The sequence below is a fragment of the Bacteroides sp. 1001136B_160425_E2 genome (assembly GCF_015559655.1).
Classification (GTDB): domain Bacteria; phylum Bacteroidota; class Bacteroidia; order Bacteroidales; family Bacteroidaceae; genus Bacteroides; species Bacteroides luhongzhouii.
Genome location: NZ_JADMQH010000002.1, coordinates 1 through 83,734, shown reverse-complemented (window position 1 = coordinate 83,734; position 83,734 = coordinate 1). Strand labels below are relative to the sequence as shown.

The window sequence follows — 83,734 nt, the reverse complement described above, 5'->3', positions numbered from 1 at the left end:
AAACCACCCAGAAAACAGATCAAAACTCCGATACCTAAACCGAAAAGTACCATTGCCAACACGTCTATCCAAAAATGAGCTCCCGGAACTAAGAGAAACAAACAAAGTGCTATTACATTCATCAACCCAAATACTAAAGCTGGAATATTACGACTGCCGGAAAACATTTTATCGGAAATGATACCGGAAAATACCGTGCCAATGATTCCACAGATAGAACTGATTGATATTATAAAACTGGCATCCAACGTAGAATATCCCTTTTGAGCTTCCAGATAGAAAACACCCCAACTATTTACCGCATAGCGGCTAATATACATAAATGCACTGGACAGAGCCAAAATCCAAATTGCAGGATTCTTCAAGACAGCCTTTTGTGCTTTGTTAAAATCTTCCGTTTGTTTACCAGACAAAGAATGGGAATCCACAGATGAAGAATTTTTGTTCAACAAGAATCCCTGACTCTGTGGCGTATCACGCATAAAGACAAGCATCATAAAGAAACCTAATATCCCAATAATGCCAGCTCCAATCATCCCATACCTCCATCCCATCCAACTGACTAACAAGGCTATGGAAATAAAGGTTAATGCTTCACCCAAATTATGACTAGCAGACCAAAAGCCGTAAAAAGTTCCCCGTTCTTTACTACTGTACCACCGAGTGAGCGAAACCACTCCGGATGCTGCTCCCATTGACTGAAACCAACCATTCAATCCCCAAAGTAAAACAAAAGCATAAAAGGAGCTAGTGAAACCTAAACATAAATTTATCAAAGCGGAACACAATAACCCGGTAGACATAAAACGCCGAACATTACTACGGTCAGCAAGAAAACCATTCGTCAACTTACCCACTGCATACACAAAAAACAGACAGGAACCGATGATTCCTAATTGCGTTTCGGAAAATACTCCCTCCTCTACAATTGGCTTGCGCACTACGTTCATGCTAAGGCGACAAACATAGTAAATGCCATATCCGGTAGTAGCCGACAAAAATGTAGCCCAACGGATGCGCTTAAAGCGGGAAGAATCTTCTGAATCAGTCTCTCCCCCGGCTAGCGGGGAAGAGATTTTATAAAAATCCAATATTTTAAATGACATAACCGAAGTTTACATATTAATGAAAGGCGTCTATCTTATGCTCATTACGTTTCTTACGGGCTTGCAAGTATTCCAGTAAATAAGCAGTACGATCGGTCTGGATAATTGTTGCTCCAAGTTTATCTATCAAATATCCATATCCTTCATCCGGGTTTTCCAATGATTTGTCGTCATCATGTCCGCCTGCCATCGTATCCCAAAGGGTATTATACCAAATTTTACTTTTTCCTTCCAGCTTCGTCCTCACTTGTTTGGGGAATTGACAAGTATCCGATTCGAACAACAATTCGAAGGCTACCGGATGAAGTTCTTTCATGAAATCATCTATTTGCTGCATAGCTCCCGGTCGATCCAAATGTACGATTGGCATATATATGATCCGGTCTAAATATTTTCCCAAATCCTTTTTCACTTCTGCAACAGGCTTTGACCCCTTCATGATGATCTGTTCAACGGTTCCGGTTTTCTCCAAAATGGGGAAAATCTCATCGAATATCGGATAAGCCTTATCCAAATTTACCATAACGCGCCCTTTGGCCGTCAATAATGCTTCCTCCAATGTAGGCACACGATGTTTGGTTCTCAAAGCAGCGCCATTCTTCAGACGGAGTGTCCGGATAGAATCCAGTGTCCACTCGGCAACCTTACCTTTTCCGGTGGTCGTTCTATCCAAGGTCTTATCATGCATAAGGATCAACTGTCCGTCTTTGGTTTTCTGAACGTCCAGCTCCACGACGTCGGCTCCCAACCGGATAGAACTCTCTATTGCTGCCAGCGAATTTTCAGGTGCAAAGCGCCAATCCGCCCGGTGGGCGACTACGGTTACTTCTTTATTATCAGGATTCGTAATCTTTGCGTAAATTGCCTTCACCGGTTCATCTGCAAACAAGCGGAAAGGAAACAGCAAAATAATTCCTATTATCAGGTAGTTTTTCATATTCATTTTTATCATCTATACTTTGGGGGATTATCTATACTTTTTGGATTTTAAATACTTGGCAGCTAATTCGGCATAATCAGTCTGCACGACATTAATACGTTTGTTTATCATGCCTACCAGCCCCGAATAGTTGTCCGACAACATGTTCGTATCATTCGCTCCTACGATATTGGAGAATAAAAGCCAACCTTTGGATTTAATGTCTTCCGTCATCGCTCCTGCAAGAGCATCCGAGGTGGAAAGTTGCATCATCTGCACATTGTCCGTGTAAGATGAAGCAAAATAGGTAATATCATCTGAAGCTTTTGCCATCGGATGCAGTAACAGAGTGCTGTTCGCCGCTTTCAAATCGTATGCATAATTACGGTTGTTTGAAACATAAAGCAGGACTTCGTTTTCCATGTCGAGTTTTTTAAGTAATGCCACCATTGTCGCTACGGCAACGTTTTTGTTGACTATATCCAAGTTAAAATAAACCTTTCCTTTGCCTTTCTTCAATGCGTCCTCTAAAGTGGGGATTCGTTCGTTTGTCAGATTCCCTGCTGCATCTTTAAGATAGAGCTGCTGTAATTGCTGATAAGAATAATCTCCTACCGCACCGCTTCCGTTAGTGGTTCTGTCGATCGTATTATCGTGCATCAGCACCAATATTCCGTCAGAGGTGGGACGTGCATCAAGTTCGATCATTTCTACTCCTGCATTGATTGCATACTCTATGGAAGTTAATGAATTCTCCGGTATGCCATCGGCCATACCTTTCTGCGTGTTCGCCCGATGGGCACAAAGCCAGACCTTATAGGAACTATCATCAAATAAATTCTTTAAATCGGTCTTCAGATTTCCTGTAATAGGCAATTGTCCGCCCGGTTCGCCTCCCGGATTCTCTCCCGAGCCTCCCAACTGTGCACTGGTGTGGCGGCTGTCTTTCCCTTTCATCGGCCATGCCGAAGCTGCACATCCGGTTATACCTTCATCTTCCAAAGCTACCAGGACACTCTTCGACGGATCTACCGTGTGAGTAACGCCAATATAGATCGTTCCATCCGGTCCGATTGTAGGCGAACTCCAGATTTTTCCGATACCCGCTTCCCAGTTATCTTTTAAAGGAGAATCGCTCTCGCTAATCAGTGCAGCCAAGTCTTTTTTCAAGATCAGCTGTTCTTCCGAGGCTTCGGGTTTAATGATATAATAATTACCGGATTGCGTTCCAAAATGAATATTTCCGGCCTGATCGATTGCCGCACATCCACTGACGTCTTCCGGCACACCGTAATGCCATTGAATAACTCCATTAGGAGATAATGCAACAATTCCACCCGTGGCTTCGCCTGGAGCACGTTTTACCGTTACAATGATACTTCCGTCCAAGCCTATCACAACACCCCCTTGGTCTAGTGTTCCTACATTTCCTAACGAAGTACGCCATTTCTCAACCCCGTCGCTTCCAATAGCAAACGCACTGCTTCCTATACTCGGGAAGGTGGCAATTCCGTATATAGTGCCGGCTGCATCCACAGCTACGGAAGCATTCATGTTTTCTGAAGGCTTATCATTTCCCGAACTATATATTTGCCATGCCCACATCACATTACCACCTGTATTCAGCACAGACGCCGACGCGCCGAATAAGCCGTTCTTTCCACCAGCCCAAATTAATGTGTTGTTCGCCAATGCTATTCCGGCAGATACTCCTCCCGACGGGCCTCCGGAATTGTCTGCGTTTGCCACATAACCTACTCTGTAACCGGTATTCTTATCGACAGCAAGCACAGATCCCGTAGAGCCGCCATTACCCATATAGATATGATTCTCTCCAATCGCACAAGTCAGATAATTAATACGAGGCGTAGAAGCCTGTCCTTTATTCCAAAATCCTTTTTCAGCATCTCCGGCAACTACCCATTTCTTTGTTCCATCAGGATTGATGGCATATACGCGCCCTACTTTGCCACTTGTGTCACCTGTTCCTACATACACAGTACCATCCGTATCAATGCTTGGAGTGGTATGCGTATTACCGGACGGAGAATCACCGTCAGCCGATGTCCATAAGTCGAACTCCCACAATTGCTCACCGGTAGCGGCCGAGAATTTCCGCAAATAATGGTCATTGGAAGTCATATATACATTATTATCATCACTGACTGCCGGAGCCGTAGAACGGATTTCGCCCAATACGTGGGCACCCACCCATTTCAGTTTCACATTGCCGACTTCGGGCAGAGGTTCAGCTTCAATCGTCAATAATTTATGAGCCATTGCATAATTTCCTTTGCTGTCTTTCACGTGCAAAGTCACTGTATATGCCCCATTCGTTTCGTAAGTCACTTTAGGAGCAACTTCTGTTGAAGTCTCTCCATTCCCTAAATCCCATTGGCAGGTATAATTACCTTCTCCGCCTACTGTCTCATTCGTGATACTGACTTCTTCGCCTACATAGTAGGTTGTCTTGTCAAAAGTAAATTTAGCTGTCAGCGCATTTTCCTTCCAATCATCCGAGCATGCTGAAAGTAGCAGCAAGCAGATAAAAAACGTTGTTACTATTTTTATATTCTTCATACTTTGTTCTTTCTAAGATAATTAATAGCCTTCATTTTGAGGGTAATTTTCCTCTCCCGCCAAATCGCGTTCCGACTGGGGAACAGGATAATACATCAGGTAGTTTCTACCGTTCAAGGAAGAAAACAAGTCCAAACGGTTGGTTCGCTTCAAATCATACCATCGTTGACCTTCTGCATACAACTCGCGGTGACGCTCATCAAGTATTTGATTCTGAAACTCTATATCAGTCATATTCGAAGGCAACAAGACGGTTGCATAACGTTTGTTCATAAATTCTTTTAATGTAGCCAACCCATTGACTGCTCCCAATGCTTCCGCTTTAATCAGATACATTTCCGCCACACGGGTAACCACAATCGGGGTTTGTGACGGTTGTTCATTGGTAACAAACTGACCGGTACTTCCATTCGGGAATTTAATAATACGGCTATTATCTGCGCCAAATACTGCCTTTGCCCGTATATCCTTTGACTTTACGGCGGTATCATCATAAAGATGACTGTAACATTCGGTAGAAGGAGAGTAATCCCAAGTCGGATCGATGTCATTGACCGTCTGGTAGAATAACAGCAAACTTGTACTACGCTTATTGGCTAACGCAAAGACCAGTTCTTTGCTACTGCTATTAGAGACAAACGCTTGGGCATACTCAACTGATGTAGTACTCAATGCGAAATTTGATTTTGTAATCACTTTGTCAGCATAAGCTGCGGCATTTGTATAGTCTTTCAAGGACAAACATACTTTGGCATGAAGCGCATCACAAGCACTAAGAGACACATAAAAACGATCGGTGAAATCAGACAGTAATCCTTCTGCTTTAGCCAAGTCTTCTTTTATAAAACTCCACACTTCGGTTTCGGGGGAAATGGGAACGACGTCGTAAGTGCGCTTACGCAAGATAGGAACTCCTCCCCAGCGAGTGACCAAATGATAATAAATCAAAGCTCTGAAGTAGTATCCGGTCCCTCCTGTCTGCTTCACAACCTGACTCTCTTTATTAGATGACGCTTCGTATGTTTCGACCAAGAAATTAACTTGTTTCAAGGCTGTGAAACATTTCTGCCACTGGCTCAAAACTTCTTTAGAACTAGGAGCCATCAACATGGGGTCGTTCATGGAAAATCCGGGACCTGCCTTGAAATTCTCGCCTTTTACATCACCATCCATATAAAATTTGAATACCAGTTCTTCCATTTCGGCATACACTCCATTCAATAACTTTTCCAAATCGGATTCACTCAACATATCTTGAGGTATCTGATCTTTAGGCCGCATATCATCCAGTATACCTGAACAACCCGTCATCCACAAAAGGCAAATGCTACATAGCAAATAGTTGATTATAGTATAGTATCGTTTCATACATCTATATTTTTAAAAGTTTAGATTCAGACCAAAAATAAATGTTCGTAATACAGGTTGCAACCCGAAGTCAACTCCATAATTTGAGTCTCCCGGGCTACCGGAAAATGATGTTTCGGGATCATAACCGGAATACTTGGTGAGAGTGAGTAGATTATCAGCCGAAACGTAGACTCTTAATGAGTTCATGCGGAGTTTCTTAACGACTGATTCTGGCAAAGTGTAACCCAAAGTCACAGTTTTCAGTTTAAAATAGGAAGCATCTTCCAAATAACGTGTTGAAGTTTGCACGTTATAGTCATAATCATACCCGGTATGTGCTCCTATTCTTACAGGACGAGGGATCGTGTTGCTTGTGCCCTCTCCACGCCAGTATCCGTTAGCTACTTCTTTGCTTACATTAAAGTATTGCTCGACGGATTCGCCACGGTCGTTTACTTTTACATTGGACAGCGCCAATCCTAAATGGTCAGTACCTTCGGAACCGTTCACTCCCCGCCATGCCGACATCACTTTACCACCTACCGAGAATTGTCCGAACAATGATAAATCGAAACCTTTGTAAGAGAAGTTGGAGGTAATACCACCGTAAAAATCAGGAATGGCTTTTCCTACATTCATTCGGTCGGCGTCAGATATATCTCCGTCTTCATTATAATCGAAATATTTCACGTCACCGGCACGGACTCCTTTCGCATACAGTTTCGCAGGCACTTCGTCGTCACGCTGGTAGATACCTTCCATCTTTAACATATAGAATGTACTGATAGGCTGTCCGTTAATCAACGCATGCATCGAACCTCCTAAAAGGTTACTACCGCTGCTGGGAACAATATACATATCATTTCCTTCGATGAGAGAAAGCAATTTGTTCTTTACAAAAGAAATGTTACCACCCAAATCCCATTTAAACTTTCCGGTGAAGATTTTACCACTCAAAGCCAACTCAAGTCCTTTATTCTCTAATGAGCCGATATTGGACTGTAATGTGGTATATCCGGTGGTTGCATTGACTGGTTTCTTAAACAGCAGGTCGGTAGTCTTTTGATAGAACATATCTATGTTTAAAGTCAGGCGAGACTGAAACATTTCTATATCAAATCCGATATTAAACTGGCTGGCTTTCTCCCAAGTCAAGGCACGGGCATCCTGCGAAATCTGGAATCCGGCAGAACCGTTGTAAGAAGCACCGCCCGCACTAATCAGTGATAACGGAGCATAATTACTCACTCCTGCCATGCTACCTGTCATACCCCAGCTTAATCTTAACTTTGCATCATTGACGTATTTGTTTTTTGGGAAAAATTCCTCATTGGAGGCACGCCACGCAAAAGAAGCAGAAGGGAAATAGCCATATCTCTTGTTCTTCGCAAAGCGGGAAGAACCATCACTACGCAAAGAAGCATTCAGTATGTATTTATTGTCCCAATTCAAAGCGATTCGTCCGAAATAGGATTCTAAGGCATAAGAGGTATAACTAATATTTCCGGCGTAAATATTAGGACCTGCATTGATTAAATCAAAGTTGGAGGAAGGAAATGCGCCGTTAGCATAGTTATCACTCTTTGCCCCGAATTGTTCATAAGTGTATTTCTCAAACGAATGTCCCAACATGACGGAGTAAATTAGTTTATTCCATTCATTGTTGTAAGAGAATATATTATCTATCACATAGCGGAAACTCTGGTCTTTTTGTTCGGCTAATGCTCCCCAACCACTGCTATTTTTACGGGCATCATGCTTGTCCGACAATTTTTTAGATGTGTTGTCCAAAATACCATATACGCTTACTGTCGGTGTGTACTTAAATCCTTTGAAAGGAGTTACGTCTATGCTGAACACACCAGACAGTTGATATTTCTTAGCTACCCAGTCTTCTTCATTAATCAGCATCACCGGATTGTGGCGCAAAATATCTGTCCCGTTCACTTTATAAGATGTTCCGTCTTCTTTATAAGGTGAATACCAGGGCTGCTCCTCACGAGCTGTACGAAGTACTTTCAAGCTGGTACTCGTTTCTTCCAATAAGTCTGAACGGCTGGCCGAACCTGCCAGATTCATATTCAGTTTGAACAGGTTGTTTATTTTATGTGTGAATTTGGCACGCATATTATACTGGTCATAGCTGCTCTTATTCAAATATCCTTCTTGAGTATTAGCACCTAAAGAAGCAAAGAAGGTGGTCTTTTCATTTCCACCGGAAATGCTGATAGAGCCGGTACCTGTTTTCGAGTTTTTTCTTGATATTTCTTTCACCCAATTGGTTTCCTGAATTTGAGAAGGAACATACAATTGAAGGTTAGCTCCCATTTGCACATTGTAATTATCAATAGCGGCTTGCATCGTATTCATATATTCCATCGAATTGGCCATTTCAATGTCGCTGGCCAAATAAGCGAATCCGTAACGACCGGACACCTCTATCTTCGTCTTACCTTGCTGACCTGATTTGGTCGTTATCAACACAACTCCGGCATTGGCACGCGAACCATAGATGGCAGCGGCGGAAGCGTCTTTCAAGACTTCCATACTTTCAATGTCATTCGGATTCAGATTAGGATATTTTTCGCTGGGGATACCGTCGACCACATAAAGCGGCGAGCTTCCCCCACTAACGGAACCGATACCACGAACGGTGACATTCGGTGCTTCTCCCGGAGTTCCTGATGCAGAGGAGATATTCACACCCGCTACACGTCCTTGCAGCATTTTAATCGGATTATAGTCATTACCCTGATCTATATTTTCCATCTTTACTTTACTGATAGAAGTAGTGACCAGCTTTTGTGACTGGACTCCGTAGCCGACAACAACAACCTCGTCTATCATTTTACTGTCTTCCTGAAGTACAACTTTTACGAATGTCTGCCCTGTGGCAGAAAGGTCAACTGTTTTATAACCGATATAAGAGACGGTCAATATTCCCTTTTCCGGTACGTCTGCTAATGTGAACTTTCCATCAAAATCTGTAATCGTTCCGTGCGACTCACCTTTTATCACAATACTGGCACCAATGACTGGTTCGCCTTTTTCATCGACAACAGTACCTGTTATTTTTTTAGTTATCGATTTGTCCTGGGCTTTACGAATCAATACAATGACATTCTCTTGCTCTTTCTTGTAGGTTAACTCCATTTTACCCAAAAGTTGTTGCATGGTTTGTTCAATCGTTGCATCTTTCACATTTAACGATACTTTTTGATTTAGCTCCGGAAGGCTCTCATTATAGAAGAATTTGTAATTGCTTACTTGCTCGATTTTCTTTAACGAGGCCCTTAAAGAGATGTCTTTCACATTCACTGTTATTTGGGAATAAGCGGTGAAAGAAACGCTTAAAAACAATAGCAGACAGATAGCCCGCAGTGTTTTCCAGTTCTTACTTCTCCCTGCATTTGCTTGAGGGAGCTTTTCAAAGGTTGTTTTGTGCTTCATATATCAAAACTTTTAAGTTGTTTGATAGGTATACAGACTACTATACTCACTCGTCCAATCGCCTATCAGACTTTAACTCTCGTTAACTTATTCAATTCAGAGAACAAAAAAACCATTCCTAAGTAGTGGGCTCCGGAATGGCTCTATTCTATATTTTACTCAATAAACGATTATATTACTTTGTATTCACCAATATTACGTTCTTCAGCATTAAAGGAAACTCCCACTTTTACTAGCTCACGCCCGTCTGTCCGGTAAGGTAACAAATATCCTTTTTCATCTATTTGTTTCAGAGCTTCGTCTACTGTTCCTTCCAGTTTAAACTCAAATACATAAATACGGTCTTTCGTTTTCACCACGGCATCGGCACGACCTTTTGCGCTACGGACTTCTGCATCTACATATTGTCCCATCAACTTAAAGACGAGATAAAAGATAACCTGATAATGCCGTTCGGTCTTTGTGTTCAATTCGTAGGGAATGTCGGCAAAGAATGATTTCATACGTTCCATAAAGGAATGAACGTCGCCCGACTGAAGTTCACGGACAAACTTAACTGCATTAAAATCCGTTTCATCAGAAGAGATGGGTGTATAATAGGGGATCAGGAATTTAAGAAAGCCATATTTGACCTCATCATTCGGAAAACCTAGCGTATATAGGTTCAATGATTTATCAAAGTTTTTAATTGTCAGATAACCACTTTGGTAGATCATCGGAAGGGGATTCTTTGTCTCTGCACGGTATTCGGCAAATCCGGAACTTCCTACTTCCAAGCCATCTATCAGCAAACGTAAATCATAATCACTTTGTTTCAGTAGGTCTACAAGATAGGTAGGAGTACCGGTCTGGAACCAGTAATTATCAAACATTAATCCATCAAAGACATTGAGGACACTGAAGGGGTTAAACAATCCATCTTCGCTATATGTAAAGTGATAGCCATCGTACATCGCCGTCATTTTATCGACAGTATCTTCAAAAGACATCTCCTGCACTTCTGCCAACCGCTCCAACTCGGGAGTAAATGTGGATACTAACTCCTTTTTAGTAATACCACAAATATTGGCATAAGGAATTTTCATACTTATATCATTCAGTTGATTCAAATCACTGAATACACTTACCTGGGCGAATTTTGTGACTCCTGTCAAGAATATAAACCGAAGATAGCGGTCGGAACTTTTCAGTACACCATAAAAGGCTTTCAGAATACGACGGTATTCATCCAACAGGTTCTCATCTAAAAGGGCTTGCAGCAAAGGTTTATCATACTCATCAACCAATACCACAACTCCTTTTCCTGTTTTCAGGTAGGCTTGCTCAATGATATAACTAAAACGTTCTTCAGGACTACGGTCTTTCTTCTCATCACCATATACGGCTTCCCATTTCTCCAAATACTGGTTTAGCATGGCGACCAAATCTGCCGCCGTCTCATATTTTTTCGCATTCAAATCAAGATGTAGAACCGGATATTGCTCCCACTTCGTCTCTAACTTTTCAATTGCCAAGCCTTCAAAAAGGTCTTTACGACCTTGAAAGTAGGCCTCAAAAGTAGAAATTAACAGACTTTTGCCAAAACGACGGGGACGACTAAGGAAATAAGGCACTTTAGTAGCTGCTATCTGATATATAATGGCTGTTTTATCCACATACAAACACCCCTCTGCACGCATCTTTTCAAATGTCTGTATCCCTATCGGCAATTTACGTTCCAATGTATTCATTGCATCTTCAAATTAGTGTACCACAAATATAGACGTTATTCAATGAATAAACAAAGATACTCAATGAAAGTTCCACTTATTTCTCCTTCAAGACAATCACCGAACCGTCCATTTCATAATAGAAAGGTGAAGTAAGCATCAGGATATTCAATGCATTCTGTATACCGCCTCCCGGAATGGTTCCGGTGAAATATTCATTAGGTAGTTTATTGGAGTCGAAACGAATCTCTACGTCATAAATGCGTGAAAGGGTTTTCATTATATTTTCCAAAGATTCTTTCTCAAAATAGATATTTCCTTTCGTCCATTCAATGTAGTCACTCGGGTGTACTTGAGTGGCTGTTATCTTATGAGTGGCTTTATTATATTCTATTTTGTCGCCGGGCTTCATGATATGCGATGTTTTCTGCGCATAAACCCCTACTTTTCCTTCCAAAAGAACGACTGTCACGTCTTTAGCATCTTCATAGGCAGATACATTAAAAGAAGTACCGAGTACTTTCACTTCCAAATCGCCTACCTGTACTATAAAGGCGTGCTTTTCATCATGAGCTACTTTGAAATAGGCTTCACCATTCAGTTGCACATGACGTACATTTTCTCCGAAGTTATTCAGATAGCTTAATTGTGAAGCTGAATTGAGAACGACATTCGTTCCATCCGGCAATTCAATGGTTGCTTTATCTCCTTTATCGGCTTTTACTATAAAGGGAGCTCCCATTGTTTGCGAAGAATCTATAAGATAGTAGGTGAAGAAGGCAATACAAATGGGTAAAACGATGGCGGCAGCCCATTTCCAAGGATTCATGCGAACAGTTCTTGTTTTCTCTTTTCCTTGTGTCTCTTCTTTTCCCTGCGTCTCTTCTTTGATTCGGGCAAATAGTTTGTCACGCAGCATCGGATTAATATCAGCATCCGATTTGGAAAATTCTTCTTCCCACCAGTTTTGTAAATGGCGGTCGTTCTTTATCCAATCGGAGAGCTCTTTTATTTCAGCATCCGTTATATTTCCGTCGAAATACTTATCAATCAGTTCTTTATAATATATCTTATCCATCTTCTTTCCTACTTATTTACAAGTATACATTTTCATCCTATCTACTATCCAAAAACGTGTATTACAATTACATTTCATTAACAAAAAAGGCGATCAGAAGTGCAATTACCTTATCATAATGCTTCATCAACTGCTCACGCATAAACTTCACCGCCAAAGATAATTGTGTGGCGACTGTACTTTCAGAAATTCCCATCATTTCGGCTATTTCCTTATTCGTATAATTCTGACGCTTACTGAGGATAAATATTTTCTTTCGCTGTGCCGGCAATTCTTCTGCTAATGAGTCGATATAATCGTTTAAGAAACGGAGATCAATAGTATCTTCCGTCTGCGAATCACAGTCTAGTCCGCTTTTCAGCAGATATTCATTGTAAACATATTCAACGGTCTGACGCTGATACATATTCATCAGTAAATTCTTAGCTATCGTACAAAGAAAAGAAATAAACGAAGCGTTGGTATCGACTTTCTCACGCACTTCCCATATACGGATAAAAGTGGATTGCACTACTTCTTCAGCCATATATTGATTGCCGGAAGAAAGCCGCATAATGAAATTGTACAGTTTACCGCTGTACATATTATACAATCTTTCAAATGCTTGAAAAGAACCGTCTTTTAAATCAATTAATAAATGTTTTTCATCTGTAAAATTCACCATAGCTTAGAATTTTGCAACAAAGGTATGCAACCATAGACCATTAACAGGTGACAATATTATTAATATTTTCTCAATTATCCGATTTTTATGAGGAAAAAGATACTAATATCAGGATAGTGACGCCATCCGGTCAGGATAGTGACGCTATCTAATCAGGATAGTGACGCTATCTTGAACGGATACCGTCACTATGTTCAGTAAGGTAGTTCTCATTAATAAGTCAGGCGGATACCAGCCTGTATATTGAAATTAAACGGATTCTCTTTACGTATGGTCTGCATATCCGAACCGTCATTGAAAAAATAAGCAACACCGGGTTCTACGTAGATACCCAGACGTTTCGTTGCGTTCACCTGTGCACCTACCGCACCGGATACCGAGAATTGCAGAGGTTTCACAGTTTCTTTCTCGGAACCGAGCTTTCCATAAACACATTTCTCTACCATACCTCCACCGGAAACGTAGAGAGTAACGAATTTTTTATCAAGAAAATTCCAGTTGGCACGCAGCGGAATACCGACATAATGCAGTTTTTGCTCTATCTGCTGATCTTCACCCGCCAGTTTCGCATCCGAAGAAAGCAACGTGTAAGTCAATCCCGTTTCGAGAGAAAATCCTTTTGCCAGCCCTTTACGGACGGACAATCCGAAAGAAATAGGCTGATGGTGCTTAATGTCAACCACTTGTTTTGCCTGACGCAGATAAGGCACTCCATCTTCAAAAACCAATGTCTGATCGTTAGGTATCTCCATCAAACCGTTGGAAACAGAAAGCATACTCACACGAGACATATAAGCATGAGAGCCGGCACCGACTTCTGTGGATGCTCCGCCCGAATTTCCTACCGAGAGTCCCATGGACCATGTTCCTTTTTGAGATGCTCTTTTTTCTGCCGGAATATGCAGCTTGTCTCTGCCGGAAGGGCGACGCGGCCTGTTGTTCGACCGTTCGGTATCCTGTGACTGTATAGCCTGACCCACATTTTCACTGTCTACCTGTTTTGCTCCATTTTTCGTCTGCTCCGTCTCGCCTTTGAGCGTCTGGTCTTCCTCAATCACAGGATTAATTTCATTCCCTACTATAGTTTCGTTCCTATTTTCTATTGCAGATTGCTCTGCATTTGTTTTCTGTTCTGTAAAATTCTTATCAATTTTCGCCAAACGGTCTTCACGAGCCACAGGTCGCAAAACAGGTTCTACGGAAGTGCCCTGCACATCCGGCTGTTGCACACCCGGCAACGCATCGGGTATAGATGCCAATGCCGGAGTTTTTATATGACGTATTTCATCCGCAGCCGGTGTCCCCAGAAAATACAGACTTACTGACGAAACGACAGCTAACAATATAACAGCCGCAGCAGCCATCATCCATTTTCGATAAGGATATATTTTCTTCTCCACAGGAGGCATAAGTTCTTTCTCCAGTTGTTCCCAACCGGAAGCAGGCACCGGCTCGGAATAATCCGCGAGCTTCTCCTTCAACTTATTCATCCACAATTCTTTCTCTTCCATCTCTATCTATCCATTATGCATTATCCATTCTTTTACTCTTTTTGCCAATACACTCTTCGCACGAAATAGTTGCGAAGCCGAAGATTTTTCATTAATACCTAATTCCTGTGCGATTTCTTTATGCGATTTGTCTTCGAATGTATAAAGATTAAACACTGTACGATATCCGGCAGGTAGTTCTTCTATAAACTGCATCAACACTTTCTGTGGAATAGCTTCTACATCAGAAGCGTCCGGTTCTTCATATTCTTCAGGCAACTCTTCTAATGGTGCCGACTGATTGATTACATCATTTTTCCGGAGATATTGCAAAGTTGTGTTGACCATCACCCTTTCCATCCAAGCCCGCAGGGAGCCTTCACCCCTCCAGGTGAACTTGTCGAAGGAATCGAATATCTTTAAAAAACCGTCGTGAAGCAGATCCTGGGCCGTATCACGGTCGCCGGTATAACGAAGACAGATGCCAAACAGACGTCCCGCATACTGCTCATACAGTTCTTTGCGAGCTTGGTTATTGCCTAGCCTGCATTGTTCCGACAACTCTAATTCTTCCATTCTCTTATACACGTGTTTAACTTATAAATGCAGCAAAGATAGAAATACTGCATAGAGAGAACAACTCTTTTATCACTTTTGTTTCTTTAACAGATTCAAATGCAATATTTTCTATCCCACTGCATTTTCACAATACAAAGGAACCATTTTATATAATCTAAAACCTAAGTAAGTATATGAAGAAATTGAAATTCATTGCCTTTATCTTTGCTATTATGACTACAATGCCGATTCTCCAGTCATGTTTGGACAACGATGACAACCCGTCCGATCTTCTGGTTATCAGTACCATCAATATGATTAGCCAGGATAGCAAGGAATTTTATTTCACTTTGGATGACGGGAAAAAGATGTATCCCAGTAATGCGCAAGGATGGAATAATAAAGATTGGGTGGAAGGACAACGAGCTTTTGTGATATTTAACGAGCTGGAAGAGCCTGTGAATGGATACGACCATAATATTCAGGTGAGAGGTATCAATCCAATCTTAACTAAAGACATCATCACGATGGGTGAAGATGACAATGACGAAGAAAAAGTCGGAGATGACAAGATCAACACGACTTATATGTGGATCAATAAGGATAATAAATATCTGACGATTGAATTCCAATATTATGGAACGCATAGTGAAGATAAAAAACATTTCCTGAATCTGGTGATCAACGACAAAGAAGAGTCTGCTCCCACTACTGACGAGGACAATGCGGAGGACGAATATATCAATCTGGAATTCCGTCATAACAGTGAAGGTGATTATCCTCAAAGCTTAGGCGAAGGATATGTATCTTTCAAACTGGATAAGATTAAAGACCGGATGGAAGGAAAAAAAGGATTAAGAATTCGTGTCAATACGATCTATGGCGGACCGAAAACTTATGAAGTAAAATTTCCCTAAGATTATAAATCTAATGTAAACGTGCAAAACACACTCTTTTTTAATATAATATATTAATTACGCAAAAGAGGGCGGTAGTTGTGAAACTGCCGCCCTTTTATCTTTATATAAGAAGTTATTCTTATAAAGGGAAGTCCCTGTGATGGGAATACATACAATATGTACCAATACAAGAGTCAAACCGGTGGCAAGTCCTGCCAGATTGCCCGCTCCCCTCTTCGAATCGGTAGAGCCGAGCACCACTAATACAAAAATGAAAGCAAAGACAAGCCAATAAAATGAACAAAGGACTTTTTTACATCATATTTGCCTCTACCACATGGACCACATCGTAAACGCATTTATCAAGCAAGGATCGAGCTATGACTTCACTCCTATGAATTTCTCCGGAATCCTCTCAATCTCCTATTTATTATAGCAAACATTGTATGGACTGCAAAGTAAGCATTTCTTTGGGGACCGCTGCTTTTATTTCCTCTTTCAGAACACATAGCAAACTGTGACGAATGAAATCTCTATTTGTCACCAGCACCACCTGCCGCGTCGGTCGGGGGATAGCAAACGGACGTACTAATTGTCGCTGTTCTTCCGTCAATTGAGTTACTGCCAGTTCGGGAATAAAAGTGATTCCTTTTCCACTTTCTACCATTCTCATAAAGGTTTCCATGCTTCCCAAACGATAAGCCATCTGACTAACCTTCACCGCTTCCATCTGACAGAAACGGACAAGTTGGTCACGAAAACAATGTCCTTCGTCCAAAAGCCAAAGATGTTCACCGGTTATATCGGAAGTGCGGATAACGTCGTGTTTGAATGAGGGTTCTTTCCGTGATACATAAGCATAAAATTGCTCATAAAAAAGAGTTTCTTCCGTCAAGAATGTATCTTCTAATTTACTGGCAATAATCCCTGCATCCAAATCACCGGCATGCAAAGCCTGCTGAATATCCTGTGTTTTCATTTCCGTGACACGAATATCCAGTTCGGGATATTTCTCCATCAGTTGAGGGAAAAAGCGAGGAAGCAAATAAGGAGCGATAGTTGGCAATACTCCCAAACGGAACACACCTGATAATGACTGCTTATCTTCACTGATGATTTCTTTTACTTGAGCCGCCTGTGCTAGAATCACACGAGCCTGATTTATCACTTTCTGCCCGATGGGGGTCGGACAAACAGGTTGTACCGTTCTATCGAACAATTTTACTCCCAATTCATCTTCCAGCTTCTGAATCATGGCACTCAAAGTGGGTTGCGTCACACGGCAATATTCGGCTGCCCGTGCGAAATGCCTGAACTGATCTACGGCTAGTATATATTCTAATTGTTGTATCGTCATCTATCAAATCATATTAAGTTATAGATTTCATCTATGCAAAGATAGAAATTTTCAGTTTGACAACAAGCATTTTCCGCCTTATCTTTGCAGTACAGAAAAAAAGAAAACAAGTATAAATCATTAAAAATAAAGAATATGAAAACTTTAGAATTTATCAAACTGAACGAATCGGGAGCAAACAACGTAGTGGCATCTTTGCAACAACTATTAGCAGACTTCCAAGTGTATTACACCAATCTCCGCGGTTTCCACTGGAATATCAAAGGACATGATTTCTTTGTTCTCCACAGCCAATTCGAAAAAATGTACGACGACACAGCCGAAAAGGTAGACGAAATTGCAGAACGTATCTTGATGTTGGGCGGTACTCCTGCCAACAAATTCAGCGATTATCTGAAAGTGGCGAATATCAGTGAAGTAGATAAGGTGAGCAACGGTGAACAGGCACTGAACAATATCCTTCAGAGTATCAGTTATCTGATCGGTGAAGAACGTAAAATTCTGTCCATCGCTTCTCAAGCCGGAGATGAAGTGACCGTTTCGATGATGAGCGATTATCTGAAAGAACAGGAAAAACTAGTTTGGATGTTGACTGCTTATAATAGCAAGTAATCAAGATAAAAGGTTTAGGCTTTTAAGTGAGAAAGAGAGGATATTTCCGTTAAAGGAATATTCTCTCTTTTGGTGTTCTTTTCTTCTCTCCGGGATCAAAATGATTCGTCAAAAAGCTTCTGCATTTGTGGATATTTTCCATCTGTATCTTCTACTTCCATACGTAGTTTGATCATTTCTTTTTTCATTTGTTTAATGACAGGAGCATATTCTTTCTCATTATACACATTATGATTTTCTTCCGCATCTTTCAGTAAATCATAAAAATCCCACACCGGTTTAGTAGAAGCTTCCTGCCCGTCTGTCATATCCAATGGGTCGCCATAGTAAAAAATCAGTTTATAACGTTCGTTACGGATTCCCATATGTGCAGGACGAATGGTGTGATGTGTCCAGTAACGATAGTAAAAACTCTTACGCCAGTTTTCCGGTGTCCGCCCACAAAGATTATCGACAAAACTATGTCCTTGCATTCCTTCGAACGAGTTTATTCCTGCAAACTGGGCTAAAGTGGGAGCAAAATCAATATTCAAGATTAAATCTTTCACTCTCTTTCCAGCTGGAAGTTTTTTAGGATAACGAATAACAAAAGGCATACGGGCGGCTTCCTCATAAAACATACGCTTATCAAAGAACCCATGTTCTCCTAAGAAATAGCCTTGATCAGAAACATATACTACAATTGTATTATCGGCTATTCCCATATCCTCCAAGGCATACAACAGTTTGCCTATATTATCGTCTACTGTTGCTCCACAACGCAAATAATCTCTAATGTATTTTTGATATATGGCTTTACGGGCGGCTGCATGCTGCATCCCTTTAGTAGTAAACGGCAATCCTGGATAACGACACCACCATTTGTCAGGATCAGCAGAAGCTAATTCCCACCGTCTTCCTATTTCTTCTAACTTTTGCCCGACAAAACCTCTTCCATTAGTCTCGGGACCCCAATCCATCAGGTTCTCCGGTTCAGGGAAAACAACCCCATCATACAAATGTTCCATTCTGATTGGATAATCATACGGTTCATGGGTGGCCTTGAAATGGCAACACATCAAAAACGGCTGTTTATCTTCCCTGTTTTTCATCCATTCAATTGCTTTATCTGCCACAATATCTGTCGAAAAACCTTGTATACACTCACCAAAATTACGATTACCGGGCCAAGGATCAGTACTATTGATAAATAAGGGATCACGATATACACCTTGATCGTGAAAGATTGAATAATAATCAAATCCTTGTGGCTGTGACTTCAAATGCCATTTGCCTACCAAAGCGGTCTGATATCCGGCCTGCTTCAATATTGTCGCAATCGTAGGCAACAAAGTATCCAATGAATCGGCTAATGTATATACTCCGTTCTTATGGCTATATGCCCCTGTAAGAATGGAAGCCCGACTGGGTGAAGAAATTGAATTTGTACAAAAACAATTATCCAGCACCACTCCTTCGGAAGCTAAACGGCGAATATTAGGATTTTGCACATAATCGGCTAATATTCCTCCATAAATTCCCCATGCTTGAGAGGTATGGTCATCGCTTAGAATAAAAAGAATGTTAGGACGCTCGTCATCAGCGATTCCTATAGTCTTTTGTGCACAAACTTCTCCATTCGGATATGTTGATAGCGCACCCCATATAGCCAGTGAAAAAAATCTGTTCATTGTATTATCTTAAATACTTTCTACTTATTTCTTTAGAACACCTCTCGCTACCGGTTACCTGTAGCAAGAGGTGAGTCTTACCTATATAGCTCTTGTTATATTGCAGTTATGGTTATACGACCTGTATATTCAAATCCCATAGTAATCGCAGAATATGGAGGAGCTGCCAACCAATTAAACACTCCTTCAATAGTATAATTTTGAGTCTCAGCATCATATTGGACAGTGAACGAACCTGGATTATTTACATCCGGTTCTCTTTTTCCAAGACCCGCTGCTCCCAAATCTGCCATCAAGGCACCTATTTGATCTTTTGAATATTCTCCTGAAGGCAAAGTCGTTTGCCCATCAAGTTGAACTCCAACAACATTGCCAGTAGCATCTCTTAGATTCAACAACAAATTGCCCCCCATGGAGTAAGCCACTACAGTTGTAAATTTAAACTGTACATCTATATCTGAAGCATCTCTTACCTCTATCGCAAGCTCAGTAGAAGCTCCCCCTCCATCATTTGCAATTATCTCGACAACCGCATTACCAGCTTTAATAGCAGTAATTACGCCATTTTCCAATAAAATAGCCTCACTTTCCTCCTTTAAACGATAGGATACAGATTTGTCAGCCGCATCATCCGGCAATACGATGTGATTGTTATTCAAATCGTAAGTACTACCCGTTGTCAGTCTCAGGCTTCCAGCTCCACCAGCCACAATGATTTCCTCAACCTTCACCACATAATCTACAGCTACTCTATATTTGGACTGAAACCTCACCACATTTGCGTTATCCACCAATGTAACAGTCAGTTCTGCCTCACCTGAAGCAACACTCGTAATTACCCCTTCCCGATCTACAGTAAAAACTTCCACATTGCTCGAGCCAAATCTGAAAGAGTATTCCTCCAAATTGCCAGCATTGTCCGGAATAACACTCACATGCAGGGTGGTGGTAGTTCCTAATCCCTCAAGCGTAATAACTCCTTCTTCGGTCATTAATTCATTTTCAACAGAAACTCCAGTAACAGGATTCTTCACCGCCTCCGCCTGATAGATTTCGTCATCATCACTACAAGCCGCGCATATAGCAGTCATAGCGAACATTAAATATAGTAATTGTTTTTTCATACTTGCCTAATTATTAGTTGATTGGTTGATTTTCTATTCGGGACAACGTACTCCTTCTGTCCAACTAAGAGTCTTATTAATGTCCCAGCCATTACCAGTCCAGTCTTTGATTACCGAACCTTCTCCTTCATTAAATCTCCAATAAGCAATCATATCCTGATAATAATCCGGAGAAATATAACACATATTATTCTGAATCTCATTCTGCGTCAGAGCTTTCTTCCATACACGGACTTCACTTATAGATCCATCCAAGTAACGGGAATTCAACGAGGAACCAATACAAAATCTACGTTTATCTGTCTTTCCACACAGAACAATAGGTCCACGTGGTGCATCTACTTGTCCATCCAGTTCACCATTAACATAAAGTTTAATACTGGAACCATCAAATACAACGGCAAGATGATACCATTTGTCAACTTCAAATTCAGTTTTTCCCGTTACAGGGAAACCGCCACCAGCCAATTGTATTTGATTCGGTTTAATAGTAGTATCTCCAAATCGTAATAAGAACTCCTCTTCTACTCCCATTACAGTACTAATATAGGGACTAGCTGTAGCAAACTTATTAACCTTGACCCTTGCTTCCATTGTCACCTGCGGAACACTTGCCAATGAAGGTTCACTTTCAAAAGGAAGTTGCATATTAGTGCGAGAAAGAGTAGCGGCATTAACAATCATCACCTGATTCAATACAAGATACATTGTCCGGGAAGACTCTAAAACAGGCATATCTCCAGTTACATCCGTGATAGTCAAAGGTACACAATAAGTGACTCCCTCTTCTAAATTTGTAGTCCTCAATAAAGAAATGATTAATTGTTCTGAAATGTTCCCACCTGCTTTCAACACAATCTCATTATTGGATAACATATAATCCTCGGTCGGGACAATTTTATATTTTTTCCCGTACAGCGCGTTATAGCCTTCCAGTTTATCCGGATCTACTTTGATTCTTATAGATTGATCACTCATAGTCTGGCAAGAAGCTGAAACCGTCACTCCGATTTCAGTCGGTCCATCTATAGTATACTTAACAGCAGGAGAATCTTCCGTACCGGTAAAGTATAAAACATCTTTAAATGTTTCCGCATTTGTACAGGCTGACAGTATGCCTACCCAAAATATAGTCAATAATATGTATTTTACCTTCATATCTTTTTTCTTTTTAGACATTATTTCTTTGCAGGATTCATTATCTGAATAGCTTCACGAAGATATTTATATTCAATATCCGTATGGTTGTACTCATATTCCATATGATAACTTCCCACTCCTCCTTTATGTTGATCTTCCGTTATATTTTCCGGCTGCCAACGTGCCATTCCAATCAAAGAAGGAATAGTACCCAACTCCGGATCAGCGTAATTTACTCCTCCCGTTGACCAATAACTTTCAAAATTTTCCGTAGCTATAAAACGCTCCGGAGCAATATATTTACTCACTGTATTAAACCTACTTTGCAGTGAGGACGGTCTAGAAGTACCATATGCCTGCGCAACTGCATAATCAGCATATTGCCATCCTTCTTCTGTGATTTTTTCAATGAATCCGTCTACACAAATAAGCTTGTCTTCTCCCAGATTAGCACGCATTTCTCTCAATAGAGTAGTCATATTCACTGCCTTATTGAATAAATCACTTCCACTACACTCATGGTCAAAGTCAACCCCATCATATCCATATTTGAAAACACTGTCAGCCACGGCCTTTGCTACGGCTGGAATATTTTCCGCTACATTTTCAAAGTTACCGGGAAAGTTAGCCATATTATGGGAAAAGATAGTAAATGTCACTTTGGTACCGTATACTTCTTGCACATATTTCAAGTCTTCAATCTGTGCAGGGGTCAAACTATGCCAAGTTCCCCAAATAGATACCACATCTACGCTATCGGGCAAGTTACGCAAATATTTTACCGGAGACGTTCCGGTTGCTTTCCAACCTCCGAACCATCCAAAAGCCAACTGATGTTTTGACTTTTTATAAGCTCTCAAATTTTCGTAATATTGAGTATCGCGCACTACAGGCTTTTGAAGTGGAATATTTTCTATTTCTGTATCACATGCTACTATAATTATAGCCAATACGAAAAAACAAAAGATTCTATTAATTATTTTATTCATAATAATAAAATTAAATACATGATTAATTATTTCTTATCCCACCACAACTTTACATTTCCATAGTCATTACCACCAAGAAAATCAGTCACGGCTTTATTGACCTCCGTTGTATTTGTATCATACTCTGTAGATGGGAATGGAATACGACGGGGACCGGACTTATCTACCTGCCCTGCACTAGCATTCGTACCATACAAATCAAACAACTTGGGATAACCGGTGCGACGATATTCACTCCAAGCTTCTTGTCCTTCCGGAAACATGGCAATCCACTTTTGCGTAATAATACGTTCCAGCTTCTTATCCGCCACATCATTTTCATTCCATGCAATGGTAATCGTTGATACTGCGGCCACACTACCCAATGTTCCCGATGGCGCAGTAAACCGTACAGGTTTATACGTATCACCTCTTGTCAAATAATCACCTAAAGCAACTCCCCATTGTTCAAAAGATTTCGTGATACCTGCCTTATACAGTTCTTCAACTTCACCACCCATATTCCAGCCATGGAGTTTTCCTTCTGCACGCAAAAAATAAATTTCCGCTGCACACATCCATTGAACGGGGCTTTCGGCAAATATATTCGGAGAAGACAACTTGACATAATTTTTCTTATCCGTAACATTGACTCCCAACCGGGCACCATGAAATTTATCACTGGCGTCTCCATATTCTGATTCCTGAAAATATTTAGAAAGACGGGGATCGTTATATCCCTTCATTATAGACTCAATATCAGCTCCCATACGTACATCCGAATAATTGTCCCAACAAATTTTCAACGGATGGAATACCGAGATTCCGTTTCCGGATTGCAACAAAGCATTTTCAGCATTTTCTGTAATAACTCCGTCTTTTACTGCTTCTTCGGCTAATTTCCGTGAAGTTTTTCCATTCACCTCAAATCCATTCACATAATATGTGCGCATAGCCAAACGTAGTTTTAAGGAATTTGCGAACTTCAACCATTTAGTAAAATCACCACCATATACCAGGTCATATTTATTTAAAGGTTTACTTCCCGGATGGATAGCAATATAATTCTGCAACTCTGCTATTGCTTCATCCAAGTCTATAAAAAAAGATTTATAGATATCTTCCTGCGAATCATAAGGAGTTTCTAATCCCCCGTGACCATATTGCAAATAAGGCAAAGGTCCGTATATATCTGTTACTCGATGCATAGTTGCCACCTTCAATATCTGCGCAACCGCATAAGCCTCCGGGAATTCCTCCTTGCCATTATCCCGGATCTGTTTCCAGGCCGGCATCACATTAGTAAATGCCACTTTAAAAGCAACATCATTCCATTTGTCATATCGCAAATTATAATGAACTGCAGAGCTCGTCCCCCACGTACCGATCGGAGTCATATAACCGGAATGCATATCCCCACACAAATTTTGAGCACGTTGAAACTGATTAGCATCGACATCACTGGTAGGTATTACGTCCATCTGCATAGCAGGAAAGAAGTTACCGATTTTCATCAATCCGACTAACATGTCTTCAGGAACTTCAGTAGGGTTGGTATTCCATTCTTTATAATTATCAGTACATGAAGTAATCATCATAGCTACTCCCAATGTACATACTATACGTCTTATTTTTCCTAATCTTTTCATTGTATTATTCCTTTCTGGTTAATTAATATTGGAATTTCACACTAAACCCAATGCTACGTACACTTGGTTGCATAAAATAATCAAACCCTTGATAATATGTACCCGTAGAAGCAGATAACTCCGGATCAAAAGGTGCCTTATTGTGGAACATGAATAGATTTTTGCCAATGAGCGACACTGTCAGATTTTGTATCTGGTTACCAAACCATTTTGTCGGGAAAGTATATCCTAAAGTCGCTTCTCTAAGCCGTACATTCGTCATACTATAGACGTAGTTTGACAGGACTCCGGTCGAACCATTACCGAGCACATTATAATAATCTTTTGCAGTCACCCGACCGCTATTAAGGTTTACTCCACCATTATCACGTGCTATAGCCGATGTTTTAGAAGTTCCATAATAATCCATCTTAGCTTGTGTAGCCGAAACACCTACTCCACCGATACGAGCATCAATCAGGAAACTAAGATTAATTCCTTTCCAACTAAAACTGTTGTTCCATCCCCAATTGAATCGGGGTGCCGCACTACCGGCTTTTATCCAAGTGTTCGGATCAGCTTCAATAGCACCGGTATTCGCGTCAACTTTGATATTGCCCAAATAGTCCATCTTCAACCCTGTCACATAAATATCACTCAAAGTACCTCCCTCTTTCACTATCATCTTATAGCTTCCTTGAGGATTGAAAGGCTCTATTTCTGTAATGGAAATAGGTTCTCCTGTAATTGGGTTGGTAGCACCACCAGGCAACAGATAGACAACCTTATTACGATTCATTGTGAAAGTCAGATTTGAATTCCATTTCACAGGCCCAAGATCGGTATTGATACCCAAACGAGCCTCAATCCCCCAGTTGTTTACCTTACCGCCATTCAGCATATAATCACTGTAACCTGTACTTGGCGGCATGGTATAATTAATAAACTGGTTGTAGGTATTACTATTATAATAGGTAAGATCAATATTCAGCAAATTCTGAAACATTTTCAGGTTCATACCTACCTCTACCGATTTTGTACGTTCAGGTTTCAGGTCAGGATTCAATAATCTTGAAGAGGTATTGACAACACCATCTTTTATAGTATATGTAGGCATCGTAATCTGTCGCATCGGAGGATTACCAACTTCACTATATGAAGCTCTGACTTTTAAAAAGGAGATATATGCTTTTGACAAATCAACAATCTCACTAACAACTGCCGATACCCCTACCGACGGATAAAAGAACCCGCTTCTCTCATTATCAGTATTAGCGAGAGTAGAGAACCAGTCATTACGGGCAGTCAAATCCAGATATGCCCAACTCTTATATCCTAATTGGAAAGTTGCAAACACGGCCTGATTATTATCTATATATCCGCCCTGTTCGGCCTTAGTATTTGCACCATTCTTACTTATATTGTTAAAAGAGAAAAAGTTAGGAACACTCGCCAGATGCCCTTCATAATTCGTCATTTCATAGGTTTGATGATTGAAACTGGCACCTAGGTTTGCTGTAATCCCCCAATTTTCCCAACGCTTGTTAACTTGGGCCATAACATCACCGTAGGTATTTTTATATCCCGACTTCATATTCATATAATTACCATACTCTGATGCAAACAATTGGTCGGAAGAGGCCGCAATTTTACGTTCATAGGTGTCATTGCTATTATCTATACGCATACGGCCAACAACATTCATCCAGTCAAACACCTTATAATTCAAATTTGCCGAGAACATATAACGTGATTTATGATTACTCATATTCTCACGATTTACAATCCAATACGGATTTTCGATTGCCATTCCCTGATTACCATAAGGCCAGTATTGCACATCATAATATTTCTCACTATTATAACGTTCATATACTTTATACTTATTCAAATCATCCCCTCTGGGCATAAGGTATAACGCCACAAGAGGATTATGGTACTGCCCCTGAGACATCATATTATTGTCATTGGTGATCACATAAGAAGCACTCATGTCCAATGTCAATTTATCTTTTATTAATTCAGTGGTATTACGCAAGGTAAAATTATACCGGTTATAAGTATTATTAGGCATAATACCGCGCGCATTAGTCGATGCTGCTGAAAAATAAGTCTGATTGCGGTCATTACCTGCGGACAAACCTAACGAGTTCGTTTCTGTGAACCCTGTTTGAAAGAAATCTTTAGGTTCCCATGTGGCATCCTTTTTAGCTCCCCAACTGGCAAATTCACCTTCCACCGATCCATAAGTTGTTTGAAATTCAGGCATTACCAACGGACTCATAAACTGAGTATCGTTGGAGTAATTAATTCTCAATTTCCCTTCTTCTCCTTTTTTTGTTGTAATCAGCACAACACCATTGGCACCCTGCGAACCATAAAGAGCTGCAGCCGCCGCACCCGTCAATACGGACATTGACTCGATATCATCCGGATTTATACTGGAAATCCCATCACTATCTCCTCCATCGGCATTCTCATAAAAGCTTTTTTCCTGATTAGAACGCATAGAAGCCATAGGAATACCGTCGATTACATATAAAGCATTGTTGTCATTCGTTATAGATTTCAAACCACGCATCACAACACGGGTGGAACCACCAATACCGGACGCACTTTGATTAATAGTCACACCGGCAATCTTACCTGCCAGGCTATTCATGAAGCTAGCATCCTTTACAGTAGTAAGATCGGCAGCTTTCATTTCTTGTACATTATAGGTCAATGATTTTACTTCGCGTTTGATACCCAAAGCAGTAACGACCACCTCATCCAACACTTCATTATCCGGACGCATGGTTATACTATAAAAATCCTTTCCGGAAACGGCTATTAACTGAGTGGCATATCCAATATAAGATACTTTCAAAGTAGAATTAGCCAAAACTGACATAGAGAAATTTCCATCCAAATCGGTGATGGTACCAGTATTAGTACCATCCACTGCTACATTCACGCCAATCAAAGGTTCTCCCTTCTCATCAACAATTTTTCCTTTTACAGTCTTTGTAGTCTGAGAGTTCGTTTCCTTTTTCTCAGGAACAATCATGATGTACTTATCTGTCAATTTATAAGAAAATCCGGTTCCTTTCAAAATTGTATTTAGAGCGGCTTCTAGTGGTTGGTTGACAATATTCAAGGATAATTGTCGCTTATCTGAAAGTTGAGACTGATTATAAGCAACAGATAATTTGGATTGTTTTTCAACTTCGATTAGTGCATTCTGCAAAGTGATTTCTGCATTTTTTATAGTAATACGAATATTACTTTGGGCAAATACTGCTGTTTGTAGTATAAACAAGCAGCAAATAATTAGTGTACTTTTAGCTGTTTTTAGATATAAATTCATATCTTCGTAGCGTTTTTAGTGTTAAACTCATAATATTAATTCCATCAAAAGTTAAGTATTTTACTTTTTAATACTAAAAAACTTATTTCATATCCGGAACTAGGCGGCATCCTATTTCCGGATACTTTTTTACATAATGATATTTTTTAAGGTTAAACAATCAAGTTTTTTATTCTATTCTACTGTTTTCATGTAGCAAATATTCTTATCTATTTTGTAAGTGAACTTTCCTGTTACTTCTTTTATCACTTCCATCACTTCTCCAATATCTGTATTCTTGCTAAAGCTAAAATTATATTCATCGTTAGTAAACAAATTCGTATTATATTGGAAAGTAATATCAAAGCGCCTTTCCAAAGTCAACAAGATTTCTTCCATAGTACTCCCACGAAATATAATCTGTCCTCTTTGCCAAGCAGTTACATCTTCCAAATTCGCATCTGCTACTTTACTTTGAGCTGTCTTTCGATTATAAACGACCTGCTGTCCTGGCCTCAAAATATAAGAATTATCCGACTGTTCATAACCGACTTTTACCTTACCCTGAATCAAAGTAGCAACCATCTCCGGATCTTCAGGATAAGCTGACACATTAAATTCAGTACCCAAAGCCGTAACAGACATATTTGCAGATCGCACAATAAAGGGCTTATCCGGATTCTTCTTAACCTTGAAATCAGCTTCACCTATCAGATAAACAGTACGGGTATCCCCTTTAAACGCATCCGGATAAAGCAATAATGTACCAGAATTCACATATACCCGACTACCATCCGGTAATTCAAACTCATGTGTTTTTCCATCAGGAATATATTGTTCGATCATTGCAACCGTTTTCTCTTTAAACGTATTCTTTGTTAACCAAAATGTACCGGACACTGATACAACAAACACAGCGACTGCTGCCGCATATTTCCAGGGAAACAACCGATATTGCTTTTTAGTGCCGGCAGATACTCCGACTTTATGATATACATTCTCTAAAGAAGTCCATGTGCCTGCATCAATTTTTCCTTCTGTTTCGTTCCATAATGTATTCAATGCAGCATCTTTTTCGTCAGCATGTTCTTCATCCAATAACCATTGATGTACTTCTTTGGTTACATTCTCACTATGCTCGGAAGCAGTGAATACATTGATAATTTTTTGAATATAATTCTTCATTTTAGATTTGCCTTATATAATATAGACAACTTGCTAAAACGGACTACTCAACTGAAATAGAAAAAAAATGCAATTAAGATGACTTTTTTTAATTCTTGTAGTGCAAGATAAATGTGGCGCTCCACTGTACGAATAGAAAGTTGCAGTCTATCAGCAATTTCCTGATTACTCATTCCGTCTTGCCGGCTCATAGAGAAAACCTTTCTACGTTGCTCCGGCATATTATCTAAAGTAAGTTTTATCAGAAGTTGCAGTTCCTTTGCATAAAGCTTGTCGTATATATCAAATTCAAAAGAGGGAGAATCTTCCTGCAACAGCTTCTCCTGATAACTAAGTTCTACGGACTGATGCTTCAAAAAGTTATAGATCTGATTACGAGCCATCGTATAGATATAACTATCCCATGTTTCTTTGTTTTCCCAGATTTCCGGATTATCCCACAGTTTGACAAATATATCCTGGGCAATATCTTCAGCATCTTCTTCCGAACGCAAAATCTTCCATGCAAAAGCTTTTACCTTCGGAAAAGTAAGAATGAAAAATTGCTCGAATTTCTTCTTCTTTTCTTGTTCACCAATATGTGTCATCAGAGATTTTCGGTTATTATCATTTTTTATGGAAGCCAAAAGTAGAAGCTTTTGCACAAAAAAACAAATAATACCAGCAATAAAAGTTATTTTACTATTTTGTGATTCATATTTATCGTTTTAAAACCAAACTGTACATAAATGAACTATTTCACCACAGAGGACACAGAATCTTCAGAGTTCTAATTCAGAGATAATTATGACCTCTGCGCCCTCTGTGGTGAAAAAGAATCAAAATCGTGCAGATTATGAAATAACTTTTGCTATACGTCAACTGACGAACGCACAAACAAGAAAAGGCTATTCTATTGAAATAGAATCTTTCAATAGAATATCATCCGAAGAACGACCAACCATTATCTGAAAAGTTCCGGACTCAACCACTTCTTCCAAATTCTGATTAATAATGGATAGTTCTTCTTTCATCAAACTAAAAGTTACAATTCTTTCTTCTCCTTGCTTTAGGAAAAGACGTTCAAAACGTTTCAGTTGCTTTATCGGTTGAACAATTGAAGCATATTCATCTCTTACATAAAGTTGCGCCACTTCTTCACCATCATATTTCCCTGTATTTTTCACCTTAAAGGAAACATCAAAGTAATAAGGAGTTTTCTGAATGAGCTGCAAGTCCGAGTATTCAAATGTTGTATAACTAAGTCCATATCCAAAAGCATACAATGGTAATGCGGACATTTCCACATAATCATGATTATGGGGGGCTTTTTTATTATAATATATAGGAATCTGCCCTACCGTACGAGGTATTGTGATCGACAGACGACCTGACGGATTATAATCTCCGAACAAGACATCAGTTATAGCATTTCCTCCTTCCTGACCGGGATAATAAGCGGTCAATAGTGCATCGGCATATTCCGAAGCCCAATTTTTCTCTAACGGACGCCCTTCAATATAAACTACAATCAAAGGCTTTCCTGTCTTTTTTAAGGCCTTCAATAATTCTTGTTGTCTACCAAGTAAAGATAAAGTAGCACGATCGAATCCTTCACCACATTCCATATCACTAACATTCCCCTTTTCAGCTACTGCTGCACCTGTTTCTTTATAACTTGTTTTAAAATCACGGGCACTGGAACCACCCACAATCGCAACAATAACTTCTGAACGACGTGCGACCTCAACTGCCTGCTCTATTTCATTTATCGTAGTATCCCGAATAGCACAGCCTTGTACATATTCCACACGAGAAGAAGATAATTTTGTTATAATCCCATCAAGCACAGTTTTCACATTACTATCTTCCTGCGGAGCTGTATAGTCGCCTAACATATTATATCGATTGTCAGCGTTAGGCCCAATTACTGCCACCTTATTTATCTTCTTGCTTAGAGGAAGAACCGAATTCTCATTTTTGAGAAGTGTTATGGAAGATTGTGCTATTTTACGTGCCAGTTCGATATGTTCTTTACAGCGTACTGTTCTAGCAGCAATTTTCGGTTCTACATAAGGGTGCTCAAATAATCCCATTTCAAACTTCATCCTCAACACCCGACAGACAGCTGTATCAATCACAACCTCATCCATTTCTCCGGATTGAACTGCATGACAAAGATTGGTATAAGCATCTCCACCCAAGTCAATATCAACACCAGCCGTGACAGATTGTATAGCTGCATTCTTTTTGGTTGAAGCAACAAAGTGGCTTTCATGAATTCCTTCAATACTATATAAATCGGAAACTACATAACCACGAAACTTCCATTCATTACGCAAGAGTTGAGTCAGTAAATAATGATTCGACGTACAAGGTATCCCGTCTATCGAATTGTATGAAGTCATTACAGACAACGCCCCTGCATCTATCGCCTTACGAAAAGGAGGAAGAAAGTTCTGATGCAAATCCCGAATACCTACTGACGCATAATTTCCATTCTGTCCACTCTCCGGCACAGCATATGCCAGAAAATGTTTCAAAGTGGCTATGGTAGCATATTTTTGTGATAAATCGCCCCCTCCTAAACCTTCAACCATAGCTGCTCCCAAAACGCCACTCAACACAGGATCTTCTCCAAATGTTTCTTCTACACGAGACCAACGCGGATCACGAGTTAAATCAAGCACAGGCCCGTAACTTATATGCGCTCCCTGCGAACGAATTTCTTTAGCAATAACTTGACCAACTTCTTTTACTAATTCCGGTGACCAGGTAGCTGCCATTCCTATACCAGTAGGAAAAACAGTAGAACCAATTGCCATGTGTCCATGAGGAGCTTCTTCTGCTAAAAACATCGGAATTCCCAAACGAGTATTCTCCATCACATATTTTTGCAATGCATTCCCTGTTTTTGCTGCCAACTCCGGATTAAGTCCATTTTCTAATGTCTTTTTCGTCCACGGATCTGCACGATAAGTCGCCCAAAGCATTCCTGCATTCTTTTCTTTAATCAATTGCTTGAATTTCCCAGAAGGACAGACCTCATTACCGTGTATTTCATACATTTCCCAACCTAAAGGGCAAAGTAACTGGCCGACCTTTTCTTCCAAGGTCATGCGGGAAAGTAAGTCTGAAAGTCTAATATCTATTGACAAACTCGGATCTTTGTAAGCAGGTAACGAGGGAGGAGATTGAGTAAACCCCGAAGTACATACCATCTGTACTATCACCAAGATATACAATCGTTTTATCATAATGTTATATGCAATAAAATGACTCAATTAATTTATAGTGTTTTCTAATCTTTCAAATAGAGATATTCAATCCTGCTGACCAATTTCTCCTTCAAATATAACTGTATGTACAGGCTGATGAGCATCATTTGTTATCAATTTGACCTTTGCATCAAATGGCTGGTTTGAAGATGATACATTTAATTCAAACAGAACCTCCAAGCACTCATTTCGCTTCAAAACCTTTTCACCTCGGATATTAGTAGAAACAAATTCCGGACATTCTATTTTGCGGATAATAAGAGGATTCCCCCCTTCATTAGTAACTTTTATTTTTCGCTGAATATGCTTTTTTAATGAGATACTCCCCAAATTAAAATAAGATTGTGAGCATTTCAGCCGGGGAGCAGTTGCTGCGCTCACTTTTCTCATATCATCAATCACTATACCCAAGATTTGTATAGGAGAACTGTGTACGGAATTGACACTAATAATAATCTTATCTTTAAATGTACCGTAAAAACCTTTTAAAGGAGAAGCTGTTATTTTCATAGTCGCATAAGATCGACCTTGAAGAGATGATGGCATAGATATCGACAAACATCCGCTCTTATCCAACAACAAGTATGACAACTTGACCATTTTATCCGAACGGTTATAGATTCTAATATCCTGCTGTTTTGATCTCCCATTATGTTGCAACTGTTCATAGGATAAAGTCATTTTGTCTACCAAAATATACGATGACAAAGAATAAGGATACTCATCCTCTATACTATTAATTGTATTTATAGTGCCTTTTACCCAAAGAGTATTGACACTTTGCCCAGAATTAGCAACAACTCTTATACTCTTAGAGAAGAAATTAGTTCGCCCCTTAGGATCAAAAGTAACTGTAATAGTACCTGCATTTCCTGGTTTTATAGGTTGTTTACTATAAACGGGGACCGCACATCCACAAGTCGAAATTACTTCTTCAATCACAATCGGAGAAGTATGCCTGTTAGTAAAATGAAAAGTGTGGTTCACTTTACCTCCAGCCTCCGAAATATGACCAAAATCCCAAGTAGTAGTATCAAAACGCAATACAGCTCTTCCCTGTTGTTGAGCATATACGCTGATAACTGAGTATAGCAAAACTACCAAAGCTGATATAAAACGTTTCATCATTATTGCTTTAAGTTAATATCGGGAGTTATGCCAAACGCAATAACTCCCAATATAAAATCACATTTTATTTATTTTGAGACAAATCATTGAATTCTGCATTCCATATGATATTTGCCGAAGCCGGGAAAGTTAAATCACGTCCATTTCCCGAACTGTCTTTCAACGTATTTCCTTCGCCTTCATCCAATTTCCAATAACCATATAAATCTGAAGGAGACGGAGAAGTTATTGTACGCAAATTAGCCTTCACTTCTTCTGCAGTCAGACACTTCTTCCACATGCGGATATCAGAAATCAAACCATCAAAATACATACTTGAACTTGTATTACCAAACTGAATACCCGTTAACGTATATCCCACTTTGAATCTTTGAGAAGATGACGGTCCCCAACGTTTTGTTGGTTTTGCAGAAGCAACTTCCTCACCATTAATATATAAACGATAAGCAACCTCTGTATTCTGACCGGTTTTCGTTCCATCACAAGTAACAGTCAATCTGACCCATTGATTAGTCGGCAACGTTATATTTTGATTAGCCAATGTCAAATCACATTGACGATTACCAATATTAGACGCCCCCGTTGTACCGGTTACACGTAGTTCGCACCCCCCAAAAGCTTCATTCTTATTGTTAGTATCTTTACCACGCCATGTACCTATATAATTCGTTCCACTGTGCCAACTATATGGATATACAAGCATTTCAAACGTATGTGTATTATCTTCAATTGTAACCACCTCGTCGTTTGCGAAACTTAACGTACGATACATATCCGTTGAATAAGAACTCATATTCAATCCTGGAATGTAATCCAGTTCTCCGTCAATACTAATCGTAAAATAAGAGACAGAACGAGTATCTGTTGCAAATTGCCCTATACAAGTTTCATCTATCGTTGCAACAATAGGAAGCAAATATTCTTCACCTTCTACTAAGCCAAATAATGATGAAAACTTAACAGATAAAGTATTAGATTCTTGCTGTCCAGTCTTAACTATTGCATTTTTAGCTTGTAACTCGTATACAAAAGCAGGCATCATTTTATATGATGTGTTATTTGCGGCATTATAGGTCTCAACCATATTTTCGTCTACGGTAATGTCACACAATAAAGTAGTAACAGCGGGTTTGTCCAATTTGATTGTATAATCATAAACATAGTTGCCTGCATTCAGTATCTCCCTATAATCAATAGAGACTGGGCCCGTCCCCGACTGTGGCATTTCTATTATTGGCAATTCAATAAGATCACCATCATCATCCGAACACGCAGTGAATCCTAATCCTCCCAATAAAACAAACAAAAGGAGGGTTAATCTATTTATTTTATTTTTCATAATCATAATGTCTATTCATTTATTATCGCCTTATTCAAGACATTTATTCGTATCATCATAAGTCCAGTCAATCGTGATTCCATTCTTATAACTTATATCACGTTTTGATGGAGATAAATCATAAAAAGTAGATCCTTCTCCTTCATTCATTCTCCAATAAGACACAAGTCCATTGGTGGAAGGATCTACACCACACACATTTGCTTTAATTTCACGAGCAGACAAAGGACGAGTCCAAAGACGCATCTCACTCAATCGACCATAAAATAATTGTGAAGATTGATAGCCTTTTGAAGGCATGCCGATCTGCACTCCATAGAGTGCATACTCATACGGGGCAACTGTCATTGAGTTATCTTTCTCTCCATTAATATATAATGTCAAAGTATTGCCATCATTTACCAAAGCAACAGCATACCAAGTATTTAAAGCAAAGCGAGTATTCGAAGACATTTTGCCCTGCTTAGTTGTTACATGTAGTTGATTCGGTTCATCTGTACCTTCTCCAAAACGAAGCAGATTCTGGTCACATTTAAAGCCTCCATCATCAATTGCCCCCCCTTCTACAGATGACTCATTGCCTCCAAAAGAACAAACACGAGTAGTGCCGGAAGCTCCGGAAGAACGAAATTGAGTAGCGTAAATCTTCACTTCCCATGTATAAGTAGGCAATGAAGGAATAGGCTCCGGAAGCAAAAACTGATAAGCCATAGAAGCCTGTCCTACATACGGAGCATGGAAGCGCAATGTTCGAGATACTTTCAGAAAAATAGTACGTCCTGCTTCTATAATGTCCAAATCTTCTGTCGCACTTTTTATGGTAACCGGTACCAAATAAACACGTCCCGGCACAAAATCTGAATCATCAGCAATCGAAAGAGATGCAGCAGAAGAGATTGCTTGTCCCGCAGATATTGTAACTTCTGGATTCTCAAATGTATATGATCCTTCAGGAATGGGATAATAACTAGTTCCCATTTCTGCATTGTAATTATCAACCAAACTCGCGTCAACAGCCAAATTCACCTGAATATCCGATTCTACACGAGAGGTTGAAGTTACAGACACGGCATATGCAGATGGAAATCCATCGATAGCGAACTTTACCAATTTATCCGAGGCTGTTCCGGTCATTAACAGTCCATCACCCTTTTGAGCAGCTTCCTGGCATCCTTGCAGCATAAAAGAAGCTATCCCGACCAAAATGACTCCTAATATCTTTCTTATATTTTTCAATGTTTTCATACCTTAGATATAAATTTAATTTTCACCCTTTTATTCTTCCGTTTCTTTTTTAGTTGACTGTTGTACAGGCTTTCCTGCAGGATTCTGTTCCTGGATACCTCGTCGAAGACTATAATAAGGAATAGCAACTTTCTCTTTATCACCTAAAGCCTGATTGGCAGGACGAGTAGTATTATATTCATATTCAAAATAATATCCACCAAATCCGCCTTTTCGTCCTTGTGTAGGATTCCAACGCGCCATACCTATTACAGAATAAATTGGATTTCCCCATGAATCGACTTTATTCCCATCGGCTTCCGTAAATTCGACCCCACCATTTTGCCAGTACCAACCCATCTGTTCTGTAGCAATGAACTTTTCGGGAGGACACCAACTACTAAGTTGGTCAAATTTCGACTGTAATCCTTGAGCAGTACTGGAAGTATAACATTGTCGCACAAAATAGTTGACATAAGGTTCTGTTTCTTTAGGAGGAACTTGATTATAGAAGTCAACAACCAACAATTTTCCAGTGCCCGATTGAGGTCCCAAATAATTCCCCAACACTTTTATAAACTTTGTAAAATTTTCATTTTGCAACCAGTCACCTTCCGGTTCATAGTCCAAATCCAACCCATCCAAATTATTACGTAATACACATCTCACAAGATACAAAGCATAAGCCTCGATACCTGCATCTGTTTTAGGAAACTCTGTATTAGCAATACGGCAAATAGTACACATCACAACACGAGTTCCCTTGACTGTACGAATATAATTCATTTCTTCATAAGCCGTCGGTAAATAACGCTCATTATAATAACTGGTTTCTACATAAGCCGGATTATTGGAAGGAATACCTGACCAAAGGCTAACAATATCCAGACTATCCGGCAAACCTGTAAAATGAAGTCCCTGCGAAGGAGATGCCTCTGAAGTATAGCCTGCGTACCAACCGAAACAAATAGCATGATCTGTTTTCTTGTATTCACGCAAGTTCTGATAATATTCCTGATTATAAGTATTTGCCGCCTGTATAACTTCCGGTTCAATATCCGTATCACAACCACTCACAACAAATGTCAAGAGATATGTGAACAAAAAATATACATAATTTCTTTTCATATTCTACATTATTTAAGTAACCAATTATTTATTAGGAATATCCCACCATAGTCTGACACCAGGATTATCCACACCACCCAAAAGTGTAATACCTTTATCCAGTTCTGCTCTGTTAGTATTATACTCCGATTCCGGATAAGGTAATCTACGAATTTGTATCTCTGTATCCACAGAACCACCGGAACTTTCGTTTACAACAACCGGAAATACTTTCGGATAACCAGTACGGCGAAACTCCGTCCATGCTTCCTGTCCCACCGGATAAAGAGCAATATACTTTTGAGTGATAATCTGTTCCAAGTTTGTTTTAAAGTCACCCGATTCATCCCAAGCAATAGAAACAGTTCCCAAAGCATCCATAGAATGAGAAGATGTCACCGGATCCTCATAGTTAGCAGGAACATACCCGTCTTCTGCTGTTCTTGCAAGATACCCGTCAACTCCCGATGCACCATGCTCATCAAAAGACATTCTTATACCCTCTTCATAGTACTTTTTAGCATCAGCATTTGTTCCCCAACGCAAAGCATACTCTGCCAACAAAAAATATGATTCGGATGAACGCATCCATACCACATTAGAAGTAGCAGTTGCTTGGGGAACGGAAAAAGCTCCGGTTATATACTTATCCTTACTTATATCTTTCGACATTCCGGCTCTTATGCCACGATATTTTCCACCCGTACCTGCCTCGAAATAGGCAGAAAGTCGTGGATCTTGATACCCATTCATATATGAATCCAGAGTTGCTCCCATACAAATATCATCCCATCCTTTTAAAATATATAATGGACTTTCATACGTCGCTATCGGAGTGATGTGCTGTAACTCTGCCAAGTCTGACTTAACATTCATCAAGCCATAACTATTACCAATAGCTAACTGTGCCTCATTTTTTGCCTTTTCTTCATCTACATAGGCAAGGTGTATCGCAAGACGTAAACGAAGTGAATTGGCTAACTTTATCCAAGCTGTAACATCACCATTAAACACACAATCCCATGATGACAACACTTTACTACCAGATGCTGCATAACTATCCAAGTTATTAATAGCTCCATCCAGTTCCTCAAAAAATCTGTAATAAACATCCTTCTGTGAATCATAAGGAACTTCTTTTGATACTCCAAAATTCAAATAAGGAATAGGGCCGTATGTATCCGTTACACGGTGCATTGCTGCCACTTTCAAAATCTGCGCCATAGAGAAACGCGGATCTTCATCATTGTTTATTGCTTTCCTTATTTCACGCCAGGCATTCATCGTTGTCAGATAATTGGTAGTAAACATATCACCATACCAACTTCTTTTATCCCAATTATATCGACCGGCAGAATTGATGCTGGGAGCAGGAAAACCGAAATATCCGACATAACCATCGCCTCCCATAACTTCCACAGTCTGATATCTGTCCGAACCAATATTAAGTCCGGGTTGTGCTACCACCAATACATTCTGCTCCATCTGTAAAAGGAGAGAACCAGTTCTTACATTATCCCAATCCGTCATTTCATCTGTAGCTTCATTAGGATTGGTATTGTACTCCAGAAAATTCTTTGTACAACCCACATTTATCATCATTACTCCAAGGAGTAAATAGAAGTTTCTTGCTTCAAAAAACTTACGTATGTTCATCATTATCTTTTTTAAAGGTTATCCAATTAGAAAGAAATCTTTGCAGAAAATCCCATCGACCTCAAACTCGGTTGCATGAAATAGTCCATACCCTGATTATAGGTACCTGTGCTTGCGGTAGATTCCGGGTCAAAAGGAGCTTTACAATAAAGCATCCACAAATTACGCCCTACAAAAGATACGTTTAATCCTGAAATCCATTTGCACCATCTATTGATAGGAATATCATAACCCAAGGTCAATTCTCCCAAGCGGACATTGGTCATACTATATACGTACATGGAACCAACATACCCTGTTCCATTAGCCCCAATAGTCTGATACCATGTCTGGGCATCAATCATCTGACCGTTCACTTTCACACCACCATTATCGCGTGCATCTGCTGATGTCTTAGATACTCCATAATAATCCATCACGGCTTGAGTAGCAGAAACTCCAATACCACCCACACGGGCATTCAACATAAATCCAAGGCTGATCCCTTTCCAATTAAATTCATTTCTCCAGCTAAGAGTATACTTGGGATTCGTATTACCGGCATAGATATAATTATTTTTATCTGTTTCCAATGCACCTGTCATTGAATTCATCCAAATATATCCATGCTCATCGGTTCTCATTGTATTAACATATACATCTCCCATGGAACCACCTACAGTTAATCGTTGCTTTGCGCCCCCTAATGAATAAACATCCATTTCGTCCAGATGTACTGTTACCCCTAATTCCTCATTCGTATATTCAGGAAGCAATTGGTCAATGCGATTTCTATTAAGGGACCAGAGCAAAGTTGTTTTCCAATCTACCGGACCTATATTCTGTTTAAAGCCAAGAGCTAACTCAATACCTTTATTCGTTACTTTACCTGCATTTACATATAATTTAGAATAGCCGGTTGTCGTAGAGATTTCCGGGCTAAACAACTGATTCTCCGTATATGTCTTATAAGCTGTTACATCCAGGGTTAATTTATTATCAAATAATCCTAAATTAAATCCTCCTTCCCATGAATGAGTTCTTTCCGGTTTCAAATCCTTTATAGGGAAATAAGAAGTAGTATTCAATCCTCCCAACACAGCATAAGTAGTAATGGCTCTGAATCTTTCCGGTGCATTACCCACCTCACTGTATGATAGGCGAATCTTTGCATAAGAAAGTATATTAGACTTCATTGTAAACATATTAGTCAGAATAGCCGAAGCACCAATAGAAGGATATAATATAGATGAGTGGTTTGTTCCGGCCAAGGCAGATATCCAATCATTGCGCAACGATCCATCCAGATAAGCCATACCTTTATAACCTAAAGAGAATGTCCCAAACAAAGAATTGGTACGGTCATGATAATTTGTATTCTTATAAGTCAATTTGCCGGAAACATTCGTGTTATTAGAGGTAAACAGATTAGGAATAGTCAGCAATCCACCGCCAAAATTCAGTTCTTTGTAATCCAAGTCTAATAAACTGGCCCCCAAAGATGCTGTAAGATTCCATGTATCGTGATAGAAATATTTATTAATATTCAACATGGCATCCGCATAAATCTGACTGGTATTTTTGTTCGACTGTACATACGCTCCCTTATCCGAGTTTTCTGCAATGACATTCAAAGTAGAAGCATACATTTTCTTTTCCGAATTAATTGTTTCCTTATCCAGCTTTACCCGTCCGGAAACATTCAACCAATCTGTTATCGTATATTTCAATGAGCCACTTGCCAAAAAGCGGTCTTTCTTATTAGTATACATATTCCGATTAGTGATCCAGTAAGGATTTTGCATGGATAACCCATTCTCTTTCAATGGCCAGAACTGCGTCTTTATATTACGATCCACATCATACCGTTCATAATACTGATATTTCGAAAAGTCATCACCCCGCGGAAACAGATAGACAGGAACTAACGGATTGGCATACTCTCCTTGTGCCAACATATTCTGTTCCTTTACATTAGAATACATAAAGCTCAAATCCATATTCAGTTTGTCATTCAACATGGAAGTTGTATTACGAACAGAAAAATTATACCGGTCCAAATCATTATTCTGAATGATCCCCCGAGCGTTCACTGCGCCTACGGATACATAGGTCTGATTTTTCTGTGTTCCCGTAGTCAGACTTACTGTGTTCGCTACATTATAGCCTGTCTGAAAGAAATCTTTTACTTCATAATCTGTAGGAGATGACAGCCTGGATGCCCAACTATACCATTCTCCTGTTTCCGAACCGTATGTATTCTGAAAATCCGGTAATAAAAATGGAGAATAGAAAGTGGTATTATTACTATAAGTCAACCTAGTCTTATCCACAGCACCTTTCTTTGTTGTAATAAGCACCACACCATTGGCAGCAGCAGAACCATACAATGCGGCAGCAGCAGAACCACTAAGAACGGATATTGATTCTATATCATCAGCATTAAAATTGGCCAAGCCATCACCGGACTGTCCGGCACCTGTATACTGGTCATCGGGTTGCTCACCTGATATATTAGCTAAAGGAACTCCATCTACCACATAAAGGGCATTGTTATTACCAGATATAGACTTTGTACCACGCATTACTACGCGAGCACTACCACCGATACCAGACGCACTTGAATTAATATTTACACCAGCCACCTTACCGGCAAGGCTGCTCATTACATTCATATCTTTTGCCTTTGCCACTTCGTCACCGCCAATCTGTTGTACATTGTATGTTAAAGACTTGGCTTCACGTTTAATACCTAAAGCAGTCACAACTACCTCATTCAATACTTTTGTGTCTTCCGTCATCAAAATGGAGAGAGGTTTATTATCCGTGACCTTTATTTCTTGAGAAGTATATCCAATATAAGACACCTCCAATATCGCTCCCTTTTTAGCTTGAATTTGAAAGTTCCCGTCAAAATCCGTAATAGCACCGGTAGTTGTTCCTTTCACCTTCACATTCACCCCAATCAAAGGTTCTCCTTTTGCATCTTTAACTGTACCTTTTACTTGAATGGCAGGATCTTGTTCTGTCACATTCAATTTATTGGTAGACAAAATAATCTGCTTATCAACCACTGTATAAGTAATATCAGTTCCTTTGAAAACCTCATCAAGAATATCCAAGATCTTACCTGAATTATTATTCACAGAAACAATACGATTCTTCTGAATCGTTTTATCATTATAAAGGAAAACATAGTCAGAAGTCTCCTCTATTTTATTCAGTACCTGTTCTACAGATACATTATTCATCGAAATAGCAACCCGCGTTCGCTGGGCATAACCATTTCCGGCAGAAAGTTGTAATACTACTGCGAAAAGTAGTGCTAGACTAATCCTCATAACTAAAGGAAGTTTTAGATTTAAAGCATATTTAGGACATAATGCAGTAAATGAATGATTTTTTTTCATACATTTGTGGCTAACTAAAGTTTATTACTAAATGAACTATGGTTTGATTCCGGTTAGTGTTTGCGAGACCCTGTACCGTGAATCTGGTAAATTCGGAGGAAGACAGCTGTTGGTAGCAGCTTTCTTCCTTTCTTTTATCATAAATGTGTTATCTCATAGGCTTTTCTTGTTTTAGAGGTTATTACTAATATAAATCTACTATTATCTTCGTTTTTGTAAGCGTACCGTCTGACTGTTGTTCCGGTTCCTGAATCTTCCACTTCAACGTTACTGATTTGGCCAAATAATCCAATATCTGCGACAAAGTTTCATTACGGAAAGTTGCCCGATATTTATATTCTTTTCCAAACTCATTATTCAATTTTATATCCACATTAAAGTGTCGTTCCAGACGTTTAAATATTTCTTCCAATGAAGCATTTCTGAATATCAACTTACCGTCTTTCCAAGCCACCTTTCCATAGACATCCACTTTATTCTTTATCGACTTTTGTGTCTGCCTATCATAATGTAACTGTTCTCCGGGAGTCAGGACAATTGTTTCTTTGCAGGGAGTAATCACATTGACCTTGCCTTTTTCCAAGACTGTTTCCACATAATCATCATCGTCATATGCTGTTACATTAAATTTTGTTCCATATACGTATACACTCAATCCTTCCGGAGTATTTACATAAAAAGGACGTTTTTTATCTGCCTCTACTTCAAAGTATGCTTCACCTTTCAGTTCTACCATCCGATTTTCTTTTTTAAAAACAGTAGGATAACGCAATGTACTACCAGAATTCAACCACACAACAGAATGATCCGGAAGTTCGTATCGTATCACCGATCCCCTTGCAGCTATTATCTCGGCATATTTTTCTTCCGCCTCCACACCGCCAAAATACAAATATCCCAATATCAAAGACGACAGCAACAAAGGTAAAGTCAGAAATGCGGCATAACGCATCAATTGATTATACAAACTTTTTTTCCTATTCGCTTTAATTCTGGTTTGTGCCTGACAATAAGCACCCAATACATCAATGGATTCCATTTCTTTAATGTCATCTCCCAATGCCTGTGCTTTACGGAGCAATGATTCCGGATTCATATTTTCCATATTCTCTTTCTAAATATTATCTTTTAATTGCAATTACACTAATAATACAACTGAAGCAATCGGAAAAGGACAGCACACGCACTCTTTTTTTATTTTATTTTTCAAGCCATGCTAAATTAAAGCGATAATGCAGTCTGCTGCTAAGAATATGAATCAGATTGTCAGGGGTTTGGGTTCCTGCCAGATAGCCTCGTGGTTCTGCATGTTTTTCATCCATCTCGAAATATCCCGTCCATGCTCCTCCATTTAAGAAACGTTCTTTGCCATCAGTAAGCAATCTTTTTACAGGCCATGTTTTGCCTTCATCATAAGATAAGGCTGCATACATCCCATACCCTTTATAAGTAGTTCCATCCTGATTTTTAAAATCCAGTCCCCGCTCTTCTAATGGAGTACGTAACGGATGATCTGTAAAAGAAACCAATAATAAAGGTCCTTCATTTAATCTCATCAAAACAAGACGTTGACCTCCGTCAATAGGCGGAAGCTCACTAGCCATATATTTCCAGTTCTTACCCATATCATCAGATATACTCATAGGCATCCGGAGTTTTCCTTCTTTATTCCGTATACTATTGCCACGACCCAAAGCCATTAAATTCCCATTCTTTAATTGTACAATTCCTGCATGGATACCCGCAATTGTACTTCCGGTTCCTCCCTCTTTGAAATCCGGTAAGGGAGCGCCATCCCAAGGATCGTACCATGTTTTACCCTCATCTTTGCTTATATGGATAGCAGCTCCGTCATGACTGCCGGGACCTGCATCACATGCCTGAACCAACCATCCCTCACGTGTACGAATTGTACCAGCTATTACCTGGTGTCGTTTCGCATGTTCGGGTGCTATTAATCGAGGGGTACTCCATGATGCACCATTATCGGTACTGACACGTAGTACCATTGCCAAATTCTGCCAGTCTCCTGACGCTTCCACTCCATTCACATGATAAATTGTACCCCGACCATCATTCAACAATGCACTTCCCGTCATATTTCGATCCGGAACTTTAAAAAACAAAGAAGCTTCATCCCAGTTATTATGCCCTCTTCGCAGACGAGACCCAAGTACTACCATGCCTCTTCCATTCTCTTCATTTGCTGAAAACCATATAGCTAACAAATCCCCATTATCACACCAGGTGACCGCAGGTTGGTGATTATGAAGATAAAAAGGGGTGCCGGAATCGCATGCCGGGCGTATAACAAATGGTATTGGAGACATAAATATCGGCATCTTTGCTGATATATTCTTCCATCTTTTAGAAGAATTTTCTACAGATTCCCGATTTAACGAAACCGGAGCTGAACCACCAGATACATTCAAAGGAGTATCTGTTTCAACTATTCTAAATCCTGTTTGAGAATGTTTATCCTCCGGAATCATAGCCATACGATTGGCACTTCTCAAATATTTCTCTGGAGTGTGATGACTTCCTCCTCTGGTCACACGGAATTCTCCCGATAAAGGTCCTGTCGGGTCTATTTGTTTTTCTCCGGAATAGGGAGCATACCAATCCAAGCACCATTCTTCTACATTACCATGCATATCATAAAGTCCGAATGCATTAGGAGGAGTTTGAGCAACTTTTAAAGATACCGGATCAAAATCACGGGTTACTTTTTGATTCCGGTGATAAACAGCCGGCAATCCATCTCCCGCAAAAAACACCGTATATGTACCTGCTCGGCAGGCGTATTCCCATTCCGCTTCAGTTGGTAATCGATAGCTTTTGCCTTCTTTCTGACTAAGCCAGTCACAAAAAGCGACAGCATCAAAATAACTCACATTAACTACTGCCTCATCATCTTCCCGAGAAACCCCATTTTTCCCTCGCAACTCCCGATGTTCCGGACGGAATAATTCATATTGTGCATTCGTTATTTCAGTAACTCCCATACGAAACGAACGAGAAACGATTACCTGATGAATAGGAGCTTCATCAAAATCTTCACCCAACCCGTCACTTCCCATATAAAAACTTCCGGAAGGAATTTGAACCATAGGAATAAAAGACTTGGAAACTTCCTGGGAATACACTGGCAAACAAAAAGTCACAGCCAACAAAAAAAGCTTATTTTTCATATTTTAATCCTGTTTATAGATAATACAATTGTAGCAGACACAAAAGGACAACCTACTAGCATTATTTTCAGCCCATCCGTGTTGAATACAAAAAAAGAACAGGAAAATTAGGCTTTGATAATTATCTTGTTATATATTTGCAGCAAAATGAAAAACTACAGAATCTCAAAATAATGAAAATATCTTTTCCCAAACAGACTAAAGAACGGGCTTTCAAGCAACTCTATGAGGAATATTATGCCCCATTTTGTCTATATGCAAGAAGATTTATTGATGACAAAGATATACGTGAAGATATCGTTTCAGATGTATTCACTTCATTATGGGATAAGCTTGAAACAGAGTCTTTTGACTTGCAATCGGACACAGCATTAGGGTATATCAAAATGTGTGTGAAAAATAGCTGTCTGAATTTCCTGAAACATCAGGAATATGAATGGAGTTATGCCGAAAATATTCAGAAGAAAGCTCCTATTTACGAAACAGAGCCGGATAGCGTATACACTCTTGATGAATTATACAGAATGTTGTATGAGACATTGAATAAGTTACCCGAAAAATACCGGACTGTCTTTATAAAAAGTTTCTTTGAAGGGAAAACCCATGTAGAAATTGCAGAAGAGATGAATCTTAGCGTGAAGTCTATCAATCGATACAAACAAAAGACAATGGAACTTTTGCGCAATGAACTGAAAGACTATCTGTCATTGTTACTTTTGTTATTCTATCGCGCATAACAGCCACTCCTTATCAACACATATTAACTATTACTTGTCTGTCCGGAAAGTATTAATAGTAAAGTTGCTATTGCCTAATAGCAAACTTCCTATCCTTTATATATAAAGTTGATTTCAACTAACCATAAACTATAAATGCAAGCTTCGTTTTTATAATCAAAGCTTGCAATTACAGTTTATAATAGATGAAAAACAAGTTTACTATTAGCCCAAAACAAGTTTACCTATAATGAAGAATAACTTTACTGTTAATGATTCAGGCGTAAAATAGCAGTAGATTGTTATACAACTACTATGAGAAATAACGAGAATGAGTATGAGAAATACCTGTTTTTAGGGAAAAAGCACGGGAAAAAGCATGAGAAACGCCAACCTTTAAAAGTATTTCTCATATTCTATTACACTATGTTTCAACAGGTTGACTAATATTTATGAGAATATAAGAAATGAAATTTCCAAATCGTTTAAGGGGCGCGTCAAATTTACGAGTTCACTAGTTTTACCAGGAACCCCAACTACATTGCATCATCATGTAGTTCTATGGATGGGAACTGATGCGAATGGGAAAGGTATGATGCTGCCAAAGTGCGGCATCCGACACGGTCTATTTTGCCGTTTTTCGTCTGTGGGATAGATTTTGTAATAAAAATATGTTTGGGACGGTAATATGGTTCTAATATTGTCTGCAATTTATCTTCTATCTCTTTTGTATCCAATTGCCCCGCTATCAATAAGGTCACTGCCTGCCCCAAACGATGGTCAGGAACTGAAGTGATAACAAACGGCAGAGGAATAAACGGACGAAGGACTTTTTCTATTTCCTCTGCTTGAATCTTGATTCCACCGCTATTGATAACGTTATCTTTCCGGCCTAGAATCATAAAACTTCCATCGGGATAGATACGTGCAATATCATTGGTTTGCAATGTTCCGTCACATACCAAAGGGGCATCAATGATTAACGTATTCTCTGCGGATAAAGACAATTTTACTGAAGAAAATGGATAATAATGTTCAGAAGCTGATGTTCCGTTCAGACGACGGAGAGCAATATGAGATAAAGTTTCAGTCATGCCATAAGTAGAATAGACTGCGGTCGGAAGATGTTTGATCTCCGCCTCTAGAGCCTCATCAACGGCTCCGCCTCCTATAATCAGAATATCCGTTTGTTTTAATCGCTCTTTTTCTTCGGGAATCTGCAATGTGTTATAAACTTGCAATGGGACCATTGCCACAAATCCCAAAGGTTCTTTTATATCCGCTAAAGGATGACCGGAAGCAGGACGTACAATCAAATTCAAACCTGCAACCAACGAACGCACAACCACCATCATCGCACCTATATAACGAAGATTCATACATAGTAATGCCGACTGACCTTCCTTCAAATTCAGAAACTCACAAGTCAGACGCGCACTTTGCATCATCTGATCTTTACGTACAATCAATTCTTTAGGTGTACCTGTGGAGCCTGACGTGTAGACAGTAATGACGGGAGAAGCATTAAACCATTCGTTCAGGAAAAGATATAAATCCCATAGAGCAGGAGAATGAACCTCCGCCCCTCCGGCTATCAATTGGCGTATATCTTCAGAAGTATATTCTTTTCCTTCCAGTAACAAGCATTGTTGTTTTCGATCAAATACCATCGGATTATCCTTTAAATACCATCATTTACAAAACCATAAACAATCTTTTCTTATTTCAAGAGGCACTTCCACGTTGTCTGTAAAGAGCGCCCCTGTTCCCAGTCCCTGCGGCAACGGATTGCTGAATGTTGCACACCACTGTGCAATAGCGTTCAAACCAATGTTTGATTCCAGTGCGGAAGTAATCCACCAGCCGATATGATGCTTTTCTGCTTCGATAATCCATTCATCTCCTCCGCATATTCCTCCATGAAGGGAAGGTTTTATAACGATATATTGCGGACGGACTGTTGAAAGCAGTTCTTGCCTTTTTTCCAGCGTGTTGCATCCTATCAATTCTTCATCCAAAGCGATCGGTAACGGAGATTCGGAAGCAAGACGGGCCATTTCCTCCCATTGTCCGGCACGGATCGGCTGTTCGATGGAATGCAAATCAAGTTCGGACAGACGTTTCAGTTTTTCCATTGCATCGACCGGAGAAAAAGCACCATTTGCATCTACACGCAACTCTATTTCCTTGGAAGAATAACGCGCACGAATATGACGCAGTAATGTCAGTTCTTCTTCAAAATTGATGGCACCTATCTTTAACTTGATGCAGCGAAACCCAGCTTCCATCTTTTTCTCAATCTGGGATAACATGTTCTGAAAATCTCCCATCCAGATAAGACCGTTAATCGGAATTCCAACTTCTCCACGTGAGAAAGCCGTATCACTTAAAGCCCAGTTTCCTGCAAAGAAATGCCGGATGGCTGTTTCCAGACCAAATAAAATTGATGGATAGTCACACAAGCCATCCATATCCAATCTGCCTTGTTCCCTCTCTACTTTCCGACAGGCTTTCACTAATATATCTTCGTAATCAGGAAGATCGTCACAACTTAAAGCGGGCAAAGGTGCACACTCTCCTATTCCCACTCTGCCAGGGAAGTCAGGAGAGGTGAAATGAAGATACCAGACTTTACGCGTGGTATATGTTCCCCGGGAAGTTCCGGCAGGCTGCTTGAAATGGAGCAATTGGGGAATAATTTCTATTTTACAGTTCATCGTGCATAATTTTTCAATTCACCACAGAATAACGCAGAGTCTCATGAAGTTTTAGTAAGTTATATCTCTTGCAGTTCTCCTAGCGTTCTCTCCTCACAGTCTTGCTTTGCAGAAAATCGGGATTAAGCGCAGAAAAAGCAAACTCTGTGGTACTCTGTGGTAAAACCGATTTTAGGGAAATTTCGGATATTGTTTGAAGTTCGGTTTACGTTTCTCCAAAAACGCATTTTTCCCTTCCTGTGCTTCATCTGTCAGATAATAGAGCAATGTTGCGTCACCTGCCAGTTCCTGAATACCTGCCTGACCGTCGAGTTCGGCATTCAATCCGGCCTTAATCATACGTAAAGCCAACGGACTGAGCTGCATCATTTCTTCCGCCCACTGCACATATTCATCTTCCAACTGCTCCAAGGGAACTACTTTATTCACTAATCCCATATCCAATGCTTCTTGTGCATTATACTTCCGGCAGAGGAACCAGATTTCGCGTGCTTTCTTCTGCCCCACTACACGTGCCAGATAAGACGCACCGAATCCGGCATCAAAGCTACCTACACGAGGACCTGTCTGACCGAAAATGGCATTTTCCGACGCAATGGACAAATCACATACCACATGAAGTACATGTCCGCCGCCAATGGCAAAACCGTTCACGGCAGCAATTACTGGTTTCGGGATGCTGCGAATCTGCTTTTGCACATCCAATACGCTAAGACGAGGCACACCGTCTTTTCCGATATATCCGCCACGTCCTTTCACATTCTGGTCGCCACCCGAACAGAATGCCTTATCACCGGCTCCGGTAATCACAATCACATCAATATCCGCTTCTTCACGGCAGATGCGCAATGCGTCACTCATTTCAGCAGTAGTTGTCGGAGTAAACGCATTCCGATAACGCTCACGGTTAATCGTGATACGGGCAATTCCATTATAATAATCAAAAAGAATATCGTCGTATTCTCTAATGGTTGTCCACTCTCTTTGTGTTGACATAATCTATTTTTGTTTTAATTGATGATAATAATTTTTCAACATGCGTGCGTCCTTGTTTTTGTTGGTAAACACCTCTAAGAGCACAGGCTGTTCCATAGCTTCCGGTTGAGTGAAAGTTGTCATCGCTTCAGCCAGTTCTTCGTCATTTTGCGCTTGCAGATAGAGGAATCCACGTTCCTCTGCCCAACCTTTGGCCGACGTTTTATGGACTGCCGCAATAAATTTATGTGATGTACCCGACATATCCAATCCCGGCAAGGTATGGAAAATCTCTCCTCCTCCATTATTTAACAGAAGGATACGCAGATTGGAGCGAACGTTGACATTCCACAACGCATTCATATCATAAAAGAAGCTCAAATCTCCGATAGCTATAAAGTTCAGTTTGTCGGAAGCTGCCGCATAACCGACAGCAGTAGACAATGAGCCTTCAATGCCGCTTGTTCCCCGATTGCAACAAACTTCAATCGTAGAAGGAATTGAGTATAATTGCGCATAACGCACCACTGAACTGTTTGCCAGATGCAAGGCACATGACTCCGGCAAGGCTTTCAATAACGTACCGACGGCAGACATTTCCGAATAAGCAAACTCCGGTTCGGGAATGATCTTGCAATAGTTTTCCCACACACGGGGATATTCAGGAGTCCGATTGTCCAGCAAACTGGCTATCTTCTCCAAAAACTCGAACGGATCCATTTCGATCACCGTAGTTAATGAGCCGTACAAATCGACCACCTCACCGTCCGGCGATACGTGCCAATGTTCTTTAGGCGGATGCTGACGGAGAAACTTCTTCAATCGTTTGGAAACGACATGTCCCCCATAAGTAATCAGCAACTCTGGAACCATCTGATCTACCTTCTCTGCGGGCATGGCATAAAGCGCCGCATCGAAGTTCTTTACCGGAATACCGGGAACTGTCTGGTTGCCGATATGTTCCGTCAACCAGGCAAAATGCTTATATAATAACTTGATATATCTTTTTTCAAACAGGTAGATAAGATTCATCTGACCGATGATAATCATACGCTTCTGGTATTTATTCATCCGGTCGACCAAATCGTTATAATCACGATCGTAGACGTTCAATCCCTGATAACGGGTAATGACACGCACTTCAGGAAGCGAATCGACCGTAAACTGGAACAATGGTTCAGAAATAGGGACATTTATATGTACCGGTCCTTTTCCATGATGGTTCGTCTCCAGCAATGCTTCATTCACCAGACGATTGCAATACCATTCATCTTCTTCCGTATGAATCTCCGGAAGGTTTACCGACTTCTTGACCAACGTCTGAAATACGCCCGGTTGTGGTACAGTCTGTCCATCCATCTGCCCGATCCAGGCAGCAGGACGGTCTGCAGAAATAATGACCAGAGGAACATTTTGATAAAATGCTTCTGCCACAGCCGGATGAAGGTTTAATAATGCAGTACCGGAAGTGCAGCAGACAGCTGCAGGCTTACCACCATTCAACGCAAGACCGATGGCAAAATAGCCGGCACTCCGTTCATCAGTCACCGGATAGCAGGTAAAATTCGGATGATTAGACAAAGTATGCACTAGGGGCGTGTTACGACTACCCGGACACAACACAACCTTAGTAATCCCATGCGCCTCGAGTAACGCAACCAACTGAAGTATGTTCTTCTTGTCTGTATACATGATGATAATTATTAGTAGTTTATGATTTTAAAGGAGGCACTGCAATCAGCCGTTTGATAGTTTGCAACTTCTTCTCCGTTTCCAGCCATTCGTCATTCAATTCCGAAGAGGCCAATAATCCACCGCCGGCATAAAGAGTGAGTTGTTTATCTTCGATATGCATACAGCGCAGGTTTACATACAAGTCTGTTCGTCCTTCCGGATCAAGCCATCCGATAAAGCCGGAGTAATAGCGTCGGTCGTAACCTTCGTTCCGCAAAATAAACTGATAGGCTTCTTCCTTCGGCAAGCCGCATACGGCAGGTGTCGGATGCAAAACTTTCAGAAGATCTCCCAAACCTTTATTATCTTTCAAAGCGAACCGGAAATCGGTTTTTAAATGTGACAAAGCACCGGCATAAGCAGGAAATGGTCCGTTCTCCGTAGAATGGATATCCAGTGAAAGAAGCTGACGGCGGATATAAGAAGTGACATAATCCTGTTCTTTCCGGTTCTTTTCATCCCACACTTGCGGTAGTCTGCCATCTTGTAAAGGCTGCGTTCCGGCTAGCGCAACCGTATGCCATTCGTCCTTCTCACCCGATAAAATGATTTCGGGAGTGCTTCCCAGCCAGATACCTGTCTGCGGAGTATAACATAAGTATATATACGAATGAATATAACGTTTACAAGCCGCCCGAAAAATGGACGAAGGAGAGAAATCAGCTACTTTATCAACTGTAAGATGACGGGAAAGCACTAGTTTATCAAAAGTCCTGTCACGTAACGCATTTATAAAGGTATGAAAGCATGCCGCATATTCCTCCGTGGAAGAAGTCAGAAATGATTCTTGTCCTTGCAGGCACAACGCTACCTCCCGGTCTTCCTCCGTATCATCATCCATCGGTAAAGGCTGTCCCCACTGATCGGGTTGAATCAATACAACCGGACATGACTCACTCACCTGAAACGGAGCAATTACAAATCCTCTCTGTCCGTTCAGTTCTTTCAGATCGTATATCAAGCGGACCGTTCCTTCCGCCTGCGTCAACAGACGGGGAACTTTCTCTCCGGGAATACGGTAAACAGCAAACGGCTGTTTACGCTGAATAAATGCATCAATAGTTGTCAAGTTACTTATTTCTTCGTCGGTCATCTCTTTTTCATCACGCTGTTCACTACCCGTATGGAAGACACCAGTTTGTTTGTTGAAGTAAACACGTCTACATTCCATACGTGGGAGGAACGTCCTTTATGTACAACGGTTCCTACTGCACGCACTGTATCCCCTTCATGTGCAGAAGATATATGGTTTCCGCTGACCTGCATTCCTACTACAATCTCGTCCGGCTGGCAAAGAATCATTGAACCAAGTCCGGCAACTGTTTCCGCCAATGCAAGAGTAGCTCCACCATGCAAAATGCCAAAAGGCTGACGGGTACGATGGTCTACCGGCATCGTTGCTTCCACACGGTCTTCGTCGGCATAAGTATATTGAATTCCCAAGTTTCCCATCAATGCGTGGCGTGCCTGCGCATTCAGTTGGTCAAGGGGAATTTCGGCTGCACGCACTTCGGCTATGATAGCCTTCTCCACTGCAACGGCCACTCCGTCTTCCTCATTCGAAGCGGTCACATAATCGGCACAGGCTTTCACCGAGTCTTGTGAATGTCCCATAGCTACGCCCAGCCCGGCCAATTGAATCATTGTTACGTCACACACACCGTCGCCCACAGCAATCACTTCCTCGCGCTTCATATCCAGCACCTCCAGCAAAGCACCCAGAGAATTGGCTTTATCAATGGCGCAGGGAACTACTTCCAGAAAATAAGGCTCCGAACGAAATACGTCCAACGCTCCATTCAGTCTTCTCTTCCAGTGATCTTCCAGACCAAGCAGTGCTTCTTCATCATCGCTGACCAGCATACACTTACAAGGCGCAAAATCAATGGCAGCAGAAAATTCTTCTTCTTTGATTATTTGCAGGTTATTCAACCGGGCTTCATTTTGGATATGTTCATTTTCAGGAGAATCCGTTATGATCGTATCATCATGATAAGTGAATAAGGCAAAACCGTTTTTACGGGCTTTCTTTTCCAGATACGGCAACATTTCGGGATTAATCCGACGTTCAAACAGAATTTCCCCGTTTTGTGCATTGATAATCTGACAGCCATTATAGGAAAGGATAAAACCTCCATAGTTTCCAAGTTCGAGCATCTTGGCCAGCGGCATCAGGCCATAAGTCGGTCTGCCGGATGCCAGCACAATACGTACTCCCATTTGCTGAACCTTCAACAGGGCAGCCAATGTACGTTTACTAATTTCTTTCGCATCATTGAGGAGTGTTCCGTCTACATCAAGAACCAATAATTTATACTTCATGATTACACGATTTTGATTTAGATTACAAAGGTAGGAAATTGAGTGAACGACAGAAAGCGTAAACAGATAAAAATTACTTTAATTTCACTCTTTCAGACGCATTTCCAGATAATCGCGAAGGATACGGGCATGATTATACACCGGTTCTTTGGAAGCGTAAAGTAGTGTTATCACCGGATGCGGTTTGATAAGAGTCAGAAAATCAGCCATTGCGGGAGAAGCATCGAGTTCTTTCTGATACTGTACGACAAAATCTTCCCAATGTCCGGGAATATCTTCATGAAACCATCCCCGTAATGTGGAAGACGGTGTAATATCTTTTGCCCAGTAATCGTACTTCAGCCATTCTTTCTTCATGCCGCGTGGCCATAGTTTATCTACCAGTACCCGGTAACCATCTGTTTCTGAAAAATCTTCGTAAACCCGCTTTATCCTAACCTGTATCATTTCTATTTATAGTTAATTATAAATAGATAAACCGGAAAATGCGAAAATTGTTTAGCGAAATCCATTCAATTTCGTAACGAATCCTGTGCTTTTTTAAATTCGTAAGGAGTCATTCCCGTCTTTTTCTTAAAAAGGCTGTATAAAATCGGGGTGCTATTAAATCCGGCCTCATCCGCTATGGCACGTATTGTATAGTTGGGATACTTTTTCATCAGTTCAATGGCATAATTAATGCGCAATTCATTGATATATCCATTGAAATTGGTTCCGGTACATTCTCTTATCATCCTCGCAAAACGTGCGTTATTTAGATGTACGATTTGTGCCAGATCTTCTCTCGACAATTCTGAAGAAAGATATAACTGTTTCTGAATAACGATATCATTCAGCTCCTGAAATATCTTTTTATTCTCTTCTTCCTCCCCACTTTCTTTATTTGTTTCATCCAAAAGTTCTTCCTGCTCTTCAGATGAAATCAGTTCCGGCTCCAAATCCGATGAGATAGCCAATTGCTCATCCGCTTCCGACAACTGATTACCGTCTTTTCTGTTGGCAAATTTTTCATTTATAAGTTTGGCAAGCATCCTATTTTTATACTCGACAATATGGTTGAAACGCCACAAACGCCACAGTATAAACAAGATAAGTACAATTATACATATCAAAAAGCAGAGTGAGATATTTCTTATCTTTAATTGAGAGGCTTGTTCGGCAATATATTCCTCCTTTTCAGAAGCTCCGTACATCGCATTCAATTCCAATGCTGCATTTTCCTTGTCTCTATTATTGATACTATCTGTTATCGCAATAATAGTTTCGCGTATCGCTGCCGCTTCTTTATAACGATGCATACCCAGATAAGCTTGTACTTCTTTATTTAGAATAGTAAGATATTGAGCATTCAAGGTATCTTGTTGTGTCCTTAACAATTCTTTGAAGTCTCTGCAATTATCAATTACTTTCTCATATTGTCCGGAAAGGGTTAAATAAGGTATCGAATACATTTTACCGTCCGGAGTTTGAGATTCTTTCAATGCCTGATATTGCTGGTAATATTGTTCCGCCTGAACATATTTCTTTTCAAGACAGGAGATATAGGCCAATTTTGCATATAAGTAACTATATTGACCATCCACGTACCCTTCAGGAATTTGGGGTAATTTCTCTAATTTTTTAAGAAGTTTCTCACGTTCATAAGCAAGACTCAAAGCTTCCTTGATACGAGAGTCAGTCATTAGAAATCCCATTTCGGCCCCATAATAATAAGAAAGCAACATCATCTCCCGCATATCCTTTGAACCGCGCAACAATTCAATAGTACGGTCAAAATATTTGTATGCCTCATCCTTTAATGACAACCTCCAATTATTCTCTCCTATACAAAAAAGCAACCTGGCTTCGGCTTCCCGATCTTTTAGTTTCTGCGCCTGCGTAATCCCATTAAGAGCATATCTCATACTCTCATTATATTTACTCATCACAGATGAAAGTTCGGCCATAAAAACCGTCATCTTCAACATATGCTTCGGTTCCCTTTGAGATATGGAGTCAAGCAGATATGACTTTCGGGCATACATAAAAGCCAGTTTATTCATATACATATTACGGTATGACAAACTACGTAATTCGTAAATCAGCCGTAAAGAGAATGCCTTTTTGCTTTCTGCCTCGTCTAATAACTCTAAAGCACGTTTAGGATCGGAAATATAAATATTTCTGATATATTTTTCAGTATATAGAGAATCATTATTTATTATTTTATCAGCCCTCGAAAATTGATTGTGTACAAATAAAAGCACAAAAATACATACCCAAAAACGCATAAATTCCTTATCGTGTTTAATCATTTAGCACCCAAAGGTATGTATTTTCTATAAAAAGTGCAAGGCGCATTTTAATTTTGCAAAATTAAAATAAGAAACATTAGCTATCGTAAAAAGAGTAAAGACACAGATTGTGTCTTTATTATTCACTATCGAGACACAGTCATCCTTATTATTCAATCTCTAATTCCTGATCAATATTTCTCTCATAAAATCACAAGCTTAAAGCTTTTCCCAACCGCCCTTCAATACATACACTTAAATCGGTCGTAACAAACTTCCCATTATAAAAAAGAGTAAAGATAGTGGCTGGGGTAGGCGCATTTTGTGCCTGTTCCATAGTTTCTAATTTTATTATTTTTAATGGGAGATCTTTACTCTTGGCTGCATTGACCCAAAGAACCGCGAACATGGAATTCAGTAAACGGACAGCGATGAGTATAATACACTACTATTCCATCCCGGTCGGGACACTCACCAGTCAATACACTGATTGTTATGAATTATTAGAAAATCTCCAGGCTAGTATTCTGCTGCTTTTAGTTCCTTGCTGCATTCTGATAATCTTATACTCCGATACATTCACAGACTTCAATTTAGCACATAGCTTTTCGAGATTCTTTTCCTTTGAAACCAAGCTGGTGAACCATCCACAGTTCTTCTGATATTTCTGACTCTCGGAAATCATATTCAGTATAAAACGGATTTCTCCACCCTCACACCAAAGTTCATTCGCACTCCCGCCAAAATTTAATTGTACTTTTTTCACCTTCACACCTTTCAGACTACTTAATTTACGCAAGGTCCCATCTTCCGCTTCCTTCCTAGAGCTATGAAACGGAGGATTACATATCGTAACATCAAAATATTCGTCAGGCATGATAATTCCCTCAAAAATCTTCTGACTGTCTTTCTGAAGCCGCAAGTCAATCTTATGTGCCAATACCGGGTTACAAGTCACTATCTTCCGTGCATTCTCAATCGAAACCGGATCAATATCACTGCCCACAAATGTCCATCCATATTCTGTGTGCCCTATAATCGGATAAATACAATTTGCGCCTACCCCAACATCCAGACATCTGCATTTCGATTTCTGTTCGTTCACATCCTCGTCCTCTGCCTGCAAATCTTTCACTACCCTATCCGGCTGAATAAGATCGGCAATATAATGAATATAATCCGCTCTTCCGGGAATGGGTGGACACAAGTATTGTTTCGGTATATCCCAGTACCGAATGCCATAATAACTGATTAACAATGCTTTATTTAAAGCTTTTACTGCTTGCGGATTAAAAAAGTTTATAGTTTGTACACCCAGAGGATTAAGTGATACGAATTTCTTAAGTGGAGGATAATTTTCTATCAACAACGGAAAATCGTATTGACCATTGTGTTTATTTCTTATATGTAACTCACCTTTTTGTGCCATGCCGGCAAAGATACAGAGAATCTTCCATTTTTGATACACATACACAAAATAAAAAATCCCTGCAAAGTATAACTTTACAGGGATTTTTTTATTGATTAAAAGCGGAGAGACAGGGATTCGAACCCCGGGTACCTCGCAGTACAACGGTTTTCAAGACCGCCGCAATCGACCACTCTGCCACCTCTCCAAAACTCCTTTATCAGAAGTGCTTTCCGTTGAAAGCGGTGCAAAGGTACGAATCATTTTTAAATCTGCAAACATTCTGATATTTTTTTCGCGAAATAATCGTATTTTTGCAGTCCATTAGCAAGAACCAAAGATATGATATACCCTCAAAATTTTGAGCAAAAGATAGGATTCGACCAGATCAGACAGTTACTAAAAGATAAGTGTCTTAGCACTTTAGGCGAAGAAAGAGTCACAGATATGACCTTTTCGGAGCAACATGAAGAAGTTGAGGAGAAATTAAACCAGGTAACAGAGTTTGTCCGCATCATCCAGGAAGAAGACGGATTTCCCGATCAATTTTTCTTTGACGTCCGTCCCTCACTAAAGCGAGTGCGGATAGAAGGAATGTATCTGGACGAGCAAGAACTATTCGACCTGCGCCGTTCATTAGAAACCATCCGCGACATTGTACGCTTTCTCCACCGAAATGAAGATGAAGAAGAGAACGACACCCCCTACCCCAGCCTGAAACGACTGGCAGGAGATATAGCTGTTTTCCCTCAACTGATAGGAAAAATAGACGGTATCCTTAACAAATATGGAAAAATCAAGGATAATGCTTCCACCGAATTAGCCCGTATACGTCGTGAGCTTGCCAGTACGATGGGAAATATTTCCCGCTCGTTAAACAGCATCCTACGCAGCGCACAATCCGAAGGATACGTAGATAAAGACGTAGCTCCCACTATGCGTGACGGACGTTTGGTGATCCCCGTCGCACCCGGACTCAAACGAAAAATCAAAGGTATTGTACACGATGAATCCGCCAGCGGAAAAACAGTGTTTATAGAACCGGCGGAAGTCGTAGAAGCCAACAACCGTATTCGCGAACTCGAAGGCGACGAACGGCGCGAAATCATTCGCATCCTTACCGAGTTTTCAAACGTGCTCCGTCCGTCTATCCCGGAAATTCTTCAATCATACGAATTTCTGGCAGAAATAGATTTTATCCGTGCGAAAAGCTATTTCGCCATACAGACCAACAGTCTGAAACCTGCCGTAGAGAATGAACAATTACTGGACTGGACAATGGCCGTACATCCTTTACTACAACTCTCACTTGCCAAACATGGAAAGAAAGTTGTACCACTGGATATAGAACTGAATCAAAAACAACGCATCCTTATTATATCCGGTCCGAATGCCGGAGGCAAGTCCGTCTGTCTGAAAACAGTCGGTTTACTGCAATATATGTTGCAATGCGGTATGCTCATCCCCTTGCACGAACGCAGTCACGCCGGCATATTCAGCAGCATCTTTATCGATATTGGTGATGAGCAATCTATTGAAGATGATTTGAGTACCTACTCTTCTCACCTGACCAATATGAAAATCATGATGAAGAATTGCAACGAACGGAGCCTCATCCTGATTGACGAATTCGGTGGAGGTACGGAACCGCAAATTGGAGGTGCTATTGCCGAAGCCGTCCTGAAACGTTTCAACCAGAAAGGAACATTCGGAGTCATCACCACCCACTACCAGAATCTGAAACATTTTGCCGAAGATCATGAAGGAGTAGTGAACGGAGCCATGCTTTACGACCGCCATCTCATGCAAGCACTTTTCCAGCTACAAATCGGAAATCCGGGAAGCTCGTTTGCCGTAGAAATCGCACGAAAAATCGGATTGCCGGAAGATGTCATTGCAGATGCTTCGGAAATCGTAGGAAGTGAATATATCAATGCCGACAAATACCTTCAGGACATCGTGCGCGACAAGCGTTACTGGGAAGGAAAACGTCAAACTATCCGTCAACGGGAAAAGCACATGGAAGAAACCATTGCCCGCTACCAAACGGAAATGGAAGAGTTGCAGAAATCACGGAAAGAGATCATCCGGCAAGCAAAAGAAGAAGCGGAACGGATGCTTCAGGAATCCAATGCACGCATTGAAAACACAATACGCACAATCAAGGAAGCACAAGCTGAAAAGGAAAAGACACGCCAGGCACGTCAGGAACTGACAGACTTCCGAACTTCTTTAGATGCGCTGGCTTCTAAAGAGCATGAAGAGAAGATTGCACAGAAAATGAAGAAATTAAAGGAGAAACAAGAACGGAAGAAAAATAAGAAAAACGAACCGAAAGCCGTAGTCTCTTCCCCGTCAAGTGCTCCTAAAGTAGTACCGATTGCAGTAGGTGAGAATGTAAAAATCAAAGGACAGACAAGTGTCGGTCAAGTGATGGAAATCAGTGGTAAAAATGCGACCGTTGTTTTTGGAAGTATAAAAACGACCGTAAAAATAGACCGCCTGGAACGTACCAATAATGCACCCAAGACGGAAGGAATCGCCAAAAGTACCTTTGTCAGTAGCCAGACACACGATCAGATGTACGAAAAAAAGCTTAGCTTCAAACAAGACATTGATGTACGTGGAATGCGTGGAGACGAAGCTCTGCAAGCAGTCACCTATTTTATCGATGACGCCATATTAGTCGGTATGGACCGTGTACGTATCCTTCACGGCACAGGAACGGGAATACTTCGTACACTTATCCGCCAGTATCTGGCCACTGTACCAGGAGTCAGTCATTATGCTGACGAACATGTGCAGTTTGGCGGTGCCGGAATCACAGTAGTCGATTTTGACTAACCTGTAAACAAAACGTCCAAAGAACTTGTTCTCATTTAGAAAACCACTACCTTTGTTACAGTGGTTTTCTAAAACGAGAATAAAGCATGAAGAATAATCTGTTAAGCGAAAAACTTATTTACACAGGAGACAGTCATACTCCTACCCACTTACATCTTTGTACTTACAACGCTACCGAGATGCAGGAAAGTGCTAATGACACCTTTCAAACCATCAAGGGAACACTGACCAGCGATCGGATCAATTGGCTACAAATACACGGAATGAAAGATACAGAGACTATCCGTGAAATTTGCAGTCATTTTGAAATAGACTTCCTAGTCCTGCAAGATATACTGAATGCGGATCATCCGACCAAGATAGAAGAGCATGACAAATACATCGTCCTGATCTTAAAAATATTCTACCCCAACGAACATAAAGAAGACAACGACCTGGACGAGTTGCTCCAACAGCAAGTCTGCCTCATTCTAGGTAATAACTACGTACTTACTTTCCTCGAAAAAGAAACCGACTTCTTCGATGATGTCAGTTCCGCCCTTCGTAATGATGTCCTGAAGATACGCAGCCGCCAAACCGATTATCTACTTAGCGTGCTGCTCAACAGCATCATGGGAAACTATATTTCAACAATCTCTTCCATTGATGACGCACTCGAAGATTTGGAAGAAGAACTGCTCACCATCACCAGCGGCGATGACATTGGTATTCAGATTCAGTCATTACGACGCCAATATATGCTGATGAAAAAATCCATCCTTCCACTAAAAGAACAATATATAAAGTTACTGCGGGCAGAAAACCAGCTCATTCACAAAGTGAACCGTGCCTTTTTCAATGATGTGAACGACCATTTGCAATTTGTATTACAAACCATTGAGATCTGCCGGGAAACTCTTTCCTCATTAGTCGATCTGTACATCTCCAACAATGATTTACGTATGAACGACATCATGAAGAGGTTAACCATCGTATCCACCATCTTTATCCCTTTGACATTTCTGGTCGGAGTATGGGGAATGAATTACAAATGGATGCCCGAGCTCGAATGGCAATATGGGTATTTATTTGCCTGGATTGTAATGGCAATTATCGGTATTATTGTATATTTGTACTTCAGAAAAAAGAAATGGTATTAACAAAAACACATCATCAGCCATGAAATCGATTAAAGAGCTATACAGGATAGGCACAGGACCTTCCAGTAGCCACACTATGGGACCGCGCAAAGCTGCCGAAATGTTTCTGGAACGTCATCCGGATGCTGCATCTTTTAAAGTAACCCTTTACGGCAGTTTAGCTGCTACAGGCAAAGGGCACATGACGGATGTAGCCATTATAGACACCTTACAACCCACTGCCCCGGTAGAAATTGTATGGCAACCCAAAGTCTTTCTACCATTCCATCCGAACGGAATGACATTTGCGGCTCTGGATAACAACGATAAAGTACAGGAGAATTGGACTGTTTATAGCATCGGAGGCGGTGCACTAGCAGAAAACAATGACAATCCAACCATCGAAAGCCCCGATGTATATGGTATGGAAAACATGACTGAAATACTCCAATGGTGTGAAGATACCGGAAAAAGTTATTGGGAATATGTAAAGGAATGTGAGGAAGAAGATATATGGGACTATCTGGCTGAAGTATGGGGCACCATGAAAGATGCCATTCATCGTGGGCTCGAAGCTGAGGGCGTACTACCCGGACCACTAAATCTCCGGCGAAAAGCTTCCACTTATTACATACGTGCTACCGGATACAAACAATCCCTTCAATCCAGAGGACTCGTCTTCTCTTATGCTTTGGCAGTAAGTGAAGAAAATGCTTCCGGCGGTAAAATAGTAACCGCTCCTACCTGTGGTTCCTGCGGAGTCATGCCTGCCGTACTTTATCATCTTCAAAAAAGCCGTGACTTTAGCGATATGCGCATTTTACGTGCGTTAGCTACTGCCGGCTTGTTTGGCAACATCGTCAAATTCAACGCATCCATTTCCGGAGCAGAAGTAGGTTGTCAGGGAGAAGTAGGTGTTGCCTGCGCAATGGCTTCGGCTGCCGCCAATCAATTGTTCGGGGGCAGTCCTGCACAAATTGAGTATGCAGCTGAAATGGGCTTGGAGCACCATTTGGGAATGACTTGCGACCCAGTCTGCGGATTAGTGCAAATCCCCTGCATCGAACGAAATGCATACGCCGCTGCACGTGCGCTAGACGCAAATCTTTATTCAGCCTTCACCGATGGTATGCACCGCGTCTCTTTCGACAAAGTAGTGCAAGTGATGAAACAGACCGGCCATGACCTGCCATCACTCTATAAAGAAACAAGTGAAGGAGGATTGGCCAAGGATTACAAACAAATGTAATTATAAAAAACAACGGACTATTCCTTTTATAGAAATAGTTCGTTGTCATTTTTATGATTAAAAGTTATTCAGTTGGCGGCCAATTCGTATCGTCTCCATTACTGATATCTTTCTCATGTATCAATCCGCCATCCTGCGTGAAATAAAGCGAGTAGCGCTGGCTACCTTGTTTCACCTGAATCACAGATTCCATCGGATTCTGTGGAAATGTTAACACATATACATCTGTCACTACCCACGCGTTATATTTAGAATCTATAAAAGCCGTATAAACAGCCGGCACCAACTGATCAATACTGTTCAGTTCATTTTCTGTCATCACCCAGTTGGCATTAGCATCAAACCAGACTTCCAATTCATCATTGCTCACCCAACAGTCAGCTACATAATAAGCACCTTTCATCTCCCATTCTATATTCTGGGCAGCCGGATATACCTGTTTCAAGGCCTCCGTAATATTACTGGGCGGAACAAAAGTATCATCATCGTCATTATCACATGCGCCGAAAGAAAGGGCAGTCACAAGCAACACTACTGCCCATGCGCTAAACTTAAATCTCCACATAGTTATCTTTTTGTTTAGGTCTATTTACTGCAACTAGTTAATCATCAGCCTTGATAAATTTTCCTTTCTTATCAAATTTGAAAGAAAGCCCGGTAGACAATTCAATCTCATACCCTTTGCGGTCACGTTCCACTTTCGTCACTCCTTCATTCACAAAATTATGTGCTTTCAGGTAGTTGACAGCAAATCCCGGAACAATACTAACAGGAACAGTCTGTCCTTTCTTTGCACTTACCTCTTCCCAGTTTCCCTTACTGTCAAAATCAATTTCCGTACCATCCATCAATAACACTTCATACTTGGTAGATTCCATCATATCCTTATCAATTTTGATATGAGCAACCTGTGGTTTTGTAAAATTACTATTGATAAAATTACGTGCCGGAAGCGGCAACTGATTCATGTCTTTAGTTATCACATCTTTTGCGAATGAAAACTGCATGGCTACCAGAGCCAGTACAAGTAGAGATAGAATTTTCTTCATGATCGTTATTCTTTTAGCGTTAATACTATACTTTATTCTATGCTACAAATAACGATACAGATTCCAGAAAGATTTAGGAATATTATGAGTTTGCTCTTTTTTTGTATTCTTTAACCATCCTAAAAAACAGGCGGGATTTAATAAACCCCGCCTGCCATTCAGACCTAACTATATCTATTTATAAGATACCAACTACAAAGTTGCCGCCTGCACGCCAACCACTCCGGCAATTGCACCGGCAACAGCAATAATCACTTTCAAAATGATACTCCACGTTTTCTTCATAGACATTTTTATTTTAAAATTAAACACTAAAACACCCTAACGAGTAATCGTCAATTAGCAACTCATCAAGCTGCCGGATCCGGTGCTTCTCCGCTACCGCCACCTTCATTTCCATCACCTTCGCCTTCCCCCGGTTTTTCAATATCACCGACAGACAATGAAGAACGATCTCGCATTTTCTGCGCAATATATTTCAGATTAACAGACTGACCTAAAGTGATCAGATGCAGATAAAATCTTTTAGGAGAATTGGGAACACGCGGATCCGTTGGGCGCGTAATGACTTTGTAAATTACACTCATACTACGTTTTTTTAAAGATTTAAATTCAGATTATTTATGTTTCGTTGATCAACGATGCAAAGGTGTGGCTTTTATTCCAGATAGAAAAAGAAAAGCCCCTTGCGGAGCTCTTTTTATCCAATTAGATAGTTATTATATTAGTTATCAACAATATAGTTTTAAAAACAATATGCCAACGATCTTCACAGACAGCTGGCATATTTCACATATAGATACATATCAGTCTTTAAACCGATATGAGGGCTAAGTTAGAAATATACCGCCGTACTCTTTCCAACCCGCATCATGTAGGGATTTCATGAATTTATCATGAATCTAGGGACCTACATATTTTTTGGTACTCATTGTGTAATTATCGAGCCTTTTTACGCCTCTTAGCCCACTATGAGTTATTATTTTATTAAAAAGTTATGATTTCAATTTTGAAATATCAACGATCTTCACAGACAGTTGATATAGTGGGAAATTCACATCGGCTTTAACCTCCGATGTCAGGGCGTAGATTAGAAATGCGCCGTCGCGCTATTTCTAATCCACAATGTAGGAGAATCATGCTGTAAACAGCATGAAGCTAGGGACCTACATTTTTTTCATCTCACATACGAAACACTCACGTGTTTATTACATCTCAACATTTTCAACATTTATTTTATACCATATCTTTTTCTTGGATAAATCGTTTTATCATACGTATTATCATTAGCATTATTAACTAATATTTCATTAGAGGATATTATTGTAATACTAATTTATATACATCTATTACCTGTTTTGCTATTACATCCCAATTATATAAACTCATATCGTACTCTATCCGACGCAGCCTTTGTTCCATCTGCTCTTCTAGTTTTTCTTGTAGCTGTTCTACATCCCCTACTTTGAAATAACATGAATAAGGTAACCCCACTTCCATATTTGCTGGAATATTGCTTACAATGACAGGCAATTTATAGCTCATAGCTTCCAATAATGCGATGGGTAACCCTTCATGTGAAGATGGAAGAACAAAACAACATGCATTAGCAAGTAAAGAATGTAATTTCCGACCTTTTATAAAACCAGTTAATACTACTCCACATTCTCTCGACCTTTTTTTCAAACTGCGTGAGTAATCATCCTCAAAATCTGCGTCCCCCGCCAACACTAATTTATAGTCACTTGCACATATTCCGGCAAAAGCTTCTACTAAATGATGAAGATTCTTTTCAGGAACAAACCGACACATACCCAAAATATACTTTCCTTTCTCAATCCCCAATTCATTAAAATATTCTGGATAGTCACAAACCTCAGGCTCCGGAACTCCATTGTTAATTAAATGGCAGTCTCTTCTACCATATTTTCTCACCAGAAGATCGTTAATGACTTCAGATATAACAATTACTTCATTAGCAAAAATCGTTCCCATACGCTCTCCTAATTTCAGCATTGTTTTAGCAAAAAAGCCCCATTTATCACGATCATAATCGGGACCATGGTGAGTAAACACAACCTTTATTCCTAGTAGTCTAGCTATAGGCACAAGTAAAGCCGGACCGATAGCATGAATATGAACAATGTCAGCTTTCTGGAATTTAGCTTCAAGAATAGCCTTGAAAGTATGTACGATTGCTTCAAAAGATTTCTTTTTAGGAGTTTCTATATCAATAAGCCTCACATTTTTGTATTCAGTCATGGTATCTTTCACATAACTTTTCCGACGTATTATTGTTATATCAAACCCCATTTCAGCAATTCGGGGAAATAACTCTTGACAATGCGTTTCAACACCACCCAAAATATCTGGGATACCACGAGTTCCGGTAACAAAGATCTTCATAGAATTAGTACAAAAAATACGTGTTCTATAATCAAAAAACTTCCCGCAAGTCTCCTTGGGAAGGATCTTGACCCACATTATACCAACATTTGTCCAAACAAGCTGTTTTTCCCTGCAAACTCCGTAATTTATTTTTTAAAGCCCATTTCAGCGGATACTTTATATATTTATGCATTACAGGTGAAGCCGTTCCTACCATCCAGCAGTTTTTAGGGCAACGACGTACCATTTGGCGTACTTGTTCTGCTTGTTCCCCTTCCCATATTTCTTTGAAGTTGGGAGTCTCACGAATATTCCCCATACTCTTTTTCCAATACTTCTTTTCTAAACCATTACAGGGATAAATATCACCATAGGGCTCTACAAAAAAGTTCATTTCGCCAGCTTGACAGGGCAACATACGCCGTGAACCTTCTATATAATTGATTAGTCCCATATTGAAAAAAGCCCGCATCCATGATTTAGGATGTTTTTCTTTAAGTTGCAGATTTATCAGTTTTTCAAAATCGCCACAAACCTCCTCCTTATTGGTTATCACATTATCATCTTTGTGAAAATAATAAGAGTTATGAAAAGCAGCTGTAGCAAATTCCATACCCAAAGACCGGGATAGTTGATAAAGAGAAAGCATATCTTTAGAGTTGTTGTTGGAAACAGTACAACCGAAACCTATATCTTTCACACCCATATCTTTTAATGTAAGCAAAGTCCGAAGTCCTTTGTCGAAACCTCCCGCATGTCCTCTAAGCTCATCATTTTTACAACTAAGCCCTTCGATAGAAATACGGATACCAATATTAGGGAATTTCTTAGCCAAGGCTATTACCCGGTCCTCATACCAACCAGAAGTCGATATAACCACGCGAGGAGATTTTGTGAAACACACTTCTACTATTTGATCCAGATCTTCACGAATGAACGGTTCGCCACCGGTTAGATTGATGAACTTTACAGAAGGTAACAATTTGATTTCTTCGGGAGTTATTTCCTTCCTTTTATCGGTCGGATGTTCCCATATATTACACATTTTACAGCGCATCGGACAACGATAAGTTGTGATGATGCACATATCCGTAGGTTGGGGAATATTTTTTGACATTGTTTATATAATTAAAGAAATAGTAATATCTTATAGTCCAAAACATTGACGTATGAATGGACTTTCTATTTTTTGAATCATCTTTGATATTAAAACAGGCATGTAAAGAGCTAACAATATACTCAACACATATAAAGGCCAGTATAATAATTCGTTATCTAATTTTGCATATAGAAATCTTATTCCCATTTGAAAAAACAGACCCATTAAAAAAATCTGAAAGGTATAATCCCTGAAACTTGAAAAGAGGCGAGTCCAATAATGGGATAAGAGTAAACATAAAGCAACAGAGAAAGCTATCCCTATAAAATTTAAGAAAATGCCAGGAAGTACAAGTATATTAAAAAGGACAAAAAACATAAGAGAAACTACAAAAAAGCATTTTGTATCGGCATATTTATAGGCATCAAACTTAAAAAAGAGTAGCCCCGAATAAAAATAAACCAAATAATAAGCTACTTGCGAAAAACAAAGAATCTCTATATCTTTAGGAAAAAACAGATTCAATAATAATGCAGTTATCCACACACTTACTATACATTTATTCCACTGCAATGACCATTTAAAAACAGGATAAAAAAGAAATATTATAAAAAGAGTTATTATAAACCACATTTCTCCTAAAGGATTTGAAGCTGGATAAAGAATACTATTGATTATTTGTTTGAAAGACAGTTCAACTGGTCTTTTCATCAACGGATTAAATATATACTTCAGAACAAAAGTAGCTAATGTGAAAAAGATGAAAGGAGCCAATAACCTCTTTGCTTTATCCCTGATAGTAACTCCGTATTTTTTACCTTTCCTAATTTTTGTATAATAAAATAAACCTCCTGATATAAACATAAATAAAGGCATATGAAAGCCGTAGATAATCCGTTCAACTTCTGTACTAACAGGAGTTGCCGGATTCTCGAATATATTGGTTAGCGTGACATGTCCTATGACTACTAAGAGCATACTCCAGCCCTGCAAAATTGATATCCAATATATTTTAGCTTCTTTTCCTACATTCATTGCTGATACAGCTCTAATAATTCATTGTAATGTTTCTCAGATGAATAACGCATCTGAGAACTTTTTGCAAGTTGTTTATAATCTACATTTAATATAAACATCTTTTCGATTTTATTCTTCAAATCCATAATATTGCGACTTTCAAAACACATTCCATTTACCCCTTCTTTTATTAATTCAGGGATACCACCAATATTAGCTCCTAAAACTGGAGTACCCAGACATTGAGCTTCAATCACACTTAGAGGATTATTCTCATACCACTCTGATGGAACTACACTAAAACGTGCTTTACCCACTATTTCCTTTATTTCAGGCCATTCTTTATAACCTGTAAATTCAATATTTGCCCCTTTTGCTTTTGCTTTTAATATATCTGCCAGTGGACCACCACCTATAATTTTCAAATGATAAGGAAGAGTCCGAGCTGCCTCTATCAATGTTTCGATTCCTTTCTCAAAAGATAACCTTCCTATGAAGCAATAGTAGTCCTCTTTATCATAAGAGTCTCTCCTAGTCCTTTCAATATCAATAAAATTACAAAGAGTATACATCTTTTTTCTATCGAATTCACCTTGAGCCATTTTATTGTACATAAACTGGCTTGGACAAATAAATGCATCCGTGTAACTTTCTAACTTTTCACGGCTCCATTTCATCGCCTCTTTATATGCAAGCATACTTGCCAATTTGGAGTTTTTCATGCATTTATATTCCAAAACTTTATGTTTATCAGCAAAACACTCCTCACATACTTTATTCCCATTACGAAGACAATCATACCTTGGACAAAGCAGTTTGTAATCATGCAACGTCCAAATAACTTTAATTCCTCGTTCATGAGCCAAACGAGCTATCACTGGTGATAATTGTGTATGAATATTATTCAGGTGTACCACATCCGGCTTGAAATCATTAAGTAAAGAATTAAACTTCCTCTTCACCTCACCCAAACCAAACATACGCATAAAAGTCTCGAGCATACCTACTCCGGAAGTAAACTTTATTTCATTAGGAAAATACCGTTTCCACTCAGTCTCAATATTCTCTGGATAATCCATAGCAAACACTGCCACATCGTGCCCATGGGTCTTAAGCAGTTGTTCAAGATTAAGCATATATATGCAATCACCACCACGATGATAGTAAAACTTATTCACTAATAAAATTTTCATAAGAACCAATTAAACAAAGATTACTAATAAACATAATTCATCTTAGAGTAATAAACATAGTTGGAAATGCTACTTCTGTTTTGAATATCTCTAAAAAATATCATACAAATGTTTATATCCAGTTATCAAAGCATCAGCCGAATATAATTTTTTATAATAATCACCATCCCCTGCAGAGGGTGATTCTTTCAATTTAATTCTCATTTTTTCACTCAGATCGTATATATTTCCTGCCTGGAAAAGAGATGTTTGCAAACTTACATTATCAACAAAAAAAGGAATATCCGATACTAAAAGCTTTTTTTTGAAATAATATGCTAATGATAAAACTCCCGACATAGTAGCCGAACGATAAGGATAAACTACCATTACTGCATTTTCATATAAATATTTCAATTCACTATCTTCTATAAATCTATTTATTCTAACTTCACCTTTTTGAAAATTTGTATCAAAATATTGAACACCTTTTCCAGCCACAACCAAAAAACAACTCTTATCGTCAAGAAGTCTATATGCACTCAATAGTAAATCTACTCCTTTATATTTATCCACAGAACCAAAAAAAAGAATATATTTTGTAATTCCATTCAACTCTCTGACCTCGCTCTCACCACTCACGATTTGTGATGTAACAAGAGTTGGAAAGCAAGTTAAAATTATTTTCTTACTAGGATATCTTTTTTTAAGGGCCATATATTGTATTCGAGAAGAAGTCGTTAAATTTGGAATTATTTTCATATTTATTTTTGTACCCCAATTTATACAACAATTTATCAAGCCCCCCGCTAAATCTTTACGTTCTCCCTCATGAGGCCACAAATCATGAATTGTATAATATACGTTTCTATTTTTTCTCAATTTTAAGTAGATAAACAAAGTCAATATAAAATCTATCGTCAAAAAATGGATACAATCAATCTGATTATCTCTTATTATTCTATTGATATTAGAGATTAATTTACATGGCCAAATTTTAAAAAAAACTTTTTCTAATAAACTATTAGTAGGCGCTTCTACAAATATTGTTTTATTTTTCGCTTTTTCACAGAGTAAAGGTTCATATTTAAATTTTCCTTTTGATACAACAATAGCATAAATATCAAACTCACTATTCTCTGACAATATATTTATAATAGATGATGCAAAAGAAAGCATACCTGGCGCATACTCAGAAGCAATTAATAGTACTTTTTTCATTTTGGCTTATAATGTTTTAATTTTCGAATAATATAACATCATAAAGAATAGAAATAATAGTAAAATTTCACATGATCCAATAGTAGATGCAATACTTCCCATGAGGATAATAAATAGAGCAATGATACGGTTATAATAGTTCCTTTTATTATCTATGACTATTCCATATATATAATGGACAAACAATAACCATAAGATGTAAAATATAAAATAACTATATCCAAAATTTATATATAAATCATTACTCAAAGTAGTATAAATCCCTCCTCCATCAAAATCATATTCCACCAATTCCTTTAGTTTATAATCAAAAGCAAGAGGCTTATCTGGCCATAAAAAACGAGGTATTATTTTTACTAATCCAACATAATACTCCTCACCCCAAAAAATATTTTCTGTTCCAACAGAATTCATTATAGGAATAGAATTAGCCTGATAAAGCACAATAGGATATGAAAAAAACACAGCAATTTGAGATGCTATAAGAGTTAAATCACCTCCTCTAATCCCCTGTAATATTCCAGCAGCCAATGGAATTGCCAAATAGTATGCAATGTATTCATACCACTTAAATCCTCTCTTCTTAAAATGGAAAAACAGAAGAAATAATGTAGCACCTACTAGAACTCCTCCCTTATTGCCCGTTGTTAAAAATAAAAAAGATCCTAAACAAAAAGAATAAAAAGCTATAGATTTATAAAAGTTCCATGATTTTTGAAGAAAAAGAACAAGCATAACAATTTGTATTCCTAACATAGGAATATCTCGAACAATTCCAAGCCCTATCTCACTAGTTCTTCTTAAATCTTCAATATCGTTACCTTTCAGTAAATTTGTTAAAACTCCAGACATCATCCCCGCACCAAAAAGAAGCAATGCGAAGCAACAAATTATAATCTTTCTCTTTCTATTCAACTTTATAGAGAAAGATGGAATATCTAAAGTCGTTTGTATCAACAATTGTTTTCGAAAAGCATACAAAAACAAAAGATTTATTACTGTTGCTGTAAATGTTGTGTATTGCAAATTTTCAGGTATATCAGGATAAAAAAGTAAAAATGGAACAATGTCATTAAATACAAAATTCAGGTAAATAATAATATATGGAGAAAAAATATATAATGTCTTTGACTTAGAATATTTAAAAAGTAGATAGACGATAATGATTATATACGAATATAGTAATAATTCCATATATTGATGTGCAAAAATGACATGTAGTATTTAGAAGCCTACCTTCAAATATTTTTCTCTTAAATAATAGTTAGTATTCTTTTTATTACTGCACATAATCTTTTTAAGATTTAGTTAACAGAAACAAAGGTCAGCACTTTTTTCATAGATACCTATATTTCTTTTGGAGACACTAACATACCACAGCTTGATTTTTTCAATAAATCTAAAGAATAATTCTGTAAGTCCAACAATCTATCATTTACAGTATTCCAATCTATATTATTTACATCAAATTCTTTATTATTACAATCATATAGAGCTTTTTGTAGTCCAAACATCGCCAGCAGAGACTCTATCCTAGCTACCCCCCTCTCTTTATTAGCTATAACAATAAAAGGTTTGTTAAATATTATAGCAAACACACAAGCATGAAAAGAATCTGTAACCACCATACGCGCATCCATAAATCCACGCAACCATTGTTCTACTGGTGGCTGAATACGCTCTGCCAAAGGAGCATTTTGAACCTCCACACGTGAATTGACATGGAAAGGAATCAACCCCATATCATCTGCCAATTTTGATATTAAATTGATTTTGGATTTCTTTTCATCCAAAATATAACACAATAACGAACCTTTACTTTTTGTAACATTAGCTTTTTCCACCAAATACATGTAATCTTTAATACTCAACAACATAGTGGGATCCAACACGTGATTAGCTTTCACTCCAAAATGCTTGTGACATAATCCTATACCAGATTCTTCACGTACACTTATAAGATCAAATTTTCGTAGCAATTCTCCACATAGCCTTGTTTGTTTCTTTGTGTATTCCCACTTACTCGTTCCAAAAGAGACGGCATAAGCAATTCGTTTAATATCCCAATCTTTTGCAAAATCCAAATAAGCATTTTCTATTTTACCTGGATAAAACATAGGACGCCATACTTGATCACTGCCTACAACAAAAGCATCAAAATCACCTTCCTTCAATACAAACAAATCCTCCACTTTCAAACGATGAATATATTTATCAATAAACAACTCTGTGTTTTGACTAACAATCGGATAAGTACGATTATAATATGATTCAAAAAAAACTCGACCACCTCTACCCAATATATATTTCTGTATTATCCGCTTAGGATAAGAGTAAGGCCATTTCCAAATAGGTAGCAAAAGGTGATGCCTCTTATTTAGCACTACTACCTCATGCCCCATCCTTTCCAACACCGTTTGCAAAGCATACGCTTGAAGTATTCCTCCATAATTAGTATGCAGTTGGAGTGTTAATATTCCAATTTTCACACGTATTCCTCCTTTATTGATTTTATTATTTTACGAATTGCATTATTCTCAAATTTGCAATGTAATGTTTATGTTAATTTCATTTTTGTATTCAAAAACTTAAATATACTATCAAGCTCACCTCCCTATAATAAGAGATGATAATTTATTAACTATTGCCATAGTAGCGCCTCTATTTTTCGAGCAATAATATTTACAGAAGTACTATCATTCCTCATACAAAGCCCCACAAAGAGAACTGTCTTAACTATCCTATCAAATCATCTTTAAGTCAATCAATACTCGTTTCGTAAAAGTTGTACGTCCCTTGACATTCATAAAAAGATCATTAAAAAAAAGATCATCAGCCTGAAACTCTAAGACTTTGGTATAATCAAAATATGGAACATTATATTCTCTAAATTCACGAATAAAAGAATCAATGTATATCTCCCTAAATCGTTCTGTAAAATAAGTAGATAACTTTTTAGACACTGGAGGCATAATAAATACAGGCTTATAGCCTCTCTCGGTAATATAATCCAATATCATTTTCATTAATTGCACAGATTGTCTTTTCGCTTTTTGAAGTTCTAGAGATAAAGGTGCTTCTAAATCTTTAATATTAAATTCAGACTTCCAATTGTCCATCCATAACTCCGCTGTAATTGCATCAACACGATTAGTAAGATCAGAATCATACAATATTCTCTTATCTGGTTTTACATCTCGCAACAAAAATCTCACTGCCAACCAATTAAACAAAAGTGGATATTTATACCAATAGCGAACATGTTTAAACTGTGGTAAATATTTAGCTTGTAAATAATCCAAAACACTATAAAATTTCACCATATAAGACTTATCCTTATATATTGAAGGAATAAGATAGGCACTAACAGAAGAAAAAGGAACAATAGGAATTAAAACCGTAGCACCTTCTTTCATAAAGCTATGATAAAAGCGTAACAATTGGTAATCCATATCTAATCCTTGATTACCAGTAGACCAGTTTGCACCCAGTATCAAATCATCATAATCAAATGCAAAACGAGCGGGATTACTACCTACATTAACTATCTCAATGTTACGTGTTAAGTTCTTACGATATCCCTGATTTGAAATAAACTGATGCGTAAAAACAAATTGATTTTTCCACCAATTGGTCTTTTTCAATAGCCAATTTAAATACAGAAAAAATATAATCAATACATAAAAAACGAATAAAGTAACAACTACCCAAGTAGAAATAAAGATCGCAAATACAAAGCTTAACAAAGCAATTAATATTGCCGCCTTCTCTTTTCTTCCAATTTGAATTTTCATAATTTAAAATCCTGCACAATTTGATGATTCTGGGTGATAACGATAATTCTCATTAAGAGCATCTATCAACCTCATATCTTCATTTGAAATATTAAATGTAAACACTCTCTTCATTTCTTCGATATGTTTAGGATTGAACGAACGAAAAAGCGGAGCTATATTAGATTGCAAATGCCAGCGAAGTACCAAAAGAACTAATGACACTGAATATTTACGAGATAAATCAATTAGTGTTTTGTTATATTTCATTTTATCAATCATGTTAGCCAATGAAGAACATGCTTGAAGAGCAATTTTATGTTTTTCTGAATAATCCCGTAATTGAAAACATGAGTTAAAAGGATGTATCTCAGTTTGTATAACATGAGGAACAATGGTAGCACCATACTTTCGAAGACGTTCAATATGAAATATCTTAGCATTAGCAATACCAATAGAACGTACTTTGCCCTTTTTATATGCGTCCTCCAGCTGAAGCCAGTTTTCTTCAAAATGATTTTGCACAGGCCAATGAAATAGCATACAATCAAGATAATCAGTTTTCATTGTTTTCAAACTATCATCCACACATTTATTCATATTCCCGACATACTGCTGATGATTATCAATTTTTGAAGTAATAAAGACTTCCTTTCGTGATATTCCCTCTTCAGCAAAACGCTTCAAAACGTAACCTATTGTACTTTCACTTTTACCATACGCATGTGATGAATCAAAGGCAACAATACCATTTCTAACAGAAGTTCGAAGAATATCATAAAAAAAATCTACTGAATAATTTGTCCATTGATCACAATGAGGAACCCCCTGTATGAGACGAGGCATTTCTACTCCATTGGATAGTACAATAGTCTTATCAATTTCCATTTTTACAAATTTTGTTTTTAACAATTTTCAGCAATTTTCCCCTTGTATTTTGGTCAATTCCTAAATAGAAAATTAAAATAATTTCAATAAAAACACTTATCAAATAATATAAAAAGAAATATCCTAATCCACTTGGAATAAAAGAGTGTATCATATATACTGGAATAACACTTAAAACAGAAATATAAAAACTCTTTCCATATACATATTTATAATGTACAATCTGTGAAAACGGTTTAAATTGATGACTTAAAACGTAAATCTCGGCAACATTACACAAAATCCCATCTATAAGAAGTACATAGAACGTATAAGAGGCAGGCAATCCACAATGAAGACCTATCCATGCAATTGGTAATGGAGTAAGACCAAAGAAAATTGCCCAAATATTTATTGTTTTAATATTACCAGTAGAATGAATACCTTGGACAACAGGACGCGCTAACGATCTAATTACTAAATAAATCAAAATAATTTTCGTAAAAAGTTCCGTATCTTCAGGTACTTCCTCTAACCATAATCCAAGAATATAGTCCAAACGAAACAAGAGTGGAAGAATTAATACTAAAAGTAGATAGAAAGAATAGAGGGCAGAATCATTTATTAGTTTTACCATCTTCTTGTATTCTTCCTGAGCAAAGTATTTAGTAATTTGTGGTACAACTGCAGTCATGAAGTTTCCTGTAAATTGCGAGAATGCCCCTTGTACTTGATAACTTATTGCACGTGCTGCATTTACCATTGGGCCAAAGTATATATTTAAAAGAATATTCAGACCTTGACCTTGTGTTACCACAGAAAGACTTCCAACTACATCCCAACCAGAAAAAGAGAAAATTTCTTTATATATCGATTTATCTTTCACCAACTTCCACTTAGATTCATCATACTTCTTCATACAATAAATTCTATATATGATCAAAATAAGCAACTGAATAAAAAGAAGAATTATACTATAAGTGATAAGTGCATCAGACGTATCTACCCACAATAAAAAAACTACCATAAGTAACTTCAACGATACCTCTAAAATACTCACATAAGCGTAAACATTCATATTCTCATGGGCTATAATAGAAGCATTATATGGTGTCTGAGTTATTTGCATTATAAAAGTGATAATAGATGCTTGATATACTATGTTCACAGCCAATAACCGATCTGCAGGAAATTGAATATACGTATTCAAAAACCAAAGACCCACAGTTTCAGCTAAGACAAAACAAATAAGAGCAATTAGTATATGACAAACTAATGAAACATTAAATACCTGATTCATCTTCTCAACATTATTGCGTCCTAATTCATAGGCGATAAAGCGTGAAGTTCCTGATGACATCGATCCATTTATAAAAGCTAACATAGCTACTACCCCACCGACTACATTATATAAGCCATAATCAGATACGCCCAACACTTGAAGAGCAACTCTTGATGTATAGAGCGCAACCCCCATAGTCAAGAGCATCCTAAAATACAAAAAAAGAGTATTCTTCGCTATCCGCTTATTATTTACAGAAATTTCTGTCATCATTTTTCGTTACTCACTTCAAACATTTCACAAAAATCAAGATTACCTATGTCAAGAATTGTTGCCCCCCATGCAAGACCTACACCAAAACCAGCAAGAAGAAGTTTCTTTTTTCCAGAAATAAGAAGAGAACCTAAATTGTGGACGATATTTACAGGAATGGTCACTCCGCTTGAGTTTCCATAGTTTTCAACGATATTGCTTGGCATCCTATCACGAGGTACACTTATTTTATCTGCTAACTTCTGAATCATAAAACGGTTTGGTTGATGAACCATATAATAATCAATTTCTGACTTTGATGTTCCTGCAGCATCGAGAACATGATGAATCATTTTAGGAACGTTGAGTTGGATCAGGTTAAAAATTTGGCTGCCATCTTCTACCATGTCATTACGAGAGCGACGATTGCCATCCTTATCTTCTTCAAGTATAGCAGATTGACTGGTAGAAGGTTCACGCCAACCACCTGCAGGAATATTTACGGACATAGCACGACCACCATCTACGTTATAGTTACAAAGAATATCACATGGAGCATCACTCTTCTCCACAATAGTGATAGAACATGCATCACCTAACATAGGACTAATCTGACGATCATAGCGAGAAACCTTACGACTAAGAATATCTGCATTAAACAAAACGACCTTGTTAATATTCTGCTGTTCAAGTAACATAAAGGCTTGTATGAGCCCTAGAATATATCCGGCACACCCTTGTACAATGTCCATACATAATACATCCATTCCCAAGCCAAGACGCCCTTGAATTAGGTTACAAGTTGGTGGAAGAAAGTAATCCTGACTCTGAGTAACAAGAATCATAGCATCAATATCCTCTTTACATAACTTTCCTGTAGCCAAAAGATACTCCATACCCTGCACACAAATATCAGATACACAAAGCTCTTTATCAAAAATACGTCGCTTATTATAGCCCATAGTAAGTTTCAATTTTGTAGCCTTTGATTCAGAAAAGTTATAATATTCCAACTCATTATCAAAATAAATTTCCTTTGATGGAAGTATGGAAAGTATACCCGTAATTTTTTTATTTTTAAATCGGAAGTCCATAACTATTTTACACCATTTTTAGACAACAATTTCATAATATTGTCGATAGTAGAAAAATTTTCAGGAACAACATCAAAACCGTCAATATTTATGTTATAAGTTAATTCTAGTTCAGCAACAAGATTAACAACATCTAGAGAATCAATCATACCTTCTTCTATGAAATCTACATCTTCTGTAAAATCAAACTCCGGACGAAGATTTGTCAAAATCTCAATAATTTGCTCTTTCATAATTTTATTTTTATCTGTTAGACTTTTTTGTTTAATAAAACGTAATCATAGAGTGATTCAGCTATATACCCATAATGTTTATAGCGTTTTATTGCATTATCATTCGTTGAAATAACCCAGTGCATCTGACGCTTAGTACCTTTTGCTAAATTCATAAGTGAATGATATAAGAAAGCGCCTATATGTTGGTTTCTATACATCTTATCAACCCACCAAAAACGCAAATACATATTCAGTTTTGATAATTCAAATAATATCAAACCTTTAATTTTACTTTCAGCTCTAAATATCAATATCTCCTTTTTACTAATAGCCAATGCTAACTCACCTTTGGTTGGAATTTGCTCGGATAATGGATCAAAATCTTGATTAAGAATATGATAAATCTCATCTATGTCCTTAATGGTTGCCACATCTGCAATCTTCTCCATCTCATATTGAAGTGGATACCCAATATGATACATACGATATAGACTCTTATACTCATAGAAACCAATATTAACCAACGCATCCTTAACAACATTTTCTTTTGCACCAAGAATATCAATACTCAATAATTCATTGCAAAACGAAGCCTTTTGTAATGCCGCACAGAGACTATCGGTTGAAGTAGCAGTGAAGAAAAGATGATAAAAATTACCATTTTCATGCAAAAAGAAAATACATTCTGGAGTCTCATGAACAAAGAATTCTCCAGCTTCTATCCATATAGAGTGTTTCTCTACATTAAGATAAAAATTCGTAATAAGCCCTTTACGGAGAGAACGGATAAAACAAGTGAAATTCTGGATCTCCTCTATTGATTTAATTCGAACCATTATTTATAAAATCGTTATAATATTTACGATCAATTTTGCCACTAGAATTTTGTTTTATCACATCTACACGATGATATTCTGAAGGAAGCATATACTTAGGCACCTTAGTAAGTATAACTTTACGAAACTCTATCATATTAGGTTCTTCTTTAGCTTGATAAATAAGAACAATCTTTTTACGCATGAAATCATAAACTACACAACAGTTTTCAATCATTTGGCTAGCAAGAGCGGCTGTTTCAATTTCACCTAGTTCAATACGATATCCATTGTGTTTAATTTGAGAATCTTTACGTCCTACATACATAATCTCGCCCAGTTCATTTCTATAAACGATATCGCCAGTACAATAGATGATCTCCGGATAATGTTTGTTCAATGGATTTTGGATAAAAGCTTCTGCCGTTTTTTGAGGATTGTTATAATATCCCAAAGCAAGTGAAGAACCTCGAACACAGAGCTCTCCTTGCTCATTCACAACACAAGGCTTAAAATCAGCATTGAGAATCAGCACATCACTATTTTTGCATGGAAATCCGATAGGTAATGGTTCATCATCATTAAACTCACGTTCTACAGTGTAATAAGTACAATCCACTGTGATTTCAGTAGGACCATAGAGATTAACATAACGACATTCCGGCATATTGCGACGCCAATAATTAAGATGTTTATTGGGCATTACCTCACCAGCAAAAAATACATCACGGAGATATTGGGGTTTACGGCTATCAAGAATCTTGAAGTTTGCCATGTTAACAAGAACAAACGGCACCCAAAATACAAAAGTAATTTTTTTCTCGTCCAGATACTCCACCAACTTAGCTGGAAATGCAAAGAATGTATCAGGAATAATATTCAGCGTAGCACCAGTAGCATACATCAGATAGATATCAAGCGTTGAATTATCGAAATAAAACGGAGCCTGATTACCAATAACAGATGTTGAGTCGATATGGAAAGTTTCTATCGCCCAATCAATATAATCTATAACACCACGATGAGATACGACAACCCCTTTAGGGATACCTGTTGAACCTGATGTGAAGATAGAATAAACAGGATCTGTATCAATCTGTTTTTCCATCAACTTCTCTATTGCTATACACTGAATAGAACTGTCTGTATAAGAATTATCAATCACTAAGATCGGACGATCGGTAATTTTCTGTAAATCTGTAAAGTGCTCACTGTCAGTAATGAGTATAGGAGTATCAAGTACTGTAATAATTGATTCCACACGACTAGAAGGAGACTTTGTATCAAGAGGCACGTAGAAGTTGCCACTCATACTAAGAGCGGCAAACGCAGTCACTGCATCGCATCCTTTTGGAATATAAACTCCAACAGGTGAATTCATAATATCATACTGACGAACCTTAGATGCCAAAATATGAGCACGTTCTAGTAATTGTGCAAAAGTTATTTCTTTTACACTATCCTGTACAGCTATTTTCTGAGGGTAAGTTTCAGTTGTACGAAGGAGATATTCAATTACGTTTTTCTGCATATTGAAAGTTTATTCGAACTTATAGTTTTTCTTTAACCACATTAAAAAGGTCGTCAATCGTTTCAGCAGCCATTACCTCATCTCCTGTAATAATGACATGATATTTTTCATCAATCATAGAAATGAGGAGAAGGACTGCAAGCGATGACCACTCGTCAAGAAGTTTAAACTCAGTATCAGCTGCGAAATATGACTTATCAGTATCTTCAAACTGAGAAGCTACATTATCAATAAAATTATTTAATTCCATATATTATCTTTTTGAGATTTATTTTTTCCATAATACATTATTCATAACCACCTTGGCCGGATTACCGGAAACAAGAGCATGGGCAGGTACATTACCATAAACCACAGAATGCGCCCCAATTATCGCACCGTCTCCAATTTTTGCCCCTGGCATAATAGTACAGCTTTCGCAAAGCCATACCTTGTCACCTATAATAACAGGTGCTGAATCTTTATATCCTGTGATATTGATATAATGCCCACCATTATTGTCACGTATGGTAATGTTACGTCCAAACCCTACATCCTTGCCAATCTCAATCTTGTTAGCACAAACAATCACTGTGTTAAGGTTTGAAACGAGCCCACCTTTGAAAGTAAGTTCACCACCGGAAAAAACTTCAATGTCTGCTCCATAAGAAATAGAGATATCTCCAAGCACTTTAAGCGTACCACCTTTATCAACAAGCATACGTGTTTCAAGCTTAGAATCTCTATATCTCTTACATCCGAAATTGATCCGCCCTTCCTTAATAATCTTAGCCCCATTAGCAAACTGCACAAAAGAATATGGACAAAAAAGTATAAACTTATTTTGCAATATTTCTTTAAGAGTATTATACTTCAGCGTACGAAAGATAGAGAACGGACGACATTGTGTAGCACATAGCAAATGTTTTACAGAAGATAAAATTCGTTTTAATTGTTGTTTTTTTGACACAGGATAGCCGTAAAAACCATATTTCTTAGCCACCTCACAAAATGACATCTTATCCATATCCTCAAAAAGACTTTTACGATCAACTGTCGGAAGTGCAATCGATTCATACAAGCTTACATTACCAGGGATGATTGTTTCAAAAGGTACCTCAACATAATTAAGTCTAGCCTTCACTCGCTCAAAAAATTCTTTACCTTTTTCTGAATTTATCATACCTAAAGATGTACCTATATCTTTATCTTTTAATTTATGCTGTTTGACAGATTCAATACCCCAGAAATCCGCAATAGTAATATCTGCCATACGAGGAAAACCTTTAAATTTACAATCATAGCAGGAAGGGCGACTTAGAGCACAAGTAATAAAACTTCCAATTTGAGCAAGTTGCTTATCTTTTGTTTCATAAAGATGCTTCCCGTTATCCAAAATGACCTTTTGAGTAAGATTACGCCAACCGTATTCTTTTGATTTCGCCTTTGCATATATAACTTTTGATTCATAACGTTCATCGAATGTATCAAGATATTTGCGCCATGCCTTCGGCGAATCAATAGCACGGCAAATAAAGTCTACAATAATAAGATTATCATAGTCTTTACGGAGAAAAGCTCTCATAGCTGCCATCTGACAAGGACATCCACAGACAAGAACTTTCTCACCAGATTTAAGATATTCACGTACTTGCTTATAGAAACCTTCACAGTTACTTTGCAAATATTTACTGCTGCGCAACTTAAGCAAATCGCACTTGTCATCCGAGATATATTGGCGTACAGAGAAATCATCATTAAAAATAGCCCCACCTACGAATCCATTGTCTTTATACATAATATCAGCCAAGGCAGAAAAAAGTCCCCCAGAGGTGGAATCGAATACAACCTCTATATTTTTATGTTCGGCAGCATAACAAATAGGCTTCTCAAAATCATTCTTTTTCAGTACATCAATATTTATAATTGGACACACCTTTTCGCAAAGGCCACAATCAATACACTTGTCCTTATCAACTACAGGATACCAAAATCCTTCAATATCAGTTTGGAAAGTGATCGCCTCATGAGTACAAACATCTCCGCAAGCATTGCAACCACAACATTCACTCTTATCTACAATTTGAATCATATACAATCTTTATCGAACAAATAAATATCTGAAAAAATATATACTATACCCCAATATATATTTAGTATGCATTTTTTTCCCCCACAATCACATTCGCCACAGTCTTATAAATGATATATATATCAAGCAGCATTGTCCAATGCTCCATATACCAGATATCAGCCTTTACACGTTCCTCCATCTGCGAAAGTTCCCTCGTTTCACCACGGAAACCATGTGTCTGAGCCCAGCCGGTCACTCCAGGTTTTATAAAGTGCCGTACCATATATTTATCAATCAAACGGGCATAAGTCTCCGTATGAGCCAACATGTGAGGACGGGGACCTACTATCGACATATCACCCTTAAAGACATTGATAAACTGAGGAAGTTCGTCAATATTAGAACGACGAAGAAAGTCTCCAAATCTTGTTTTACGAGGGTCATCAGCCGTAGCCTGTTTACTATCAGCTTCATCATTCACTTTCATCGAACGAAATTTGTAACACACAAAATCCACACCATTCAACCCCGTACGCATTTGCTTAAAGAATACAGGACCGGGAGAAGTTAATTTTATGATACTTCCAACTATGAGATAAACAAAAGGAAAGATTGTTACCAGAAAAAGACCGGAAAAAACAACATCAAATATCCGCTTCAATATCCGATTTTCCATTTTACCCAAAGGCTCATAACGCAAATTCAAGATAGGCATATTGCCAACCATACTGTGCCAAATACAACGAGGAAAACCTTCGCAAACATTAGGAACACCATGAAAATAAAGCAAATGGTTCTCACAATAATTCATGATAGAGAAATTATAACGCCCCTCCTCCATCGACAGAGAACAAAAAACATGCTTGATACCCGAGTGTGCGAACATAAAATCTGAAAAACCATCGGGATTACCCAAATAAGAACATTGCGAAGAAAGGGCATCATTCGGTTTTATATCAAAATAACCCACGACTTCATATAGAGAAGACGCTAGAGAGCTCTCCATCTCCTCATACAACACCTGCATATTGTTACCTCCACCTATAAAAACAGCATAACGTCTATGCTTACCCTTAGCACAATAAACTATCAGGAAATGGCGAATAATAATGCGATAAATGCTTAGAATAACAAAGAGAAAAGAGAAATAAGCGACAAAGAAAAGAGGAGAATAGATAGAGATTCCACTAAAAGTCATGATACATGCCCAAAAGATGGAAAAAGCTATAATATTCTTCAATACACGCAATACAAGTTGATCGGGACGAATTCCCCGACTGTCCCAAACCCTCCCACGGGATCCAGAACAGGCCAAATAACAGAGACTTAATGAAGTCATTATCCATGAGACCCCGCAAGAAAAAGGTAAAGAAACAAAAGCTTCCTCCCAAAAGAAAAGGAGAAAGAACAATACCAGATTCAGAATGATCAGATCTCCCAGAAC

At 38.8% G+C, this 83,734-nt stretch carries 63 protein-coding genes, 1 tRNA gene and 4 pseudogenes; 7 read left to right on the top strand and 61 right to left on the bottom strand.

What is annotated here, in order from left to right; all coding sequences use genetic code 11:
- The 10 genes from I2I04_RS02285 to I2I04_RS02240 form a co-directional block, all read right to left on the bottom strand.
- The coding region (locus I2I04_RS02285) for an MFS transporter (protein ID WP_195654188.1) at nt 1–1,106 on the bottom strand (1,106 nt) is incomplete at its 3' end.
- 16 nt (nt 1,107–1,122) lie between these two features.
- Nucleotides 1,123–2,043, bottom strand: a complete 921-nt coding sequence (locus tag I2I04_RS02280; protein WP_185911642.1) for a glycerophosphodiester phosphodiesterase family protein — start codon at nt 2,041–2,043, stop codon at nt 1,123–1,125.
- A 30-nt stretch (nt 2,044–2,073) separates the two neighbouring features.
- Nucleotides 2,074–4,605 carry a glycerophosphodiester phosphodiesterase family protein gene (locus I2I04_RS02275; RefSeq protein ID WP_195472464.1) on the bottom strand — a complete coding sequence of 844 codons (2,532 nt, stop codon included), beginning with the start codon at nt 4,603–4,605 and terminating at the stop codon, nt 2,074–2,076.
- A 21-nt stretch (nt 4,606–4,626) separates the two neighbouring features.
- Complete coding sequence (locus I2I04_RS02270; protein WP_009041181.1) at nt 4,627–5,973, bottom strand: RagB/SusD family nutrient uptake outer membrane protein; 1,347 nt, start codon at nt 5,971–5,973, stop codon at nt 4,627–4,629.
- Between the two features lie 12 nt (nt 5,974–5,985).
- Nucleotides 5,986–9,405 carry a TonB-dependent receptor gene (locus I2I04_RS02265; RefSeq protein ID WP_143257240.1) on the bottom strand — a complete coding sequence of 1,140 codons (3,420 nt, stop codon included), beginning with the start codon at nt 9,403–9,405 and terminating at the stop codon, nt 5,986–5,988.
- 170 nt (nt 9,406–9,575) lie between these two features.
- On the bottom strand, nt 9,576–11,135 hold the full coding sequence (locus I2I04_RS02260) for an ATP-binding protein (RefSeq protein WP_008643134.1): 1,560 nt from the start codon (nt 11,133–11,135) through the stop codon (nt 9,576–9,578).
- 76 nt (nt 11,136–11,211) lie between these two features.
- Nucleotides 11,212–12,192 (bottom strand): FecR family protein, encoded by a 981-nt coding sequence (locus I2I04_RS02255; protein ID WP_195654187.1) that lies wholly within the window; start codon nt 12,190–12,192, stop codon nt 11,212–11,214.
- 67 nt (nt 12,193–12,259) lie between these two features.
- Nucleotides 12,260–12,856: an RNA polymerase sigma-70 factor gene (locus I2I04_RS02250; protein WP_143257237.1), complete on the bottom strand. Its 597-nt coding sequence runs from the start codon at nt 12,854–12,856 to the stop codon at nt 12,260–12,262.
- Nucleotides 12,857–13,068: 212 nt separating this feature from the next.
- Complete coding sequence (locus I2I04_RS02245; protein WP_195654186.1) at nt 13,069–14,367, bottom strand: outer membrane beta-barrel protein; 1,299 nt, start codon at nt 14,365–14,367, stop codon at nt 13,069–13,071.
- Nucleotides 14,368–14,373: 6 nt separating this feature from the next.
- Entirely contained in the window at nt 14,374–14,922 is a 549-nt protein-coding gene (locus tag I2I04_RS02240; RefSeq protein ID WP_143257235.1) for an RNA polymerase sigma factor, read from the bottom strand.
- Between the two features lie 176 nt (nt 14,923–15,098).
- On the opposite strand from I2I04_RS02240, the gene I2I04_RS02235 reads away from it, so the two are divergent.
- On the top strand, nt 15,099–15,821 hold the full coding sequence (locus tag I2I04_RS02235) for a NigD-like protein (RefSeq protein ID WP_143257234.1): 723 nt from the start codon (nt 15,099–15,101) through the stop codon (nt 15,819–15,821).
- Between the two features lie 126 nt (nt 15,822–15,947).
- Here the strand turns inward: I2I04_RS02235 and I2I04_RS02230 are convergent.
- Nucleotides 15,948–16,088, bottom strand: a pseudogene (locus I2I04_RS02230) (aquaporin); the annotation flags it as partial.
- An 11-nt stretch (nt 16,089–16,099) separates the two neighbouring features.
- On the opposite strand from I2I04_RS02230, the pseudogene I2I04_RS23120 reads away from it, so the two are divergent.
- Nucleotides 16,100–16,215: pseudogene (locus tag I2I04_RS23120) on the top strand (EamA/RhaT family transporter); the annotation flags it as partial.
- A gap of 18 nt (nt 16,216–16,233) precedes the next feature.
- On the opposite strand, the gene I2I04_RS02225 reads toward I2I04_RS23120, so the two are convergent.
- The gene (locus I2I04_RS02225; RefSeq protein WP_143257233.1) at nt 16,234–17,160 is read right to left on the bottom strand and encodes a hydrogen peroxide-inducible genes activator; all 927 of its coding nucleotides are present in this window, start codon (nt 17,158–17,160) and stop codon (nt 16,234–16,236) included.
- 135 nt (nt 17,161–17,295) lie between these two features.
- Here I2I04_RS02225 and I2I04_RS02220 point away from each other — a divergent pair, with 135 nt between their 5' ends.
- Entirely contained in the window at nt 17,296–17,772 is a 477-nt protein-coding gene (locus I2I04_RS02220; RefSeq protein ID WP_004314742.1) for a Dps family protein, read from the top strand.
- A 95-nt stretch (nt 17,773–17,867) separates the two neighbouring features.
- Here I2I04_RS02220 and I2I04_RS02215 read toward each other — a convergent pair whose 3' ends face one another.
- The 17 genes from I2I04_RS02215 to I2I04_RS02135 all read right to left on the bottom strand — a co-directional run bounded on the left by I2I04_RS02215 (nt 17,868) and on the right by I2I04_RS02135 (nt 45,106).
- A complete protein-coding gene (locus tag I2I04_RS02215; RefSeq protein ID WP_195654185.1) occupies nt 17,868–19,442 on the bottom strand; it encodes a sulfatase in 1,575 nt (524 codons plus the stop codon).
- A 95-nt stretch (nt 19,443–19,537) separates the two neighbouring features.
- Nucleotides 19,538–20,566, bottom strand: a complete 1,029-nt coding sequence (locus I2I04_RS02210) for an Ig-like domain-containing protein (RefSeq protein ID WP_195654184.1) — start codon at nt 20,564–20,566, stop codon at nt 19,538–19,540.
- Nucleotides 20,567–20,599: 33 nt separating this feature from the next.
- Nucleotides 20,600–21,724, bottom strand: a complete 1,125-nt coding sequence (locus tag I2I04_RS02205) for a DUF1735 and LamG domain-containing protein (RefSeq protein ID WP_195654183.1) — start codon at nt 21,722–21,724, stop codon at nt 20,600–20,602.
- Between the two features lie 20 nt (nt 21,725–21,744).
- Entirely contained in the window at nt 21,745–22,695 is a 951-nt protein-coding gene (locus I2I04_RS02200) for a glycoside hydrolase family 18 (RefSeq protein WP_195654182.1), read from the bottom strand.
- A gap of 26 nt (nt 22,696–22,721) precedes the next feature.
- Complete coding sequence (locus tag I2I04_RS02195; protein WP_195654181.1) at nt 22,722–24,323, bottom strand: RagB/SusD family nutrient uptake outer membrane protein; 1,602 nt, start codon at nt 24,321–24,323, stop codon at nt 22,722–22,724.
- Between the two features lie 22 nt (nt 24,324–24,345).
- Nucleotides 24,346–27,651, bottom strand: coding sequence for a TonB-dependent receptor (locus I2I04_RS02190; RefSeq protein WP_195654180.1), 3,306 nt, complete (start codon nt 27,649–27,651; stop codon nt 24,346–24,348).
- A gap of 174 nt (nt 27,652–27,825) precedes the next feature.
- A complete protein-coding gene (locus I2I04_RS02185; protein WP_195654179.1) occupies nt 27,826–28,815 on the bottom strand; it encodes a FecR family protein in 990 nt (329 codons plus the stop codon).
- Between the two features lie 47 nt (nt 28,816–28,862).
- Nucleotides 28,863–29,402 (bottom strand): RNA polymerase sigma-70 factor, encoded by a 540-nt coding sequence (locus tag I2I04_RS02180; protein ID WP_143257225.1) that lies wholly within the window; start codon nt 29,400–29,402, stop codon nt 28,863–28,865.
- 300 nt (nt 29,403–29,702) lie between these two features.
- Nucleotides 29,703–32,051: a glycoside hydrolase family 3 N-terminal domain-containing protein gene (locus I2I04_RS02175; RefSeq protein ID WP_195654178.1), complete on the bottom strand. Its 2,349-nt coding sequence runs from the start codon at nt 32,049–32,051 to the stop codon at nt 29,703–29,705.
- A gap of 66 nt (nt 32,052–32,117) precedes the next feature.
- Nucleotides 32,118–33,200 (bottom strand): DUF1573 domain-containing protein, encoded by a 1,083-nt coding sequence (locus tag I2I04_RS02170; RefSeq protein WP_195472452.1) that lies wholly within the window; start codon nt 33,198–33,200, stop codon nt 32,118–32,120.
- A gap of 64 nt (nt 33,201–33,264) precedes the next feature.
- Nucleotides 33,265–34,539 carry a LamG-like jellyroll fold domain-containing protein gene (locus tag I2I04_RS02165; RefSeq protein WP_229126903.1) on the bottom strand — a complete coding sequence of 425 codons (1,275 nt, stop codon included), beginning with the start codon at nt 34,537–34,539 and terminating at the stop codon, nt 33,265–33,267.
- Between the two features lie 30 nt (nt 34,540–34,569).
- On the bottom strand, nt 34,570–35,784 hold the full coding sequence (locus I2I04_RS02160) for a DUF1735 and LamG domain-containing protein (protein WP_195654176.1): 1,215 nt from the start codon (nt 35,782–35,784) through the stop codon (nt 34,570–34,572).
- 30 nt (nt 35,785–35,814) lie between these two features.
- Nucleotides 35,815–36,891, bottom strand: coding sequence for an endo-beta-N-acetylglucosaminidase family protein (locus tag I2I04_RS02155; protein WP_195654175.1), 1,077 nt, complete (start codon nt 36,889–36,891; stop codon nt 35,815–35,817).
- A 24-nt stretch (nt 36,892–36,915) separates the two neighbouring features.
- Complete coding sequence (locus tag I2I04_RS02150) at nt 36,916–38,529, bottom strand: SusD/RagB family nutrient-binding outer membrane lipoprotein (RefSeq protein ID WP_229126902.1); 1,614 nt, start codon at nt 38,527–38,529, stop codon at nt 36,916–36,918.
- 23 nt (nt 38,530–38,552) lie between these two features.
- Complete coding sequence (locus tag I2I04_RS02145; protein WP_195472445.1) at nt 38,553–41,846, bottom strand: SusC/RagA family TonB-linked outer membrane protein; 3,294 nt, start codon at nt 41,844–41,846, stop codon at nt 38,553–38,555.
- Between the two features lie 253 nt (nt 41,847–42,099).
- Nucleotides 42,100–43,020, bottom strand: coding sequence for a FecR family protein (locus tag I2I04_RS02140; RefSeq protein WP_195654174.1), 921 nt, complete (start codon nt 43,018–43,020; stop codon nt 42,100–42,102).
- A 94-nt stretch (nt 43,021–43,114) separates the two neighbouring features.
- Nucleotides 43,115–45,106 carry an SUMF1/EgtB/PvdO family nonheme iron enzyme gene (locus I2I04_RS02135; RefSeq protein ID WP_195654173.1) on the bottom strand — a complete coding sequence of 664 codons (1,992 nt, stop codon included), beginning with the start codon at nt 45,104–45,106 and terminating at the stop codon, nt 43,115–43,117.
- Nucleotides 45,107–45,279: 173 nt separating this feature from the next.
- Between I2I04_RS02135 and I2I04_RS02130 the strand changes: the two genes are divergently transcribed.
- Nucleotides 45,280–45,843, top strand: a complete 564-nt coding sequence (locus I2I04_RS02130; protein WP_195654172.1) for an RNA polymerase sigma-70 factor — start codon at nt 45,280–45,282, stop codon at nt 45,841–45,843.
- A 515-nt stretch (nt 45,844–46,358) separates the two neighbouring features.
- On the opposite strand, the gene I2I04_RS02125 is transcribed toward I2I04_RS02130, so the two are convergent.
- The 11 genes and pseudogenes from I2I04_RS02125 to I2I04_RS02075 all read right to left on the bottom strand — a co-directional run bounded on the left by I2I04_RS02125 (nt 46,359) and on the right by I2I04_RS02075 (nt 57,459).
- Nucleotides 46,359–47,492, bottom strand: coding sequence for an AMP-binding protein (locus I2I04_RS02125; protein ID WP_195472435.1), 1,134 nt, complete (start codon nt 47,490–47,492; stop codon nt 46,359–46,361).
- 21 nt (nt 47,493–47,513) lie between these two features.
- A complete protein-coding gene (locus tag I2I04_RS02120) occupies nt 47,514–48,539 on the bottom strand; it encodes an o-succinylbenzoate synthase (protein WP_195654171.1) in 1,026 nt (341 codons plus the stop codon).
- A gap of 171 nt (nt 48,540–48,710) precedes the next feature.
- Complete coding sequence (gene menB, locus I2I04_RS02115; RefSeq protein ID WP_024986206.1) at nt 48,711–49,535, bottom strand: 1,4-dihydroxy-2-naphthoyl-CoA synthase; 825 nt, start codon at nt 49,533–49,535, stop codon at nt 48,711–48,713.
- Between the two features lie 3 nt (nt 49,536–49,538).
- Nucleotides 49,539–51,206: a 2-succinyl-5-enolpyruvyl-6-hydroxy-3-cyclohexene-1-carboxylic-acid synthase gene (menD, locus tag I2I04_RS02110; RefSeq protein ID WP_143257215.1), complete on the bottom strand. Its 1,668-nt coding sequence runs from the start codon at nt 51,204–51,206 to the stop codon at nt 49,539–49,541.
- Between the two features lie 19 nt (nt 51,207–51,225).
- Complete coding sequence (locus tag I2I04_RS02105) at nt 51,226–52,341, bottom strand: isochorismate synthase (protein ID WP_195472490.1); 1,116 nt, start codon at nt 52,339–52,341, stop codon at nt 51,226–51,228.
- Nucleotides 52,338–53,570: a Cof-type HAD-IIB family hydrolase gene (locus I2I04_RS02100; protein ID WP_143257213.1), complete on the bottom strand. Its 1,233-nt coding sequence runs from the start codon at nt 53,568–53,570 to the stop codon at nt 52,338–52,340. Before I2I04_RS02100 ends, I2I04_RS02105 begins: the two co-directional genes overlap by 4 nt.
- Before the next feature lie 84 nt (nt 53,571–53,654).
- Nucleotides 53,655–54,017: a DUF488 domain-containing protein gene (locus I2I04_RS02095; RefSeq protein WP_143257212.1), complete on the bottom strand. Its 363-nt coding sequence runs from the start codon at nt 54,015–54,017 to the stop codon at nt 53,655–53,657.
- Between the two features lie 65 nt (nt 54,018–54,082).
- Nucleotides 54,083–55,840, bottom strand: a complete 1,758-nt coding sequence (locus tag I2I04_RS02090; protein ID WP_195472488.1) for a helix-turn-helix domain-containing protein — start codon at nt 55,838–55,840, stop codon at nt 54,083–54,085.
- Between the two features lie 214 nt (nt 55,841–56,054).
- Nucleotides 56,055–56,331, bottom strand: a pseudogene (locus tag I2I04_RS02085) (YoaP domain-containing protein); the annotation flags it as partial.
- A gap of 5 nt (nt 56,332–56,336) precedes the next feature.
- Complete coding sequence (gene rlmF, locus I2I04_RS02080) at nt 56,337–57,272, bottom strand: 23S rRNA (adenine(1618)-N(6))-methyltransferase RlmF (protein ID WP_195654170.1); 936 nt, start codon at nt 57,270–57,272, stop codon at nt 56,337–56,339.
- A gap of 102 nt (nt 57,273–57,374) precedes the next feature.
- A tRNA-Ser gene (locus tag I2I04_RS02075) sits at nt 57,375–57,459 on the bottom strand.
- Nucleotides 57,460–57,593: 134 nt separating this feature from the next.
- Here I2I04_RS02075 and I2I04_RS02070 point away from each other — a divergent pair.
- The 3 genes from I2I04_RS02070 to I2I04_RS02060 all read left to right on the top strand — a co-directional run bounded on the left by I2I04_RS02070 (nt 57,594) and on the right by I2I04_RS02060 (nt 62,462).
- Nucleotides 57,594–60,095: an endonuclease MutS2 gene (locus I2I04_RS02070; RefSeq protein ID WP_195654169.1), complete on the top strand. Its 2,502-nt coding sequence runs from the start codon at nt 57,594–57,596 to the stop codon at nt 60,093–60,095.
- 86 nt (nt 60,096–60,181) lie between these two features.
- Nucleotides 60,182–61,234 carry a magnesium/cobalt transporter CorA gene (corA, locus tag I2I04_RS02065; protein ID WP_143257209.1) on the top strand — a complete coding sequence of 351 codons (1,053 nt, stop codon included), beginning with the start codon at nt 60,182–60,184 and terminating at the stop codon, nt 61,232–61,234.
- Nucleotides 61,235–61,253: 19 nt separating this feature from the next.
- Nucleotides 61,254–62,462 carry an L-serine ammonia-lyase gene (locus I2I04_RS02060; RefSeq protein ID WP_143257208.1) on the top strand — a complete coding sequence of 403 codons (1,209 nt, stop codon included), beginning with the start codon at nt 61,254–61,256 and terminating at the stop codon, nt 62,460–62,462.
- A 64-nt stretch (nt 62,463–62,526) separates the two neighbouring features.
- On the opposite strand, the gene I2I04_RS02055 is transcribed toward I2I04_RS02060, so the two are convergent.
- The 21 genes and pseudogenes from I2I04_RS02055 to I2I04_RS01955 form a co-directional block, all read right to left on the bottom strand.
- Nucleotides 62,527–63,027 (bottom strand): PepSY-like domain-containing protein, encoded by a 501-nt coding sequence (locus I2I04_RS02055; protein ID WP_195472429.1) that lies wholly within the window; start codon nt 63,025–63,027, stop codon nt 62,527–62,529.
- A gap of 37 nt (nt 63,028–63,064) precedes the next feature.
- Nucleotides 63,065–63,511, bottom strand: a complete 447-nt coding sequence (locus I2I04_RS02050; protein WP_195654168.1) for a PepSY-like domain-containing protein — start codon at nt 63,509–63,511, stop codon at nt 63,065–63,067.
- A gap of 192 nt (nt 63,512–63,703) precedes the next feature.
- On the bottom strand, nt 63,704–63,796 hold the full coding sequence (locus tag I2I04_RS02045) for a smalltalk protein (RefSeq protein WP_004295819.1): 93 nt from the start codon (nt 63,794–63,796) through the stop codon (nt 63,704–63,706).
- Nucleotides 63,797–63,933: 137 nt separating this feature from the next.
- Nucleotides 63,934–64,098, bottom strand: a pseudogene (locus tag I2I04_RS02040) (DNA-binding protein); the annotation flags it as partial.
- Between the two features lie 733 nt (nt 64,099–64,831).
- Nucleotides 64,832–65,917, bottom strand: coding sequence for a glycosyltransferase family 4 protein (locus I2I04_RS02035; RefSeq protein ID WP_195654166.1), 1,086 nt, complete (start codon nt 65,915–65,917; stop codon nt 64,832–64,834).
- Nucleotides 65,918–65,948: 31 nt separating this feature from the next.
- Entirely contained in the window at nt 65,949–67,016 is a 1,068-nt protein-coding gene (locus I2I04_RS02030) for a radical SAM/SPASM domain-containing protein (RefSeq protein WP_195654165.1), read from the bottom strand.
- A gap of 30 nt (nt 67,017–67,046) precedes the next feature.
- Entirely contained in the window at nt 67,047–68,033 is a 987-nt protein-coding gene (locus I2I04_RS02025) for an acyltransferase family protein (protein ID WP_195654164.1), read from the bottom strand.
- A complete protein-coding gene (locus I2I04_RS02020; RefSeq protein ID WP_195654163.1) occupies nt 68,030–69,208 on the bottom strand; it encodes a glycosyltransferase in 1,179 nt (392 codons plus the stop codon). Before I2I04_RS02020 ends, I2I04_RS02025 begins: the two co-directional genes overlap by 4 nt.
- Before the next feature lie 90 nt (nt 69,209–69,298).
- Nucleotides 69,299–70,408, bottom strand: coding sequence for a glycosyltransferase (locus I2I04_RS02015; protein ID WP_195654162.1), 1,110 nt, complete (start codon nt 70,406–70,408; stop codon nt 69,299–69,301).
- A 6-nt stretch (nt 70,409–70,414) separates the two neighbouring features.
- Complete coding sequence (locus tag I2I04_RS02010; protein WP_195654161.1) at nt 70,415–71,602, bottom strand: hypothetical protein; 1,188 nt, start codon at nt 71,600–71,602, stop codon at nt 70,415–70,417.
- A 152-nt stretch (nt 71,603–71,754) separates the two neighbouring features.
- Nucleotides 71,755–72,897, bottom strand: coding sequence for a polysaccharide pyruvyl transferase family protein (locus tag I2I04_RS02005; RefSeq protein WP_195654160.1), 1,143 nt, complete (start codon nt 72,895–72,897; stop codon nt 71,755–71,757).
- Nucleotides 72,898–73,152: 255 nt separating this feature from the next.
- A complete protein-coding gene (locus I2I04_RS02000; RefSeq protein ID WP_195654159.1) occupies nt 73,153–74,202 on the bottom strand; it encodes a hypothetical protein in 1,050 nt (349 codons plus the stop codon).
- Between the two features lie 3 nt (nt 74,203–74,205).
- Nucleotides 74,206–75,069, bottom strand: a complete 864-nt coding sequence (locus I2I04_RS01995) for an aldo/keto reductase family protein (protein ID WP_195654158.1) — start codon at nt 75,067–75,069, stop codon at nt 74,206–74,208.
- Entirely contained in the window at nt 75,059–76,603 is a 1,545-nt protein-coding gene (locus I2I04_RS01990) for a lipopolysaccharide biosynthesis protein (RefSeq protein ID WP_195654157.1), read from the bottom strand. The genes I2I04_RS01995 and I2I04_RS01990 overlap by 11 nt, the downstream gene beginning before the upstream one ends.
- The gene (locus I2I04_RS01985; RefSeq protein ID WP_195654156.1) at nt 76,600–77,676 is read right to left on the bottom strand and encodes a 3-oxoacyl-ACP synthase III family protein; all 1,077 of its coding nucleotides are present in this window, start codon (nt 77,674–77,676) and stop codon (nt 76,600–76,602) included. Before I2I04_RS01985 ends, I2I04_RS01990 begins: the two co-directional genes overlap by 4 nt.
- Before the next feature lie 2 nt (nt 77,677–77,678).
- Nucleotides 77,679–77,909 carry an acyl carrier protein gene (locus I2I04_RS01980; RefSeq protein ID WP_195654155.1) on the bottom strand — a complete coding sequence of 77 codons (231 nt, stop codon included), beginning with the start codon at nt 77,907–77,909 and terminating at the stop codon, nt 77,679–77,681.
- Between the two features lie 17 nt (nt 77,910–77,926).
- A complete protein-coding gene (locus I2I04_RS01975; protein WP_195654154.1) occupies nt 77,927–78,727 on the bottom strand; it encodes a GNAT family N-acetyltransferase in 801 nt (266 codons plus the stop codon).
- Entirely contained in the window at nt 78,714–80,237 is a 1,524-nt protein-coding gene (locus I2I04_RS01970) for an amino acid adenylation domain-containing protein (protein ID WP_195654153.1), read from the bottom strand. Before I2I04_RS01970 ends, I2I04_RS01975 begins: the two co-directional genes overlap by 14 nt.
- Nucleotides 80,238–80,256: 19 nt before the next feature.
- Nucleotides 80,257–80,487, bottom strand: coding sequence for an acyl carrier protein (locus tag I2I04_RS01965; RefSeq protein WP_195654152.1), 231 nt, complete (start codon nt 80,485–80,487; stop codon nt 80,257–80,259).
- Nucleotides 80,488–80,505: 18 nt separating this feature from the next.
- On the bottom strand, nt 80,506–82,308 hold the full coding sequence (locus I2I04_RS01960) for a Coenzyme F420 hydrogenase/dehydrogenase, beta subunit C-terminal domain (protein WP_195654151.1): 1,803 nt from the start codon (nt 82,306–82,308) through the stop codon (nt 80,506–80,508).
- Nucleotides 82,309–82,369: 61 nt separating this feature from the next.
- Nucleotides 82,370–83,734: undecaprenyl-phosphate glucose phosphotransferase (locus I2I04_RS01955; RefSeq protein WP_195654150.1), on the bottom strand; the 1,365-nt coding region annotated here is incomplete at its 5' end.

Excerpts from the sequence above, each read along its gene's own strand:
- I2I04_RS02280 (WP_185911642.1), bottom strand. The coding sequence starts at position 2,043 with ATGAAAAACTACCTGATAATAGGAATTATTTTGCTGTTTCCTTTCCGC.
- I2I04_RS02275 (WP_195472464.1), bottom strand. The coding sequence starts at position 4,605 with ATGAAGAATATAAAAATAGTAACAACGTTTTTTATCTGCTTGCTGCTA.
- I2I04_RS02270 (WP_009041181.1), bottom strand. The coding sequence starts at position 5,973 with ATGAAACGATACTATACTATAATCAACTATTTGCTATGTAGCATTTGC.
- I2I04_RS02265 (WP_143257240.1), bottom strand. The coding sequence starts at position 9,405 with ATGAAGCACAAAACAACCTTTGAAAAGCTCCCTCAAGCAAATGCAGGG.
- I2I04_RS02260 (WP_008643134.1), bottom strand. The coding sequence starts at position 11,135 with ATGAATACATTGGAACGTAAATTGCCGATAGGGATACAGACATTTGAA.
- I2I04_RS02255 (WP_195654187.1), bottom strand. The coding sequence starts at position 12,192 with ATGGATAAGATATATTATAAAGAACTGATTGATAAGTATTTCGACGGA.
- I2I04_RS02250 (WP_143257237.1), bottom strand. The coding sequence starts at position 12,856 with ATGGTGAATTTTACAGATGAAAAACATTTATTAATTGATTTAAAAGAC.
- I2I04_RS02245 (WP_195654186.1), bottom strand. The coding sequence starts at position 14,367 with ATGGAAGAGAAAGAATTGTGGATGAATAAGTTGAAGGAGAAGCTCGCG.
- I2I04_RS02240 (WP_143257235.1), bottom strand. The coding sequence starts at position 14,922 with ATGGAAGAATTAGAGTTGTCGGAACAATGCAGGCTAGGCAATAACCAA.
- I2I04_RS02235 (WP_143257234.1), top strand. The coding sequence starts at position 15,099 with ATGAAGAAATTGAAATTCATTGCCTTTATCTTTGCTATTATGACTACA.
- I2I04_RS02225 (WP_143257233.1), bottom strand. The coding sequence starts at position 17,160 with ATGACGATACAACAATTAGAATATATACTAGCCGTAGATCAGTTCAGG.
- I2I04_RS02220 (WP_004314742.1), top strand. The coding sequence starts at position 17,296 with ATGAAAACTTTAGAATTTATCAAACTGAACGAATCGGGAGCAAACAAC.
- I2I04_RS02215 (WP_195654185.1), bottom strand. The coding sequence starts at position 19,442 with ATGAACAGATTTTTTTCACTGGCTATATGGGGTGCGCTATCAACATAT.
- I2I04_RS02210 (WP_195654184.1), bottom strand. The coding sequence starts at position 20,566 with ATGAAAAAACAATTACTATATTTAATGTTCGCTATGACTGCTATATGC.
- I2I04_RS02205 (WP_195654183.1), bottom strand. The coding sequence starts at position 21,724 with ATGAAGGTAAAATACATATTATTGACTATATTTTGGGTAGGCATACTG.
- I2I04_RS02200 (WP_195654182.1), bottom strand. The coding sequence starts at position 22,695 with ATGAATAAAATAATTAATAGAATCTTTTGTTTTTTCGTATTGGCTATA.
- I2I04_RS02195 (WP_195654181.1), bottom strand. The coding sequence starts at position 24,323 with ATGAAAAGATTAGGAAAAATAAGACGTATAGTATGTACATTGGGAGTA.
- I2I04_RS02190 (WP_195654180.1), bottom strand. The coding sequence starts at position 27,651 with ATGAATTTATATCTAAAAACAGCTAAAAGTACACTAATTATTTGCTGC.
- I2I04_RS02185 (WP_195654179.1), bottom strand. The coding sequence starts at position 28,815 with ATGAAGAATTATATTCAAAAAATTATCAATGTATTCACTGCTTCCGAG.
- I2I04_RS02180 (WP_143257225.1), bottom strand. The coding sequence starts at position 29,402 with ATGACACATATTGGTGAACAAGAAAAGAAGAAGAAATTCGAGCAATTT.
- I2I04_RS02175 (WP_195654178.1), bottom strand. The coding sequence starts at position 32,051 with ATGATAAAACGATTGTATATCTTGGTGATAGTACAGATGGTATGTACT.
- I2I04_RS02170 (WP_195472452.1), bottom strand. The coding sequence starts at position 33,200 with ATGATGAAACGTTTTATATCAGCTTTGGTAGTTTTGCTATACTCAGTT.
- I2I04_RS02165 (WP_229126903.1), bottom strand. The coding sequence starts at position 34,539 with ATGAAAAATAAAATAAATAGATTAACCCTCCTTTTGTTTGTTTTATTG.
- I2I04_RS02160 (WP_195654176.1), bottom strand. The coding sequence starts at position 35,784 with ATGAAAACATTGAAAAATATAAGAAAGATATTAGGAGTCATTTTGGTC.
- I2I04_RS02155 (WP_195654175.1), bottom strand. The coding sequence starts at position 36,891 with ATGAAAAGAAATTATGTATATTTTTTGTTCACATATCTCTTGACATTT.
- I2I04_RS02150 (WP_229126902.1), bottom strand. The coding sequence starts at position 38,529 with ATGATGAACATACGTAAGTTTTTTGAAGCAAGAAACTTCTATTTACTC.
- I2I04_RS02145 (WP_195472445.1), bottom strand. The coding sequence starts at position 41,846 with ATGAGGATTAGTCTAGCACTACTTTTCGCAGTAGTATTACAACTTTCT.
- I2I04_RS02140 (WP_195654174.1), bottom strand. The coding sequence starts at position 43,020 with ATGGAAAATATGAATCCGGAATCATTGCTCCGTAAAGCACAGGCATTG.
- I2I04_RS02135 (WP_195654173.1), bottom strand. The coding sequence starts at position 45,106 with ATGAAAAATAAGCTTTTTTTGTTGGCTGTGACTTTTTGTTTGCCAGTG.
- I2I04_RS02130 (WP_195654172.1), top strand. The coding sequence starts at position 45,280 with ATGAAAATATCTTTTCCCAAACAGACTAAAGAACGGGCTTTCAAGCAA.
- I2I04_RS02125 (WP_195472435.1), bottom strand. The coding sequence starts at position 47,492 with ATGGTATTTGATCGAAAACAACAATGCTTGTTACTGGAAGGAAAAGAA.
- I2I04_RS02120 (WP_195654171.1), bottom strand. The coding sequence starts at position 48,539 with ATGAACTGTAAAATAGAAATTATTCCCCAATTGCTCCATTTCAAGCAG.
- menB (WP_024986206.1), bottom strand. The coding sequence starts at position 49,535 with ATGTCAACACAAAGAGAGTGGACAACCATTAGAGAATACGACGATATT.
- menD (WP_143257215.1), bottom strand. The coding sequence starts at position 51,206 with ATGTATACAGACAAGAAGAACATACTTCAGTTGGTTGCGTTACTCGAG.
- I2I04_RS02105 (WP_195472490.1), bottom strand. The coding sequence starts at position 52,341 with ATGACCGACGAAGAAATAAGTAACTTGACAACTATTGATGCATTTATT.
- I2I04_RS02100 (WP_143257213.1), bottom strand. The coding sequence starts at position 53,570 with ATGAAGTATAAATTATTGGTTCTTGATGTAGACGGAACACTCCTCAAT.
- I2I04_RS02095 (WP_143257212.1), bottom strand. The coding sequence starts at position 54,017 with ATGATACAGGTTAGGATAAAGCGGGTTTACGAAGATTTTTCAGAAACA.
- I2I04_RS02090 (WP_195472488.1), bottom strand. The coding sequence starts at position 55,840 with ATGCGTTTTTGGGTATGTATTTTTGTGCTTTTATTTGTACACAATCAA.
- rlmF (WP_195654170.1), bottom strand. The coding sequence starts at position 57,272 with ATGGCACAAAAAGGTGAGTTACATATAAGAAATAAACACAATGGTCAA.
- I2I04_RS02070 (WP_195654169.1), top strand. The coding sequence starts at position 57,594 with ATGATATACCCTCAAAATTTTGAGCAAAAGATAGGATTCGACCAGATC.
- corA (WP_143257209.1), top strand. The coding sequence starts at position 60,182 with ATGAAGAATAATCTGTTAAGCGAAAAACTTATTTACACAGGAGACAGT.
- I2I04_RS02060 (WP_143257208.1), top strand. The coding sequence starts at position 61,254 with ATGAAATCGATTAAAGAGCTATACAGGATAGGCACAGGACCTTCCAGT.
- I2I04_RS02055 (WP_195472429.1), bottom strand. The coding sequence starts at position 63,027 with ATGTGGAGATTTAAGTTTAGCGCATGGGCAGTAGTGTTGCTTGTGACT.
- I2I04_RS02050 (WP_195654168.1), bottom strand. The coding sequence starts at position 63,511 with ATGAAGAAAATTCTATCTCTACTTGTACTGGCTCTGGTAGCCATGCAG.
- I2I04_RS02045 (WP_004295819.1), bottom strand. The coding sequence starts at position 63,796 with ATGAAGAAAACGTGGAGTATCATTTTGAAAGTGATTATTGCTGTTGCC.
- I2I04_RS02035 (WP_195654166.1), bottom strand. The coding sequence starts at position 65,917 with ATGAAGATCTTTGTTACCGGAACTCGTGGTATCCCAGATATTTTGGGT.
- I2I04_RS02030 (WP_195654165.1), bottom strand. The coding sequence starts at position 67,016 with ATGTCAAAAAATATTCCCCAACCTACGGATATGTGCATCATCACAACT.
- I2I04_RS02025 (WP_195654164.1), bottom strand. The coding sequence starts at position 68,033 with ATGAATGTAGGAAAAGAAGCTAAAATATATTGGATATCAATTTTGCAG.
- I2I04_RS02020 (WP_195654163.1), bottom strand. The coding sequence starts at position 69,208 with ATGAAAATTTTATTAGTGAATAAGTTTTACTATCATCGTGGTGGTGAT.
- I2I04_RS02015 (WP_195654162.1), bottom strand. The coding sequence starts at position 70,408 with ATGAAAAAAGTACTATTAATTGCTTCTGAGTATGCGCCAGGTATGCTT.
- I2I04_RS02010 (WP_195654161.1), bottom strand. The coding sequence starts at position 71,602 with ATGGAATTATTACTATATTCGTATATAATCATTATCGTCTATCTACTT.
- I2I04_RS02000 (WP_195654159.1), bottom strand. The coding sequence starts at position 74,202 with ATGAAAATTCAAATTGGAAGAAAAGAGAAGGCGGCAATATTAATTGCT.
- I2I04_RS01995 (WP_195654158.1), bottom strand. The coding sequence starts at position 75,069 with ATGGAAATTGATAAGACTATTGTACTATCCAATGGAGTAGAAATGCCT.
- I2I04_RS01990 (WP_195654157.1), bottom strand. The coding sequence starts at position 76,603 with ATGATGACAGAAATTTCTGTAAATAATAAGCGGATAGCGAAGAATACT.
- I2I04_RS01985 (WP_195654156.1), bottom strand. The coding sequence starts at position 77,676 with ATGGACTTCCGATTTAAAAATAAAAAAATTACGGGTATACTTTCCATA.
- I2I04_RS01980 (WP_195654155.1), bottom strand. The coding sequence starts at position 77,909 with ATGAAAGAGCAAATTATTGAGATTTTGACAAATCTTCGTCCGGAGTTT.
- I2I04_RS01975 (WP_195654154.1), bottom strand. The coding sequence starts at position 78,727 with ATGGTTCGAATTAAATCAATAGAGGAGATCCAGAATTTCACTTGTTTT.
- I2I04_RS01970 (WP_195654153.1), bottom strand. The coding sequence starts at position 80,237 with ATGCAGAAAAACGTAATTGAATATCTCCTTCGTACAACTGAAACTTAC.
- I2I04_RS01965 (WP_195654152.1), bottom strand. The coding sequence starts at position 80,487 with ATGGAATTAAATAATTTTATTGATAATGTAGCTTCTCAGTTTGAAGAT.
- I2I04_RS01960 (WP_195654151.1), bottom strand. The coding sequence starts at position 82,308 with ATGATTCAAATTGTAGATAAGAGTGAATGTTGTGGTTGCAATGCTTGC.